The organism is Micrococcus sp. Mcc89 (genome assembly GCF_024519795.1).
GTDB lineage: Bacteria > Actinomycetota > Actinomycetes > Actinomycetales > Micrococcaceae > Micrococcus > Micrococcus luteus.
In genome coordinates this window covers 1-96,382 of sequence record NZ_JALJRI010000063.1, presented here as the reverse complement: position 1 = coordinate 96,382, position 96,382 = coordinate 1, and the positions used below count along the sequence as shown (strand labels likewise).

Here is a 96,382-nt window from a genome sequence, read left to right as displayed (position 1 = left end):
GAGACGCTCCTCCGGCCTCACTGGCACCGACCCGAGTCAACAACGTCATGACCTCCTACAGGTAGGCGCTGATCATCCGCTGGCAGGTCCCCCAAGTGGCCTCGAGCCGGGCCCTCTGCTTGTCGGTGAGCAACCCGGTTCCGGCGTGCAGGGTTCGACGGGCGGAGTAGAGCGGGTCGCCCGTGCGGCCGCGGTGGCCATGCAGGTCCTGCTGGACCCGGCGGTGGCAGCGGACCAACGCGTCGCCGGCTAACCGGACTGCGAGCGACCGGCGTTGTGGACGCAGAAGACCTGGACACTGGGCCGTGCGGTCAGGAGGATCTCCAAAGTCGGCGGTGGGGGTTCAGGCGATGTCGAGGAAGGAACGGAGCTCGGCGAAGGCCGACGGCACGACGGAGTAGTGCGCCCAGCGGCCCTTCTGCTCGCGCGTGAGCAGGCCAGCGTCGACGAGCTTCTTCATGTGGTGACTCACGGTCGGCTGGCTGATGCCCAGCGGCTCGGTGAGATCACAGGCGCAGACCGAATTGCAGCCCTGAGCAGCGACATGGGACAGAAGCCGGAGACGGGTCGGGTCGGAAAGCGCCTTGAGCAAGGACGCGATCCTCTCGGCCTCGACGCTGTCGACGGGCCCCGCTGAGAGCGTGCAGCACTCCTCAGGGCCGTTCATCGTCTCGAGCCCGGCAGCTGTGATCGCGGTCGTCGTGGACATGCCCCCACCTTACATTGACAGTCATCGATGTGAAGCATAGCGTTCGCATCGATATCCGTCGATGGAAGGTGTCGAAGCCCGATGAGTACGACCACCAAGGATGTGGAGCAGCCCCGCGTGATGAAGGAGATGTCCTTCCTCGATCGCTGGCTCCCGGTGTGGATCCTGGCCGCCATGGCAGTGGGTCTCCTGCTGGGACGGTTCATCCCCGGCCTGAACACCGCGCTGGAGGCGGTGAAGATCGGATCCGTGTCCCTGCCCATTGCGATCGGACTGTTGGTGATGATGTACCCGGTCCTGGCGAAGGTCCGCTACGACGAGACCCGGCGCATCGGCGCGGACCGACGCCTGCTGGTGACCTCGCTGGTGCTGAACTGGATCGTCGGCCCGGCACTCATGTTCGCCCTGGCCTGGATCTTCCTGGCCGACCTTCCAGAGTACCGCACCGGCCTGATCATCGTCGGACTCGCACGCTGCATCGCGATGGTCCTCATCTGGAACGACCTCGCCTGCGGTGACCGAGAAGCAGCCGCGGTGCTGGTCGCGATCAACTCCGTCTTCCAGGTGATCGCCTTCGGTGCCCTGGGCTGGTTCTACCTCCAGGCGCTGCCATCCTGGCTGGGGCTGCCGACCACGTCGGCCGAGTTCTCGATCGGCGCGATCGTCCTCAGCGTGCTGATCTTCCTCGGGATCCCGCTGGTCGCAGGGTTCCTGACCCGCATCCTCGGTGAGCGAGCCAAGGGTCGGACCTGGTACGAGGAGCGGTTCCTCCCGAAGATCGGCCCCTGGGCGCTGTACGGGCTGCTGTTCACCATCGTGCTGCTGTTCGCCCTCCAGGGCGACGCGATCATCTCCGCACCGGGGGACGTGGCCCGCATCGCCCTGCCGCTGCTGGTCTACTTCGTCGTCATGTTCCTGGGGTCCTTCCTGCTCGGCCGCGCGATCGGCCTCGACTACGCGAAGTCCACGACCGTCGCGTTCACGGCCTCGGGCAACAACTTCGAGCTCGCCATCGCCGTCGCCATCGGCACCTTCGGAGTCACCTCCGGCCAGGCCCTCGCCGGCGTCGTCGGCCCGCTGATCGAAGTCCCCGTCCTCGTCGCCCTCGTCTACGTCGCCCTCGCTATGGGGCGGCGCCTGTTCCCCGGCGACACCACCGCCCCCACCCGATGACCCCACAGAAGGATCCCCTCGCCATGACCACGAAGCGCCCTTCAGTCCTGTTCGTCTGCGTGAAGAACGGCGGCAAGTCCCAGATGGCCGCCGCCCTCATGCGCCATCACGCCGGGGATGAGGTCGACGTGCATTCCGCCGGCACCCGCCCGGGCACCGCCATCAACGCCCAGTCCGCGGAGGCGATCGCCGAGGTCGGCGCGGACATGTCCTCCGCCGTCCCGCAGCCGGTCACCCCCGAGCTGCTGCGAAGCGTCGACCACGTGATCGTCATCGGCGACGAAGCCGTCATCAAACCCGTCGAGGGCATGACCGCGCCGGTCACGACCTGGCACACCGATGAGCCCTCTCAGCGCGGCATCGAAGGGATGGAGCGGATGCGCTTGGTCCGCGACGACATCGACACCCACGTCCGCAAGCTCCTGACCGACCTCACCGGCACCGCGAACTGACCGCCCCGCAGCAAGGAGACTCATCATCTTGACCACCGCAACGAACTCACATCCCATTGTCGTCATCGGCGCTGGCCCCATCGGCCTTGCCGCCGCTGCCCACCTCTCTGAGCGCGGCCTGCCGTTCCTGATCCTCGAGGCCGGGACCGCGGCAGGAGCCGCGATCGCCGAGTGGGGGCACACGCGGCTCTTCTCGCCGTGGCAGTACAACCTCGACGCCGCCGCACAGCGTCTCCTCGAAGCTGCCGGCTGGACCGCACCCGACGCCGACGTTCTCCCGACCGGTCACGAACTGCGCGAGCATTACCTCGAACCGCTCGCGCAGCTTCCCCAGCTCGCCGAGTCGATCCGCTACGGGGCGCGGGTCACCGCCGTCTCCCGCGCCGGCATCGACAAGACCCGCACCGCACGCCGCGAGGAGACCCCCTTCCTCGTCCGGATCCAGACCACCGACGGGCACAGCGAAGACGTGCTCGCCTCCGCGGTCATCGACGCCTCCGGCACCTGGTCCACGCCCAACCCCCTCGGACAGGCCGGGCTCCTTGCTCCCGGCGAGCAGCAGGCCCGCGCCGCGGGCCACATCACCGCGCCGCTGCCTGACGTGCAGGGCCGCGACCGTGACCGCTTCGCCGGCAAGCGAGTCATGGTGACCGGTGCCGGCCACTCAGCCGCCAATACCCTGCTGGACCTCGCGGACCTGGAGGCCGACACCACCATCATGTGGGCCGCTCGCACCGCAGACCTCACCCGCGTCTACGGGGGCGGCGACCAGGACGAACTCGCAGCCCGAGGAGCGCTCGGCTCGCGACTGCGCCAGCTGGTCGACTCCGGACGCATCGCGGTCCTCACCTCCTTCACCATCACTCGCTTCAGAGCCGACGACACGTTGACCGTCCACGCTGTGACCCCGGACGGGGAGCGAGAAGTGAGCGTCGATGTGCTGGTGCCCGCCACCGGGTTCCGCCCTGATCTCGGAATGCTCTCCGAACTCCGCCTGGCCCTGGACCCGGCCGTCGAAGCACCGTCCCAGCTGGAGCCGCTGATCGATCCCGAGTTCCACTCCTGCGGATCCGTCGAGCCTCACGGTGAGCGAGTCCTCGCCCACCCGGAGACGAACTTCTACATCGTGGGGATGAAGAGCTACGGCCGCGCCCCCACCTTCCTCATGGCCACCGGCTACGAACAGGTCCGCTCCATCGCAGCAGCCCTGGCCGGCGACCGCAAAGCAGCCGACGCAGTCCACCTCGAACTACCCGAGACCGGCGTATGCACCACCGACCTCGGCGGCGGCTGCGACGCCCCAGCCACAGCCGGCGACGCCTGCTGCAGCAGCCCGCAACTGATCGAGCTCCCCGTCGGCCGATGAGCAAACAGCGGGACGGCACGACGTTCTGTGCCGCCCCGCTGGGGTATAGCTTTACGAGGCGACACTGTAAGTTCAGCTCATACTGTATAGTTCAGTGAATGCTGACTATCGCCTCTCGTGTTGATGTGATGAACCGGTTGGGCCGAGCGATGGCCGACCCCACCCGGTCGCGGATCCTGATGACCTTGCTGGAACGGCCGGCGTACCCGGCCGAACTAGCGCGAGACTTGGGGCTGACCCGGTCGAACGTGTCGAACCACCTGGCGTGCTTGCGGGACTGCGGGATCGCGGTCGCCGTGGCCGAGGGCCGCCAGACCCGATACGAGATCGCCGATGCACACCTGGCGCGGGCGCTGACTGCTCTGGTCGAGGTCACCCTCGCGGTGGATGAGAGTGCTCCGTGCATCGATCCCGCCTGCTCGCTTCCCGGATGCGACGCAGCTGGGGAGGGCGCATGAGCCTCACCTCGGTCTTGCAGGCGATGGGCCTGTTCGCAGCGACCAACATCGACGACATCATCGTGCTCTCCCTCTTCTTCGCGCGAGGGGCAGGCCAGCGCGGCACTACCGCCCGCATTCTGGCCGGCCAGTACCTCGGATTCGCCGGCATCCTCGGTGCCGCGGTCCTGGTGACCATCGGCGCCGGAGCATTCCTGCCCCCGGCAGCCATCCCGTACTTCGGCCTCATCCCTCTGGGCCTCGGCCTCTGGGCCGCATGGCAGGCCTGGCGCGGAGACGATGACGACGATGACGACGAGGCCAAGGTTGCCGGCAAGAAGGTCGGCGTGTGGACAGTCGCAGGCGTCACCCTTGCCAACGGCGGCGACAACATCGGCGTCTACACACCTGTCTTCCTCAGCGTGGAACCTCTCGCAGTAGTCGCCTACTGCATCGTCTTCCTCGCGCTCGTCGCGGTCCTGGTGGCCCTGGCAAAGTTCGTCGCCACCCGCCCCCCGATCGCCGAAGTGCTCGAACGCTGGGAGAACATCCTCTTCCCCATCGTTCTCATCGGCCTCGGCATCGTGATCCTCGTCAGCGGCGGAGCCTTCGGACTCTGACGTAGCGGCAGCGATCCAAACGGCCCCGACCGGGCGCACCCCTCTCGGTTCAGACCGCGACACCTACCTGCAGCCAGTCCTGCGTGATCGCGGCAACAAGACCGCCACGGAGCGCTGCAAAAACCCCGCCACCAAGCGAACGAAGCCACACGCGCGCCCCTCAGCCCTGTCCGAAGCGCCCGCAGCCCCTCAAGAGTGGTGAGACGCATTCTCGTCACAATCCATGCCAGGGAGATGCGGCCTCTTACAGGGACAGACGGCACGGGCCCGCCTGCCGGGGCAGACGGGCCCGTGCACTCCCTCATCGGGAAGGTCGGGTTACTCGCGGTGCAGCTTGTCCTGCACCGTGCCCGCCAGCTTCTCGAGGCGGTTGGGCACCTCCGTGGTCCCGTAGAAACGGGAGTCCGGGTGGGTGGGCGGGGGCATGGGGACCCCCGCCGGCGGCTCGGACGAGTAGGAGAACTCGCCCTTGCCGTCCGGGGTGGGGCCTGCAGCCCACGAACCCTCCGCAGTGGCCTGACCGTCAGAGAACTCATAGTGCGTGTACGAGTGCTCCGTGGCCTCCTTCTTCTGCGGGAAGTTGCTCGGCACCGGCATCTCCTCCAGGCCGTCCTCCTGCAGCTCCTTCACAGCCGCCGCCCACTGGTTCTGGTGCATCGTGTCCCGGGCCAGCAGGAAGGAGAGCAGCTCCCGGATGCCCGGGTCATCGGTCATGTGGTAGAGCCGGGCCACCTGGGTGCGGCCCTGCATCTCGGCGTTGAGGTTGGCGGTCATGTCGGCCAGCAGGTTGCCGCTGGCCGTGACATACGCTGCGGTCCACGGATTCCCCATGCTGTCCACGGGGCGAGCACCGGCACCGGCCACGATGGCCTGCTGCAGGTCGGTGCCCCCGATGACGGCGGCCACGGCCGGGTCATCCTGGATGGCGTCGGTGGTGATCCCCACCGGGGCCTTCTCCAGCAGCTGGGCCACCATAGTGGCGAGCATCTCGACGTGACCGAACTCCTCGGCCGCCGTGCTGAAGAGCAGGTCCCGGTACTTGCCCGGGATGTGGGCGTTCCATGCTTGGAAGCTGTACTGCATGGCCACGGTGATCTCGCCGTACTGCCCGCCGATCACCTCCTGCAGCTTGCGGGCGTAGACCGCGTCAGGCTTCTCGGGGCTGGAGACGTGCTGAAGCTTCTGCTTGTGGATGTACACGAGAGACTCCCTCGATCGGGTCAGACGCGCGAAGGCCCAAGGGGCTCCACGCCGGACACCATCCACGCTACGCGGGTCTGACCGACCCGCGTAGAGCTGACCCACGCCAGAACTGCCTCGGTCACCACCCACGCCATGGACGCCAGCACCACTCGGGGGGTGAGCGCTTTCGCCATCCTCCGCCTGCGGATGCGGCGGGTAGGTGACTCCCAGCGGCACGCGGTACAACCGGTCGTTTGTGGCTGCGCTTCCACGAGCACGAGACCAGCCCCTCACACTCCGAGCGTCTCGCCCTATCTCCACTGCGCCTCTGCACTGCTATCTTCCTAGCCATGTTCACTCTCTGACGGCATCGCGCTGAACACCCCACCATCACGAGAGGAACAACTGTGCCCACTGACCTTCTGACTCTTCACTTGCCGCAGCTCTACCCTGCTGACCAGCTCCCTGGAGGACTCGACTTTCGAGGGTTGGACGTTGGGATGGCCGACGATCTGGCCCAGTGCTATCTGATGAGCTACCCACCCGACGTCGCCGCCTCCGACCTGGCCGAAGCGCGGGAGGAGATGGAGGCGACCTTCCGCGGCGACTACGGGGAGCTGCGCGCCGACGCGAGCGCCTCGGCGTGGGTGGACGGCCGCCTGGCCGGGGCGATCATGGTGGTCACCCACTCGATCTGGGACGCGGACCTCGCGGGGCCGTTCATCATTGACCTCTTCACCGATCCCGCCGCGCGCGGGAAGGGGGTCGGGCGCGCCCTGGTGCAGCACGCCGTCGACGTCTGCTCCGCCGCCGGCGACCCCGCCCTGAGTCTGCGCTTCGGCGAGGGCACCTCCGAGGCGGCCATGGGGATCTACCAGAAACTTGGATTCCAGCCCGTCGATTAGGCAGATTCGGTCGTTAGTGACGAGGGGCCCTGCCATGCGCCGTGTGCGCCACCTCCGGCCCTGCCCCCCGCCGCACGGCCCGCCACAACCAACCCGCTAGAGCGGCAGCCGCCCGTACGTTTCGGGCGATCCCTGGGGCCCGCGGGGGCGCCCACCTGGACACCCAGTTTTCACTCCGACCGGATCCCGCCCGACCTGCGAAGAGTTCCCCGCGCATCAGGTGGAATCTGCCTGCATCTCTCCGGCAAAAGCCCTTGCCCCCCGATCCGCGTCGTGACACAGTTCACCCCATGATGCAGCAGCAGTGACCCCGTGGATCCGACGACCCACCACCGGTCCTCCCCGCGCGCCCGTCTCGAGCACGGCTCGACGGGTGCCTCTGCGCCCACCCCTTTCTGCAGAAAGCAGTCACCGCATGCCTGACATCATCGAATTCCCCCTGCCCGCCTCGTCGGACGACCCCCACTGGCGGGCCTACTGCCGCCTCGGAGACGAGTACAACCACGAGCTGATCGGCACGACCGAGTGGGATGAGACCCCCACGGACGCGCTCATCCAGGCCGCCGCCGAGACCGACCACACGCAGCGCCGCTACCTGGCGTACGTCGACGGCGAGGCGGTCGGCTACGCCCGCGTCCTGATCAACCACGTCGACGACCCTGACGCGGCCGCCCTCAACGTCTACGTCCACCCGCGGCACCGCGGACGCGGCCACGGCCGCGCGCTGGCCGAGCGACTCGTCCTGGACACTGCCGGCCTCACGCGTTTCGAGACCTGGCCGCTGACGCCGCGGCCGGTGGCCGGGCAACGGGCGCTCACCCCGCCCAACGGCGTCGGCGCGGCGCCCGCCGAGCATCCGGGTGTGCGTCTCGCCCAGTCCTACGGCTTCGCGCTCGTCCAGACCGAGCGGGTGAGCCGGTATGACTTCGCCGATCCGGGGATCGACCCCGCCGTCGCCCTGGCCGAGGCCGAACGCGTCTCGTCGGACTACGAGCTCCACGCCTGGGAGGGCGCGGCCGACGCGTCCCTGCAGGACGACCTCGCCGTCCTCAAAGCCCGCATGGCCACGGACGTGCCGTCCGGGGAACGCACCGTGGTGGAGCAGGTCTGGGATGCGGCCCGCGTGCGTCGCATGGACGAGCAGATCCTGACGACCGGGCGGCTCTTCCGCGCGGTGGCGCGGCACCGTGCCACCGGTCGGATCGTCGCCCTGAGCGAGCTGGTGGCGCCCCGCTCGCGCCCGGACGGTCTCATCGACCAGTGGGACACCATCGTGCTGCCCGAGCACCGCGGCCACCGCCTCGGCATGCGCGTGAAGGCGGCGAACCTCATCGCCGTGCGCGACGCGCTGCCCGAGGCCCGCGCGATCATCACGTGGAACGCCGAGGAGAACCGGCACATGCTCGACGTCAACGAGGCGCTGGGCTTCCGGCCCGTGCTGGTCGAGGCGTCCATGGAGGCGCCGGCACCCCTGCGACGTCGCTGACGGCCCGCGACCCGCGGCGCCGCCTCACCCCCGTTCGAGCGTCCGCTGGGCCGCCTCCCGCACCGCCCGCGTGAGCCGCACCAGGCGCGTCACGGGCAGTGTGGCCGCCTGCCAGTACAGGGGCACGAGGACGTCGTCGAGCCCGGGCACGCGGACCAGCCGGCCGGCGCGCACGTCCTCGACGGCCTGGGCGTCCACGAGCATCCCCCACCCCAGGCCGGCCCGGACGGACCGGTGGAACCCGTCGAACGACGGCGCCAGGTGCGTGGGCGGGGCGATGTCCAGCCCGGCGCCGCTCAGCGCGAGGCGCTGCAGGTCGTCCTTCGCGTTGTAGCGCATCATGGGCATCGCGCCGAGGTCGACGACGTCGTCCGCCGCATGCCGGGCGAGCAGGGCGGGCGAGGCGAGTGGGACGTAGCGCATGCTCCCCAGCGGCCCCGCCGCGCACCCCTGCACCGGCTGCGGCTCCGTGGTGACGGCGGCCAGCACCTCGCCCCGGCGCAGCAGCCGGGCGCTGTGGTCCTGGTCCTCGACGTGCAGGTCGAGGACCGTGTCCTCCCAGTCGGCGGCCTCCGCCAGGACGGGCCCGAACCACGTGCCCAGCACGTCGGCGGGCACGGCCAGGGAGGTGACGCTGCGCCCGGCCGCCGTGCGGCCCAGCCCGGCCCACGCCTCCTGTTCGAGCACCCGCATGTGCCGGGCCACGCACACCAGGCCGACGCCGGCCTCGGTCGGCTCGCAGGGTGTGCCGCGCCGGAGCAGCACCTGGCCCACCTCCCGTTCCAGGGCGCGGATGCGCTGGCTGACCGCGGAGGCGCTGACGCCGAGCTCATACGCGGCCGCCTCGAACGAGCCCTCGTCCACGATCGCACGCAGCGCCTGCAGCTGATCCAGGTTCATGAAGCAGAGCTTAGGCACCTGCAGTTCTCTTCGTTTGGCTCAGGCCCGGCCGGGCCCTAGCGTCCTCACCCATGTGGACCCTCGCCGGCACCGGCCTGCTCACCGGACTCGCCCTCATCGTCGCCATCGGCGCCCAGAACGCCTTCGTGCTCCGCCAGGGCGTGCGCCGGGAGCATGTGGGCGCCGTCGTGCTGGTGTGCATGGCCTCGGACGCCGTGCTGATCCTGGCCGGGACCGCCGGGGTGGGCGCGCTCGTGCAGGCCGTGCCGTGGCTGCTCGAGGTGCTGCGCTGGGGCGGTGCGCTGTACCTGCTCTGGTTCGCGGTCTCCTCCCTGCGTGCCGCGCTGCGCCCGCAGGGGCTCGTGGCCGAGCAGGCGCCGCGGACCGCGGGCTCGGTCGTCGCCACCACGCTCGCACTGACCTGGCTCAACCCGCACGTCTACCTGGACACCGTGGTGCTGCTGGGCAGCCTCGCCAACCAGCACGGTCCCGACGCGCGGTGGGTCTTCGCCGCCGGCGCCGTCGCCGCCTCGGTCCTGTGGTTCACCGCGCTCGGCTACGGCGCGCGCCTGCTGGCCCGGGTGCTCGCCGACCCGAAGGCGTGGCGCGTGGTGGACGTGGTGATCGCGGTGGTCATGGCGGTGCTCGCGGTCCGGCTCATCGCCGGGTCCGGCGTGTGGGGATGAGCAGGCAGACGCCGGAGCGCGCCTCCGGCACGAGCCACTACCCGCGCTCACCCCGGAGGTCGGCGCGAGCCTGAGGCAACGCCTCGCGGTAGGACTCCGCCTTCTGGTCGTAGAGCCCCGCAGACGAAGCCTCCCCTACGAGGTCGCTCAGCGAGGCACGCCGCTCCCCGCGCTTCCGCTGCTGATAGGACACGACGTCTTGGAGCCGGATGCGTCGGTGCCGACCACCGGTCGTCCTCTCGTACGGCAACGCGCCCTCCTCGAGCAGCCTCACCAGCGTGGGACGACTGATGCCGAGGAAGTTCGCCGCCTCCTGCGTCGTGAGCAGCTGGTCGACGGGTGCCACCGTGATGGCCTTGCCCACCCGCATCGCCTCGACGACGTCCCGCAGGACGTTGAAAGCCTCTGGCGGCAGGGGGACCTTCTGCCCATCAGGGCCGACCAGGGCGGCCGGCTGCGTCAGGCCGTCGAGGAACCTGCCGACGTCGAGCATCTCCTCGAGGTCCGTCGGCGGCAGCACCGTGTGCTTGTCATTCACCGTCGCAGTCATGGAACAAGACTACCCGCGAAAACGAAAAATTCGCAGTTTCCTCTCGCGTCCGCTTCCCCGCTCCGGGGCGCTGCGTCAACCGCGCGCGTAGGCGAGCGACTCCTCGATGATCCCGACGACGACGGCCAGCTCTGCCTCGTCCCGCGGACCGTAGAGCATCCACTCCGTGCCGAAGTCCGCGTAGCCATGCGGTTCGAGCCATCCGAGCTCGTCCAGACGGACGCCGCGCTCGGGCGCCAGGACGAGGTGCACTGACGTGTCGTCCACCCCATGCAGGTGCACCGGCTCCCAGCGCCGGCCTGGTGAGAGGTTGACCTCCGGGGTGCGCTCCTCCGGCCGGCCTGTCAAGTGGACGGCGCGCGACGTTGCTGGCGAGACGGTGCTGTGGCCCTCCTCGACGCCGTCGAGGGCGAACACCGCAGCGACCAGACGGCCCCACAGCTCCGGCGATGATCGCTGATCAAGCTGTCGGTGGGGCCCCTCGGTCGACGTCGCGGGACGACTGCCCGGCCGGGGATCGTCAGCGATGAGCCGGACACGGGGGCTCGCATCAGGATCCATGCAGACGATCCTGACGGGGCCCTGCCGGCCAGGCAAGGCCACCAGGCCCCCTCACTCCCCGCCCAGCTCCTCCCGGAGGATCCGCGCGCCGGCCACGAGCGCCGCCGTCTTGTCCCGCGCCACCGAGCGAGCCAGCGGCGCCATGCCGCAGTTGGTGCTCGCGATCAGCTTGTCCGCGTCCACGAACTCGAGGGTCTCCCGGAGGGTCGCCGCGACCTCCTCGGGCGTCTCGATCTCGTCGCTCGCCACGTCGATCGCGCCGACCATCACCTTCTTGCCGCGCAGCAGGCCGATGAGCTCCGCCGGCACCCGGGAGTGGTGCCGCTCCAGGGCGATCGTGTCGATCGTGGACTCGCGCAGCAGGGGGAACGACGTCTCGTACTGGCGCCACTCCTCCCCGAGCGTGGCCTTCCAGTCGTTGTTCGCCTTGATCCCGTAGCCGTAGCAGATGTGCACGGCCGTCTCACACGTCAGGCCCTCGGCCGCACGCTCGAGCGTCGCCACGCCCCAGTCGCGGACGTCGTCGAAGAACACGTTGAACGCGGGTTCGTCGAACTGCACGACGTCGACGCCCACCGCCGCCAGCTCCCGCGCCTCCTCGTTGAGGATGCGCGCGAACTCCCACGCGAGCTTCTCGCGGCTGCCGTAGTGGCGGTCGGCGAGGGTGTCGATCATGGTCATCGGCCCGGGCAGGGTCCACTTGATGGGCCGGTCCGTCCGCGCGCGCAGGGCCTTCGCGTCGTCCACGAACACCGGCGCCGGTCGGCCCACCTCCCCGACGACGGTCGGCACGCTCGCGTCGTACCGGTCGCGGATCCGCACCGTCTCACGCCGGTCGAAGTCCACGCCGCCGAGGTGCTCGATGAACGTGGTGACGAAGTGCTGGCGGGTCTGCTCGCCGTCGCAGACGATGTCGACGCCCGCGCGCTCCTGGTCGGCCACGGCGAGGGCGAGCGCGTCGAGCTGGCCCTCGCGCAGCTGCTCCCCCTCGAGCTTCCAGGGCGACCAGAGCGTCTCCTCCTCGGCGAGCCAGCCGGGCTTCGGCAGGCTGCCGACGAGGGCGGTGGGGATCAGGGTGGTCATCGGGTCTCCTCGGTGTCTCGTGCGGCGTGGGCGGCGGCCCAGCGCTCCAGCAGGTCGCGGTGCGGGCCCACGAAGTGCTCCTGCGTGTACTCCCCCTGCTCCCGGCCGAGGCGGGCCCGCTCCTCGCGGTCGTAGGCGATCCGGGTCTGCGAGAAGTCGCCGTGGTCCAGGCGCGGCCGGTACACCTCGCCGGCCCCGGCGTTCGCGTTGTAGATCTCCGGCCGGTAGATCCGCTGGAAGGTCTCCATGGTGGCGATCAGCCCGGCCAGGGAGAGGTTCGCGTGGTCGTTGAGCAGGTCGCCCCGCGAGTAGAACGCCAGCGGCGCCACGGCCCCGCGCGGCAGGAAGCACCGGATCCCCAGGCCCATCCGGCCGAAGTAGCGGTCCGTGCGGGAGGCTTCGTCCTGGCGGTATTCGACCCCGAGCACCGGGTGCTCGTTCGTCAGCCGCCGGTAGGTGCGGCTCGTGGACACGCTGATGCAGATCACGGGCGGCTGCGGGAACCGCTCCCGGTACGCCTGCGAGTCGAGCAGGTGCTGGAACAGCCGCCCGTGCAGGTCGCCGAAGCCGTCGGGCTCCTCGGTCCCCGGCGACGTCGCCGCGTGCGCGGGCAGCACCACGGAGAAGTCGTGGTCGCGGACGTAGGAGGAGAAGTTGTTCCCCACACTGCGGCCGAGCACAGCGCCCGTCGCACGCTCGACCACCCGCACGTCGAGCATCTCCATGAGCGGGAAGTCGACATCCGCGCCGTCGTCGGCGGTGAAGTGCACGTCGATCGAGACGATCTCGATCCGTGCCGTGTAGCGGTCCCGCTCCGGGTTGTCCCAGGGGGCGAGATCGTTGAGGCGCCCGTCGATCATGGCCAGGGCGGCGCGCAGGTTCTCCCGCCGGTCCGCACCGCGGGCGAGGTTCGCGAAGTTCGTGGTGGCGCGCGTGCTGGCGGCGGGCGTGTAGTCCTCGTCGAACGGCGTGGTGTGGATGCTGAACGTCAGGTCGTCCACGCGGGCGGGCGCGGTGCTCGGGACAAGGGTGGCGTGGCTCATCGGGTCCTCTCCGGGGTGCGGGCGCGGGTGGTGCGGTGGTGGGCGGGGGCGGGACGGGGCACCGCGGACGACGGCGCCCCGCGGCCGGCGGCGACGCGTGCGGCGCACTCGAGGCCGGCCTCGAGGTCCGCCTGCAGGTCGGCCACGTCCTCGATGCCGACGGAGAGCCGGACCAGGTCCGTGGGGACGGCCAGGGGCGTGCCCCGCACGGAGGCGTGGGTCATCTCGGAGGAGTAGCAGAGCAGCGATTCGACCCCGCCGAGGCTGACCGAGAGCGCGAACAGCTCGGTGGCCTCGGCGAACGCGCGGGCCGCGGCCTCTCCCCCGGCCAACCGGACGGAGACGATGCCGCCGAAGCCGTCCATCTGCCGCGCGGCGAGCTCGTGGCCCGGGTGGTCGGGCAGCCCGGGGTAGAAGACCTGGGCGACCTCGGGGCGGCCCTGCAGCCAGCCCGCGAGCGCGGCGGCGTTGGCGCCGTGCCGGTCCATGCGCAGGCCGAGCGTCTTGAGGCCGCGGGCGGCGAGGTAGGAGTCCTGCGGGCCGGCGACCGCGCCGGCGGCGAACTGCTGGTAGGCCACGGCCTCGGCCAGCGCCCGGCCGCGGAACTCGCGGTCGGCCACCACCACGGCGCCGCCGAGCACGTCCGAGTGCCCGCCGATGTACTTGGTGGTGGAGTGCACCACCACGTCCGCGCCGAGGTCGAGGGGCCGCTGGAGGTAGGGCGAGGCGAACGTGTTGTCCACGACCAGCAGCGCGCCGGCGTCGTGGGCGATCTGCGCCCAGGCGGCCAGGTCCGCGATGCCGAGCAGCGGGTTGGACGGCGTCTCCACCCACAGCAGCGCGGTGCGGCCGGGGCGGACGGCCGCGGCGACCGCCGTCGGGTCGGTGATGTCCACGGGGGTGTTGGACACGCCCCACGGCTCGAGGACGGTGGTGATGAGGCGGTGGGTGCCGCCGTAGCCGTCGCCGCCCAGCACGATGTGGTCGCCGGGGCGCAGCACGGCCCGCAGGAGGGCGTCCTCGGCGGCGAGCCCGGAGGCGAACGCGAACGCCCGGTCGCCGTGCTCGAGGGCGGCGAGCTGGGTCTCGAAGCCGTTCCGGGTCGGGTTGGAGCCGCGGCTGTACTCATGCCCGGCGCGCAGCACGTTGATGCCGTCCTGTACGAAGGTGCTGGTCTGGTAGATCGGCGGCACCACGGCGCCGGTCAGCGGGTCGGGCTCCTGGCCGGCGTGCACGGCGGTGGTGGTGAAGCCGCGGACGGTGGGACGGGACACGGAGCGGGTGGTGTGGTGGACGGCGGTCATCTCAGCGCACCTCCTGGGTGACGGCGGCGTTCTCGGGGACGGCGGGCGTGGTGGCGGGGGCGGCCGGCCCGGCGGCGGTCACCACGGCCAGGGCGCGGTCCAGGTCCGCGATCAGGTCGTCGGGACACTCCAGCCCGATGGAGAGCCGGACGGTGGTCTCGGCGATCCCGGCGGCCTCGCGCTGCTGCCGCGTCAGACGACAGTGCGTCATGGTCGCCGGGTGGGAGACGAGGGACCGGGCGTCGCCGACGTTGACCACCAGCTGGAACAGCTCGAGCGCGTCGAGGAACGGGGCCACGGCCTCGGGGCCGCAGGCCAGGTCGAAGGAGAACACCGAGCCGACGCCGTCCGGGAAGTCACGGGCGGCCAGCGCCGCGCTGGGATGCCCGGCCACGCCGGGGTGGTGCACCCGCGCGACCGCGGGGTGCCCGGCCAGGTGTTCGGCCACGGCCAGCGCGGTGGCGGTGTGGCGGGCCACGCGCAGGTCGAGCGTCTCGAGCCCCTGGATGAACTGCGCCGCGCTCGCGGGGGCGAGGGTGGGGCCGAGGTCGTGCAGGAACTTGCTGCGGGCCAGCGTCAGGTAGGCGCCGCGGCCGTGCCGCTCGACCAGCGTCTGCCCGCCGTAGCGGGCCTTGGGCCGGGCCAGCTGCGGCCACCGATCCGGCGCCGCGCCGTGGTCGAACGTGCCGCCGTCCACGATCGCGCCGCCGAGCACCGCGCCGTGCCCGCCGAGGAACTTGGTGGCCGAGTGCACGACGACGTCGGCGCCGTGCTCCAGCGGCCGGTAGAGGGCCGGCGTCGCGAGGGTGCTGTCCACCACCACGGGCACGCCGGCCGCGTGGGCGAGGTCCGCGAGCGCGGGCAGGTCCGGGAGGGTGGCGAGCGGGTTGGTGATGGCCTCGAGGAAGAACGCGCGGGTGTCGGGCCGGACCGCGGCGGCCCACGCGGGCGGGTCCGCCGGGTCCGCGAAGGTGACCTCGATGCCGAAGTCCGCGAACGTGTCCGTCAGCAGGTCGACGGTGCCGCCGTAGAGCTGGCTGGAGGCGACCAGGTGCTTGCCGCCCTGCAGCAGCGCCAGCAGGGACAGCGCGACGGCGGCCTGGCCGGTGGCCGTGGCGATCGCGCCGATGCCGCCCTCCAGCGCGGCGAGGCGGTTCTCGAACACCGCGACGGTCGGGTTGCCCGTGCGGCTGTAGGTGAAGCCGGGGGTCTCGAGCCGGAACATCGATGCCGCTGTGGCGTGGTCCGGGAAACGGAACGCCGTGGTCTGGTGGATGGGCGGGACGACCGGCCGGTGGGGCGCGGCGGGCTCGTAGCCGGCGTGGACTTGCTGTGTGGCATGACGGGGCATCTGCTCTCCTCCATCGGTCCTGGCGGTAGCACCGGGCCTGCCGTTCCCGGGGGTCCGAGTCCGGCGGGCGGGTTGCTGCGGCGTCGTCGAGCCAGATCTCTCAGCCGCTCTGGATGGGTGGTGAGCCCATCCCACGCGGTGGGCCGCCGAGAGTCCAGCGGGCGGCCGGCTCGCGCGTCATATGAGCCGCCCCCGCGCCATCCAGGACCGGCCGGAGCCTCTCCGGGGCGCGGCGGGCCGAGGCAGACCCGTGTGACGGACCGGCGTGGAGGGGGGGTGTGTCAGACTCCCGGGCATGACGCAGAGCACACCGGGCGGACCGGCCATGGACCTGCCCGACTTCCGGCCCTCGGGCAACCAGGGCGTGGACCCGGCGCTGTACGAGATCGAGAACGCGGCCATGGACCGTGAGGGCGCCCTCTGGGCGGCGCTGCAGGAGGCGGCGCCCTGGGCCGGGCGGACGCTGCTCGACCTCGGTGCGGGCACCGGCTTCTGGCTGCCCCGCTACGCCGACGCGGCCGAGACGATCGCCGTCGAGCCGGACGTGCGCCTGCTGGGGGCCGCCCGCGCCCGCCCCGGCGGGGCGCGCGTGCTGTACGGCTCGGCCGCGCGGATCCCGCTGCCGGAGGCGAGCGTCGACGTCGTGCATGCCCGGTTCGCGTACTTCTTCCCGCACCCGCACTGGGACGTCCGACCCGGCCTGGACGAGGTCGCCCGGGTGCTGCGGCCCGGCGGCGCGCTCGTGGTGATCGACAACGACACCGAGCGCGGCCAGTTCGCCGAGCTGCTGCGGGCGAGCACGAACGCCGCGGCGCAGGGCCAGGACACGTACGCCCGCGAGTGGTGGGCCGGCGTCGGGGCCGAGACCCGTGAGGTCATGAGCTCGTGGACCTTCGACTCCCGCGCCGACCTCGAGGCCGTCCTGCGGCTGGAGTTCGAGCGAGGGGTCGCCGACGCGTGGCTCGCCGAGCACCCCGCAGCGACGTCACTGAGCTACGGCTACCTGCTCCACGTGTGGCGGTGAGCACGGACCCGCGTCGCCAGACGCCTGCCCCCCGCACCCCTGACACTGGGACGCCCCCGCCGCCGGAAGGACGGGCGCGGTGGCTGGTCGCCTCCAACGCCCTCGACGCGGGTGGCCGGTCCGCCTCGGACGTCGCCCTGGATGTCCTGGCGGTGCTCCTGCTCGGCGTGCGCGCCGACGGCATGGGCGTGCTGATGACGCTCTCCGGGTTGGGATTCCTCCTGCTCGGCGTGCCCATCGGCATCGTGGTGGACCGACACCTCAGCCCGCGGCTGCTCGCGGCCACCGGCCTCGCCAAGGCGGCGGTGCTCGGCTCGCTCGTCGTGGCGTGGGCGCTCGACGCGCTCACGTTCGGTCACCTCGCCGCCGTCATGGCCCTGCTGGGCGTGCTCACGGTGCTGGCCGAGACCACCCAGACCGCGCTCGTGCCGCGCGTCGTGCCGGCCACCGCCGTCGCCCGCCTGACGGCGCGGCTCGAGTCCGCCGACGCCGCCCTCGTGTTGATCGTGCCCGCCGCGGCGGGCGTCCTCGTCGGGTCGCTGGGCGCAGGGCCCGTGCTCGGCATCGCGACGGCGTTCCTCTTCGCGGCGGCGATCGTCGCGCTCCGGGTGCGGTTGCGGCCCTCCGCCGCGGCGGACGTCCCGGACGACGACGGGGACCCCGGCGTCGCGGACGTCCTCTCCCGCTGGGCCCGGTTCGGGAAGGACGCCGCGGAGGGGTGGACGGTCCTGCGGCGCACCCCGGTCCTGTGGCTGCTGACGATGGGGTCGGTGGCCGCCAATGTGGGCATGGCCCTCTTCGCCCCGGTCGAGGCGGTCTGGATCCTGACCGACCTGCGGCTCGGGCCGGAGTTCCTGGGCGTCCAGATCACCGCGGGCGCGGTCGGGGCACTGGCGGCCTCGTCCCTGGCGGGCCGGGCCATCGACCGCCTGGGCGAGCGCCGGTGCATCCTCCTCGGCTCGGTCGGCTGCGCCGTGGCCGTGGGGCTGCACCTGCTGGCCTACGTCGACCGCGCTCATGCCGGGCCGTGGCTGCTGGCCGGCGCGGCCCTCTGGGGGTTCATGGTCCTGCTCGGGAACATCACCCAGGCCGCCGTGACCGCCCGCGCCTGCCCCGAGGGCACGCTCGGGCGGGTCACCGCGATGCGCCGCACCCTCACCCGGGGCTCCGTGCCGCTGGCGACCCTCGCGGGAGGTGCGCTCGGGGCGACGCTCGGGGTCGGCTGGGCGCTCGCGGGGTGGCAGGTCCTGGCCGTGGTCTCGCTGGCCGCCGTCGTGCCGGCCGCGCGGTGGGTGGATGCGGGGCGCGACGACGTCGACTGAGGCCGAGACGCTGACGCGGACGCCGAGGTCGCTTAATGTGTGGCCATGGTCAGCCGCCCCGTGCTCCAGCAGCCGGTGATCGACGCCGTCGACATCCGTTCCGTCGCGGAGTTCTACCGCGAGCTCCTCGGCCTCCACTACCGCGCGGGCGACGAGCTCGCGGACGGCCGCGAGCCGGACAGCGCGGACTGGCTCGTGCTGCTGGACGACGACGGCCGCCGCGTCCTGACATTCCAGCGCACCGAGGAACTGAAGCCCAGCACGTGGCCGTCACCCGAGGTGCCGATGCAGCTGCACCTGGATTTCACCGTGCCGGACCGCGATTCCCTCGACGCGGCCCACGGCCACGCCCTGCGCCTGGGCGGGCGCCTCGTCCAGGACCGCTCCGACGACGAGGACGAGCCCCTGTACGTGTTCGCGGACCCGGCCGGCCACCCCTTCTGCGTCTTCGTGGGGTGAGCGCGGCAGACCGCGGCACGGCTCAGTGCCGTCGGTAAGGTCGTCGGGTGATCCCGCAACCCACCGATCGACTCACGTTCCGGTGCATGACCGACGCTGACCTCGACGACATGTGCCGGCTCCTCGGAGACGCGGAGGTCATGCGCTACTACCCGCGAGCCAAGTCGCGCAACGAGGTGCAGCGGTGGACCCGACCCGGACGCGGCCGATCCGATGGGCCCGATGCCCCACGACCCCTCCTGGGCCGGCGGCGGGGACGACTCCCTGCTCCAGCGCGCCGCCGAGACCGCCCGCGACCTGCTGCCCGGCAAGGACTGACCCGGGGGCCTCCGGCAGGAGGGCCAGGGGTGGGCGTGTCGGCCTGACCCTTGGTTGACTTGCGACGACGTCGGCCCACCCCACCCCGGGCGCCGTCGGACAGGGGGCGCTCACCCGGCGCCCCTCCCACCACGCCTGAGGAGGGCACCCATGGCTGATCAGCAGATCCCCGAGACGAAGAACTCCGACGCCCCCGGCGACCAGGACCAGGCCGCGCAGCAGGCGCCCGCCGAGGTCGACGGCCTCGCGGCCAAGGCCGAGCAGTCCGAGAAGGAGACCGAGGAGAACGACGAGGGCGGCTACGGCCACTGACCGACCACCTCGTCCCACCGACGACGCCCCGGGTGCCGCGCGCATCCGGGGCGTCGTCGCGCCCGGGGGGGGCGTCAAGGTCGGCATCCGATGCCCCATCCCCTTGCACCCACCGGCAGTCGATGACTGAGTGTCACTCAGAGATATATCCCTCAATGATTCTCGGGGAGTGGCGGGACCCCGATGATCCGCATCTCCACACCACGTTGAAGAAGCTCAGGGATGCCGGGTTCATCGAGGAGTTCGACGGCGACGACGCCCGACGCGTCCATCGCCTCACCCCCGGGGACGCGGCGTCCTGATGAGCGACATCGAGCGCCGGCGCGGAATCCTGGCGATGGCCGACCAGATCATGGAGACGACATGAGCACCACACGCATGAGCAGTGGGCCGGCCTTCACCCCGGAGAAGGACCTCGCGAGGTTCGAAGACACGGCCCGCCGCGGCCAGCGGCTGACCGGGTTCTCCCTGGCCGCCCACGGCTGGCGCTTCGAGGACGCCGAGCCCGAGGACGTCGTCTTCGACATGTCCTACGAGACCGACCCCGACGACCACCACTTCGACCTCTTCCGGGCCGCCGGCTGGACGCCCGCGCTCACCTACGGCCACATCCGCCTCTTCAAGGCCGCCCCCGGTACCACCCCCGTCCACACCGGCACGGAGTCACGACTCGAGGAGGCGCTCGGCAACCGCGCCCTGTTCCTGCGGTACACCGCAGTGACGATCGCCGCCGTGCTCCTGGTGGTGCTGGCGATGGCGGCCGCCGACTGGCCTCTTGCGGCGGTGCTCGCCACCGTCGCGGGCCTCTACGTCCTCTCCTTCACGGACCTCGAATGGCGAGGACTCATCGGCTGGGGGCTCTTGCTGCTGGGTCTGGCGTTCCACATCGTCCGGTTCGGGCTGAAGCCCCCGTCGGACCCGGACCGGCGCCGATGACCACCGCGCCGGCCGAGGCGGCGCGCACCGCCGTCGTCGAGCCGCCGCCCGGCTACGCGGTGCTGGGGTGGGCGTTGGTGTTCGTCACGGCGCTCCCCTTGGTCCTCTTGCTCGTGCTGGATCAGGCCCTACGGTCGGCGGGCATCCTCGTGATCGCCGCGGTGAGCCTCGGGCTGGTCGTGTGGCTGAGCCAGGTGGCGTTCCTGCGCGCCCGCATCGAGCTCGCGGCGGACCCCGCCGCCGGCGTACTCCGCCTCCGGGCCCCGCTGTACTCCCGCGAGCTGCCCCTGGACTCACTGGCCACGGTGGAGGTCCAGGACGACGTCGGCCCGGGCGTCGCCTACATCAACTGGCCGGTGACGGGGCGGGCCCGCTCCCGCCGCGGCGTGCGCCTGGACCTCGGCGGCCCCGCCGGGCTGGTCCTCACCACCCACGACGGACAGCGGTTCACTGTGGTGACCCCGGATCCAGAGACGGCCGCGGAGCTGCAGGCGACGGTGACCCAGGCGACGTCGAGCGGCGACGTCCGGAATCGACTGCAGAAGTGACCCCTCTGACGCCCGCTGACACCCCCAGAAGGGTCACTTCCGCAGTCGATTCTCAGGTGTGCGCGCGACGCCCGTCCGTCGCACCCGCCCCCGCCCGCCGCATCGGCACGTGCGGGATGCCGTCCTCGAGGAACTCCGGCCCGTCCGGCGCGTAGCCCCAGCGGGCGTACCAGTGCGCCAGGTGGGCCTGGGCGTCCAGCACGCTCGGCCGCCCGCCGATCCGGGCGACCGCCTCGTCCAGCAGCGCCCCGGCCAGGGCCCGGCCCCGCGCGTCGGGGTGGGTGACGACGCGGCCGATGCGGGCGACGTCGCCGTCGTCCAGCAGCCGCAGCGTGGCGACGGGCGTGCCCGCCTCGTCCTCGACCCACAGGTGGACGGTGGCCGGCTCGAGGTCGCGGCCGTCCAGGTCCAGGTAGGGGCAGTCCTGCTCGACGACGAACACCAGCGACCGCAGCTGCCAGAGGCGGTAGGCCGTCGTCCGGTCGAGCTCGTCGAAGCCCGCGGCATGGACGGCAGGGGCGGGGCCGGGTGTGGCGGCGGGCGGCGTGGGGGCGGGGCGCTCGGGCATGAGCCGATGGTGCCACGGGAGCGTCCGACGCCCGGCGCCCGACGTGCTCCTGAGTGCTCCGGCGTCGCCGAATCCACTGCGGAACTGACCCTTCTGGCGACCGCCACCGCCCTCAGAAGGGTCACTTCCGCAGCGGATTCTCAGCCGTCCTCGCGGCGCAACGGCACCGGGACCGGCTCGGGCTGCGGCTCCCCGGTGGTGGTGGCCGCGAGCACGCCGTGTGCCGCCGCGGTCAGCACGGCGGCGAAGAGTCCCACACCCAGCGCCGTGGCGGCCCCGTCCGCGAGCAGGGGGATCACCATGCCCGGCACGATCGCGACCCCCACCATCACCACCGCGAACCACGCCGTACTCCCCCGGCCGGCGTAGAACACCTGACGCCCCGCCTCCTCCTGGTCCACCCGGTGGTGCACGTCGCGCAGGGCGAGGGCCACGCCCAGGAGGCACGCCGTCAGCAGCCCGACCGCCCATCCCAGCCCCAGCTCGTGCCGCAGTCCGGACACGACGCCGGCGCATCCCACGAGCGCCGCCGCGACGGCGATCCGCACGTGCCAGACCTTCTCCCGCTCCATCCCGTCCATGGCCCCACCCTGTCAGAGCGCGGGACGAAGGGCGAGGCGGCCGCAGGACCTCCCCTTCTGCTCAGGACCGTGTCCTGAGGACGCGGTCCTGAGCACGACGTGAGGTCCGGAGGAGCAGCGTGCTTCAGGGAGCCTGCCGCCTGCCCTCCAGCCGGGCCAGCACCCACTCCCACTGCCGCGGCGTGCTCAGGCGCAGCACCGGCGCCCCCTCCGCCGCGGCCTCCCGCTCCCGGGCCCATGCCCGCTTGCGGTCGAACGTGGCGGCGTGCCAGCGCAGGATCGACTCCTCCCCGAGCACCCGACGCCAGGACTCGCGGTTGCCGTTGCACATCTCCCCCTGCCCCACCACCCGGCGGATCGTGCGCCGCACCAGGCGCGTGAAGGTCCGGGCCCGCGAGTAGTCCAGGGCGATGACGACGTCGGTCCGCTTCATGACCATCGGCCGGTAGAAGCCGTAGGCGGAGTCCAGCACCCAGGCCTCCCCCGCCGTGACCGAGTCCGCCAGGGCGGTCTGCTCGGCCTCCGGCCGCGGGACCCAGCCCGGCAGCCAGCCGAACTCCTCGTCCACGAGGGTGACCGGCAGGCCGAGCACAGCGCCGAGCCGCACGGCCGCGGTGGACTTCCCGGCCCCCGTGACCCCGTGGAACAGGACGCGGCGGGCCTGCCGCACGTGGTCGATCGAGGCGGAGGGCATGGGAGGAGGCTAACGGCCGTGACACGATGGCCCCGGTCGCACACAGCAGGAGGGGAACGATGACACAGGTGCACACAGGCAACGCTCACAGGCAGATCGTGGACGGCCAGCGCGTCCGCGGGATCAGCCGGGCGGGTCATCCGGTGGTCTTCGGCGGGCTGATCGGGGTGGTCGGCGGCATGGCCTTCCTGCTCGCCGGGATCGCCGGGTTGCCCGGCGACGCTCAGAGCATGCTCCGCAGTGCGGCGGTCGCCCTCGCCGTCTTCGCCCTCGCGGCGGTCCTGCTCCGCCGCCGGACCCTGCCCGCCCTGCCGCCCCCGGCGCAGATCGCCCTGGTGGCGGCCGTGGTGGGCGCGCACTTCCTGCCGTTCGCGCGCGCGTTCGGCGCGCCGGTGTTCCGGTGGATCGGCGGGTCGATGCTGGTCCTGGGCCTGGTCGGCGCCCTGGCGGCGATGCTCCGCGTGCCCGCCGCGGGACCGGCCGGGGCCGCGGCGGCCGGCGCGGCGATGCTGCTGATCGTGGCGGGGCAGGCCCTGCGGCAGGGGGCGCCCGCCCCGGGTGACAGACTGCGCGCATGACCGACGCCCCCTCCCGCGCCGAGGCCAACCGGCGCACCTACGACGACGCCCGCCTCGCCGCGATCTACGACGTGGACAACCCCGCGGGCGAGGACCACGCGTTCTTCCGCCGGGTCGCGGACGAGGTCTCGGCCGCGCGGGCCAGCACCCGCATCGTCGACCTCGGCTGCGGCACCGGCATCCTGACGGTGACGCTCGCGGGCCCGGGGCGGGACGTTGTCGGGATCGACCCGGCCGAGGCCATGCTCGCGGCGGCCCGCGCGCGCCCGGGCGGGAACGGCGTCGAGTGGCGACACGGGGATGCGGGGCTGATCGCGCCGGACTCCGCCGACCTGGTGGTGATGAGCGGCAACGTGGCCATGCACCTGGTCGACGACGACTGGCACGCGTCGCTGCGGCGCATCGGTGCGGGGCTCGTGCCCGGCGGCCGCCTGGTCTTCGAGACGCGCAACCCCGTCCGGCGCGCGTGGGAGGGCTGGCAGCAGGACCCCACGGAGCGCACGATGCCGGCCGGGCGGGTCCTCGAGTCGGAGCGCACCTCCGCCCCGGACCGGCACGGGGTGGTGACGATGCGCGTGCGCACCGAGTTCCTCGACTCCGGGGAGGTGTCCGAGGTGGACCAGCACCTGCAGTTCCGCTCCGCGGAGCAGGTGCGCGCGGACCTGGCCGCAGCGGGGCTGCGGGTGGAACGGCTCTCCGGAGACTGGCACCGCACGGCCTTCGACCCCGCCGAGCACCCGCTCATGGTGGTGGAGGCGGTGCGGGACTGACCGGGCGGTGGACGGCGAGCCCCTATGCCCCTCAGCCCCCGAACCCGACCGCCGTGTCCGGGGTGAGGTCGCCGTCGCGCAGGCCCTCCAGCACGAGCCGCTCGTAGTCCGGAATCGGGCTCGGCAACGAATCCAGGGGGAACTACTCCAGGTGGGGGGCCTTGCCGGGCTCGCAGATCCGCGGCTCACCCGCCCAGGACCGGCAGGCCCAGAACCAGTCCACGCGCTGCTCGCGCGGGGTGTCCGTGCCGTCCGTGCGCTGCATGACGGTCAGCAGCTCGAGGGCAGCAGGCTCGATCTCGACGCCGAGCTCCTCCGCCGTCTCCCGGACCGCCCCCTGCCGGGCCGCCTCCCCCGGCTCCACGTGCCCGGCGGCGCCCGCCACCCAGAACCCGTCCATGTACCCGGTGTGATGCCGGCGCTGCAGCAGCACCTCCCGTCCCCGCAGCAAGAGGACGTAGGAGGAGGGCACGAGGGCGAAGGAGTGGGCGGCCATGGGCACCATCATCGCCTCACGGGACCGCCACTGCGGCCGGTGCGTGGATGACGCCCGTGACCTGGGCATTCGCTGGGAACTGCCGCTAGCGTGGGCGCCATGGCCTCCCCCTCCGTCACGGCTCGGCCCGTCGGCCGCCCCGCCCCCGACCTCCACCGCCGCCTGCTGCTGTCCGGGATCCTCTTCGGGGTGGGCGTGGCCGCCTTCGTCGACGAGGTCGTCCTGCACCAGCTCCTGCACTGGCACCACTTCTACGACCTGTCCACCGCGGCCGTCGGCCTGGTCTCCGACGGACTCTTCCACGCCTTCGGCTGGTTCGCCGCCGTGGCCGGGCTGTTCCTCTTCGCGGACGTGCGACGCCGCGGCGGCCCCGGCGTCGGCCGGTGGTGGCCGGCGGTGCTGATCGGCGCGGGCGCGTTCCAGGCGTGGGACGGCACCGTCCAGCACAAGCTCATGAGGATCCACCAGATCCGGTACGAGGTCATCCCCACGGAGCTGCAGGGCACCGGCCCGTACGCGCCCGTGGACGACATCCTCGTGTACGACCTCGTGTGGATGGCCATTGCGATCGCCTTCCTCGTGATCGGCACCCTGGCGTGGCGGCGCGGCTCCCGCCGGGCGGCCGCCCGTACATGAGCACCCCGGCGGGATCGGGGCGGAGCTCGGCGCCCAGGCGGCGAGCGCCCCGTTCCCGCTGGCCGGCGTCGTCATCGGCGGCGGACTCCTGCTGTTCCTGGTCGCCTATGCGGCGCTGGTCCGCGCCGGACGACGCCGGGGCCGCGCCTGGTCCGACGCGCGCACCCTGAGCGCGGCCGCGGGGGTGGTGGCCGGCGTCGTGGCGGTGGGACCGCTGGGGGTGCTCGGCCACCACGACTTCACGGCCCACATGTGGGGGCACCTGCTGCTGGGCATGCTCGCCCCGCTGCTGCTGGTGCTGTCCGCGCCGGTGACCGTGGCCCTGCGGGGCCTGCCCGTGGCGTGGGCGCGGCGGCTGTCCCGGGTGCTGTCCACGCCGTACGTGCGGGTGGTCTCGTACCCGGTGGTGGCGGGGCTGCTGAACATCGGCGGGCTGTGGCTGCTCTACACCACACCCCTGCACGCCTGGATGCATGCCTCCGCGGTGGGGCATCTGCTGGTGCACGTGCACGTGCTGCTGGCCGGGTGGGTGTTCACCGCCGCGATCCTGCAGGTGGACCCGGCACCGCACCCGCACGGACACCCGCTGCGGGCAGGTGTGCTCGTGGCGTTCCTCGCGCTGCACGCGATCCTCTCCAAGCACGTCTACGCGCATCCGCCGGCGGGCGTGGGCGTGGCGGAGGCCCAGGCCGGCGCCCAGCTCATGTACTACGGCGGCGACTGGATCGACCTCGTGCTGATCGCCGTCTTCTGCCTGGACTGGTACCGCCGCACCGCGCCGGTGCGGTCGGGGCGGGGCGGTGTGGTGGCCCGGGCGGCGTCCTGAGAAGACCGCTCGATGTGCTCAGGACCGCGTCCTCATGACGCGGTCCTGAGCACAGCAGGCGGTCGCGGGGATCCTGCGCCCCCGCCCGCGCCCCGGCTCAGTCGAGTCCCGCGGCCAGCTCGTCCAGGAAGGCCTTGAGCTCCTCCCGCTGTCCGGCCGGCCCGGGGTAGAGGTCGGCCATGCGTGCGGGGATGTCGGCGGCGGCCTCGCGCAGGTCCCGGCCGGCGGGGGCGAGGGAGATGAGGCGACGCCGCTCGTCGTCGGCGCTGCGGGCACGGGTGACCAGGCCGGCGTGGTCGAGGCGGCGCAGCAGCGGGGTGAGGGTGCCGCTGTCGAGTCCCAGGCGCGCGCCGATGTCGTTCACGCCCACCGGCCCGTCCTCCTGCCAGAGCACCAGCATCACGAGGTACTGGGGGTAGGTGAGGCCCAGCTCCTCGAGCAGGGGCCGGTAGGCGCGGGTCACCGCCCGGCTGGCGCGGTAGAGGGAGAAGCACAGCTGGCGGTCGAGGTCGAGGGGGGTGACGTCCACCCGGACAACCTACCCCGCAGACAACTGGATTGCACACAACCTGATCGCGGACTACCTTGGACCGTGGCCGCCGTCGAGCGGCCCCCGGCACCCCGGGCCAGACACCGTCAAGGAGCACACCGTGATCGAGATCGAGATCGAGCCCCTCTACACCACCGAGGCCATCGCCACGGGCGGCGGCCGCAACGGCCACGTCCGGACCGCGGACGGCCGCGTCGACATGGACCTGGCGATCCCCGCCGAGATGGGCGGCAGCGGCGACGGCGCCAACCCCGAGCAGCTCTTCGCCGCCGGCTACGCCGCGTGCTTCCACTCCGCCCTGCAGAGCGTCGCCCGCCAGGCCAAGAAGAAGCTCGGCGACTCCTCCGTGGGCGCCCGCGTCTCGATCGGCAAGGCCGGCGAGGGCTTCGGCCTGGCCGTCACCCTCGAGGTCGTCATCCCGGACCTGCCCCAGGACGAGGCGCAGCAGCTCGCCGACGCCGCCCACCAGGTCTGCCCCTACTCCAACGCCACCCGCGGCAACATCCGCGTGGACGTTCAGGTCGTCGACGACTGACCGCTCGGCGCGGCGGCCTCCGCGGCCACCCGCGGATCCGAGGGCTGGAGCACCATCACCAGCAGGGCGATCGCACCGAGCACGGGCAGCAGCGCCAGGAGCAGCCAGGCGCGGCTGAGCCCGGCGTCGTGCAGGCGCCGGGCCGTCAGCGCCCAGGCGGGCACCAGATGGAGCAGGCCCCAGACCCCCGAGAAGGCCTGGTAGGCCTCGGTCATCGAGTCGACGGCGGGGACGCTGAGACCGCTGACCGCGAAGCCGGGGAACACGACGGCGGAGGGGGCGGCCGTCGTCGTGTCCGCCCCGAGGGCCTCGAACAGGAGGGTGATGCCGAGGGACAGGTACAGCACCACCCACCAGAACTCGGCGCGCCCGCCCCGGCCGCCGAACTGCGCGTAGCGTCCGTAGAAGCGGCCCACGGCCCGGAGGAACGTCATGGCCGAATCCTGGCCCATGAGGTGGCCCGAGTCGATGCCCTCCCGCGTATCCGCACGTCAGGGCGCCGGTAGCCTGGCGCGCATGCCCTCCCCCTCCGGCTGGCAGGCCCAGCACGACGCCGACTACCGCGCCCACTGGCACGCCCTCGCCGCCCGCGCGGACCCCGACGCACTCACGTGGGTGGTGCTGGGCGACTCGGCCGCCGTCGGGATCGGGGCCGAGAGCGTGGAGCGCACGTACGTGGCCCAGGTGGCCGAGCGGGTGGCCGCCGAGACCGGCCGGCCCGTGCGGGTGGTGAACCTCGCCGTCAGCGGGGCCATGGCGAAGGACGTGCTCGCCGACCAGCTGCCCCTCATGCCGGCGAGCGGGGTGGACGCGGTGACGTGCGTCGTCGGCGGCAACGACGTCACCTGGGCTTGGCGGTTCCGCGAGGCCGCCTTCGAGGAGCCCCTCGAGGCGATCGCCCGCGCCCTGCCCGCCGGCGCCACGCTGGGCCTGGTCCCGACGTTCCGCATCCCGCCGTTCGAGGCTCGCGTGCGCCGGGCGAACACGGTGGTGCGGCGGGTGGCCGCCCGGCACGGCCTCGGCGTGGCGGACGTGCACGCGGCCACGTGGCGGCGGAATCTGAGGCACCAGGTCAGCCGCCTGGCCCGGGACCTGTTCCACCCCAACGGCGCCGGCTACGAGGACTGGGCCGCGGCGGTCGCCCCCGAGGTGCTGCGGCAGGTGCGGGGTCAGGCACCGGCCGCCTGAGGACTCCTCCCCGCCGCGCGCGAAGCGCACATCCGGCGTCCCTCACACCGGGGGCTAGACGGGGACCCATGCGATGCCTAGTCTCCCCTCACGCACTGCACGACGACCGGTCGGGCCGGCGTCCGGGAGCACGGGCTCCCCCGACCGACGGAGGTCCGCCTTGACCCCCTCACCCCCTTCCCTCCGCTCCGCCCGCCATGCCCTCCCGGCCACGACGGCGGCCCTGACCCTGGCCCTCACGCTCGCCGGCTGCTCCGGCGGCGGGGGCCCAGCGACGGCGTCCGGCACCATACCCTCCCCTGCGGCGTCCTCCGACACGACGCCGTCCCCGTCGAGCACGTCCGAGACCACCACGCCGTCCGCGGGCGGGCCAGCCTCCGGCACCACGGCGCCGAGCACTCCGGCGCCGGCCTCCGGGAGCGCCACGCAGGGTTCGGGCGGCGGCTCCACCGCCGGTGCCGGGTTCGTGCCCGAGGGCGCCGATCCCGCCAGGAACGGGGCTCTGCCGTTGAGCGAGGGCTTCCTCGCCGCCCTCCCGGAGGCCGCCGTCACGCACCGGGCGGGCAGTCCGACGGAGGACCCCCTGGCCCGGGCCCTGGAGGGCGTCGAGCTGCCCGGCACGCCCACGACGGACGTCAACGTGATCGCCTCCGAGCTGCAGGGCCTCCAGACCCCCGGGGAGGGGGGCGCGGCGATGGGCGGCGAACGCCCCGAGGGCACCCTGCGCCTGATGCTGCTGTGCGACGACCCGGACGCCGGCCCGTCCTCGGTGGGCATCCTCGGGGCGGACGGCTTCGCCGCCTACCAACCCCTGGGGTGGTCGGACCGCTGCGGCGGATACGTCGTCATGGTGCCGGAGTCGGACGCGGAGGACCTGGTGGTGAGCGCCGAGGCCCCCGAGGGCACCCGGTACCGCCTGAGCGTGATCACGGACCACGATCCGGTGGCCAACTGACCCCACCATCCCCGGGGCATCCTCTCCGGCAGGCCCTCCTGGATCCGGCAGGCCCTCCCGGAGCGGGGCCTGCGGACAGGCGGGCGGGGCCGCGTCCCCACGACGCGACCCCGCCCTCCTCCATCCACGGGCCGGCGGCAGGTGCCGGCCCTGGCCGTCAGCGTCCCCACGACGCCCCCGGCCGCCGACCGGGCACCCCTCCCCACGAAGGGCGCCCGGCCGGAGTCTCGTCACACGATCAATGGTCGTGCCCCTCGTGGCCCTCCGAGGGCTCGGCGCCGTGGTCGTGGCCCTCGTGGCCGTCGTCGTCGTGGTCCTCGTCACCGTGCGCGCCCTCCTCGGGCTTCACGGACTCCGGCTGGCCGGTGACCACGGCCATCTCGACCGGGGCGAACTCCAGGTCCTTCTCCAGGACGGTCTCACCGGTCTCCAGGTCCACGGCCACGAGCCTCCGGTTCTCCGCGTCCGTCACGTAGGCGGTGTTCCCGGCGACCTTCAGGATCGGACCGGGCTCCTGCCACTCGTCCTTCTCCTTCCACGGCTCGATCACCGGGTACTCGGCGGTGACCTCACCGGTCTCCTCGTCGATCACGGTGACCTCGCCGTCGTAGGTCAGCACGACCGCGGAGCCGTCCTCAGCGCGGCCGAGCGAGCGGAACCAGTAGGACGAGCCGAGGTCCACGGTGGTGAGCTCATCGGTGCGGGTGTCGATGAGGGCGATCCCCGTGGGCCGCTCGACGGCTTCCTTCGGCTCCTCCTCGACCTTGTGATCACCCAGGACGATGGGTGAGTCATGCAACCCGAACAGGTTCCCGGAGCGCTGGTACTCGGTCTCGACGTCCACCTTGTGGAACTCGCCGTCCCGGTACACGACGGGCCCGTTCTCGCAGCCCATCACGACGACGTCGCCCGCCTCCGTCGGCTGGGCCGCGGCCTCGCCGTGACTGCCGGGGCAGTCGTCGGTCTCGGCCGTGACCTCGCCGGTCTTCGGGTCGATCACCTGGAGCGTGTTCCGGGAGTCCTCGGTGCCCTGCGTGGTGAAGAGGGTGCCGTCGGAGAGCTCGAGCGCCACGCCGTGGTGCGGGTCCTCGGTCTCGGCCTCCGTCATGACGGGCATGAGGTCCGGGGTCGCCTTGTCCAGGTGGGTCGAGTCGAAGGTGCGGATCGCGCCCGTGCCGTCCGCGAAGAGGGTGGTCTTGCCGTTGTGGGTGACGACGTGGCCGGGATGCTCACCCGGGAACGTTACGCCGGTCATGCCGGGCGCGGACTCGTAGTGGTGGAAGTGATCGCCGTGGGCCTTGGCCTGGATGCCGGTGGAGAACACCTCCCAGCCCTTCCCGGTGGTCACCAGGACGTCCTTGCCGTTGCCGGCGTTGCTCAGCCGCGTGAAGCCCGTGATGTCCTGCTCCTTCACCACCTCACCGGACTCGGCGTCGAGCAGCGTGAGCCCGTCCTCGTGCGAGAGCAGGATGCGCGGCGTCACCGCGGAGACCTCGGTGGCCCGGGCCGGGTCGACGCGGTCCTCCGCGGAGACGGAGGAGGCCGCCGTCGCCTCACCCGCCGGCGACTCGGAGCCGCCCGCGGCGGAGGCGGGTGCCGACGTCGGGCCGGACGGGTCGGCGTCCGCGCCGCACGCCGTCAGGGCGATGGCCGCGGCGGCGAGGGTGGCGGAGAAGGTGGCGGTGCGCGTGGAACGGCGCTGCGGGGCGAAGTGGGACACGGGGGGCCTTTCACGAGAGCGAAAAGATGCGACTGATTCACAATAAAGACTGTTGCGGATGATTCGCAATACTGCGGTGGACCCCGCCCCGTCATCCCGGCGGCGCCGACGGCGCGCCCCCGTCGGGGGAACCGGCACGTGACGCCCTCGAGCGCGCGGCGACCCGCCTGTTCGAGGTGGGCGGGGCCTCCGCGACGCTGCGCACGCGCGGGCTGGACCGGCATGGGCGCAATGCGCGGGTGCTGGTCAGCCACAACCCGCTGATCTACCGCGCCCGACTGCTCGGCGACCGGGCCGTCAACGGCACGCCGCTCGGGCGCCACTACCGGCTGGGCGGCTGAGACGTCGGGCGGTGCGGCGCGCGGCGGAGCCCGTCAGGCCAGGCCGCGCGCCGCATGCCAGGCGGCGATCCGCTCGAGCGCCTCGTGGACGGCGTCCGGGCCGGCGGCGAAGGAGAGCCGGACGGACTCGGGCCCGTGGACGGCGTCGAAGTCGTCGCCGGGGGTCAGCGCGACGCCGGCCTCCTCCAGCAGGGCGGCGCAGTAGCCGACGGCGCTGCCGAACTCCGCCAGCATGCCCGGGGCGAGACGGGCCCAGAGGTAGAAGGCGCCGTCGGCGGGGGCGGCGTCGGCCCAGCCGAGCCGGGGCAGGGCGGCCAGCACGACGCCGCGCGTCGCCGTGAAGCCGCCGGCCTGCTCGGCACAGAACGCGTAGGACTCCTCGCTGAACGCGTGGACGGCCGCCTCCTGGGCCGCGGCGGGCGGGCAGAGGGCGACCGAGCCGGCGAGGCCGTCGACCGCGGCGGCGAGGTCGTCCGGCATGAGCATCCAGCCCAGCCGCCAGCCGGGCATGCCCCAGTACTTGGAGAACGAGCTGACCACGAGCGCGGTGCGGGAGGTGCGCCATGCGCAGGCGCCGGGCCCCTGCCCGTCCGTGTGCACGATGCCGTGGTAGATCTCGTCCGAGACGAGCCGCACACCGCGTTCCTCGCACCAGCGGGCGAGTTCGGCGAGCTCGGCGGCGCTGACCATCGTGCCCGTGGGATTGGCCGGGGAGGCGAGCACGAGCCCCGCGACCGGGCCCTCCGCGAGCGCCGCCTCCAGGTGGGCGACCGTGGGCTGGTAGCGGGTGCCGGCGTCGACGTCCACGTCCACCACCTCCACCCCGAGCGCCGTGAGGATGTTGCGGTACGCGGGGTAGCCGGGGCGTGGCAGGAGCACGCGGTCCCCCGGGGGGAACGCCGCGAGGAAGCCGAGCATGAACGCCCCCGAGGAGCCCGTGGTGATCGCGACCTGCTCGGGGCGCACGTCGAGCCCGTACCAGCGGCGGTAGTGGCCGGCGACGGCGGCCCGCAGCTCCGGCAGGCCCAGCGCCGGGGTGTAGGTGAGGGCACGGCCGGAGGCGTGGACGGCGGCGGCCGCGGCGTCGACGGCGGGCGGGGCGCCCCCGCCCGGCTCCCCCGCGCACAGGCTGACGACGTCGTGGCCGGCGGCACGCAGCTCGGCGACCCGGCCGAGGATGCTCATCACCGTGAACGGCGGCACCTGCGACCGGGCGGACGGCGCGAAGGCAGGGGCGGCGGTGCTGGAACGGGACGGGCGACGCATGGCCCGAGGCTACCCCCCGCTTTCGTTCGGGAAACGGCGCCCCGGGGACGACTTTCGTTGACGAAACGGGCGGGCGGGACGCCGTTTCATCAACGAAAACGTCGCGACACGCCGCCGTTTCCCGAACGAAGACGTCCGGCCCGCCTCGCGCGGCCCTCACTCCTCGGCGCCGAGCATCTCCCGGATGTCCTCGGCGGTGAGGGAGTCGGTGAAGGCACCGGCGCCGGAGTCGTCGGACTCGTCCATGAGCGCACCGAACAGCTCGGCCTTGCGCCGCTGCAGCTCGAGCACCTTCTCCTCGATCGTCCCCTCGGACACGAGCCGGTAGACCATCACGGTCCGCTCCTGCCCGATCCGGTGCGCCCGGTCCACGGCCTGCGCCTCCGCAGCGGGGTTCCACCACGGATCCATGAGGAACACGTAGTCCGCCTCGGTCAGGGTCAGGCCGAAGCCGCCCGCCTTCAGGGAGATCAGGAACACCGGCGCCTCGCCCTCGCGGAAGCCGCGGATCACGTCGGCGCGCCCGCGCGTGGAGCCGTCGAGGTACGCGTGCTCGATCTCCAGGTGGTCCAGCTCCTCGGCGATCACCCGCAGGAAGCTCGTGAACTGGCTGAACACGATCACGCGGTGCCCCTCGCCGATCACCTCGGTGAGGTCGTCGAGGAACCGCTCGAGCTTCGAGCTGGGCACGGAGGCGTACTGGTCGTCGACGATCTGCGGCGCCAGCGCGAGCATCCGCAGCAGCGTGAGCGACGTGAAGATGGTGAACCGGTTGCCGTCCATGTCCCCGAGCAGGCCCAACACCTTGCGGCGCTCGCGCTGGAGCACGCGGTCGTAGAGCTTGCGGTGGGCCGGCTCGAGCTCCACCTGGAGGATCTGCTCCTGCTTGGACGGCAGGTCCTTCGCCACGAGCTCCTTGGAGCGGCGCAGCATGAACGGGCGCACGCGGCGGCGCAGGGCCGCCATCCGCTCGGGGTCCCCCCCGGTCTCGATGGGGGTCACGTAGGTCTCGCGGAACCGGCGGTGGCTCGGGAACAGGCCCGGCACGACGACGCCCAGCAGCGCCCACAGGTCGCTGAGGGAGTTCTCCATCGGCGTGCCGGTGATGGCCAGCCGGAAGGGGGCGCGCAGGTCGCGGGCCACCGTGTGCACCTTCGCGGCGCGGTTCTTCAGGAACTGTGCCTCGTCGAAGACCACCCCGCCCCAGTCGAGTCCGCCGTACTGGCCGGCGTCGATCCTCAGGAGCGTGTAGCTGGTGACCACCACGTCCGCCCCCGCCACCTCGTCCGCCACGGCGGTGCCGCGCTTGCGGGTGGTGGTGTCCAGGACGCGCACGTCGAGGTCCGGGGTGAACTTCTCGGCCTCGGCCGCCCACACGGACACCACGGAGCTCGGCGCGACCACGAGGAACGGCGGCCGCTCGGGCCGGGCCTGGCGCGCGTGGGCGAAGAGCGCGAGGGTCTGGACGGTCTTGCCCAGGCCCATGTCGTCGGCCAGGATCCCGCCGAGGTCCTGCTCCCACAGGAACGCGAGCCAGCGCAGACCCTCCTCCTGGTAGGGGCGCAGGTCGGCCTTCAGGCCGGCGGGGCGCGGGGCCTCGGGGAGGCGCTCGACGGCGGCCAGACGCCCGACGGCGGCGGTCCACTCCGGGTCCTCGTCCACCTCGTCCGCGAGCTCCTTGAGGTCCTCCCAGAAGCCGACCTGGTGCCGTGAGACGGGGGTGTGCTCCGGAGTCCACTCCTGCAGGGTGGCGGCCTCGGAGAGCAGGGCGCGCAGCCGGTCGAAGGCGGGGTGGTCGAGGCCCAGGTAGGAGCCGTCCGCGAGGATCAGCGTGGTCCTGCCCTGCACGAGCGCGGTGAACAGCTCCACGAACGGCAGCACGTGCCCGTCCACGGAGACCTGCACGCCGAGGTCGAACCAGTCGTTCTGCGTGGCCTTCGTGCCGACCTCGATGCGCGGGGCGGCCTTCAGCTCGCGGTAGTCGGGGCGGTCGCCGGTGACGTCCACGCGCACGTGGTCCGCGCGCTGCAGCAGCGGCAGCACCTGCTCGGAGAACCGGGCGGCGCCCACGCCCTCGAGGACCTGCTCCTCCGCACGGCCGGCGCGCGGCCAGAGCTCGGCCACGGCGCGCAGCACCGCGTCCTCGTGCCGGGTGTCCCGCAGGGGGTCGCCGCCGGCGTCGAGGCCGAGTTCGCGGGGCGGGTCGAAGTAGAGCCAGGACCAGCGCAGCACGAGCTCGTGGCCGGGTCGGAAGTCGGCGCGCAGCCGCAGCACGGGCGGCTCGAACTCGGGCAGCTCCACGGAGGCGTCGCCGCTGGTCACGGGCAGGGCGCCACGCAGCCGCGGGTAGATCCGGCCGAGGAACTCCTCGCGGTCCGCGGCGGGCACGCGCACGGGCCCGCCGGCGAGCACGAGCTGCTGCACGGCCTCGGGGACGGGGCGTGCGGCGGGGATCAGGTGGAGCACGGCCTCCTCGTCCGTGAGCTCCACGCGGTAGAAGCCGATGCCTCCCACGGCGTGCACACCGCTCAGCCCGGGGCCGGGCGGGGCCGGGTCCAGGGACGGGGCCACGTCCAGACCGCCGTCGGGGGCGCGGGTGACGTCCAGCCCGACGGCGACGGGCGCCTCCAGCACCACGTCCGTCAGCAGCCCCAGCGGCACGAGCTCCACCCCGACCTCGCGGGCCTCCGCGAGCAGCTGCCAGATCCGCGGGGAGTCGAAGACGTGCAGACCGAACCAGGCGTCGCCCGGGTAGGAGTCCTCGGCCTGGACCTGACGCCAGATCAGGCGCATCGCCCGCTCCTGGGCGGGGGCGAACTCGGCGCGCGGGAACTGGAACGCCTTCCACGTCAGCCCGCCCTTGATCCACGTCCCCTTGGCCCCGCGCTTGAGCGGGCGCACGGTCACGTACAGCGGGCGGCCCTCGCGCACCTGCTCCTCCCCGGCGGTCGCCGGGCCCCACTGCTGGAACGCGTTGCGGGAGGACTCGGCCACGAGCTCCACGCCGATCGCCAGCGCGGGCGGCGTGCCCACCCGGCGCGGGCCGTGGAGTCCGGCCAGCGGCTCCATGACCCGTCGCCAGTCCAGGCCGGCAGGGGGTGGGGGTGCCGCCCCGTCCGCGGCCGGGGCGTCGAGGCCGGCCGGGCCGCCGCCGTCGTGGCCCCGGCCGGCGGGCGCGGGCAGCGCGTCCGCCGTGGTGACCATCTCGGCGAGCTTGCGGCGGGCGTCGTCGAGGGCCTGGTCGGCGTCGAGGCGGACCACCTGGTAGAGCGCGGCGGCCACGTGCTTGCAGTCCGTCCCGACCGGGCACGTGCAGCGCCCGCCCACCGGCTCCATGAGGGCGCCGGCGCCGTCCTCGGCGGCGTCGTCGTAGGCCTCCTGCAGCTGCACCTGCACCCGGTAGGGGCTGGGCGCGGTGCCCTGGACGGAGGCGCTCAGACGGCCGGTGGCGGCGTCATAGCGCAGGCGCCCCACGGCACCCGACGCGGCCACGGCGAAGCCGCGGTCCGCACTGGTGGGCCCGACGACGGCGCGGATGGCCTCGGTGCGCAGGTGCGGCAGGACGTCTCCGGAATCTGCAGTGGCCATAGCGAGCAGTCTTTCACGGACCGTGCCGGGCCCGCTCCGACCGACGCAGGTTCGGCGGCGTGCCCACTCACGGGCCCCGGGTCCGCACACCTGAGACCTTCAGCCCGACCCGCCCCGGACCCTAGAGTGCGCCCATGGCGTCCACACAGCCCTCCCCCGTCCCCGCCGGTGCCACGCCGGCGTCCCACACCTCCCCCCTCGGCCTGTCCCTGCCGGACGGCCGGGGCCGTCGCGTCCTCGTCACCGGTGCCACCGGTTACGTGGGCGGGCGCCTCATCCCCGAGCTGCTCGCCGCCGGCTTCGACGTCCGGGCCGGCGCCCGGAACCCCTCCGACCTCGCGGACCGACCGTGGTCGGACAGCATCGAGGCGGTGGAGCTCGACCTCACCGAGGCGGACCTCGTCGAAGCCGCCATGCAGGACGTGCACACCGTGCTCTACCTCGTGCACTCCATGGGCGGGGGCGGCGACTTCGTGGCCCAGGAGCAGCGGATCGCGGACATCGTGGGCACCGCCGCGGACACGGCCGGCGTGGCCCAGCTCGTCTATCTCTCCGGCCTGCACCCGGACACGGTCCCCGTCGCGGAGCTGTCCGACCACATGCGCTCCCGCGCCCTCGTGGCCGAGCGTCTCGAGCGGGCGGCGACCCCGGCACTGACGTTCGAGGCCGGGGTGATCATCGGCTCGGGCTCCACCTCGTTCGAGATGATCCGCCACCTCGCCGAGCGGCTGCCCGTGATGCCCGGCCCGTCCTGGCTGAGGAACCGGGTGGAGCCGCTGGCCATCCGCGACGTCCTGTACTACCTCCTGCAGGCCTGCGCCCTCCCGGAGCCCGTGCAGCTGCGGGCCCAGATCGGCAACGGGCACCCCCAGCCGTTCGCGAGCGTGCTGGTGGACTACGCCAAGGCCGCCGGCCTGTCCCGGCGCATCGTGATCCCCACCCCGTTGCCCTTGAAGACCCTGGCGGGCTTCTGGATCGGCATGGTGACCCCCATCCCGGTCGCGGTGGCCCTGCCCCTGGCCGCATCCCTCGCCGAGGAGGCGGTCGTGGAGGACCGCTCGGTCCGCGACCTCATCCCGGACCCGCCGGGCGGGCTGACCTCCTACATGGACGCCGTGCGGCTGGCGCTGAAGCGGGAGAAGGAGGGTCCCCTGGACGTCACCTTCGACGCGGACCTCCAGAGCTCCGCGGACCCGGCCGCCTCTCTGCCCTCGGATCCCGAGTGGGCCGGCACCACGGTCTACACGGACGAGCGCGAGCGCGAGTCCGACCTGCCCGCGCAGGAGGTGTGGCCGGTGATCGAGTCGGTGGGCGGCGCCAACGGTTGGTATTCCACCCCGCTGCTGTGGAAGATCCGCGGGCTGATGGACAAGTTGGCCGGCGGGCCCGGCCTGACCCGCGGCCGGCGGGACCCGAACCACCTGCGACGCGGCGACGCCGTGGACTGGTGGCGGGTGGAGGACGTGGAGCCGGGGCGGCGGCTGACCCTGCGGGCGGAGATGAAGGCCGGCGGGCGGGCCTGGCTGCAGCTGAGCACCGAGCCGCGGGAGGGCGGAGGCTCCGTCTACCGCCAGCGGGCGGTCTTCATGCCGGACGGCCTGCTCGGACGCGCCTACTGGACCGCCATCCTGCCCTTCCACGCCGTGGTGTTCCCGGAGATGGCCGCGAACATCCTGGCCGAGGCCAGGCGCCGGCACGACGGCGGCGAGCGTCCCCGCACCCGCGGCCTGCTGCGGCCGCTGGTGGACCGGCTGCCCCTGCGTCGCAACCCGTTGGACAGGCGAGCCCGCGGCGCCGGCGGCGCTCAGTCGCGGGACTGACCGTCGGGGCCACGCCCCCAGTGGGGCCGGGGGCGTGACCGGGCCGCCCGGCGCAGCCACCGCCGCCCGGGGGACAGCCGGGCCCAGTTGACCTGCAGGGTGGTGACCGCCATCCGGCCCTGCCGCACCCGCTGGCGCAGGGAGTGGAAGATGCGCCCGGCGACCTCCACCCGCAGGTCCGGATCGAACCGGATCCGGCGGCCGGCCAGGGCCAGCTGGAAGGACAGGTCCAGGTCATCGTGCACGTCCCCGCGTTCGCGGTGGACGCGGGTCCGCACAGCCTGCCACGCCTCGGCGCGCAGGGCGCAGTTGGAGCCCCAGACGGGGGTGGCCGCCACCGCGGCGCCCGCCCCCCAGCGGTACGCGCCGGTGTAGAGCGCCGCCCGCACCTGTCCCCGGAGGCCGGGCTGGTCGTGGAAGGTCCCCGGCCCGGTGAGGGCGTCGAGCCCGGGGTCGGCGTCGAACCGAGCCACGATCCGTTCGAGCCAGTCCGCGGGCATCCGCGTGTCGGCGTCGCAGCGCACCAGCAGTTCCCCGACCGCGGCGTCCAGGCCGGCGGCCGCCGCGGCCGGGACCCCGCGGCGCGGCTCGTGCACCACCCGCGCGCCGGCGGCGCGGGCGAGCACCGCCGAGTCGTCCACGCAGCCGTTGTCCACCACCACCACCTCCAGCGCCGGCCGGCTCTGGGCGGCCAGCAGGGCGAGACACACGCGCAGGTGCTCGGCGTCGTCGAGCACCGGGACGACCACGGAGACCGTGGGGCGGGCCGGGGTCACCGGATGCGCTCCCGGCGCACGGCGAGGGCGGCGCCGATCCCGGCGCCGACGAGATCGGCGGCGAGGTCGCCGATGGTGTCCGTGTGGCCCACACCGATCTCGGGGGTCACCGCCGTGTGCCCCCACCATTCGGCCAGCTCCCACACCACGCCCAGGGCCACGGCGGCGGCCGCGATCCCCAGCCCGGCCAGGCCCGGGCCGAGCAGGGCCACGGCCTGCCCGGCCTCGGTCCCCCGACGCCGGAGCCATGCCCCCACCACCAGTGCCGTCAGACAGGCGACCACGGCGGAGGCGGCGGCGTGCACGAGCAGGTCCAGCCACGGCACCCGCGGGTAGAGGCCGATGACGCTCAGCCACCCGGCCAGCAGCAGGACCGCCTGCGCGGCCCAGTCCAGGGCGCCGCCCGGGGCGAGCCAGCGGGTGAGCCACTGGGAGCCGAACACGAGCAGCATCGCCGCCGCGGACGGCCATCCGGCGTGCACCGCCGCGACCGGGACGAGGATCAGGCCGAGCGCGCGCAACAGGTCTGCGGGGATCAACGGCAGCATGTCAGCGATCGTCCGGGTGGGGGCGGCGTCCCGGCCGACGGCCGCGCCGATCGGCACGACGGCTCGTCAGCAGCAGCCAGAGCGCCGGCAGCAGCAGGGCGGAGCCGAGCGGGTAGGCGAAGTCCTCCACGGGCGCCTGGCCCACGTAGGCACCCACCAGCAGCTCATGGCCGTAGTCGAAGAGCCCCGCGGCGATCATCACGTTGTCGAAGACCGCCGTGAGGGCCCACAGGGCCACCAGGGTGGCCGCCACGGCCCGCAGGTGCTCGCCCCGCACGCGGCCGACGAGGGCGGCGCCCACGAGCACGGCCAGGGCGAAGCCCACGAAGACGAGGACGAGGTCGAGGAAGGTCACCGGCTGCCCCCGTCGGTCGGATCGGCCGGCGTCGCGGCACGGGCGTCACCTCGCCGGCCGCGCAGCAGGCGCAGCGCCCCGGTGAACAGCACCATCGTGATCTGGCTGAGGAAGAGCAGGAAGAACCCCTCCTCCAGGGGCAGCTGGGGGGCGAGCATCACCCCGGTCATGTAGGGCGACTGCCGGTGCAGGAACACGCCTTCGGCGATCCCCCACAGGTCCCAGGCGAAGAAGTAGGCCACCCCGGCGGCCAGCACCAGCAGCGCCGGGAGCGGGCGATGCCACAGGAACAGCTCGAAGCGCCGGTCCACCAGCAGCATGCAGCCGATGACACCCAGCAGGGCCAGCAGGTAGATCATGCCGCCGCCCCCCGGGTCAGCGCCCACCCGATCAGCAGCAGGGTCACGAGGAAGCCGGTCACGTAGTTCAGCGGAAGGAACAGCTGCCAGCCGCGGTGGGCCGCGCCCGAGGTGGCGTCCGTGATGCGGCGGAAGCGCAGGGTGTTCACCACGTAGGGCACGGCCAGCAGCGCCGCGAGCGGGCCCGGCGGGTCGGTGGCCAGCAGCAGCAGGCCCGCCGCTGCGTACAGGCCGGCGGCGAGCAGGACGGTGCGCCGAGCGCCCAGCACGGTGGCCACCGAGGCCAGGCCCCCCTCCCGGTCCGGCACCACGTCCTGCACCGCCCCGAACATCTGCGAGGCCATGCCCCACAGGAAGAACGCCCCCAGCAGCGCCGCCAGGGCGGGCGTGGGGGTCGCCCCGGCCAGCGCGAGGCCGTAGACCGCGGGGGAGACGAAGTGGGTGGCGGAGGTCGCGGCGTCCAGGAAGGGCCGCTCCTTGAACCGCAGCCCCGCCCAGGAGTACGCCACCACCGCGAACAGGCTCACCGCGAGCACCAGCACGGCGGCCCACTCGCCCCGCACGGCGGACCAGCCCGCGAGCACGGCCACGAACGGCACGGGCAGCAGCACCGACCACGCCAGCACCCGGCGGCGCACCGCGGGGTCGCCCAGCACGGAGCCCTCCACACCCCCCTTGCGGGGGTTGCGCAGGTCCGAGGCGAAGTCGAACACGTCATTGATGCCGTACATGGCCAGGTTGTAGGGCACCAGGAAGAACACGACGCCCAGGACCACCAGCCACGCGGGCAGCCCCCCGGTCAGGATCGCGGCGGCGGCGAACGGGTAGGCCGTGTTCACCCAGCTGACCGGCCGGGACGCCCAGAAGAGGGTGCGGATCATGTGCCGCTCCCCCCGGGGCCCGCGGGCCGGGCCCTGCGCGCGTCGTGGCGCAGTTCGTCCCGGACCACTTCGGCGGAGATCAGGCACATGGGCACCCCGATTCCCGGGCGCACCGAGGAGCCCGCGTACATCAGGCCGGCCACGTCCGCGTCCCGCACCGAGGGGCGGAACATGGCCGACTGCGCCAGCGTGTGCCCGGGGCCCAGCAGCGAACCCCGCCAGGCGTGCACGTCCGCGGCGAAGTCACCGGGCCCGTAGGTGCGCCGCACCACGATGCGCTCGGCCAGGTCGGGGATCCCGGCCCAGCGGGCCAGCTGATCGAGGGCCCGGTCCGCCACGGCCTCCACCTGGGCGTCCCCGGCGCGGTCCACCCGCCAGCTCTGGCCGTCACGGACCCGGATGCCGCCGCGCCCCCACCCCGGCTCGGCGGGGGCCGGGACGAGGATGAAGAGGTTCTCGTCGCCCTCCGGGGCCACGCCCGGGTCCGTGGCGGAGGTGCGCGAGACGTAGATCGACGTGTCCGCGGCGAGGTCCTCCCCCCGCTCGATGCGCCCGAAGTTGTCCTCCCAGTCCGCCGTGAACAGCAGGGTGTGGTGGGCCAGCTGGGGCAGGGATCCGCGCACCCCCACGCACACGAGCACGCCGGAGGGACCGGGGTCGCGCCGGTCCCACGTGGACTCCGCGACGCGCCGGCCGGGAGGCAGCAGACGGGTCTGCACGTGGTGCAGGTCCGCGGCGGCCACCACCACATCGGCGTCGAGGCGTCCCGCGGCGCCGTCGTCGGACCGCCAGGCGACGCCGGTCACCTGGCCCGGGCGGCGACGTCGGCCCTCGTCCCCGCGGGCTGCTCCCGGCCTGGGCAGGCGGGCGGCCAGGCGTCCGAGGCGGCCGGCGGGGGCGGGACGGTCCACGACCTCCACGGCGGTCGCCTCGACCCCGGTGCGGATCTCCACACCGGCCTCACGCACGACCTCCGCCATGGCGTCCACGAGGGCCGCGAACCCGCCGAGGGGGTACTGCACGCCGTCGGCGAGGTCCAGATGGGACATCAGGTGGTACATGGCGGGGGCACGGTCGGGGGACGTGCCGAGGAAGACCGCCGGGTAGCCCAGGATCTGGCGCAGCCGGGGATCCTGGAAGCGGGCCGCCACGTGGGAGCGCAGGCCCCCCAGCAGCTGGGGCCCGAGGGCCGGCAGGGCGCGCAGGACGTCCGGGTGGGCCAGGGCGGCCGGCCGGCGGAAGTCCGTGTAGAGGAAGTGCTCCTTGGCGAGCCCGTAGATCCGGGACGCGGAGTCGAGGTAGGCCCGCAGCCGGCGCCCGGCGCCGGGCTCGAGGGACTCGAACAGCGTCTCCGCGTGGCCGGTGCGCACGTCCACGGGGGGCTCGTGGAGGTGCCCCTCGAAGTACACCCGGTAGCCGGGGTCCAGACGGCGCAGGTCCAGCCGTTCGGCGGCGGAGGTCCCCATGAGGCGGAACCAGCGGTCGATCACCTCGGGCATCAGGTACCAGGAGGGCCCGGTATCGAAGGTGAACCCCGCCTCAGACCAGCGTCCGGCACGGCCGCCCAGGACGGCGCCGCGCTCCAGCAGCGTCACCCGGTGCCCGTCGCGGGCCAACAGGCCCGCCGTGGCCAGTCCGGCGAAACCGCCGCCCACCACCACGGTGCGCGGGCCGAGAGCGGTGTCCCGGGCGCTCATCGGCGGCCTCCCCGGCGGCCCCGTGCCAGGACGCGGGCGGCGATCCGGGCCTTCTGATGGTCCGGCACCCGGACACGGCGGTGGGCCAGCTCGGCCGCCGGGGTCGCCTCGATCCGGTCCACCAGGGCCGCGAACAGTCCGTGCGCCAGGGCCACGGCGCGCCCGGCCCCGGGGTCCAGGACACGGATGCCGGGCAGGGCGGCGTCGAGGTCGGCGCGGACCTCGGCCACGAGCTCGGCCTTGCGGGCCTCGGTGAGCACGCCCGGTGCGGCACCGGGCAGGTAGGTGCGGCCCAGCTCGTGGTGGTCCGCGGCCAGGTCCCTGAGGAAGTTGACCTTCTGGAACGCCGCCCCCAGCCGGGAGGCCTGCGCGCGCAGCTCCTGCCGCTGGCCCGGGGTCCGGGCCCGCGTGCCGGGGAGGGAGAGGAAGACCTGCAGGCACATCAGCCCCACCACCTCGGCCGAGCCGTGGATGTAGGCGTCCAGGGACTCGGCGCCGTGCTCGCGGATCCCCAGGTCCGCGCGCATGGAGGCGAAGAAGGGACGGGTCAGCTCCGGGGTGATGCCGTGGCGACGGGCCACGTCGGCGAAGGCGTGCAGGACCGGGTCGGTGGCGAAGCCCGACGCCATCGCGGCCTCACACGCCCGCTCGTAGTCGTCCAGGGCGGCGCGGACCCCGGCCTCGTCGAGCCCGGCGGCCACCGCGACGCCGTCGACCACCTCGTCGGCGACGCGGACCATGGCGTAGATCGTGGCCACGTCCTGGCGTGCCTGCCGGGGCAGGGTGCGGCAGGCCCAGGAGAAGGACGTGGAGTAGCGGCGGATCACCTGGGCCGCTGCGGTGTGGGCCGTCCGCGTGTACAGCGCGGCAGGGCTCGGGGTGGGCGCGGCCATCTCAGGACCTCCGGGTCAGCACGGCGTGGCAGGCGTCGGCGAACTCCGCCCGGACCGTCTCGTCCAGGGGCAGGGCCGCGATGCGCTCGCGGGCGCGGACGGTGAGCTCGGCGGCGACGTCGAGGGCGTGCTCCCGGGCACCGGCCGCCTCGAGGGCGCGGCGGGCGGCCTCGATGTCCGCGGGGGTGGCCGGGCCCGCGTCGAGCAGGGCGCGGACGGCGGGGATGCGGCGGCCGTGGGCGGTGAGCACGGTGGCCTTGCCCTCGCGCAGGTCGCCGTCGGCGGACTTGCCGGTCTCCCCGGGATCGCCGAACACGCCGAGGACGTCGTCGATCACCTGGTAGGCGGCGCCGAGGTCGGCGCCGGCCTCGCCCATCGCCCGGGCGAGGTCGGGATCCGCCCCGGCCAGGAGGGCGCCGGCGCGCAGGGGCGCGCCGACCGTGTAGTGCGCCGTCTTGAGCCGTTGCATGGCGAGGATGCGGTCGGGATCGGGCTCCTCACCGGTGTGGCGGGACAGCCCCAGGAGCACGTCTTCGAGCTCGCCGGCCGCGGTCACGGCGGCGGCGTCGAAGACGACGGCGGCGGCCTCGGCGGCCCGGGCGGTGTCGGCGGCACAGGTGGCGGCGAGCCGGAACGCCTGGGTGAGCAGGACGTCCCCCGCGATGAGGGCGACGGCGACCCCGGCGTGGGCGGCGTCCGCGGCGGGCACCCCGCGGGCCTCGAGGCGGTGCCGGGCGGAGGCGTGCACGGCGGGCTGGCCGCGCCGCAGCACGTCCCGATCGATGACGTCGTCGTGGACGAGCAGCGCGGTGTGCAGCAGTTCGAAGGCGGCCCCGAGTCGGTCGACGGCAGCGCGGCCGGACGGAGGGACCGGGTCGGCGGTCGCCAGGCGCCAGCCGAGCTCGACGAGACGGGGGCGGATGAGCTTGCCGGCGCCCACATGGACGTGGAGCGAGTCGAGCAGCTCGGCGAAGGCGGCGGATCCGGGTGCCTGGGCCGCGGCATGTCGGAGCGCGGCGTCCAGCTCGGCGGTCACCCCGGAGAGCGCGGCCTCGCCGCCCGTCCTCGCTTCACCCATGGCGCCTCCTCGGTGGCGGACACGACGCGGCACCGACCGCCGCATCTGTTCGACCGTCTAACTTCTGGACGCAGAAGACACTACGGGCCGCGCCGGTCCCGCGTCCATCCGCGGCGGTCCCGGGCGGCGCGATCTCACGACGCACGGGGCCGCCGGCGGGATCAGGCGTCGGCGGACGCCGTCTCCAGGGTGATCTCCGGGTCCACGATCTGACCCTCCCACTCACCGGAGACCCCGTACACGACGCAGTGCTTCTCGTCGGTGCCGTAGTTGCCCAGCTCGGAGGAGGTCAGGACGGCCCCGTTCAGCTGGTCCTCCTTCTCCTCGCTCAGGCGCTGGGCCTGGGCGGTGCAGGTCTGGGCGGCGGCGGGGTCGGCCTCCTCACCCTCGGCCACGGCCGGCACGGCCCACAGGTACTCCGCGGTGTGGGCGCCCTCGCAGTCGGTGGTCTCGAAGGAGGACAGGTCACGGGCGCCGAGCGGGGCGGTGAAGCACGTGCCGGCCTCGTAGTCGGCCGGGGCCGCGGACAGCGACGACGCCGAGGCGGACGACGACTCCGCACCCTGCGCGGACGCGGAGGCGGGCGCCGTCGTCGAGGCGGACGCGTCGGCGTCGGACGAGTCCTGACCGCCGCACGCGGTGAGGGCCAGCAGCGCGGCAGCGGACAGGCCGGCAAGACGGGCGGAACGGGACAGGGCGGCGAAGGCCATGGGATGCTCTCCTGGAGTGACGTGGGACGCGCCGGGGTGTGGCGCCGACCTCAGCACTCTAGCCACGCCCGGCCGTCGGGATCGGGCCGAGGTGACGTGGCCCACATCTGATGGGCGGCCCGGCTCGCCTGCCACACTGAGAGGCATGCAGACCCCGGCCACGCCCTCCCCGCACGACCGCCCCTCCCCCGTCGTCCGACCGTGGATGGCGGCCTCGGACGTCCCGGCCGCAGGCCCCGACGACGTCGAGCGCGTGGTCCTGCTGTCCCCGGCGGGCGAGGCCGTGGGCACAGAGGCCAAGGCCACGGTCCACCGCCGCACCGAGGACGGCGGCACGGCCCTGCACCTGGCGTTCTCGTGCCACGTCTACGACGACGCCGGACGGTTCCTGCTGACCCGCCGCGCACTCGGGAAGAAGGCGTTCCCCGGGGTGTGGACCAACGGGTTCTGCGGGCACCCCGGGCCCGGCGAGTCCCCGGCGGAGGCCGTGCTGCGCCGCGCCCCGCAGGAGCTCGGCGTCCCGGTGCGCGACGTCGTCGAGGTGCTGCCCGACTTCCGCTACCGCGCCGTGGACGCCTCCGGCATGGAGGAGCACGAGGTCTGCCCCGTGTTCCGGGCCCGGATGCACGGCGACCCCGCCCCGGAGCGGGACGAGGTCGCGGAGTGGTGCTGGGTGGAGCCGGCCGAGCTGACCGCCGCCCTGGCCGCCGTGCCCCGCGCGTTCAGCCCGTGGCTCGTGGAGCAGTGGCAGCAGGGGGCGTTCGACCCGCGGTGAGCGGCCGGCGCGGCGACGCCGCGCGGGCCGTCAGCGGCCGTTGACGTCGTCGAGGTGGGCGGCGGTGGACTGCACGGCCTCGTCCTGCCCCGGCTCGGCGTCGCCCTGCTGGCCCTGCTGCTCCTCGGCCAGGCGGCGGACCTCTGCGATGTCGAGGCCCTTGACCTGGTCGAGCAGCTGCTCGAGCGCGGTGCCCGGCAGGGCGCCGGCCTGGGAGAACACGAGCACACCGCCGCGGAAGGCCATGAGCGTGGGGATGGAGGTGATGCCGGCCATCGCCGCCAGCTGCTGCTGGTCCTCCGTGTCGACCTTGGCGAACACGACGTCCTCGTGCTTCTCCGAGGCGGCCTCGAACACGGGGGCGAACTGGCGGCACGGGCCGCACCAGCCGGCCCAGAAGTCCACGAGCACGGTGTCGTTCTCGGCGACGGTGGAGCCGAACTCCTCGAGGGTCAGGTCCTTGGTGGCCACGGTGGGTCCTTTCGTCAGCGGGGCCGACGCGCTCACGCCGGCGATCGTCCTGCCGACCACAACGGACGCCCCGCGGCACCTATTCCGCCCCACCCCGCTTTCGTTCGGGAAACGGCGGCGTGTCCCGGCACTTTCGTTCGGGAAACGGGCGCCTTCCACGCACTGTCGTGGCCGAGACGGGAGCCGTCGTCGTCGCTTCCTAGACTGACCGCATGACCGCCACTACCGCCCTGCCCCTGCTCGTGCTCAACGGCCCCAACCTGAACCTGCTCGGCACCCGCGAGCCCGAGGTCTACGGCACGGCCACCCTCGACGACGTCCGTGCGCTCACCGAGGCCCGCGCGGCCGAGCACGGGCTGACCGTGGACTTCCGACAGTCCAACCACGAGGGCGAGCTCATCGACTGGATCCAGGAGGCCCGCACCTCCCACGCTGGCGTCCTCATCAACCCCGCCGCGTACTCGCACACCTCCATCGCGATCCGCGACGCCCTCGCCGCCGTCGACCGGCCGATCGCCGAGGTGCACATCTCCAACGTCCACCGGCGCGAGGCGTTCCGACACCACTCGCACGTCTCCGCCGTCGCCGACGTCGTGATCGCCGGGGCGGGCGTCCAGGGCTACGCCCTCGCCGTCGACTGGATCGCCGCGGCTGTGCGCCGCTGAGCGCTGGTCAGGACCCGGCCGGTCGGGCCTAGGGTCGGTTCGACGAGCCGGTGGCCGCATCAGGGCGCCGGCACCCGACGACGAAGGAGTCACGCCATGGGCACCCAGGATCCCCGCACCCATCTGCTCGAGAAGCTCGCGAAGGTGCACGTCTGCATGCTGACCACCGCCGAGGCGGACGGCACGCTCGTCACCCGCCCGATGGGCCTGCAGCAGGCCGAGGACGGCGGCACGCTCTGGTTCATGACGCGCTCCACCTCCGACGTCGCCGCGGACGCCCCGCAGCGCCCGGTCAACGTCGCCGTCCAGGACAAGGACTTCTGGGCCTCCCTCGCGGGCCACGGTCAGCTCGTCCGCGACGACGCCCGCAAGAAGGAGTTCTGGAACTCCGCCACCGAGGCGTTCTTCGGTGAGGGCTCGAGCCCCGAGGATCCGCAGATCGTGCTCGTGCGCGTGGACGTGAACACCGCCCAGTTCTGGGAGTCCCCGGGCGCGGTGGCCACCGCCGTCGAGATGGTGAAGGCCAAGGTCACCGGCGGGACCGCCGAGCCGGGCGACAGCGAGACCGTTCGCTTCTGACGGCGCTTCCCGACGCCGGCCCCGCGGCTCATCCGCGGACGGGCCGGCGAGCGCCGCGCAGGAGACCTCGACAGGTCAGTCGACGTCCTCGGCCGCCAGCTGGCCGCACGCGCCGTCGATCTCCTTGCCGCGGGTGTCGCGCAGGGTGGTGGGGATGCCGGCGGCGTTGAGCCGGTCCACGAACTCGCGCGTCACGTCCTTCTCCGAGGCCGTCCAGATGGAGCCCGGCGTCGGGTTCAGCGGGATCGGGTTCACGTGCACCCAGCCCTTGCCACGGGCGTTGAGCTTCTTGGCCAGCAGGTCGGCACGCCACGCGTGGTCGTTCATGTCCTTGATGAGCGCGTACTCGATGGACACCCGGCGGCCGGTGGCCACGAAGTAGTCGTACGCGGCGTCGATCGCCTCGTCTGCCTTCCAGCGCGAGTTCACCGGGATCAGCTCGTCGCGCAGCTCGTCGTCCGGCGCGTGCAGGGACAGCGCGAACGTCAGCGGCACGCCCTCCTCGGCCAGCTTTCGGATGGCCGGCACCAGGCCCACGGTGGACAGCGTGATGTTCCGCGCGGACATCCCCAGGCCCTCGGGCGAGGGGTCCACCATGCGGTGCACGGCGGCCATCACGCGCTTGTAGTTGGCCAGGGGCTCGCCCATGCCCATGAACACGACGTTGGTGACGCGGTCGGCGTCGTGCCCGCCGTCCTTGCGCTTGCCGCCCAGCCCGCCCTGGGCGATCACCTGGTTGGCCAGCACGATCTGCTCCACGATCTCCGCCGTGGACATGTTGCGGGTCAGCCCGGCCTGGCCCGTGGCGCAGAACGGGCAGTTCATGCCGCAGCCGGCCTGGCTGGACACGCACAGCGTCACGCGACCGGGGTACCGCATCAGCACGGACTCCACGAGCGCGCCGTCGAACAGCCGCCACAGGAATTTGACGGTGTCCCCGCGGTCGGTCTCCATGCGCCGGACCTCGGTGAGCAGCGGCGGGAAGAACGCCTCCGCGATCGCCTCCCGCTTGTCCTTGGGCAGGTCCGTCATCTGCTCCGGATCGGTGGTGTAGTGCTCGAAGTAGTGCACCGAGAGCTGCTTGGCACGGAACGCGGGCAGCCCGATCTCCTTGGCCTTCTCCTGCCGCTCCTTCAGCGTGAGGTCGGCCAGGTGGGTGGGCGGTTGGGAGACGCGCGGCTGCTTGAACTGCAGCTGCGGTCGGCCGTCCGGGCCCATCGGCTGGGTCCAGCCCTCGGTCTTCGGCATCACCTGGGGCCGCTCGGCGGTGGCGGCCTCGCGGCGCTTGGGCGCGGAGAGCTGGTGGCCGACGCCGGCGCGGCGCATGCGCTCCCGGTCCTCGGCGAGCTGGCGCGCCTCGGACTCGTCGATCAGGCCGCGCTCGGGGCGGCCGAGGGCCGGCTTTCCGGCGCGGTCCCTCTGGCGGTTCGGGGTGGACTTCGATCCGGGGCGGCGGGGCTGGTAGTCAGACATCGCCACCATTCTCCCAGACGGAGCGGACATCGCGGCGGGTCGCTCTCACGGCGACGGCGTCGCCCAGCTCCGGCATCCGGGGCAGCCCCCGCAGGACCCAGCGGACGACGACGCCGCGCACCGTCGCCGGCAGCGGCCGGTACAGGGTGCGCGCCAGCCCCCAGAGGCGTGCCTCCCGGACGGAGTCCCGCCCAGTCCAGGACCAGCCGAGGCCGGCGCGCACGCGGCCTGGGAGGAGACCGGCGGTGACGAACCGGGCCAGGGGCATAGCCGCCCGCAGCGGCGCGGGGACGCCCTGGCCGGAGAACAGGTCGGCGGCGACCCGCCGCGCGTCGTCCGTGACCTCGAGCCGGGCCACCCGGTCGTCCCAGTAGTCCGCAAACGCTGCGCGGTCGACCGGCCAGGCGGAGGCGGGGACCTCGAGGCTCGTGGCGAGCGGGGCGTACCCGCGGTAGAGGCGGTCGGCGTCCTCGGCGTCGAGGGCGCCCCACATCCGGCGGCGCACCTGCTCCCCCATCGCATAGAGGGTGGCGGCCACCCAGAGCTGGGCGTCCGGGTCGGCGGCGTCGTAGGGGTGGCCTCCGGCGTCGAGCCCGCGGACCGGGCGGTGCGCCGCCCGCACCCGGTCGACGACCGCGTCGCGCAACGGCGCGGCCTCGGGGAGGGTGACCGCGTAGATGTAGGCGAGCGTGTGGCGGAGCCGGCGCATCGGGTCCTCGGTGAACCGGGAGTGGACGGCGACGCCGGCCCCCACCGGCCGGTGCGCCACCTGGAGCAGGATCGCCGCACCGGCACCGGCGAGGATCACGGCCTCGCGGGCGAGGGCGGCCGCGGAGGTCGGGGCGGAGTGGCGGTCGGGGCGCATGGTCCCAGCCTCGCACCGGACCGGGCGGAGGGGCAGGGAGCCAAGATGAACGGTGCCGTTCACCTTCTGTTCATCTTGCTGTTCGCCTGCCGCTCGTGGCACCTCGATCCGAAAACCGCATGATTGCGCTGATTTTGCGCCATCCAGGCATGTGTGGCGGAGTGCCTCAGGTCACGTTGGTGAACACGGAGTTGCACTCTGGGAGGAAATCTGTAAACTTGTTCACAAGCAGTTCACCTAGCGTTTACGGAACGCGAGGTCGGGACTCCACCGAACTCATCACCCGCGGCCCCGCCGCGACGATCCGCCGGACTCGTGGTCCGGCAACCGAAGGAGGTGCTCACCGTGAGCATCAACACGACCAGCCACCACCTGCCCACCGCCCCGAGCCCCCTCATGCAGCGCCACGTGCTCCAGCGCGTCGAGGAGACCCTCCTCCGCCGCTTCGAGGGCACCGTCACCGCCGAGACCGTCCGCTCGGTCGTCCGCGAGGTCGTCGCCGACCTCAAGCGCGGCGCCCGCATCACCACCTTCCTGCCGGCCCTCGCCGAGCGCGAGGCCACCCGCCGCCTCCAGGCCACGACGCCGGCCCACGAGGCCATGGCCGTCGCCGCCTGATCCCCCACACCGACGCGAAGACCCGTCGGCCCGCCCCGCGAGGGGCCGTGGCCGGCGGGTCTTCTCGCGTCCCAGACGCTTTCGTTCGGGAAACGGCGGGCCCCAGGACGCTTTCGTTCTGGAAACGGCGGGCCCCAGGACGCTTTCGTTCGGGAAACGGCGTTACTGCTCCTTGCTGATGAGGCCATCCGGCACCTCCGCTCCTGGGCGCCGTTCCATCGCCGCCCACGCGAATCCGGCGTGCGGCGCCATTTCCCGAACGAAAGCACCGCGACACGCCGCCATTTCCCGAACGAAAGCGCGACCGGCACGGGAGGCCTCAGTCCTCGGCGACGCCCAGCGCTCGGCGCATCGGCAGGAACTTGGCCCGGATCTCCGTGACCTCCTCCTCGGGCACCGCTCCCGGGACCATCCCGCCCCCGGCCTGCAGCCGCACCCCGCCGGGCACCTGCTGGCCGCAGCGCAGTGCCAGGGCGATCTCGCCGTCGCCGTCCTGATCCAGCCACCCGACCGGCCCGGCGTAGCGGCCGCGGTCCACGGGCTCGACCTCCGCGATCACCCGCACCGCGTCCGGCGTGGGGGTCCCGCCGACGGCCGCCGTCGGATGCAGCGCGGCCACCACGTCCAGCACGGTCCCCCGCCCATCCCGCAGCCGGCCGCGCACGGACGTGGCCAGGTGGTGCACGTTCGGCAGGGTCAGGACGGTGGGCGCGGGGTCGTCATCGGCGAGGTCGACGACGGGCGCCAGCGCGTCCAGCACCGACCGCGCGGCCCAGCGATGCTCCTCCGCCAGCCGCGGATCAGAGGCCAGCCGCTCCCGCAGCGCGGCGTCCTCCTCCTCGTCCGCGCCGCGCGGCATGGACCCCGCCAGCACCCGCGAGCCCACGAGCCCCGCGTGCCGCGTGGCGAGGACCTCGGGCGTGGCGCCCAGCAGCCCGCCGACGGCGAACACCCAGGTCTGCGGGTACTCGCGGCGCAGCTCCCCGATCGCCCGCCACAGGTCGGCGTCGTCCGCGGGGACGGTCATCGTGCGGCTGATCACGACCTTCGCCAGCTCCCCGCCCGAGTCGGCCATCCGCGTCAGCAGCTCGCGCACCCCGGCCGCGTAGCCGGCGTCGTCCCAGGCACGGTCGGCGACGCCGGCGGGCAGGGGCACCGCACCGTCGGCCAGCAGCCGGGCTCCGCGGTCCGCGGCGACGGCGGCTGCGAGCGCGTCCGCGTCCACGTGCTGGGCCACGTCCCGCACGCCGGACGGCGTGGCGCGGCGCAGATCCGCGGGGATGCGCAGGACCGCGGGCTCAGGCGAGTCGTCGGCGAAGGTCGAGGAGATCCAGCCCCGCAGCGGGGCCGTCGGGTCCGGTCGCCCGGCGACGGCGGTCTGCCACAGCGCGGAGAGTCGGCGGAGCCGGTCGGTGCCGTCCAGGAGCACGGTCCAGCCGCCCTCGCCCCGCCACGCGTCGTCCCCGTGCGCCCACAGCACCGCCCGGGCGAACGGGGGGACGGCGGCCTCGGGGGCCCCGGTCGCGGGGGCGCCGAGGTCCGGGAGCAGGGAGCGGACAGACATGGCCCCCATTCTCTCCCACCTCGGCGGACCCCCGCTCCGGGCCCGGGCGTCGGCCACCGCCCCGACGACGGCGGCGAGCAGCGTCGTCGGGCGCGGAGGGATCCCGTCAAGGCTTGCGCCGGCACACCCGACGTCGCAGGGTGGGGGCACCCGTTCACCTCGCGTTCAGCCGACCGCCTTCCCCGGAGGACTCGCACCATGACCCCCATCCCCCCGGACCCCCACGCCGATCACGCACCGGCGGTGGACGACATGCCGCTGGACACGACGGCCGCGCCGGACATCCCCGCCGCGGTGGACCCCGTGCCGCACGGGATGGCCGCGCACGTGCTCGAGCGCGAGGTCGGGCCGCTGATGGCGCGCTTCCCCGGCGTGGCCGACGAGGCGACGGTGCGTCAGCTCCTGTTCGACTCCTACGCCGAGCTCGCCGAGACGAGCCGCCACCCGGAGATGCTGCCGACCATCTCGGTGCAGCATGCCGCCTCGCGCCTGCGCGCCAGGGCGATCAACCAGGGCAGCATCGAGTCCCGCCACCCGCGTGTGCTGTTCGTCTGCCACGGCAACGCCGGCCGCTCGCAGATGGCCGCGGCCCTGCTCGAGAACCGCACCCACGGCGAGGTCAGGGCCCGCTCGGCCGGCACGGAGCCCGCCGGCGAGGTCATCTCCACCGCGTTCGAGGCGATGAACGAGATCGGCATCCCGCTGCACCACACGTACACCAAGGGCCTGGACCCGGACGTGCTCCGGGCCGCCGAGATCGTGGTGCTCTTCGACGGCGCGGATCCGTTCGAGATCCCCGAGGGCGCGCAGGTGCAGAAGTGGTCCGTGCCGTCGATCCGCGGCATGAGCCTCGAGCAGGTGCGCGGCGTGCGCGACGCCCTGGACCTGGAGGTCCGCGGCCTGATCGCCGATCTGGGCGAAGCCGCCACCCCGCTGCCGGAGGAGGGCACCCGCGTCGGCCGACCCCTTGACCCATACCCCCCTGGGGTATAGAACGGGGGTATGAGCACGGACAGCACGACGACGGCGCCCGCCGCCGCCTCGCCCCTTCCGTCCGCCGCGGCGGATGCCTGCGACGGCCACCGGCCCCCGCACGAGGTCCACCGGGACAAGGCGAAGCACCTGGCGCGACTGCGCCGCATCGAGGGGCAGGTGCGCGGCCTCCACCGCATGGTGGACGAGGACGTGTACTGCATCGACGTCCTCACGCAGGTCGCCGCCGTCACGAAGGCGCTGCAGTCCCTCAGCCTGAATCTCACCTCGGAGCACCTGCGTCACTGCGTGGCGGAGGCCGCGGTGCAGGCCGAGGCGGAAGGCCGCACCGAGCTCATCGACGAGAAGGTCGCCGAGGCGACGGCCGCCCTCGGCCGCCTGCTGCGCTGACCGGCGCCGTCGCCCACCCACCACCGCACGAGGAGCACGAGATGACCACCACCGACCTGAAGATCACCGGCATGACCTGCGGCCACTGCGCCGCCTCCGTCCGGGAGGAGCTCGGCGAGATCGCCGGCGTCTCCGCCGTGGACGTGGACCTGAACGCCGGGGGCGTGTCCACCGCCACCGTCACCTCCGAGGGCCCCCTCGACCCCGCCGCCGCGCGCGCCGCCGTCGAGGAGGCCGGCTACACGCTGGTGGAGGCCTGACCCCATGACCCACCCCGCCTCCTCCACCCCGGCCGGCCCGCAGTCCGAGACCACCCGCCGCGTCGACCTGGACGTCACCGGCATGACCTGCGCCTCGTGCGTGGGCCGCGTCGAGCGCAAGCTGGGCAAGCTCGAGGGCGTCACGGCGTCCGTGAACCTGCCGCTCGAACAGGCGACCGTCACCGCGCCCGCCGGCGTGTCGGACGAGGAGCTCGTGGCCGCCGTCGAGAAGGCCGGGTACGGCGCCACCGTGCGCCGTCCCGCCCCGCCGGCCGGACACGCCGGACACGCCGGGCACGCGCACACCTCCGAGCACGGCGAGGAGCACGGCGAGGAGCACGGCGAGGAGCATGCCGCGGACCATGACGGCGTGGACCACCACGACCACATGGCCCACGGTCCGAGTGAGGACGTGCTCACACCGCGCCTGATCGGCGCGGCGGTGCTGACGGTGCCGCTCGTGCTGATCTCCATGGTCCCGGCGCTGCAGTTCCCGCACTGGGGCTGGGTCGCGTTCGCCCTGGCGGCGCCCGTGGCGCTGTGGGCGGCGTGGCCGTTCCACTCGGCGGCGTTCCGCGCGGCCCGGCACGGCTCGTCCACGATGGACACCCTCGTGTCCCTGGGCGTGCTCGTCTCCTTCTCCTTCTCGGCCGTGGAGCTGATCCTGGCGCCGGACATGACCGCCCACGTGGGCGGGACCATGGCGGAGATGGCCCACCACAGCCTGTACTTCGAGACGGCCGCGGTCATCACCACGTTCCTGCTGCTGGGCCGCTGGCTCGAGGCCCGCGCCAAGCGGGAGGCCGGCGCCGCGCTGCGGGCCCTCCTGGACCTGGGCGCGGCCCAGGCCACCCTCTACGACCCCGAGACCCACGACGAGCGCACGGTGCCCGCCGAGTCCCTCGCGCCGGGCGACGTCGTGCTGATCCGCCCCGGCGAGAAGGTGCCCACGGACGCCGAGGTGCTCGAGGGCACCTCGGCCGTGGACGCTTCCCTGCTCACCGGCGAGTCCGTGCCCGTGGAGGTCGGCCCCGGGGACGCCCTCACCGGCGCCACCCTGAACACCTCGGGCCGGCTCGTGGCCCGCGCGACGCGGGTCGGCTCGGACACGACGCTCGCCCAGATGGGGCGGCTCGTCTCCGAGGCGCAGACCGGCAAGGCGCGCGTGGCCCGGTTGGCCGACCGCATCTCCGCCGTGTTCGTGCCGATCGTGCTCGGGATCGCCGTGCTGACCTTCGCGGTGTGGATGATCGTGACCGGCGACCTGCCGTCCGCGCTGCGCGCCGGCGTGGCCGTGCTCGTGATCGCGTGCCCGTGCGCCCTCGGCCTGGCGACCCCGGTCGGCCTGCTGGCCGGCACCGGCCGCGCCGCGCAGCTGGGCATCCTCATCCGCGGCCCCGAGGTGCTCGAGGACTCGCGCACCGTGGACACGATCGTGCTGGACAAGACCGGCACCGTGACCGAGGGCCGCATGGCGCTGGCGGACGTGCTCGTCCTCGACCCCGCTTTCGTGGCCGAAACGGGCGCCTCCCGGAGCGCTTTCGTTGACGAAACGGCGCCGGACCAGGCCGCCGACGTCCTGCTGACCCTGGCGGCCGCCGTCGAGCGCGGGTCCGAGCACCCGATCGCCCGCGCGATCGTGGCCGGCGCCGAGGAGCGTGGCCTGACCGTGCCCGGCGTGGCGGACTTCGCCTCCACGGCCGGCGGCGGCGTGTCCGGGCTGGTCGCCCTCCCCCACGACGACGGCGCACCCGGCTCCGGCGCGCACGGCGCCGCCGGCCCGGATCCGGTCCGCGTGGCCGTCGGCCGCGGCTCCGTCCTCGAGACCGCCCTCGACGGCGGCATCCCCGCCGAGCACCGGGCCGCGTTCGAGGCCGCGGAGCAGGCCGGCGCCACGGCCGTGTGGGTCGCGGTCGGCGGCCGCGTGGCGGGCGTCCTGTCCGTCCGGGACACCGTGAAGGACACCTCCGCCGACGCGATCGCCCGCCTGCGGCAGATGGGCCTGCGCCCGCTGCTGGTGACCGGCGACAACGCCGCCGTCGCCGCCCAGGTGGCGGAGGCCGTCGGGATCCCGGCCGAGGACGTGGTGGCCGGCGTGCGCCCCGAGGACAAGGTGGACGTGGTGACGCGCCTGCAGTCCGAGGGCGCCGTGGTGGCCATGGTGGGCGACGGCGTCAACGACGCCCCGGCGCTCGCCGCGGCGGACATGGGCATCGCCATGGGCTCGGGGACGGACGTGGCCCGCGAGGCCGCGCAGATCACCGTGATGGGCGACGACCTGCACCAGGTGGTCCAGGCGCTCGACCTGAGCCGCCGCACCCTGGGGATCATCCGGATGAACCTGTTCTGGGCGTTCCTCTACAACGTGCTCGGCATCCCGGTCGCGGCCCTGGGCCTGCTCAACCCGATGATCGCCGGCGGCGCGATGGCGGCCTCGAGCGTGCTCGTGGTGCTGAACTCGCTGCGGCTCACCCGCTACGCGCGCTGAGCCGGGGCGGGGCCGAGCGCGGGCCGGGTCCACCCCGGCCCGGCCGGCCGGTCAGGGCAGGCATTCGCGGGAGTACTCGAGCCACTGCTCGAGCTCCCCGGACTCCTCCCAGAGCTGGTAGAGCTCGGAGCAGGAGGGCTCGCGGATGACCACGCCGATCAGCTCGCGCAGGGTCTCGACGTCCTCGTCCGAGAACTGGTCGATGAAGGCGGTGAGGTCCACCTCGTCCGTCTCCGCGTGCTCGAGCAGGGCCTCGAGGTCCGCGTGGTCCTCGTTCCGGGCGATCCGCACGAGCGCCCCGAGGGTGAGGAGTGCGGCGCCCTGGCTCGCGGTCAGGTGGCCCTCGTCCTCGTCGCGACGGAAGTTCTTGCGGAACTCGTCCAGGTCGAAGGTGCCGTCGAGGACCTCGTCCACGATGTCCAGCGCGGTGTCGTTCTGGAAGACGTTTCTGCCCCATGCGCCCATGACCTGACCCTAGGCCCGGGGCGGGCCCCCGGCAAGAGTCCTGTGGTGTCCCGCCGAGGGGTGCCGTCGCCTCCGCTTCCGGTGTCCGCGGCGGTTCCTAGACTGGGCGGCATGAGCACCGAGCCGACCCCCTCGTCCGCCACCCCCGAGACCGAGTCCGCCGCCGCGCCGTCGTCGTCCGGGCTGCCGCAGGCCGCCCCGCAGGCGGCGTGGCCCGAGCGCGTGGAGACCGGCGAGCACCAGGTGTCCTACCGGGTCACCGTGGCCGCGCCGGCGCACGAGCTGTGGGCGATGCTTGCGGACCCGCACCGCCATCACGAGGCGGACGGATCCGGGACCGTGCGGCCGAAGGTGAGCGGGCCGCACCGGCTGGCCGTGGGCGACCGGTTCCGCGTGGCCATGCGAAAGTACGGGGTGCCGTACACGATGACGCTGACCGCCACCGCCGTGGACGAGGACGAGCTCGTGGAGTGGGCCCACCCGGGCAGACACCGGTGGCGCTGGGCGTTCCGGGACAACGGGGACGGCACCACCGAGGTCACCGAGACCTTCGACTACTCGTGGGCCCGGCCGGCCGTGCGCCGCGCGTACGAGCTGCTGCGGGTGCCGGCGGACAACGGGCGGGGCATCCAGTCGAGCCTCACGCGGTTGGCCGGCCGTCACCTCTGAACCGACCGCGTCTCAGTCGGCACTTTCGTTCGGGAAACGGCGGCGTGTCGGGCACTTTCGTTCGGGAAACGGTCGGCCCTCGCGCCGTTTCTCGAACGAAAACGCGCCGGGGACCGCCGTTTCCCGAACGAAAACGGGGGGTGCGGGGGTCAGACGGCGGACCAGTGGGTCGCGGCCGGCAGCTGCGCCAGGTGCGGGGTGACGAGCGCCCGCCACGCGAGGAACGCGTCGGACTCGCGGAAGGCCACGGTGTGGTCCTCGAGCGTGCGCCAGCCGATCAGCAGCCGGTAGCGCGCCGGGTCCTCCACCTGCCGGGACAGCGCGAAGGACGTCGCGCCCTTGTCCCGGAACAGCGGCTCGGCCTCGGCGACGGCGGCCTCGAACGCCGCCTCCGCCCCCGCGGCCACGTGCAGCTCCACCGACTCGACGACCGGCCCGGCCGTCGTCGCGTCCTGCCCGGCGCTCACGCGTGCACCCGCGGGCTCGTGGAGTGGCCGGTGAACCAGGCGACGAGCTGGCCGTCCGCCTCGATGCCGACCTCGATCATGCGGTCGCGGCCGAACTCCACCGACTGGCGGGCGGTCGCCACGAGGTGCGCGCCGAGCCTGGCGGGCGCCACGTAGGTGATCTCGGCGCGCCGGGTGACGGGGGCGGCGCCGAAGGTCGCCACGCAGTACGCCAGCGCCGAGTCCGCGAGGTGGAACAGGAAGCCGCCGTGGCAGATCTCGTGGGAGTTCACCATGTCCGCGGTGACGTCGCGGTGCAGCACCACGCGCCCCTCGGCCACCTCGCCGAGGGTGACGCCGTGCTCGCGCACCGCGGGGTCGTTCGCGTAGATCTCCTCGAGGCGGGCGAGGATCTCGTCCCGGCTCTGGCCGGACGAGCTCTGGGGGGTCTCAGTCATGGGCCCATTGTGTCGCAGGTCTGTGTCGCAGGTCGCGCCGCCCCGCGCCTAGGGTGGCGGCGTGACGCAGACCACCTCCACCCCCGTGCGCCTCCGCGCCCGCGACGGCTTCGTGCTCGCGGCCCGCCACTTCGCCCCCACGACGACGACGCCCCCGGCCCGGCCCGCCGGCGCGGTGGTGATCGCCTCGGCGACCGGGGTGAAGGCCACGTACTACCGGCGCTACGCGGAGTTCCTCGCCGGCCACGGGTTCCACGCGGTCACGTTCGACTACCGGGGCGTCGGGGAGTCCCGTGAGCCGTTCGCCGTGGCGCGGCGGGCGCGGTGGGCGGACTGGGGCGCCCTCGACGCGGACGCCGTGCTCGGCTGGGCCCGGACGCGCCTGCCCGGCCCCCTCCTGACGGTGGGCCACAGCTACGGCGGGTTCGGCATCGGGCTCGCGGACGAGGCGCGGCATGTGGCCCGGCACGTGGCCGTGGGCGGGCAGCACGCCCACTGGCGGGACTACCGGGCGCGGCCGGGGCGTGCACGGATGTGGGCGCGGTGGCACGCGGCGATGCCGGCGATCACGCTGGCCCGCGGGCACTTCCCGGGGCGGCGGCTCGGCTGGCTCGAGGACCTGCCGCGCGGGGTCGCCCTGGACTGGGCGCGCAGTCGCCGCGACTTCACCGCGAGCGCCCGCACCGGCGCCGGCCGGGACGAGCTGCGCCGTCGTCTGGCCGCGTTCACGGCGGACGCGCTGATCGTGGCGCCCGTGGACGACGACTTCGGCACCGACGCCGCCCTCGACCGCGCGGACGCCTACTCGCCGGGTCGGCAGACGGTGCGCTGGCGGGTGCGGCCGGAGGAGCTCGGTGTCGCGGAGATCGGGCACTTCGGACTGTTCCACGCGCGGTTCGCGCCGACCTTCTGGCCGGCCACGCTGGAGTGGCTGCGCGACGGCGTCGCCCCGGCCGCGGCCTGCTGAGGCTCGCGCACCGGAATCGCTGCGGCCCGCCCCGTCCCCGCGACGACGACGGCGGCCGCCCCGGCCCGGGTCTCCGGGCGGGACGACCGCCGTCGCACTGGTGCGCGTGATGTGTCGATACTACCCCGCGCCCAGCCGACGCCCAGGCGACACGTCAGTCCTGCATCGCGTAGTCGATGACGACGCGGCCCTCGATCTTGCCGTGGCGCATCTCGTCGAACACGTCGTTGATCTCGGTGAGCGGGCGGGTGTGGAACGTCGGGTGGATCTTCCCGGCCTCGTAGAACTCGAGTGCCTCGACCATGTCCTGCCGGGTGCCCACGATCGAGCCGCGGATGGTCAGGCCCTTGAGGACGATGTCGAAGATCGGCGCGGGGAAGTCGCCCGGGGGCAGGCCGTTGAACACGATGGTGCCGCCGCGGCGGGTCATCGCGATGGCCTGGCCGAACGCCTGCGGGTGCACGGCCGTGACGAGCACGCCGTGGGCGCCGCCGATCTTCTCCTGGATCTCCACGGAGGGGTCCGCGACGTTCGCGTTCACGGTCAGCTCCGCGCCGTGCCGGGAGGCGAGCGCCAGCTTGTCGTCCGCGACGTCCACGGCCACCACGCGCATGCCCATCGCCACGGCGTACTGCACCGCGATGTGCCCCAGGCCGCCGATGCCGGAGATCACGACCCACTGCCCGGGCCGCACCTCGGTCTGCTTCAGCCCCTTGTACACCGTGACGCCGGCGCACAGGATCGGGCCGACCTCCATCGGGTCCGCGCCCTCGGGGATCAGGGGCGCGTAGCGGGCGTCCACGAGCATGTACTCGCCGAAGGATCCGTTCATGGAGTAGCCGCCGTTGATCTGCTCCTCGCACAGGGTCTCCCACCCGGTGCGGCAGTACTGGCAGTGGCCGCACGCGCCCCACAGCCACGCGTTGCCGACCATGTCCCCGACCTTGAGGTTCTCGACGTCGGGTCCGACCTCCTCGACGATGCCCACGCCCTCGTGGCCCGGGATGAACGGCGGGGTCGGCTTCACCGGCCAGTCACCCTCCATCGCGTGCAGGTCCGTGTGGCAGACGCCCGAGGAGATGAGCTTCACGAGCGCTTGGTGCTGGCCGGGCGTCGGGCGCTCGACCTCCGTGACGTCGGCCTCTGTGCCGAACTGGGTGACGACGGCTGCCTTCATCGTGGTCATGGGGATCACCTTTCGTGGAGTGGGGAGGGGGGTCGTGCGGTGCCGGCACCGGCTCAGAAGAACCCGAGCTTGTCCTCGGAGTAGGAGACGAGCAGGTTCTTGGTCTGCTGGTAGTGGTCGAGCATCATCAGGTGGTTCTCGCGGCCGATGCCGGAGGACTTGTACCCGCCGAACGCGGCGTGGGCCGGGTAGGCGTGGTAGTTGTTCACCCACACGCGACCGGCCTGGATCGCCCGGCCCGCGCGATAGGCGGTGTTGCCGTTCCGGGACCACACGCCGGCGCCGAGCCCGTAGAGCGTGTCGTTGGCGATCCGCATGGCGTCGTCGAAGTCGGTGAACGTGGTCGTCGAGACCACCGGCCCGAAGATCTCCTCCTGGAAGATGCGCATCGAGTTGTCCCCGCGGAAGATCGTGGGCTGCACGTAGTAGCCGCCGGACAGTTCGCCCTCCATCTCGGCGCGGGCGCCGCCGATCAGCACCTCGGCGCCCTCCTGCCGGCCGATGTCCAGGTAGGACGTGATCTTCTCGAGCTGGTCGTTGGAGGCCTGGGCGCCCATCATCATGTCCGTGTCGAGGGGGTTGCCGGTCACGATGCGCGAGGTCCGCTCCACGACGGCGTCGAGGAACTTCTCCGCGATCGACTCCTGCACGAGCGCCCGCGACGGGCACGTGCAGACCTCGCCCTGGTTCAGCGCGAACAGGGTGAAGCCCTCCTGCGCCTTGTCCCAGTAGGCGTCGTCGGCCGCCATGACGTCCTCGAAGAAGACGTTGGGCGACTTGCCGCCCAGCTCCAGGGTCACCGGGATGATGTTCTCCGAGGCGTACTGCATGATCAGCCGGCCCGTCGTCGTCTCACCCGTGAACGCGATCTTGCGGATGCGCGGCGACTGCGCGAGCGGCTTGCCGGCCTCGAGGCCGAAGCCGTTGACCACGTTGACGACGCCGGCCGGCAGCAGGTCCGCGATCAGCTCGATGAACACCATGATCGAGGCCGGCGTCTGCTCGGCGGGCTTGATCACGACGGCGTTGCCCGCGGCCAGCGCGGGCGCCAGCTTCCACACCCCCATCAGCAGCGGGAAGTTCCACGGGATGATCTGGCCGACCACGCCGAGCGGCTCGTGGAAGTGGTAGGCGACGGTGTCCTCGTCCACCTGGGACAGGCCGCCCTCCTGCGCGCGGATCGCGCCGGCGAAGTACCGGAAGTGGTCGATGGCCAGCGGCAGGTCCGCGTTGAGGGTCTCCCGGACGGCCTTGCCGTTGTCCCAGGTCTCCGCGACCGCCAGCATCTCGAGGTTCTCCTCCATGCGGTCCGCGATGCGGTGCAGCACGAGCGCACGCTCGGCCGCCGAGGTGGCGCCCCAGGCCGGGGCGGCCTTCCAGGCGGCGTCGAGGGCGACGTCGATGTCCTCGGCCGTGCCGCGGGCGACCTCGCAGAACACCTTGCCCGTCACGGGCGTGACGTTCTCGAAGTACTGGCCCTTGACCGGGGGTGTCCACTCTCCTCCGATGAAGTGCTCGTAGCGGGACTTGAACTCGACCTTGGCGCCCTCGGTGCCGGGGAATGCGTAGACGGTCATGGTGCTGGCTCCTTTGCCTGCGGTTGCCTCGGCGCCGGTGGCGCCCTGCCGTGGCTGTGACCCTAGTCACAAGGATGTTGCACGGAGGTTGCAGCCGGGCGCGGGTGAGGGGCGGGCCGGGTCAGGCCAGGTCCCGCTCGATCCGCTCGAGCGTGGCCACGGCGAGCGCCCGCCGCGGCGAGTCCGCCGGCAGCAGACGCAGGGCGGCGCCCCAGAGCTCGACGTCGTCGCGGGCCTCGGGGCGGCCCAGGTAGGCCCAGAGCTGTTCGACATCCGCGTCCTGGGCGACGGCCTCGCGCAGCGCCTCCCCCAGCTCCGCGCGGATCGAGGCGACACCGGGGGACGCCGACCGCGGCAGCACCGGCCCGGCCGCCGCGTGCAGCGCACGGTCCAGATCCCCGGCGCGCAGCGCCTCCCGCGCGCACAGCAGGTCCGCGTGCACCTCCCCCACGAGCCGGTACGGCCGGGACAGCAGTGCCACCGGCGCCCCCACGTCCCGCAGCGCCCGGCGGAGTCGATGCACCTCGGCGCGCAGCGAGATGGCGCGGGCGGGGGAATCGCCCGGCGCGGGCCGGGGCCCGGCGGTCTCCTCCGGATACAGCGCGACCTCGAGCTCGGCGCCGGTCAGGCCCGGGCCGTGCCACGCGAGGAGGGTGAGGATCTCGGCGTGCCGGCCGGTGAGCTCGACCCCGTCCAGCGTGGGCGGCAGGTGGCCGGTGACGCGCAACAGGCCCGCGGCGGCGTCGTGGCGGTGCGGCGCGGCGGCGGGGCTCGGCCCCGGCGAGGCGGACGGCGGAGCCGAGGGGCCCGGCGTCGGGGCGGTGCCGCGGGGACGGCCCCGGGACGGGGCGGGCAGGTCCCGCCAGGCGGCGTGCACGGCGTCCACGGTGGCCTGGAGCAGCGGCAGGGCGAGGTGGCTGACGGCGTCCTCCCCGCCCGTGAGGTCCAGGACCCCGACGAGCCGCCCGGTGGCCGGGTCCGTGAGCGGGACGGCCGAACAGCTCCACGGGTGCACGCGCGGGCTCAGGTGCTCGCCGCGGCTGACCTGCGTGGGGGCGCCGGTCGCGAGGACGATGCCGGGGGCGGAGGTGCCCATGGACGCCTCGGACCAGTCGGCGCCCGCCACGAAGCCCATGGTCTCGGCGTGGCGCACCGCGGTCCGGTCGCCCTCGACCCACAGCAGGTGGCCGCGCGCGTTGCCGATCGCGGCGAGCATCCCGGCCTCGGCCGCGGGGTGGATGAGCATGCGGCGGACCACCGGCAGGGCCACGGCGAGGCGCTGGTCTCGGCGGGCGGCGGCGAGGTCGTCGTCGGAGAGGGTGGCCGGGTCGGTCTGGCCGGGTACCGCGGGGGTGAGGGCGCCGAGGGAGCGCAGCCAGGACTCACGGACCTCTCGCCGCAGCCCCTGCAGGGCGGCGCGCAGGCCCTGGTCTGCGCCGGCCGGAGCGGTGGGCGACGACGGCGCGAGCGACAGGCGGACCGCGGCGAGGGACTCGTGGGCCCGGTCCACGGCGCGTCGGTAGGCGCCGGTGGCGAGGGTCGAGCTCATCCCGAGCCTGCCATCAACCGCGAGCGGATCAGGAACCGCTTGCCCTCGGGGGCCTCGACGGAGAAGCCGGAGCCGCGCCCGTCCACCACGTCCAGGGTGAGGTGGGTGTGCTTCCAGTATTCGAACTGGGCGGCGGACATCCAGAACGGGATCTCCACGGCGGCCTGGTCCCCCTCGGCCGGCAGCGCGAAGGTGCCCAGCAGGACGTCGGCGGCGCCGGTCGTGAAGTCGCCGGCGGGATAGCACATGGGCGCGGACCCGTCGCAGCAGCCGCCGGACTGGTGGAACATGAGCGGGCCATGGATCGGGAGGAGTCGGCGGATCAGCTCGAGCGCCGCGGACGTCATGGCGACGCGGGACAGGGTCTCGCCCGGCATCTCGGGGCGAGCCTCGAGCGCGGGCGCATGCTCCGCCGACGAGGACGGCACGGTCATTGCGACCTCCTGGGGATGGGCGATCGTCGGTCCCCACACCCTAGCCTCGAACGTGATCCACGTCACCCCTGCTCGTGTCGTGGGGGGCGCGGCGGCCCGGGGGCTGTGCCGCGAGGCAGACGTTTCGGCTGCAATCAGGGGCTGATCACGACCGAAACGTCTGGCTCACGGCGCGGGGGTGGGGAGGGGAGGAGGGCTGGGGCGGCGGGTGGCTCACGCGGCCGCGCCCGGCGTCCCCCCTCGTACACTCGGCACATGCTCCCGGACCCCAGCCCCACCGTCACCGTGGACGGCCTCCTGCTGCGCCCGCTGCGCGCCGCGGACGAGATCGCGGCGCGCGAGGCGGACGCCGAGCTGCATCGGGAGGGGTTCGACTTCCTGATGGCCGGCACCCGCTCCTTCCCCGCGATCCGCCGCGCGTTCGCCGCCGAGGCGCGCGGCGACGTCGAACCCGGCCGCGTGCCCGCCTCCTTCTACGTGGGCGTGGACGAGGCGGGCCATCTGGTGGGCCGGGTGTCCGTGCGGTGGGAGCTGAACGAGGCGCTGCGGCACGTCAACGGACACGTGGGCTATGCGGTGCGCCCCGCGTTCCGGCGGCGGGGCCACGCCGCGCGGCTGCTGCGCGGCGCCCTGACGCTGCTGGCCGCACGCGGGGTGCCCGCCGCCCTGCTCACGTGCGACGAGACGAACACCGCCTCCGTGGCCACGATCCGTGCGTGCGGGGGCGTGCTGCGGGACCGGGTCGAGGCGGACCTCGACGGTGCGCCCTTCCCCGTGCCCCAGCTGCGCTTCGACGTCCCCACGACGGCGGCCTGACCGGAGGGACGGCGGGGACCGCGCCGCCGGCCTCAGTAGGCCTTGACGCGCTGCTCCACGATCAGGTGGATGAGCGCGAACCGGCCCTCCTCCTGGACCGCCTTGAGCGCCGCGTCCACGGCCGCCGGCACGTCCGCGTCCCGCTCCACGCGCACCCCGAAGCCGCCGAACGCCTGGGCCATGGCGGCGAAGTCGGGGTTCTTCAGCTGGGTGCCGGAGACGCGCTCGGGGTACTCGCGCTCCTGATGGGTGCGGATGGTGCCGTACTCCTGGTTGTCCATGACGATCACGAGGGGCTTCGCGCCGTACTGCGCGGCGGTCGCCAGCTCCTGACCGTTCATGAGGAACTCGCCGTCGCCGGCGATGGTCACCACGGTGCGGTCCGGGAAGTTCAGGGACGCGGCCACGGCGCCCGGCACCGAGTAGCCCATGGAGCCGTTGCGGGCCGAGATCATGGCGCGGTAGCCCTCGGTCGGGAAGTACCGGTGCGCCCAGTTGGTGTGCTCGCCCGCGCCGAGGGAGATCATCGAGTCCTTCGGCAGCTTCGGCACCAGGTTGGCCATGAGGGTGGCCATCTTCGCCTGACCCTCGGACGGCTCGGCCGGGGGCAGGGCCGCGAACTTCTCCTGCTCGCCGCGCATGCGGGAGGTCCACTCCTCCCACTCCGGCTTGACCTCGAGCTCCATGCGGACGAGGTCGCGGATGAACACGTCCGGCTTGGCCACGATCTGGTGGGACACGGGGCCGGAGCGGCCGCGCAGGGACGGGTCGATGGTGACCAGGAAGTTCTTCTTGTCCCAGTTCTGGCGGATGGTGAAGCCGTTGGTCACGACGTCGCCCGGCACGGTGCCGACGAACACGATGAGGTCGGTCTCCTCGAGCATGTCGTAGGTCGGCTTCGGGCGACCGTAGCCGATCGGGCCCACGTAGGACGGCGAGGAGAACGGCACGGTGCCCTCGGTGCGCCACTCGGCGGCGGCGGGGATCTTGTGCTCCTCCAGCCACGTCGTCAGGGTCTGCGCACCCTCGTCCGTCCAGTCGTTGCCACCGGTGATGAACAGCGGCTTGCGGGACTCCTTGAGCGCGGCGTGCAGGGACTTCCAGTCCTCCACGGTCATGCCGCCCGGGGCCACGGGGATCTGCGGGTGCAGGTGCGCGTCGATCTCCTGGCGGATCACATCCTCCGGCAGGCCGACGACGACGGGCCCGGGCCGGCCCGAGCTGGCGGCGAACATGGCCTCGGCCACGATCTCGGAGGCGCGCTCCGGGTGGTCCAGGACCATCACGCGCTTCGCACCGGTGCCGAACCAGGCGTGCGGGTCGAACTCCTGGAAGGCCTCGCGGTCGCGGTGCTCGAACGGGATCAGGCCGACGAACAGCACGAGCGCCGTCGAGTCCTGCCACGCGGTGTGCAGGCCGACGTGGGCGTTCGCGGCGCCCGGGCCGCGCGTCACCATGGCGACGCCGGGGACCACGTTCATCTTGCCGTCGGCCTCGGCCATGTACGTGGCGCCGCCCTCGTGGCGGCACACCACGTTCTCGATGCCCGAGTCGTACAGGCCGTCCAGGACGTCCAGGTAGGACTCGCCCGGCACGGAGTAGACGCGCTTCACGCCGTGGGACTCGAGGGTCTTGACGATGACGTGCCCGGCGGAGAGGCGACCGGTCGCCTGGGAGGTCTGGGACATGGAGGTCTCCTGTGCTGGTTCGGGGGCCCCTCCGGCCCCGTGGGTGCACCCCGCCGCGCAGACGGGGTCCGTGGGGGTCAGGGTACTGGACGGGACGGCGCCGGAGGCCACCCGATACGCGGCGTGAAGCCGGTGACGGGAGGGCGGACCCGCCGTACGCTTTCCCCATGCTCTCCGCGCCGACGCTCTCCCGCCTCGCCTCCCTGGCCGCGTTCCTGAACACCGCCCCCGGCCTGCGGGGCGGTCAGCCGGCCGACGAACGGTTCACCGCCGCCACGCAGCTGCCCTCCCTCGTCCCTGAGCTCCAGGAGGACGAGGTCCGCCTCCGCCTGGCCGCCGCCGCGGCCGTGCGTGGCCGCGAGCTCCGCGGCCGTCTGGCCGAGGTCTGGGCCCTCGCCGCCGGGGACGAGGCGGCCGCCGTGGAGCGCGTGAACGCCCTCCTCGCCGCGGCCGGCCCGCTGCGGCTGACGGCCGGGGGCGACGTCGTCGGGCTGGCCCCGGCGCAGGTCCCCGCCGACGCGGTGGAGCGGCTGGCCGCGATGGCCGCCCTCGCGCTGGCGGAGACCGCGATGGACGGCGAGCTGACCCGCCTGCGCGTGTGCGAGGGCGAGGACTGCGAGAACGCGCTCGTGGACGCCAGCCGGAACCGGTCCAAGCGGTTCTGCGACGAGGCCAACTGCGCCAACCGCACCCACGTGCGCTCCTACCGGGCACGGCTGGCCGAGGCGGCGGAGTCCGCCCCCGCGGCGGATCCGGCCGGGCCGGAGGAGGCGGAGGCGCCGGAGGCCGTCGTGGACTCCGAGGCCGCCGCCGACGAGCCCCGCCGGGAGACCAAGAAGGAGAAGAAGGAGCGCAGGAAGGCGGAGAAGAAGGCCCGCAAGAAGGCGGAGAAGAAGGCCGGCAAGAAGAAGTCGGACAAGAAGAAGGACTGACCCGGCCCCACCCGCCGGGGGACGGGGCGGCCTCGTGGTTCCGTCGGCCGACCGGACACCCCTAGCCTGCGAGGCATGAGCGAGCACACCCCCGCCCACTCCCCCGCCGCCCCCGCGTCCCTCGGACCCGCCCACCGCAAGGTCGGCGTCGTGGGGGCCGGCGGCGTCGGCACGGCGATCTGCTATGCGGCGCTGATCCGCGGCGTCGCCCGCGAGGTCGCCCTGTACGACATCGACGAGCCCAAGGTCCGCGCCGAGGTCCTCGACCTGGCCCACGGCACCCCGTTCACCTCCGCGTCGGCGATGACCGGCGGCGCGGACCCGGACGTCCTGGCCGGCTGCGAGGTCGTGGTGATCACGGCCGGCGCCAAGCAGAAGCCGGGGCAGACCCGCCTCGACCTCGGCGCGCACAACGTGGAGATCCTGCGCGGCCTGCTGCCCCAGGTGCAGGCGCACGCGCCGGAGGCGCTGATCGTGCTCGTCACCAATCCCGTGGACGTCCTCACGCTGGTGGCCCAGCGCCTCACCGGTCTGCCTGCCGGCCGGGTGATCGGCTCGGGCACCCTCCTGGACACGTCCCGCCTGCGGTGGCTGCTGGCGTCGCGGGCGCAGGTCCACCCGTCGTCGGTGCACGCGGCCATCCTCGGCGAGCACGGGGACACGGAGTTCCCCGCGTGGAGCTCGGCGCGCATCGGCCCGACGCCCATCCTGGAGTGGCCGACGCCGGTCGACCCGCTGTTCACCCGCGCCGACCTGGACGAGGTGGCGGACACCGTGGTGCACGCCGCGTACGAGGTGATCCAGGGCAAGGGCGCCACCACGTACGCGGTCGGCGTGGCCACGACCCGCCTGCTCGAGGCGATCCTGCGCGACCAGCACGCCATTCTGCCGGTCTCCACCGTGCTCGACGGCGTCCACGGGCTCTCGGACGTCGCCCTGTCCATGCCGTCCGTGGTGGGGCGCGACGGCGTCACCCGCGTGATCCAGCCCGAGCTGGACGACGCGGAGATGCGGGCGCTGCACGCCTCGGCGGACGCGCTGCGGCGGGAGGCACGCAGCCTCGGGTTCTGAGGCGCCGGGCTCAGGCGCGGGGGGCGTCGCCTCCGGTGCCGCCCTGCTCGCGGCGCTCGGCGGCGGCCTGGGCGCGGCGGTCGGCGGCGGCCTTGCGGAACATCTCCTCGGAGGAGCGGTTCACACCGGAGCCCTGGGAGAGGTGGTCCGGGTTCTCGCGCGCGGCGAGCTGCAGCATGGCCACCACCACGAGCGAGGTCATGAAGAAGACGCCGAAGGCGATCAGCGCGATGTCGACGCGCAGTGGATTCTGGGTGCCGCCGGAGGCGGTGATGCCGGCGATCACCCCGCCGATCAGGCCGAGCACGGCGGAGAAGACGAGCGGGCCCTTGACCGTGGTGCGCAGACCGCCGCGTGCCGGGCGGCCGGATCCGGCGCGATCGGCGGACGGGCGGGGGGACGGTGCGCTCACGGCGGGACTCCTGACGGCTGGGGGCGGCTGGGGCGACACGGCCCGCGCAGGCGCCCGGGGCTGAGGCCCTCGGGGCGCGGCGGACCGGAGCCAGTCTACGCGTCCGGCCGACGGGTGGCCCCTCGGGGCCCCGAGGTCCTCCCCCGGCGAACGTCCGCCCCGCGGGTCAGGACGACGACGTCGGCCCGGTTCAGAGGCCCCTGGCCGTGCCCCGGTCCCGGCGCACCTCGTGGTGGAAGCCGAGCCCGGAGACCATCAGGAGCACGCCGATCAGGATCGCCCCGCCGCCGGCGATGCCGAGCAGGGCGTGCGGGCCGAAGCCCTGCAGGGCGGCCACGACCACGCCGCCCCCGGAGAGCAGGCCCACGAGTCCGGTCCACAGCTGGTCCCGCGCGGGGATGAACTCGCGGCGGTGGCGGGCCCACGCCACGAGCTCGGCGACGCCGCCGAGCACGAGGGCGGCGCCGGCCGCCACGCCCACCGCCGCCGGGGACCCCAGGAACAGCAGCACGATCACGCCGAGCATCCACGCGGCCGCCGCCAGGGACAGCGGGGAGCGCATGGCCACGGGCACCGGGTCGCGGCGCAGGTACTCCCACATCGCCGAACCGGAGAACGCCAGGTACAGCGCGAACATGACCTTCATCCACGTCAGGCCCGGCTCGGCGACGAACACGGTGGTCAGACCGAACGCCAGCGCCACCACGGCGCGGATCAGGATCGGCTTGAACACCACGGACGAGATCTCGAGGGGGGTCTGCACGGTAGCCACCGCCCCAGTCTAGGAGCAGTGCGGCCGCGGCCCGGCCCGCGCGTCACCGCCCGGACGCGCTCACCCGACGCCGAGCCGCATCCAGTCGTCGCGCCGGGCCCGCCAGCCGAGGGTGAGCGCCCGCATCCCCATGTAGACCCCTGCGAAGCCGAGCCAGAGCAGGCCCAGCTGCACGCCGGCGTCGGGCACGGCGGCGTTCGGTCCGGGCCAGGCCGCGGTCCAGCCGAATCCGCCCGTGGCGAGCTGCGCGAGCACCCAGAGCGCCGGCGCGTAGACCACGAGGTTCACGAGGCCGGCGAGGGCGAGGTAGCGGGCGTCGCCGGCGCCGATCAGCACGCCGTCCAGCACGAACACGTACCCGGCCACCGGCTGCCCGGCGGCCAGCACCCACAGGCCCACGGTGGCGGCGGCCTGCACGGTCGGGTCCGTGGTGAACAGCCCCGGCAGCACCGGTGCCGCCAGGGCCAGCACGGCCCCGGTCACGACGCCGAAGCCCAGCCCCCAGCGCACCATCGTCCGGGTGAGGCGACGGGCCGCATCCGGCCGGGCGGCCCCGAGCTCGGCGCCGATCAGGGCCTGCGCGGCGATCGCGAGGGCGTCGAGGGCGAACGCCAGCGTGGAGAACAGCGTGAAGACGAGCTGGTGCGCGGCGAGGGTGAGGTCGCCCGCGCCGGCGGCGGCCATGACGGTGATGAGGATGGCCGCGCGCAGGCTCGCGGTGCGCAGCAGCAGCCACGAGCCCACCTGGGCCGTGGCGCGCATGCCCGACGCACGGGGCGCCCACACCGTGCCCGAGCGGCGGAAGCGCGGGGCCAGCACGAACAGGTATGTCACGAGCATCGCCCACTGCACCACGGACGTACCGACGGCCGAGCCAGCTACGCCCCAGCCCAGCCCGTACACCAGGGCCACGTTCAGCCCGATGTTCGCGCCGAAGCCCACACCCGCCACCACGAGCGGCGTCACGGTGTCCTGGAGGCCGCGGAGCACCCCGGTGGCCGCGAGCACGGCCAGCAGGGCCGGCAGCCCCGGCATGGACCAGCGCAGGTAGGCGACGGCGTGGGCCTGCACCTCGCCCGTCGCGCCGAGGGCCGCCGTCAGCGCGGGGGCCGCGAGCCAGCCGAGGACGGCCAGCACCGCGCCGAGCAGCAGGCCCAGCCAGATGCCGTCGCGGCCGCGGTCCATCGCGGCGGCCGGGTTCCCCGCCCCGATCAGCCGGGCCACCGCCGGGGTGGTGGCGTAGGCCAGGAAGATCATGAGGCCGGTGAGCGTGTGCAGGATGGTGGTGCCGATCCCGACGCCGGCCAGCTGGGCCGTGCCCAGGTGCCCGATGATCGCGGTGTCGGCCAGCAGGAACAGCGGCTCCGCGATGAGCGCGCCGAACGCGGGGACCGCGAGCGCGAGGATGCGCCGCGTGAGGGCGCGCGCGTCCTGCGGGGCGGGCGCCGCCGTCGAGCCGGAGGGTCCTGCCATCTCAGCCCAGCAGGGCCAGCAGCGGGGCCAGCGCCGTGGTCGGGGCAGTGGGGCCGGGCAGCGTGTCCGGCAGCAGGGGGGCCACGAGGTAGAGCATCGCGATGGCGATGCCGTTGTTCACCATGTGCAGCAGCACCGCGTACCCGAACGAGCGGCCCATCAGGATGTAGGACACCGTGATCGCCACCGCGAGGGTCAGGTACGGGACGGTCTCCACGAGCCGGAAGTCGCCGCCGGTGCCGAGGAAGTGCAGGAGTGTGAACGCGAGCACGGAGACCACGGCGCACACCCACACGTTGATCCAGCGGGAGAGCTTGCCGATCAGCAGGTGGCGGAACAGGTACTCCTCCACGAGCGGGGCGGCCACCACGGTCATGAGGATCATGAGCACGGGCGGGGCCTGCGTGGTCATCTCCTCGAGCGCGGCCTGGTTGGCGCTGGTCTGCGCCTCCCCGATGAGGCTCAGCACGATCACGTTCACGACGATGCACGCCAGCCACGTGGCGGGCAGCAGCAACAGCTTCCACCACGTCCCCGTGCGGAACACCCGCAGCGACGTCACGAGCGGGCGCCAGGCCACGGCCAGCACGAGCACCACGAGGATCGCGTAGCTGACGATGTTCACCGTGAACCCGTCGCGGACCAGGTCGAACGCCTCGAGGTCACCGGGGACCAGGCCGAGCGACACCGCCAGCCACAGCCCCAGCCCGAGCACCATGAGCGCCACGTACACGAGCACCACGACGGCGTCGCCCCAGTGGAACCGACCCGGGGTCCAGTCCGGCGCGGGGCGGGCCGCGGGCCGGCGGCCGGGCCAGCCGGCGGGGACGCCACCGGGGGCGCCGGGGTGCCCGTGCAGGCTCGGGGCGACGGCGGCGCGGCGGGCGGACGGCCGGCCCGACGGCGGCCAGCCGGCGGGCGGACCGGCCGGCGGGCCAGAGGGAGGAACGCTCATGGCGGCCACGCTACCAACGGGGGCGGACGCGCCAGGCCGCGGGCGCCGTCGTCGGGAGCGGCTCCGTGGCCCACGCCACGCCCGCGCGCCCGCGACACGCGCGCGGTGGCGGCGGGCCGAACGCCTCGTCTACGGTGCTCCCCATGGCCTTGTTCTCCCAGCCGGTGTTCATCAACCTCCCGACGACGGACACCGAGCGGATCCGTGAGTTCTGGACGACCCTGGGCGCCACCGCAATGGACGACTACTCGGACGAGCACTCGGTGTGCATCGAGCTCACCGAGTCGACGTACGCGATGTACCTCAGCCCCGGCTACTACACCGACTTCATCGGCAACCGTGAGATCGCCGACTGCCTCACCACCAACTCCGCCCTCATGGCGCTGACCGTCGGCGACGCCGCGGCGGTGGACGCCCTGGCGGACCGGGCGATCGAGCTCGGCGCCGCCGAGGTGCCCCTGCCCGAGGACCTGCGCGAGGAGATGGCCGACTCCGGCATGCACTCCCGCGAGATCGTCGACCCGGACGGGCACCAGTGGGAGTTCGTCACCGCCTGAGCCCGCCGGCTCAGGCGCCGAGTCGCCCGGTGAGGCGCGCGTGCATCGCCGCGGAGGCCTCGTTCAGCCCCGTCACCTCGGCGTGGATCCCGTGCCGGGCGTACTTGGTCAGCACCGAGTCGAGCGCGGCCACAGTGGAGGCGTCCCACACGTGCGCGGCACTCATGTCGATCACGACGCGCGGCGGGTCGAGGGCGTACTCGAACTGCGAGTAGAGGTCGTTCGAGGACGCGAAGAACAGGGCGCCGTGCACGCGATACGTGACGGCGTCGCCGTCGTCGTGGACCTCGCGGACCACCGTGACCAGACGCGAGACGCGCTGAGCGAAGAGCACCAGCGCAGCGAGCACGCCCACACCCACGCCGATCGCGAGGTTGTGAGTGAGCACCGTGGCCGCCACGGTCACGACCATGACGGCGGTCTCCGAGCGCGGCATCGCGCGCAGGGTGGCGGGGCGCACCGAATGCCAATCGAAGGTGGCGGCGGCCACGAACATCATCACGCCCACGAGCGCGGCCATGGGGATCTGCGCCACGAAGCCGCCGAAGGCCACCACGAGCACCAGCAGGAACACGCCCGCGAGGAACGTGGAGATCCGGGTGCGGGCGCCGTTCGCCTTGACGTTCATCATGGTCTGCCCCACCACGGCGCAGCCGCCCATGCCGCCGAACAACCCCGAGACCACGTTCGCGACACCCTGCCCCCAGGACTCGCGCGTCTTGTCCGAGCGGGTGTCGGTGATGTCGTCCACGAGCTTCGCGGTGAGCAGGGACTCGAGCAACCCCACGAACGCGATGCCGACGCTGAACGGCAGGATCAACCGGAGGGTCTCCCACGTCAGCGGGACGTCCGGCAGGCCGAGCACGGGCAGCGCATCCGGCAGCGCGCCCCGGTCCCCCACGCGCGGCACGGCCAGGCCGGCGGCCATCACCAGGGCGGTGACCACGACGACGGCCACGAGCGTCGCCGGCACCGCCGTGGTGAGCCGCGGCAACAGCACCACGATCGCCAGGGCCAACGCCGTGAGCGGGTACACGAGCCACGGGACGCCGATCAGCTCGGGCAGCTGCGAGGTGAACACGAGGATGGCCAACGCGTTGACGAACCCCACCATCACCGAGCGCGGGACGAACCGCATGAGCCGGGCCACACCGAACACGCCGAGCAGGATCTGGATGACGCCGCCGAGGATGATCGCGGCAAGCAGGTGCCCCACCCCGTACGCGTGGGACAGCGGTGCGACGACCAGCGCCACCGCCCCCGTGGCCGCGGAGATCATGGCGGGCCGGCCGCCCACGATCGCGGTGGTGACGGCCATGGTGAAGGACGCGAACAGCCCGACGCGCGGATCCACGCCCGCGATGATCGAGAACGCGATGGCCTCCGGGATCAGGGCGAGCGCCACCACGACCGCGGCCAACACCTCGGTGCCCAGCAGCCGAGGGCTGCGCAGGGTGCGCAGGACGGACTGCCGCTGGAGCGGCGTGAGGGCAGGCGGGGGCGCGGCGGGTAAGGCGGGCATGCTCCCGAGGGTAGCGGTGCGCGGGCGGGGTGCCCGCCGGTGAGCGGGCCCGCCCGCCACCCCTCACGCCGTCCGCATCACCCGCACGGGGTCGCGGAACGCGGCGAACGCCGCCGGGGCGAGGCTGGCCAGCAGCGCGGTGAGGGCGGCCAGCACGGCCACCGCCGCCACGAAGTCCACCCCCAGCGTCCCGCCCTGGCCGGCGACGACGGCGTACCCGGCTCCGGAGCCCAGCACGGCGCCCAGCAGCGCAGGCACGGCGGTGCGCACGGCCACGAGCAGGATCAGGTCTCCGCGGCCGATGCCGAGGGTGCGGCGGCGGCCGAGGTCGCGGCGGCGGATGAGGACGTCGGCGAGCACCACGATGGACACGAAGAACGCGCCGGCTCCGAGGATCAGCAGCAGCAGGGAGCGTCCGAGCCCGGCGAGCTCGCCGGTGATCACCTGGTTGCCGGCGGAGAGGGCACGGGCGGTCTGGATGGAGGAGGCGCGCGGGTCGGGGTCGATCACGGCGAGCGCGGCCTCCTGCATGGCGCGGGTGCCGGCGGTGTCGGCGGCGAGGACGCGGACCTGCTGCATCACGAGGGCGTCCGGGGCGGCGGGGACGGTGAGGGCGTAGCCGTCGAGGTCCTGGAAGGGGTCCTGGGCCTGGAACGCCCCGACGACGGCCCACTGGCCGCCGTCCGTGGCCTCGATCGCTCCGGAGGGCTGGGCGAGGCCGAGCTCGGCGAGCTTGGCCTCGGGGACCACCACCTCGCCGGGGGCGGGCAGGCGGCCGCGGGTCAGCACGATGCCACGGTCCAGGGTGCCGACCACGTTCGTCACGGCCACGCGGGCGCCGCCCCGGCCGATCCCGGTGTTCACGGCGTCCATGGGCGAGTCCCGGGCGAGGGCGGCCTCGGCGGTGTCGAGTCCGGCGAGGGTGGCCGCGGTGGCGCCGGTGAGGAAACCGGTGCCGCCGGTGTCGGTGACGGTGAGCACGCGGGCGCCGGGGCCGGAGAGCTCTGCGGCGACGGCCGCCTCGGTGGCGGCCTGCCTGCCCACGGTGGCCACGGCGGCGAAGCACATGGCGGCCACCACGAGCAGCACGAGGGCGGAGGGCACGGGAGAGGTGCGTGCGGCGGTGACGGCTTCACGCAGCAGGGTGCGCAGGTTCATGGGCGGTCCTCCCGGTTCACAGCCGAACCACCTCGTCGGCGCGGGCGACGACGGCGGGGTCGTGGGTGGCGACCACCACGGTGCGCCCCTCGGCGGCGGCATCGGCGAGGGCGTCCATGACGAGGCCGGCATTGTCCGGGTCGAGGTTGCCCGTGGGCTCGTCCGCGAGGACGACGGCGGGCGCGTTCACGAGGGCGCGGCACACGGCCACCCGCTGCGCCTGCCCGCCGGAGACCTGCCCGGGCCGGTGGTCGGCGCGGTGGGCGAGGCCGAAGCGCTCGAGCAGCGCCCGTGCCCGGTCCTCGAGCGTCTGGCGCTCCAGCCCGGCGTAGAGGCCGGGCTCCACCACGGAGTCCAGGATGGGGCGGGACGGGTCCAGCTCCGAGTCCTGGAACACGAATCCCACGGAGGTGGCGCGCAGGCGGGAGCGTTCCCGGTCCGGGCGGGTGGAGGCGTCGACGTCGCCGAGGCGCACCACTCCGGAGGTGGGCGTGAGCATGAGCCCGAGCACGTACAGGAGGGTGGACTTGCCGCGCCCGGAGGGCCCGGTGAGGGCGGTGACGGCGCCCGGCGTGAACGCGTGGGTGAGGCCGTCGAACAGCTCCTCGGCGGCGCGGGTGTAGGCGAAGCGCAGGTCCTCGACGGCGAGGGCGGCGGGGACGACGGGGGCGGCGGGCGTGCCCGGGGTGGCGGGCCCCGTCATCGGGTGCCGTTCAGCACGCGCACCTGCTCGCCGGCGTCCACGCCGTCCACGACGGCGAGGCCGTCGGCGGAGCCGAGGACGGTGACGGTGCGGTCCTCCGCGGCGCCGTCCCGGACCACCGTGACCGTCGCGGCGCCGTCTGGCTGGGTGCGCAGGGCGGACACGGGGACCACGGGCCCGGAGACGGGCGGGACCACGCTGACCTGGGAGAGCAGGGAGGTGGTGGCGTCGGCGGGCAGGGTGTCGCAGTCCTCGCCGCAGACCACGCCGCCGTCCGGGGCGGTGAGGGTGATGCGGATCAGGCCCTGCTCGTCGGAGGTGGACTCGCCGGCGACGGCCTTCCATTCGTGTTCGCCGTGGGGCACGGTGACCTGGGTGCCGGCCGGGATGAGGGCGGCCTGCTCCTGGTTGACCTCGAGGGCGAAGTCCGGTTGGTCGCCGGGGCGGGCCACCACGTTCTCGCCGCCGGCGAGGGTGGTGCCGACGGCGGTGGTCTTCGCGTCCACGCTGAGGGGCGCGGGGAGGGCGTCGAGGACCACGAGCTGGCCGAGCTCCACGGTGTCCGCGGCGGGGTAGCCGCGTTCGGTGAGCCAGTCGTCCCAGGCGTCCGCGGTGGCCTCGTCCCACGTGCCGGTGGCCTCCACCTTCGCGCCGGTGGCGGCGAGCATGCGCTGGAACGCGGCGACGTCGTCGCCGGAAGTGCCCTCCCCGAGAGGGCGCCACTGGGGAAGCTCGCCCTGGAGGACGAGCACGGGCTTCTGGGCGACGGCGTACAGCACCTCCCCGGCAGCCACCTCGCCGGACTCTCCGGCCCGGGTGACGACGCCGGTCAGCGCGTTCACCGCCGCCGGCGTCTGCTCGCGCGACACGGAGACGCCGAGGGTGATGACGCGGCCGAGCTCCTGCTCGGCGACGGTGACGAGGGCGCTCGCGGCCGGACGCTGCTCGGCCTGAGCCGGAGGGGTGAGCGTGACCCGGCCGGCCCAGAAGGCGAGCGCGGCGACGGCCACGAGCGCAAGGACGAGGGCGGCCCAGCGGGCGGGGCGATTCATCCGGATGACCCCCAGAAGACATCCTGCGGCGGAAGCTCCGGGCATGTCTGCGCGACCTCGGCCTGGCGTTCTGCCGACACGCCCCTCATGCTGTCCGCGAAGGGCCACCACTGGTGGCGGCCTGGAGTGTAGAACGCGGAGACGAATGCCTCTTTGGAGGGGCGCGCGGAGGTGTCGACCGTGTAGCCGTAGGCCTCGAGACACGGGATGAGGTATTGGTCCCAGTAGTCATAGACGAGGCGGAGCTGCGGATCGGTCCAGTCCTGGGTGTAGCTCGGATCCACCGGGTGCTGTGCGTAGCAGGTCACGTAGGCCGCCTCGAAAGCAGACCTCTGGGACTCAGGTGGGGTGTCGATCTGAATTCCCCCGGTCGGACCGACCGAGTTCGGCCACCCGGCCTCGGCCAGGCATGTGGACACCATGCGGTCCGACTCGAGGGACGTGGCGTACCACCCGGAGCGCTCCACCTGAGGCGGCGCGGGCATTCCCGCCCCCTGAGCGTGCCGCGCGACTTGCTCACGGTAGGCGCGCTCCTTCTCCGCCTCCGTCGTCAGGAGGGGTTCGATCCTCTCGGTGGGAACCCACTGCGAGGCGTCCCAGGTCTTCTCGGCCGTCGCGGTGGGGGGAGCGGCGACCGTGGATGAACCGCCGAGGCCCGCAGACTCCCGACCGACGCAGCCGGTGAGGGTCAGGGCGACGGCCGCCACCAGGGCGGCCGTCGCAGGAATGCGTAATGAAGTCATCGGTGCCGGCGAGTCAGTACGGGTAGTAGCAGTAGCCGTAGGTGCCCGACAGGAGGAGTCCTGCGCTGCAGTCCTGCCGACCGGAGTCCGTCAGCGCCTGCGCTGGCACCGCACCGGAGACGGCCAACGGTCCAGCGACGGCCACGCCGGCACCGACCTTAGAAATCCGCTGCTTCATACCCATGTCGCTCCTCCTTATGGTTCACGCTCAGTCGTGATCTGCGTCACACTCTATGAAGGTGCTCGCCCTGTGTCCAGAGAATTCTCGGTCGGTCCACAGACGTGCCCCACCAGGGAGTCAAGAGGGTCCTGCGCGTGACGGATGCGCAATCTCAGGGGACGAATGAGCGCGGCCACACCGGCAGGGGTGGCCCGACGATCGGGTTTCGATACTCCCGTCACCGCCGCGCGCCCTAGCCCCGTACACCTCCGGCTCCGGAGAGGTGCGGGCTCGTGAAACTCACCGGCACCTGGATCGAGAAGGTCATCGGGTGGTCCCGTGTCGCAGCGACGCCAGCGGCCAGTGGCTGGGCGCCGGCGCCATCCAGCCCCGGCCTCAGCGGGCGTCCTCGCGCGCGGCGGGCGCGCCGTCGTCGTCCTGCTCCTCCGCCTGTTCCCCGCCCTGGAACTGGCTCCTGTACAGCCGGAAGTACGCGCCGCGAGCGGCCAGCAGCTGATCGTGCGAGCCCTGCTCCACGATGTCGCCGTCCTCCATCACGAGGATGACGTCCGCGTCCCGGATGGTGGAGAGGCGGTGGGCGATCACGAAGCTCGTGCGGTCCGAGCGCAGCGCCGCCATCGCGCCCTGGACCAGCACCTCGGTGCGGGTGTCCACGGAGGAGGTGGCCTCGTCCAGGATCAGGAGCGAGGGCTGGGCCAGGAACGCACGGGCGATGGTGATGAGCTGCCGCTCGCCCGCGGACACGTTGGCGGCGTCCTGCTCGATCACGGTGTCGTAGCCGTCGGGCAGGGTGTGCACGAAACGGTCCACGTAGGTGGCCTTCGCCGCCGCGACGACCTCCTCGTCCGTGGCGTCGAGTCGGCCGTAGCGGATGTTCTCCCGGATGGTCCCGCCGAAGAGCACGGCGTCCTGGAGCACCATGCCGGTGGCGGCGCGCAGCTCGCCGCGGCTGACCGTGCGGGTGTCCACGCCGTCCAGCAGGATCCGCCCGCCGTCCACCTCGTAGAACCGCATGATCAGGTTGACCAGGGTGGTCTTGCCGGCACCGGTCGGCCCGACGATCGCGACCGTCTGCCCCGGCTCCGCCACGAAGTTCAGGTCCGTGATGAGCGGCTTCTCCGGCGTGTAGGAGAAGCGCACATGCTCGAACTCCACGCGACCGCGCAGCGGGCGCGGGAGGTGGGCGACGCCGTCGGGCCCGGGGATGGCGGAGGGCGCCGTTTCCCGAACGAAAGCGCTCTCGGAGGGCGCCGTTTCCCAAACGAAAGTGCCGTCGGGGGTGCGGGCGGGGGTGCCGTCGGGGGTCTCCTCCGGCTCGTCGAGGAGCTCGAAGATGCGCTCGGCCGACGCCACGCCGGAGATCAGCATGTTGGACATGCCGGCGATCTGCCCAAGCGGCTGGTTGAACTCGCGCGAGTACTGGATGAACGCGGTCACGGCGCCGAGGGTCATCTGCCCGTTGGCCACGCGCAGGCCGCCGACCACCGCGATGCCCACGTAGCCCAGCCAGTTCACCCACTGCATGATCGGCATGATCATCCCCGAGTAGAACTGCGCCGTGAACGCGGCCTCGTACAGCTCCTCGTTGCGCTCGTCGAAGCGCGCGGCCATGTCCCGCTGACGGCCGAACACGGTCACCAGCTCGTGCCCCGTGAACGACTCCTCGATGTGCCCGTTGAGCCGGCCCGTCTCCCGCCACTGCGCGGAGAAGAGCGCCTGGGACTTCTTGCCGATCACGCCCACCACCACACCGGCCACCGGCAGGGCGACCAGGGCGATGAGCGCGAGCTGCCAGGACAGCCAGAACATCATGCCGACGATGCCGATCACGGTCAGCACCGAGTACACGAGCGAGGCGAACGCCTGCTGGAGGGCCTGCTGGACGTTGTCCACGTCGTTGGTGGCGCGGGAGAGCAGGTCGCCGCGCTGCCCGCGGTCGAAGTAACTCAGCGGCAGCCGGTTGATCTTGGCCTCGATCTCCTCGCGCAGGCGGAAGACGATGCGCATGACGATGTCATTGAGCACGCGGCCCTGCAGCCACATGAAGGTCTGCGCCACCAGGTACATGCCCAGGACGATGAGGATCAGCCGGCCCAGCTCGGTGAAGTCGATCCCCTCGCCCGGCGTGAACGCCATGCCGGAGAGCATCTCTGCGGCCTGGTCCTCGCCCTGGGCGCGCAGCCCGTCGATGACCTGCTCGCGGCTCAGCCCGCCGGGCATCTGCGCGGAGACCACGCCGCCGAAGATCACGTCCATCGCCCGGCCGAGCACGCGCGGCGCCCACACGTTGAACACCACGGCCACCAGCACCATGACGGCGACGACGGCCAGCCCCAGCTTCTCCGTGCGGAACAGGCTCATGAGCCGCTTCGCGGACGGCCAGAACGCCTTGGCCTTGCGGGCCGGCCCGCCGCCCCAGTCGTCGGTGGCGCCCTGCTCCTGGATCTCGAGGATCCCCTCGTCCGTCAGGTGCTCGCTCATGCCACGTCCTCCGCGGTCAGCTGGGAGTCCACGATCTCCCGGTAGGTCTGGTTGTCCGCCAGCAGCTCGGCGTGGGTGCCGCGGCCGACCACGCGGCCCTCGTCCAGCACGATGATCTGGTCGGCGTCGGTGATGGTGGCCACCCGCTGGGCGACGACGATCCGGGTCACCCCGGCCGCCGCGCGGTCGAGCGCCGCCCGCAGCCGCGCGTCGGTGGTGACGTCCAGGGCGGAGAATGAGTCGTCGAACACGAGGACCCGCGGCTCGGCCACGAGGGCACGCGCGATGGACAGGCGCTGGCGCTGGCCGCCCGAGACGTCCGTGCCGCCCTGAGACAGCCGCGAGTCCAGACCGGAAGCCGCCGCCTCTCCCTTGCCGGTGGTGCGGGCGCGCACGAAGTCGGCGGCCTGGGCCGTCTCGAGGGCCGCCCAGATGCGCTCGTCCGAGGCGTCCGGGGCCCCGAACTGCATGTTCTCCCGCACGGTGCCGGAGAACAGGTACGGCTTCTGCGGCACGAGGGCCACGGCCTCGGTCAGCTCGGCCCGGGCCAGGTCGGTCACCGGCACGCCGTCCACGAGCACCTCGCCGGACGTCGCGTCGTACAGCCGCGGCAGCAGACTGATCAGCGTGGACTTGCCGGAGCCGGTCGAGCCGATGATCGCCGTCGTGGTGCCGGGGGCGACGGCGAAGCTCACGTCGTCGAGCACCGGCGCCTCGGCGCCGGGGTACTGGAAGGTGACGTGGCGCAGCTCCACGGCGCCGTCGCGACGCGCGGGGCTCACCGGGCGGGCCGGCTCGCCGAGCGTGGGGACGGTGTCCAGGACCTCGCCGATGCGGCGCGCGGAGATCACGGCGCGCGGGAGCATCATCATCATGAAGGTGCCCATCATCACCGCCATGAGGATCTGCAGCAGGTACTGCATGAACGCGGTGAGCGCGCCGACCTGCACGAGCCCCGCGTCCACGCGCTGGCCGCCGAACCACAGGACGGCGGCGGTGGCGAGGTGGAGGATCATCGTGATGACCGGGCCGAGCAGCACGAACAGCCGGCCGATCCGCACGGACGTCTCCGTCAGGGCGGCGTTGGCGTCCGTGAACCGGCGCGCCTCGTGGCGCTCGCGCACGAACGCGCGGACCACGCGGATGCCCTGGATCTGCTCGCGCATCACGCCGTTGACGTCGTCGATGTTGTCCTGCATCCGCTGGAACAGCGGCATGAGACCCGCGACGATCCACGCCACGATCACCAGCAGCACCGGCACGGAGACCCACACCAGCCAGGACAGGCCCGGGTCCTCGCGGATGGCCATGATGATGCCGCCGACCGCCATGATCGGCACGGCCACCATGAAGTTCAGGGCCATGAGGGTGAGCATCTGCACCTGGTTGACGTCGTTGGTGCCGCGCGTGATGAGGGTCGCGGCGCCGAAGCGGCCGAGCTCCTCCGCGGAGAACGCGTCCACGCGGGTGTAGACGGCGCGGCGCAGGTCCCGGCCGACGCCCATCGAGGCCTTCGCGCCGAACCACACGGCGGCGATCGCGGCGACCACCTGCACCAGCGCGACGCCGAGCATCACGAGGCCGATGTCCCAGATGCGGGCGGTGTCGCCGCGGGCCACGCCCTCGTCGATGATGCGGGCGTTGAGGCTGGGCAGATACAGCATGGCCAGCGTGCTGATCAGCTGCAGCACGACGACGGCCGCGACGGCGCCGCGATAGCGCCGCCCGTGACGGCGGAGCAGGGTCCAGAGCATGGGGCTCCCAGGGAGTCGGGATGGGCGCACGGCCGCGTGGGCCGCAGTGAGGTGGGCCGACGTGGGCCGGGTTCATTGTGCCCCAGCCGCGGGAGGGCGCGGGCAGCAGCCGTCGTCGTCGGACGCCGCGGGCGCACCCCGGACAGCCGGCTGCCGAACCACCCGCTGGCGGACCCGCACGAGGACTGAGCGACGCCAGACGGGGGCGTGAGCCAGACGTTTCTGCTGCGGATCGGGCGTCAGAACTGCAGAAACGTCTGGCTCAGCGCCCGGGGTCCTCAGAGCAGGGGACGCAGTGGTACCAGCAGGGCCTCGACCACGCGGGCGAGGCCGTGACGGTCCTCCCAGCGCGGGGTGTCGATCCGGACGGCCCGCTGGGCGTCGAGAGCGAAGATCTCCTCCATCCGGGCGGCGAAGTCGCGGTCCACGACCACCACGTTGGACTCGTAGTTGAAGCCCAGGGAGAGGCGGTCGACGTTGGCCGAGCCCACGGTGGACCAGATGCCGTCCACGGTGGCGGTCTTCGCGTGGATCATGCTGGCCCTGTACAGCAGGATCGTGATGCCGGCCTCGAGCATCTTCCCGAAGAAGCCGCGCGAGGCCCAGTCCGCCACGATGTGGTTGGAGTCCTCCGGCACCATCACCTGCACGTCCACCCCGCGCCGGGCCGCGTGCAGCAGCGCCTCGAGGACCTGCTGGTCCGGGATGAAGTACGGCGTGTTGATGAGGATGCGGTGCTGCGCCCGCTGGATGGCGTCGAGGTAGCTCAGCCGGATCGGGTAGACCAGGAGCGGCGGCTGGTTCGCGGCCACGGTGACGCGCGGGTCCCACGTGTCCGGGGGGCGCCAGGACATCTGCTCGCCCGCGCGGTGGTGGGCGTTCCACTTGATGGAGATCGACTGGCCCAGCGCCCACACCGCCGGGCCGCGCTCACGCACGTGGGTGTCCCGCCACAGGCGGGCGTAGTCGTCGCCGATGTTGAAGCCGCCGGCGAAGCCGACCTCGTCGTCCACCACCATGATCTTCGAGTGGTTGAACCCGCTGTGCCGGACCACGCCTCGCCAGATCGGGCGGGCGAAGGCCGGCAGCCGGAACACGTGGATGCGCGGGTCCAGCTGACGGTAGAAGCGGGGCGGGACCACGAGGTTCCCGAACCCGTCGTAGGAGACGTAGACCTCCACGCCGCGCGCGGCCGCCCGGTTGAAGGCGTCCATGAACCGCTGGCCCGTGGGGTCGCCCTTCCAGATGAAGGTCTCGAACTTGATGATCCGCTGCGCTCCGTCGATCGCGGCGATCATCTCCTTGTAGAGGTCCTCACCCGAGGTGAAGATGCGCAGCTCGGAGCCCTCCACGTGGGCGTCAAACACGCCGGGGTTCGGCGCGGGTCGGCGCACTCGGCCGCCGCGCTTGACCATGTCCACGCCGGTGAGCCCGGCGGCGACCGTCAGCGGCAGTCCCACGAGACCGACGCCCGCGGCCACGGCCGCTCCCCGGAGGAGACGACGGACCGGCAGGCGGGACAGGGACGGCAGGGACGGTCGACGCATTCGCTCAGTCTACTCAGGGCCCCGTCAGCGCGGATCGGTCGAGCGGCGCATCTCGGTCCAGGCCGCGCTCACCTCGGAGCGCATGCGCACGAGTTCGATCGCCGTCTCCTGCAGCCTCCGGGCGCTCTCGCTCTCGGGGATGTACTGCCGCACCCGCTGGGCCTGGTCCTCCGCGGAGACGTCCACCATGACGGCGATCGAGTGCGCCACCAGGCGGGACTCCGCCCCGGTGCGTCGGCTCGCGTAGACGCGCAGCGCCACATGCATGGACCGCTCCGTGGTGTTCACCAGGAGGGCCTCCACGCGCACGAGGTCGCCCACGTGGATGTTCCGCACGAAGCGCACACCGCCGCCGAACACCGCGACCACGGATTCATGTCCGGTCCAGCGGGCGGCGCAGACGGCGGCCGCCTCGTCCACCCAGCGCAGGATCGCGCCCGCGTTGATGGTGCCGCCCACGGTGGCCTCCGCGTTGGGGGCCAGGAACGCGAGGGTGCTCATCTCCTCGGGGGCCTCCCCGGGCGCGGGGAACGGCAGTCGGGCCATGCCGCGCTCGACGGCGCGGCGGGCCACGGTGGAGCGGCGGGCCTGTTCGTCGCGCTCGATCTGGCCGGGGGTCGAGGGCTCCCAGACCGGCACGGTCACGGGCACCCCGCCCTCCTCCGCGGCGTAGACCACGAGGGACGAGGTGGCGACCACGGGGTCGCCGTCGTCGTCGCGGATCTCCGGCAGCAGCAGGCGGGTCTGGACGTGCACCTCGGCGCCGTCCGTGTGGACCACGCGCGCCTGCACCACAGCGCGGCGGTCCACCGGCACGGGGTGCCGGAACTGGGTGTGCCCCATGTAGCGGGCACGCACGAACGTCCCGGCCCAACTCGCCGCGACGGCGTAGCCGGCCTTCTCGATCCAGGAGATGACGGTGCCGGCGTCCACCAGGCCGGTGGGATGATCGAAGCTGTCCGCCCGGAATTCGAGGGCGAGGGCTCCGGGGGGTCTCATGCCGTCGAACGTATCACCCGAGTCCGGGCCCTGTGCGGCCGGTCACGCCCCGTCCAGGAGTCTGCGGGGAACCTCCCGGCCGCGCCCCAGGCGGGTCCGCGCACGGGGGACAATGGACCCATGACCGCCTTCGACCGTCTCCCCCTGCCCGCGGAGCCCCAGACTCCGCACGACCGCCTGCGCCGCCGCACCGAGGCCGCCGTCGCCGAGCGCGGGGAGGCCGCCGTCGCCGGGCTGGCGGTGCGCCTGATGACCGGCGCGGCCACTCCCGATGACGTCACCTCGGGCGCCGCCCGCGCCCTCACCGGCGACGACGGCGACCTCAGCCCCGCCGCGACCGGCGCCCTGGCCCTGATGCACGCGTGGCACCGCAGCGCGCTGCCCGCCCTGACCGGGGCGCTCACCGCCCCCGAGGCGGACGTCCGCTCGGCGGCCCACCTCGTGCTCGCCTCCCGCGCCGGCTCGCTGCGCCGCGATGCCGCCGTCGACCGCACCCTCGTGGACGCGGTGCGGGCCGGCTGTGCCGACCCGGACCCGGAGGTCCGCGCGTCGGCCGCGTCCGCACTGGGTGCCCTCGCCCGCCCCGAGGACCTCGAGTCCGCCCTGCCCGTGCTCACCGGCATGGTGATGGACGTGGACGCGGACCTGGCCGCGGCCGCCGAGCTGGCCCTCGAGCAGCTCGCGATCCGCCTGGACCGGCCCGGCCTGCGGGTCAGCCTCAAGGGCTGAGGCGACGCCCGTGCAGTGCCCCCACTTCGATGTCGGCGAGTGCCGTTCCTGCCCGCTGATGGGCGTGCCGTACGCCCGGCAGCTCGCGGACAAGCAGGCCGCGGTCCTGGCCGCGCTGGCGGACGCGCTCGATGCGGACACGGTCGTGGCCGAGCCGTTCGCCTCCGCGGAGGCCGGGTTCCGGAACAAGGCGAAGCTCGTGGTCACGGGGTCGGCGGCGGCGCCGCGGCTGGGCATCCTGGACCCGCGGCAGCACCCCCGCCATCACGACGGCGCCGGCGTGGACCTGCGCGACTGCGGCCTGTACGAGGCCGGCATGGAGGGCGTGTTCGAGGCGTGCGCGGCGGCGGTGACGGCGGCCGGGCTGGAGCCCTACGACGTCGCCGCCCGCACGGGCGAGCTGAAGAACGTGATCGTGACGCTCTCCCCCGACCGGGAGGCGATGGTCCGGTTCGTGCTGCGCTCCGCCGACCGGCTGGACGCGCTGCGCGCGGCGGTGCCGGGGCTGCTGGATGACCTCGCGGCGCGCGGGACACCCGCCGCCGTGGTGAGCGCGAACCTGCTGCCCGAGCACGTGGCCCTGCCCGAGGGCGACGAGGAGATCGTGCTCGCCGGCGGGCCGACCCTGCGGATGGAACTGAACGGGATCGGCCTGCGGCTGCGCCCGCAGGGGTTCTTCCAGACGAACACCGCGGTGACCGAGGGGCTGTACGCGACGGCGGCGGCGTGGGTCGCCGAGGGCGGTGTGCCGGCGTCGGCGTGGGACCTGTACTGCGGGGTGGGCGGGTTCGCGTTCCACCTGGCCCGGGCCGGCGTGCGCGACGTGTGGGGCATGGAGTCCTCCGCCGAGGCGGTGGCCGCGGCCCGGGAGACGGCCGCGGAGCTCGGCCTGGCCGACCGGGCGCGCTTCTCCGCCGGCGACGCCACCTCCGCGCTTTCGTTCGAGAAACGGCGGGCTCCGGAGGCGCTTTCGTTCAAGAAACGGCGGCCCCGCCCGGACGCCGTCGTCGTGAATCCGCCGCGGCGGGGCATCGGCGCCGAGCTGGCCGACGCGCTGGAGGACTCGGGCGCGCCCACCGTGCTGTACTCGAGCTGCAACCCGACGACGCTGGCACAGGACCTGGCCCGGATGCCGAGCTATCGGGTGGCGCGGGTGCAGTTGTTCGACATGTTCCCGCAGACCCGGCACGCGGAGGTGCTCACACTGCTGACCCGGCGGTGACGGGGGCCGGGGCGCGTCACCGCGGGCTCCCCGCCCGACGGTTCCGCTTCTTCAACTCGACGAAGACCTGCAGCAGCGTCAGAGCCGACGGCGCGAGCGCGGGTTGCGTGAGCACGAGCGGTTGCGCACGGGTCAACCCGCCACCCTGCAACGGCCGTCCCGAGTCCCACCGGTTGGCCTTGCGCAGACCACCCTCGTTCCACAGCCGCTCGTCCACCTTGAGCGCCACCTTCATCGTGTGCTCCGACTCTGGCGCCACAGCACGGACTTCCTTCACGTCCGCCCAGTCCACGGACCAGTCCCGCGTCCACACCCGTCGCTCATCGAACGTGACATGCCGAGGCCGGAACAGACCCATCGTCGCGGCGGGAAGCACCGCCAACGCCAGCGCCAACCCGATGAACGACGCCACACGCCACACCCCGAACCCGGCCGAGACATCCTCCGACGGCCGGAAGATCACCCACACGAACACCGCGATGCACACCACGACGATCAGCCACAGGAGCAACCACCGCGCCGGACGCACCCGCGCCTGCACCGGCAGACTCGCCAGGATCTCCTCCCGCGTCGCCTTCTTCCGCAACCGCGTCGGCTTCGCATCCATCACTTGCTCATCATCCAGTTCATGAGCCCTTCGCCCCCCGGCCATCTCCGCCGAGTGTGTCCTGCTCGTTCCCGGGCCACGCTTCCGGCGCGCGGGGGCACACGTCCGCCCCGTCGGCACGACCCTATTCCCGGAACCCACCGCGCCGCAGCGACATCACCGCAGCTGAGAACCGCTGTGATGTCGCTGCGGTGCGGTCGGCCGGAACGACGGCGCGCTCGCTGCGGTGAACATCGCCGCGGCACTCCCCGTGCGGCCCCACTTCCCCGCCCGTAGGCTGGTTCCCATGTCGCAGACGCTCACCCCCGCCGCTCCGCAGGACCTGAACGCCCGCCGCCACCGGCTCCGCCGCTACCGCGCCGTCATCTTCGACATGGACGGGGTCATCACGGACACCGCCGGCGTGCACGCGCAGGCGTGGAAGGAGCTCTTCGACGGGGCGCTGCCCGCCGTGGGCGCGCTGCCCGCCAACGCCGCCGTCGTCGCCGCGGACCCGGACGTGCTGCGTCCCTTCGACGCCGCCGCCGACTACCTGCACCACGTGGACGGGCGCCCCCGCGAGGACGGGGTCCGCACGTTCTTCGCCTCCCGCGGCCTGCAGGTCCCGGAGGCCGACGCCCCCGAGGCGGACGCGGCCCCGGAGCTGACGGTCCTCGCCCTCGCCGAGCGCAAGCAGGGCTACTTCGAGCAGGTCCTCGAGCGCGACGGCGTCCGCGTGTTCCCGGAGGCCCAGGACCTCCTCGAGCGGCTGCGGGCCAAGGGTGTGCCGGTCGCACTGGTCACCAGCTCCAAGAACTCCCGCGCCGTGCTCACGGCCGGCGGCGTGCTGGACTTCTTCCCCGTGATCGTGGACGGGAACACCGCCGTCGAGCGCGGGCTGCCGGGCAAGCCGGACCCGGCGATGTTCTGGGAGGCCGCCCGCGAGCTGGGCGTCGACGTCGCGGACGCGATGGTCCTCGAGGACGCCGTCTCCGGCGTGAAGGCCGCCTCGGACGGCCGCTTCGGCCTCGTGATCGGCGTGGACCGCGAGCCCGAGCTCGGCAAGGGCCGACTCAAGGCGGCCGGCGCCCACCTGGTGGTCCAGGACTACGGGACCCTGCATCTGGAGGACCGCACCACCACCCCGTTCGACCCCGCGTGGGTGCTGCGCTGGGACCGCTTCGACCCGGCCTCCGAGGGCACGCGCGAGGTGCTGTGCACCCTGGCCAACGGGTACTGGGGCACCCGCGGCGCTGTGCCCGGCACGCACATCTCCTCCGTCCACTACCCCGGCACCTACATGGCCGGGGTGTTCAACCGGCTGACCTCGATGGTCCAGGGCCGGGTCGTGGAGACCGAGCACATGGTCAACATCCAGGACTGGACCCCGCTCGTGGTGACCCCGCGCCACGGCCGCCCGCTGCTGCCGGGTGAGGAGAACCTCGTGGAGTACGGCCAGGAGATGGACCTGCGCCGCGGCGTGCTCTCCCGCACCATGACCTTCGAGGACGAGCAGGGCCGGCGCACCACGGTCCACACCCGACAGTTCACCTCGCTGGCCAATCGGCACCTCGCCGCGATCGAGCTGACCGTGGTGGCGGAGAACTGGTCCGGGGACCTCACGGTGCGCTCGAAGATCGAGGGCCGCGTGGCCAACCTCAACGTCTCCGACGACCGCACCCTCGCCAACCAGCACCTCGAGCCGGTCCAGGCCCGGGAGATCGACGGCGAGACCGTCCTGCTCGAGACCGCCACCAACCAGTCCGGCATCCACGTGGCCGTGGCCACCCGCACCCGCCAGGTGGCGCCGGTGGGCCACCACGAGCCCATCCGCCGCCCCGTGGACGGCTCGGACCTGGTGGTCGGCCAGGACATCCTCCTCCACGTGGACGAGGGCGTGCCGCTCGTGCTGGAGAAGGTCGCCGCCGTCGCCACGAGCCACGACCACGCCAACGCCTCCGTGTGGGAGTCGGCGGTGAAGGACGTCCAGCGCGCCCAGAACTTCCGCAACCTGCTGACCCTGCACGAGCAGCGCTGGGGCACCAACTGGGACCGGTTCTCCGTGCGCATCGACCTGGCTGAGCCGTACCGGCATCAGCGCCGCTCCACGGCGGCGGAGGCCGGCGGCGAATACGCGCCGCCCGTCGTCGACGCCGGCCACTCGGCCCCGGTGGGGTCCGCGGTCCCGATGGGCAAGGACGGCGCGTCGCTGCGCCAGCAGCTCGCCCTGAACCTGCACACGTTCCACGTGCTCCAGACGGCCTACGGCCGCCGCCGGGACCTGGACGCCTCCGTGGGGGCACGCGGCCTGCACGGCGAGGGCTACCGCGGCCACATCTTCTGGGACGAGATCTACGTCTACCCGATGCTCACGCTGCGCCGCCCCGAGATCACCCGGGGCCTGCTGATGTACCGCTACCGGCGTCTCAACGAGGCCCGCGCCAACGCCCAGGCCGAGGGCTGGGCCGGTGCCATGTACCCGTGGCAGTCCGGGGCGGACGGCTCCGAGGAGACGCCCACCGAGCTGTGGAACCCGCGCTCGCGCATGTGGATGCCGGACAACTCCCACAACCAGCGGCACGTCTCCCTGGACATCGCCTACTCGGTGCTGCGGTACATCGAGATCACGAAGGACACGTCCTTCATCTCGGACTACGGCGCGGAGATGCTCGTGGAGATCTCCCGGTTCTTCATGTCCATGACCCTGCACAACGCCGTCACGGACCGCTACGAGATCCACGGCGTCATGGGCCCGGACGAGTTCCACGACGGCTATCCCGAGACCCCCGGCTCCGGCCTGCGCAACAACGCGTACACGAACGTGCTGACCTCGTGGGTGCTCGCGGAGACCGCCCGCCTGGTCCGCTGGCTGGACACGATCGACGACGGCCTGCCCGAGCTCATGGAGATCTCCGAGGAGGAGATCGAGCGCTGGGAGGAGGTCAGCACCCGTCTGACCGTGCCGTTCTTCGAGGAGGGCGAGGAGGCCGGCATCCTCGCCCAGTTCGAGGGCTACCAGGACCTGCTCGAGTTCGACTGGGAGGCCTACCGCGCCAAGTACGGGAACATCGGCCGCATGGACCTGATCCTGCAGGCCGAGGGCGACGCCACCAACCGGTACAAGCTCTCCAAGCAGGCCGACACCCTCATGCTCGGATACCTGTTCTCCGCCGAGGAGCTGGACCGGATCCTGCGCCGCATGGGCTACGAGCTGCCCGAGGAGGCGTTCGAGCGGATGGTCACGTACTACGAGGCCCGCTCGACGCACGGCTCCACGCTCTCCCGGCTGGTGCACGCGTGGGTGTCGGCCCGCACGGACCCGGACCGGTCCTGGGACCTGTTCACGGAGGCCCTCGAGTCGGACCTCTCGGACACGCAGGGCGGCACCACGAAGGAGGGCATCCACCTGGGCCTGATGGCGGGCACCGTGGACACGGTGATCCGCTGCTACGCGGGCCTCGAGACGCGCGACGACGTCGTCCGGCTGCACCCCCGCATGCCCGCCCAGCTGCCCGGCGCCCGGTTCACCATCCGGTTCCGCCAGCAGCCCGTGGTCATCCAGATGACCCAGCGGGAGGTGACGGTGGCCGCGGGCGAGGGCATGTGGCACGACGTGCCGATGATCATCGCCGGCCGCGAGCACACCCTGTCCCCCGGCGAGAAGCTGACGGTCCCGCTGGGCTGAGGGCCGCCGTCGTCGGCCACCCCACCCCGTCCCTTTGGGGGCGAAAGTGGGCGGTATCCCGCGCGGATACCGCCCACTTTCGCCCCCGGACGCGGGAGGACGCGGGAGGACGCGGCTGCCGCCCCGGCTCAGCGCAGCGGCAGCTCGGCGCGGACCACCCAGCAGCCGCCCAGCGGGCCGGCCGTGAGGGTGCCGCCGAACACGGCCACGCGCTCGCGCATGCCGGCCAGGCCGAAGCCGCTGGCCATCGCGACCACCACGCGGTCGCGGCGGGGCTCGCCCTCGTCCATGGGGCTGGCGATGCACAGCACGAGGCGGTCCGCGCCCTCGAGCTGCGAGGTCAGGCGCACCGTGCCGCGGCGCGGGGCGTGCTTGAGGATGTTCGTCACCGACTCCTGCACCACGCGCAGCACGGTCAGCTCCAGGGAGCGCGGCAGCTCGTCCAGCTCGGTCAGCGAGCGCTCGACCGCGAACCCGGCCGCGTGCAGCTGGGCCTCGAACTCGTCGAGGCGGGCCGGCAGGTCCACGACGGCGTCCCCCTCCGCCGTCTGCGCGTTGCGGGAGGAGCCGCGCAGCGCGGTGAGCATGCGGCGCAGGTCCACGAGGGACTGCCGGGCGGCCTCCTCGATGGCCTTCTCCGCGGCGGCCCGTTTGTCCGGGTCCCTCTGGGTGGGCAGCATGGCGGCCTGCATCGAGATCACGGTGAGCCCGTGCGCGACGACGTCGTGCAGCTCCGCCGCGATCCGCTGCCGCTCGGCCTCCGCGGCGCAGGCGGCGGCCTCCTCGGCCCGGCGCAGGGCCGCCTCGCGGTCCCGGGCCCGATGCCGGGATCGGCGGATCATGAAGGCCGGCACCGCCACGCACAGCGCGACGATGAGCGTGATGACCATGACGCCCTTGAGGCTGTCCTCGTCCGCCCACGTGCCGTCGGTGAGGACCTCGCCCGCGACGGTGAGCAGGATGAGGGCGCCCAGGGCGAACCAGACGAACACCCGGTGCGAGTACCGCGTCACCATGGCCGCGCCCAGGACGACCCCGCCACTGAACGCCTGCGGGGTGAGGTGCGCGTGGTCCGCCTCCACGAGGCCCACCAGACCGAACGTGCACCCGAGCAGCACGAACACCGCCGCGAGGGTGGGCTGCCACCCGAACAGCAGCGTGACCAGCACGCTCGCCAGGAACAGGACCCAGCGCAGGAGCGGCTCCCGCCCCTCACCCGTCAGCCCGCCGTCCTCCTCGAGGATGCCCGCGAGTTCGGGGTCGGCGCTCAGCCCGGCGGCCACCGTGGGCCCCAGCATCAGGGTGAGGATCTCCCCCAGCACCATGAGCCCGACGATCACGTAGAGGACGATCCGCGTGTGCCGGGAGACGGGTTCCGTGCGCAGGATCGCCGGCAGGCGGGAGCCCAGGGGAGACTCGGCGGGCGGGGGCGACGTCGCCGTCGTCGTCCGAGCCGGGGCGGGCGCCGCGATGCTCATCCGATGTCCACGAGGCCCGCGCGGGCGGCGCGGATGAGGATCTGCACGCGGTCACGGACCTGCCACTTGTCCAGGACCTTGCCGATGTGGGACTTCACCGTGGCCTCCGCGAGGAACAGGGCGCCGGCGATCTCCGCGTTGGAGGCGCCCTTGGCGAGCTCGCGGACCACGTCCAGCTCGCGCTCGGTGAGGCGCTCGTGCGGGGCGAGGGGCTCGGCCGGGCAGGGGGCGGTGTGCTCGGGGGCCGCGGTGACGGCCTCCACCAGGTCCGCGGCCACGCGGGCGGAGAACACGGCGTCCCCGGCATGGACGCGGCGGATGGCGTCCACCACCTCGGCCGGCGGGGCGTCCTTCACGAGGTAGCCGGCGGCGCCGGCGCGCAAGGCGGGCACGAGGTACTGCTCGGAGGAGAAGGTGGTGATCGCCAGGACGCGCACGCCGGGGGCCTCGGCGGAGATGCGCGCGGTGGCCTCGACGCCGTCCATGCGGGGCATCTGCATGTCCATCAGCACGACGTCGGGGGCCAGCGTGCGGGCCGCCTCGAGGGCCTGGACCCCGTCCTCGGCGGAGCCGACCACCTCGAGGTCCTCAGCCTGGGCCACGAAGTGCTCGAGGGCGGTGCGCATCAACGCCTGGTCGTCGGCCACGACTACTCGGATCATGGCGTCCAGCCTAGGCGGCGCACAGGCCGCCGCGCGTCCGCCGAAGGTCGACGTCGGCCCCCGCCTCGGGGCGGATCCGGCTGGCCACCCCGCCCGGCCGGCCACCGCAGTCCCGGCGCCTCCGTGGGCAGACCCCGCAACCCCATCGCCTTCGTGGGCAGAACCCACAACCCCATCGCCTCCGTGGGCAGAACCCACAACCCCATCGCCTCCGTGGGCAGAACCCACAACCCCGTCGCCTCCGTGGGCAGAACCCACAACCCCGTCGCCTCCGTGGGCAGAAGAAAGGGCACTTCTGCCCACGGAACGCTCTGGCCTGCCGCTTCCGCCCAAGGAACCGGGCCGCCCCACCCGGGCCCCGCTCCACCCCCCGCGCGTCACCGCGGCAGCAGGAACCAGCCCATCACGGCCATGCCGAGGATCCCGGCGAGCATGGCCGGCAGCAGCACCACGAACAGGTTCCGCCGCGTCACGGCCCAGCCGGGCATGTGCGGCGACTGCGCCCCCGCGGCCATGCCGTGGGCCACCTGGATGCGGGCGGGCCCGGCGACGATGCCCCAGCCGGCGGCCGCGTTGTGCAGGCCGTTGGACCAGGGCGGGGGGACGCCCAGGGCGGCGCCCGTGTCCATCTGCAGGGGGCCGATCAGGGCCATGGCCCCGGTGTTCGAGGCCGTGATGAAGCCGGCGAACGCGCCGAGGAACGGCATCGCCACCAGGTAGGACTCCCCCATCCCGCTGAGCGCGCCCGCGAGCGCCTGCGAGACCCCGCCGGCGGAAAGGATGAGCCCGAACGCCACGTAGAGCGCGTTGGGGATGGCGGTGCCCACCCACAGCTGCCCGGCCTCGCGGGGGACGCGGCGGCGGGCGGCGGCGTCGAGGTGGAGGAGCCACACGCCCACACCCACCGCCACGAACGCCCACAGCGCCGGGGTCCCCACGAGGGCCGCCGGCCCCTCGAGCCCGAACGCCCCCTTCACGGTGGTGCCCAGCACGGTGCCCGCCATGAGCGTCAGGTACGGCACCACGTCCCGCCCCGGCCCGGGCAGCAGCCGGCCGCCGCGGATCACGAGCAGCCAGGCCACGGTGAGCACGAACGTGGCGACGGCGCCCGCCGGCGCGGTGCCGACCACGAGGTTCGCCCCCAGGATCAGCGCCCACTGGGCGACCCCGGAGAGCACGGCGACGCCGAGCCAGGGCAGTGTCCGGGCCGGGCCGGCGTCGACTCGCATGCCGCGCGCCCCGCGCAGCAGCAGCACCGTGGCCACGCCCGCCACCAGGCAGGCCGGCAGGTTGAACACCGCGGCGGTGACCCCGATCTCCCGGAAGTCCAGGCCGAACAGGCGGGCGCCCATGAGCGTGCCCGGCGCCATGGACCCCCACGGCCCGATGGTGAGCGCGAGGACGGAGATCAGCGCGGACCGGAACGCCGTGTAGCCCAGACCCAGCAGCAGCGGCACACCCACGATCAGGGAGACGCCGAACCCGGTCACGGTCTCGAGGAACGGGATGACGCCGTGCACCATGAGCAGCGCGGTCGCGATCGTGGGGCCGTTGCCCGCCGACAGCCACGCGGCCAGGCGCGCGTGCCCGCCCGAGTACTCCATGACGCGGGACAGGGTGATACCGCCGGCGATGATCGCCAGGATCTCGAGCAGCGTGGGCACGCCGGCGCCGACCGCGCCGCCCAGGTCGCCCGGGGCCACGCCGAAGACCGTGAGGGCCAGCAGCACGGCCACGGCCGTCCCGGCGGCCGGGGCCACCCACGCGGGCAGCCGGGTGAGCAGCAGCACGAGGGTGAGCAGGATGGGTGAGAGCGCGAGCAGCACCTCCACGGCGCACCCCCTCTCCTCGTGTACTGCGCCCCACTGTAGGCGCGGGGTGGGGCCGACACCCCTCCCCTTACTCTGGGGGTCATGACGCAGCCATCCCACCCCGACGTCACCCGCGCCCGCCTGATCCCGCCCGTGCCCGTGGCGGTGGCCCCGATGGCCGGCGGCCCCTCGACCCCGGAGCTGGTGGCCGCCGTCGTGGGCGCCGGCGGCGGCGGGTTCCTCGCCGGCGGCATGCGGACGGCCGTGCAGATGCGCGCGCAGGTGGACGCGCTGCGCGCGCTGCTGGGCGCGGAGGGGCCGGACCGCTGGGGCGTGAACCTGTTCGTCCCGGACGCGGTGAACACGGCGATCCCCGCCGCCGCACGCACCGCGGCCGCACGGTCGGCGCGGACGGCGGCCGTCGCCGCGTACCGGGCGGGCCTGACGGCCGACGGCGCCGCCGGCCTGCCCACCGCCGCGGACGTCGTCCCGGACCCGGACGCCGAACGGGCCGACTTCGACGCCCTGCTCACCGCCGCCGAGGAGCAGGCGTGGCCGCTGGTCTCCTTCACGTTCGGCCTGCCGGCCGCCGACGTGTTCGCCCGGCTGGCCGCCGCGGGCATCCCGGCCGGAGCCACCGTGACGGACGCGACCGAGGCGCGGGCCGCCCTCGACCACGGGGCCGCGTTCCTCGTGGTGCAGGGCCACCGCGCCGGCGGGCACCGGGGCACGTCGGACCCGGCCGCGGAGCCGACCCGCGCCGAGATGCCGACGGTGCTGGCGGCGGTGCGCGACGTCGTCGGGACGGGGGCCGCGAGCGCCGTACCCGTGGTGGCCGCGGGCGGCGTGGGCACCGCCGAGGACGTGCGCGCCCTGCTCACCGCCGGCGCGGACGTCGTCGCGGCCGGCACCGCGTTCCTCCTCACCCCGGAGGCAGGCACCTCGGCGGCGCACCGGGCCGCCGTCGCGGCGTGTGCGGCCGGGACACGCTTCTCCGCCGACGACGGCCGGGCCCGCACCGCCCTGACCCGCGCCTACACGGGGCGGTGGGCGCGGTCGCTGGCCACCGCGTTCATGGCGGAGCACCCGGACGCCCCCGCCGCGTACCCCGAGGTCAACGTCCTGACGAAGGGGCTGCGCGCCGCCGCCGCGGCCGTCGGCGACCTCGAACGCGTCCACCTGTGGGCCGGCACCGAGGCGCACCGGGTCCGTGAGGCGCCGGCCGCCGACGTCCTCGCCTCCCTCGCGCCCTGAGGACCGTCCCGGATCATCCCGCGGACTGACGCCGGCCCCTCGGCCTGCGGCCTAGGTGTAGGAGGGCATGACGTTGTTGACTCGGGCCGGTGCCAACGAGGCCGGAGGAGC

At 73.5% G+C, this 96,382-nt stretch carries 98 protein-coding genes, 3 pseudogenes and 1 riboswitch; of the genes and pseudogenes, 43 read left to right on the top strand and 58 right to left on the bottom strand.

Features of this window, described 5'->3' with window-relative positions:
- Positions 1-61 precede the first annotated feature (61 nt).
- Together NR072_RS07455 and NR072_RS07450 are read right to left on the bottom strand one after the other, a co-directional pair.
- Positions 62-259: pseudogene (locus NR072_RS07455) on the bottom strand (ISL3 family transposase); the annotation flags it as partial.
- A gap of 84 nt (positions 260-343) precedes the next feature.
- Positions 344-709 (bottom strand): helix-turn-helix transcriptional regulator, encoded by a 366-nt coding sequence (locus NR072_RS07450; protein ID WP_010080056.1) that lies wholly within the window; start codon positions 707-709, stop codon positions 344-346.
- A gap of 81 nt (positions 710-790) precedes the next feature.
- On the opposite strand from NR072_RS07450, the gene arsB reads away from it, so the two are divergent.
- The 5 genes from arsB (at position 791) to NR072_RS07425 (ending at position 4,757) form a co-directional block, all read left to right on the top strand.
- Positions 791-1,882: an ACR3 family arsenite efflux transporter gene (gene arsB / locus NR072_RS07445; protein WP_036381392.1), complete on the top strand. Its 1,092-nt coding sequence runs from the start codon at positions 791-793 to the stop codon at positions 1,880-1,882.
- Positions 1,883-1,905: 23 nt separating this feature from the next.
- Positions 1,906-2,334: a low molecular weight phosphatase family protein gene (locus tag NR072_RS07440; protein ID WP_002855764.1), complete on the top strand. Its 429-nt coding sequence runs from the start codon at positions 1,906-1,908 to the stop codon at positions 2,332-2,334.
- 28 nt (positions 2,335-2,362) lie between these two features.
- Entirely contained in the window at positions 2,363-3,700 is a 1,338-nt protein-coding gene (locus tag NR072_RS07435; RefSeq protein WP_163721771.1) for an FAD-dependent oxidoreductase, read from the top strand.
- Positions 3,701-3,798: 98 nt separating this feature from the next.
- Positions 3,799-4,158, top strand: a complete 360-nt coding sequence (locus NR072_RS07430; RefSeq protein WP_010080053.1) for a helix-turn-helix transcriptional regulator — start codon at positions 3,799-3,801, stop codon at positions 4,156-4,158.
- Positions 4,155-4,757: a cadmium resistance transporter gene (locus NR072_RS07425; RefSeq protein WP_036341590.1), complete on the top strand. Its 603-nt coding sequence runs from the start codon at positions 4,155-4,157 to the stop codon at positions 4,755-4,757. Before NR072_RS07430 ends, NR072_RS07425 begins: the two co-directional genes overlap by 4 nt.
- A gap of 318 nt (positions 4,758-5,075) precedes the next feature.
- Here the strand turns inward: NR072_RS07425 and NR072_RS07420 are convergent, their stop codons facing one another.
- Positions 5,076-5,957 carry a manganese catalase family protein gene (locus tag NR072_RS07420; protein ID WP_119217726.1) on the bottom strand — a complete coding sequence of 294 codons (882 nt, stop codon included), beginning with the start codon at positions 5,955-5,957 and terminating at the stop codon, positions 5,076-5,078.
- A gap of 482 nt (positions 5,958-6,439) precedes the next feature.
- Between NR072_RS07420 and NR072_RS07415 the strand changes: the two genes are divergently transcribed.
- Positions 6,440-6,844 (top strand): GNAT family N-acetyltransferase, encoded by a 405-nt coding sequence (locus tag NR072_RS07415; RefSeq protein ID WP_148244930.1) that lies wholly within the window; start codon positions 6,440-6,442, stop codon positions 6,842-6,844.
- Positions 6,845-7,259: 415 nt separating this feature from the next.
- On the top strand, positions 7,260-8,330 hold the full coding sequence (locus NR072_RS07410; RefSeq protein WP_256836667.1) for a GNAT family N-acetyltransferase: 1,071 nt from the start codon (positions 7,260-7,262) through the stop codon (positions 8,328-8,330).
- Between the two features lie 24 nt (positions 8,331-8,354).
- On the opposite strand, the gene NR072_RS07405 is transcribed toward NR072_RS07410, so the two are convergent.
- Positions 8,355-9,230 carry an ArgP/LysG family DNA-binding transcriptional regulator gene (locus NR072_RS07405; RefSeq protein WP_255843347.1) on the bottom strand — a complete coding sequence of 292 codons (876 nt, stop codon included), beginning with the start codon at positions 9,228-9,230 and terminating at the stop codon, positions 8,355-8,357.
- Positions 9,231-9,301: 71 nt separating this feature from the next.
- On the opposite strand from NR072_RS07405, the gene lysE reads away from it, so the two are divergent.
- Positions 9,302-9,916: an L-lysine exporter gene (gene lysE / locus NR072_RS07400; protein WP_060973796.1), complete on the top strand. Its 615-nt coding sequence runs from the start codon at positions 9,302-9,304 to the stop codon at positions 9,914-9,916.
- A gap of 37 nt (positions 9,917-9,953) precedes the next feature.
- On the opposite strand, the gene NR072_RS07395 is transcribed toward lysE, so the two are convergent.
- The 6 genes from NR072_RS07395 to NR072_RS07370 form a co-directional block, all read right to left on the bottom strand.
- Entirely contained in the window at positions 9,954-10,466 is a 513-nt protein-coding gene (locus NR072_RS07395) for a helix-turn-helix domain-containing protein (RefSeq protein ID WP_256836664.1), read from the bottom strand.
- Positions 10,467-10,541: 75 nt separating this feature from the next.
- The gene (locus tag NR072_RS07390) at positions 10,542-10,883 is read right to left on the bottom strand and encodes a hypothetical protein (protein WP_373021527.1); all 342 of its coding nucleotides are present in this window, start codon (positions 10,881-10,883) and stop codon (positions 10,542-10,544) included.
- A gap of 195 nt (positions 10,884-11,078) precedes the next feature.
- Positions 11,079-12,110: a methionine synthase gene (locus NR072_RS07385; RefSeq protein ID WP_020626564.1), complete on the bottom strand. Its 1,032-nt coding sequence runs from the start codon at positions 12,108-12,110 to the stop codon at positions 11,079-11,081.
- A complete protein-coding gene (locus tag NR072_RS07380) occupies positions 12,107-13,153 on the bottom strand; it encodes a DUF1852 domain-containing protein (RefSeq protein WP_256836662.1) in 1,047 nt (348 codons plus the stop codon). Before NR072_RS07380 ends, NR072_RS07385 begins: the two co-directional genes overlap by 4 nt.
- Positions 13,150-14,457: a cystathionine gamma-synthase gene (locus NR072_RS07375; RefSeq protein WP_225348745.1), complete on the bottom strand. Its 1,308-nt coding sequence runs from the start codon at positions 14,455-14,457 to the stop codon at positions 13,150-13,152. The genes NR072_RS07380 and NR072_RS07375 overlap by 4 nt, the downstream gene beginning before the upstream one ends.
- A gap of 1 nt (position 14,458) precedes the next feature.
- On the bottom strand, positions 14,459-15,808 hold the full coding sequence (locus tag NR072_RS07370; protein WP_225348746.1) for an O-acetylhomoserine aminocarboxypropyltransferase/cysteine synthase family protein: 1,350 nt from the start codon (positions 15,806-15,808) through the stop codon (positions 14,459-14,461).
- 7 nt (positions 15,809-15,815) lie between these two features.
- Positions 15,816-15,928, bottom strand: a riboswitch (SAM riboswitch).
- 175 nt (positions 15,929-16,103) lie between these two features.
- Here NR072_RS07370 and NR072_RS07365 point away from each other — a divergent pair.
- From NR072_RS07365 to NR072_RS07330, 8 genes and pseudogenes are all read left to right on the top strand, one after another.
- Positions 16,104-16,832 (top strand): class I SAM-dependent methyltransferase, encoded by a 729-nt coding sequence (locus NR072_RS07365; RefSeq protein WP_098094169.1) that lies wholly within the window; start codon positions 16,104-16,106, stop codon positions 16,830-16,832.
- A complete protein-coding gene (locus tag NR072_RS07360; RefSeq protein WP_225348747.1) occupies positions 16,829-18,154 on the top strand; it encodes an MFS transporter in 1,326 nt (441 codons plus the stop codon). Before NR072_RS07365 ends, NR072_RS07360 begins: the two co-directional genes overlap by 4 nt.
- A 45-nt stretch (positions 18,155-18,199) precedes the next feature.
- Complete coding sequence (locus tag NR072_RS07355; protein ID WP_060973468.1) at positions 18,200-18,613, top strand: VOC family protein; 414 nt, start codon at positions 18,200-18,202, stop codon at positions 18,611-18,613.
- Between the two features lie 47 nt (positions 18,614-18,660).
- A pseudogene (locus NR072_RS07350) lies at positions 18,661-18,795 on the top strand (GNAT family N-acetyltransferase); the annotation flags it as partial.
- Positions 18,796-19,081: 286 nt separating this feature from the next.
- Complete coding sequence (locus NR072_RS07345) at positions 19,082-19,243, top strand: hypothetical protein (protein WP_153239435.1); 162 nt, start codon at positions 19,082-19,084, stop codon at positions 19,241-19,243.
- A gap of 122 nt (positions 19,244-19,365) precedes the next feature.
- Positions 19,366-19,545, top strand: coding sequence for a hypothetical protein (locus NR072_RS07340; protein ID WP_158184041.1), 180 nt, complete (start codon positions 19,366-19,368; stop codon positions 19,543-19,545).
- A 61-nt stretch (positions 19,546-19,606) separates the two neighbouring features.
- The gene (locus tag NR072_RS07335; protein WP_049145701.1) at positions 19,607-20,179 is read left to right on the top strand and encodes a DUF2812 domain-containing protein; all 573 of its coding nucleotides are present in this window, start codon (positions 19,607-19,609) and stop codon (positions 20,177-20,179) included.
- Positions 20,176-20,727: a hypothetical protein gene (locus NR072_RS07330; protein ID WP_225348748.1), complete on the top strand. Its 552-nt coding sequence runs from the start codon at positions 20,176-20,178 to the stop codon at positions 20,725-20,727. Before NR072_RS07335 ends, NR072_RS07330 begins: the two co-directional genes overlap by 4 nt.
- Before the next feature lie 52 nt (positions 20,728-20,779).
- Here NR072_RS07330 and NR072_RS07325 read toward each other — a convergent pair whose 3' ends face one another.
- The 3 genes from NR072_RS07325 to NR072_RS07315 all read right to left on the bottom strand — a co-directional run bounded on the left by NR072_RS07325 (position 20,780) and on the right by NR072_RS07315 (position 22,570).
- A complete protein-coding gene (locus NR072_RS07325) occupies positions 20,780-21,295 on the bottom strand; it encodes a GNAT family N-acetyltransferase (protein WP_049145708.1) in 516 nt (171 codons plus the stop codon).
- Between the two features lie 140 nt (positions 21,296-21,435).
- The gene (locus NR072_RS07320) at positions 21,436-21,876 is read right to left on the bottom strand and encodes a hypothetical protein (protein WP_010080019.1); all 441 of its coding nucleotides are present in this window, start codon (positions 21,874-21,876) and stop codon (positions 21,436-21,438) included.
- Positions 21,877-22,000: 124 nt separating this feature from the next.
- Positions 22,001-22,570 (bottom strand): adenylate kinase, encoded by a 570-nt coding sequence (locus tag NR072_RS07315; protein ID WP_049145716.1) that lies wholly within the window; start codon positions 22,568-22,570, stop codon positions 22,001-22,003.
- Between the two features lie 59 nt (positions 22,571-22,629).
- Here NR072_RS07315 and NR072_RS07310 point away from each other — a divergent pair, with 59 nt between their 5' ends.
- Together NR072_RS07310 and NR072_RS07305 are read left to right on the top strand one after the other, a co-directional pair.
- Entirely contained in the window at positions 22,630-23,148 is a 519-nt protein-coding gene (locus NR072_RS07310; protein ID WP_163721637.1) for a hypothetical protein, read from the top strand.
- Entirely contained in the window at positions 23,145-23,918 is a 774-nt protein-coding gene (locus NR072_RS07305; RefSeq protein WP_163721635.1) for a bifunctional 2-polyprenyl-6-hydroxyphenol methylase/3-demethylubiquinol 3-O-methyltransferase UbiG, read from the top strand. The genes NR072_RS07310 and NR072_RS07305 overlap by 4 nt, the downstream gene beginning before the upstream one ends.
- 142 nt (positions 23,919-24,060) lie before the next feature.
- On the opposite strand, the gene NR072_RS07300 is transcribed toward NR072_RS07305, so the two are convergent.
- Positions 24,061-24,414 carry an NUDIX domain-containing protein gene (locus tag NR072_RS07300; protein ID WP_225348749.1) on the bottom strand — a complete coding sequence of 118 codons (354 nt, stop codon included), beginning with the start codon at positions 24,412-24,414 and terminating at the stop codon, positions 24,061-24,063.
- A 99-nt stretch (positions 24,415-24,513) separates the two neighbouring features.
- On the opposite strand from NR072_RS07300, the gene NR072_RS07295 reads away from it, so the two are divergent.
- Together NR072_RS07295 and NR072_RS07290 are read left to right on the top strand one after the other, a co-directional pair.
- Entirely contained in the window at positions 24,514-25,050 is a 537-nt protein-coding gene (locus NR072_RS07295) for a DUF2243 domain-containing protein (protein ID WP_163721633.1), read from the top strand.
- Between the two features lie 13 nt (positions 25,051-25,063).
- Positions 25,064-25,876, top strand: coding sequence for a cytochrome c oxidase assembly protein (locus NR072_RS07290; RefSeq protein WP_163721648.1), 813 nt, complete (start codon positions 25,064-25,066; stop codon positions 25,874-25,876).
- 97 nt (positions 25,877-25,973) lie between these two features.
- Here NR072_RS07290 and NR072_RS07285 read toward each other — a convergent pair whose 3' ends face one another.
- Complete coding sequence (locus NR072_RS07285; protein ID WP_012751108.1) at positions 25,974-26,405, bottom strand: MarR family winged helix-turn-helix transcriptional regulator; 432 nt, start codon at positions 26,403-26,405, stop codon at positions 25,974-25,976.
- 136 nt (positions 26,406-26,541) lie between these two features.
- Between NR072_RS07285 and NR072_RS07280 the strand changes: the two genes are divergently transcribed.
- Complete coding sequence (locus tag NR072_RS07280) at positions 26,542-26,961, top strand: organic hydroperoxide resistance protein (RefSeq protein WP_205521359.1); 420 nt, start codon at positions 26,542-26,544, stop codon at positions 26,959-26,961.
- Here NR072_RS07280 and NR072_RS07275 read toward each other — a convergent pair.
- Complete coding sequence (locus NR072_RS07275; protein WP_061866797.1) at positions 26,943-27,395, bottom strand: DUF805 domain-containing protein; 453 nt, start codon at positions 27,393-27,395, stop codon at positions 26,943-26,945. The genes NR072_RS07280 and NR072_RS07275 overlap by 19 nt on opposite strands.
- 82 nt (positions 27,396-27,477) lie before the next feature.
- On the opposite strand from NR072_RS07275, the gene NR072_RS07270 reads away from it, so the two are divergent.
- Complete coding sequence (locus tag NR072_RS07270) at positions 27,478-28,149, top strand: SGNH/GDSL hydrolase family protein (RefSeq protein ID WP_010080009.1); 672 nt, start codon at positions 27,478-27,480, stop codon at positions 28,147-28,149.
- Positions 28,150-28,657: 508 nt separating this feature from the next.
- Positions 28,658-29,104 (top strand): hypothetical protein, encoded by a 447-nt coding sequence (locus tag NR072_RS07265; RefSeq protein ID WP_098094159.1) that lies wholly within the window; start codon positions 28,658-28,660, stop codon positions 29,102-29,104.
- Positions 29,105-29,342: 238 nt separating this feature from the next.
- Here the strand turns inward: NR072_RS07265 and NR072_RS07260 are convergent, their stop codons facing one another.
- Entirely contained in the window at positions 29,343-30,824 is a 1,482-nt protein-coding gene (locus NR072_RS07260; RefSeq protein ID WP_163721631.1) for a PQQ-binding-like beta-propeller repeat protein, read from the bottom strand.
- Positions 30,825-30,958: 134 nt separating this feature from the next.
- Here NR072_RS07260 and NR072_RS07255 point away from each other — a divergent pair.
- Positions 30,959-31,165, top strand: a pseudogene (locus NR072_RS07255) (acyl-CoA dehydrogenase); the annotation flags it as partial.
- Positions 31,166-31,198: 33 nt separating this feature from the next.
- Here NR072_RS07255 and NR072_RS07250 read toward each other — a convergent pair.
- Together NR072_RS07250 and NR072_RS07245 are read right to left on the bottom strand one after the other, a co-directional pair.
- The gene (locus NR072_RS07250; protein ID WP_163721629.1) at positions 31,199-32,431 is read right to left on the bottom strand and encodes an aminotransferase class I/II-fold pyridoxal phosphate-dependent enzyme; all 1,233 of its coding nucleotides are present in this window, start codon (positions 32,429-32,431) and stop codon (positions 31,199-31,201) included.
- Between the two features lie 156 nt (positions 32,432-32,587).
- Positions 32,588-36,019: a DEAD/DEAH box helicase gene (locus NR072_RS07245; RefSeq protein ID WP_036340482.1), complete on the bottom strand. Its 3,432-nt coding sequence runs from the start codon at positions 36,017-36,019 to the stop codon at positions 32,588-32,590.
- 134 nt (positions 36,020-36,153) lie between these two features.
- Between NR072_RS07245 and NR072_RS07240 the strand changes: the two genes are divergently transcribed.
- Complete coding sequence (locus NR072_RS07240) at positions 36,154-37,839, top strand: SDR family oxidoreductase (RefSeq protein WP_049145750.1); 1,686 nt, start codon at positions 36,154-36,156, stop codon at positions 37,837-37,839.
- Here the strand turns inward: NR072_RS07240 and crtX are convergent.
- The 9 genes from crtX to NR072_RS07195 all read right to left on the bottom strand — a co-directional run bounded on the left by crtX (position 37,824) and on the right by NR072_RS07195 (position 45,136).
- Positions 37,824-38,615: a C50 carotenoid glucosyltransferase CrtX gene (gene crtX, locus NR072_RS07235; RefSeq protein ID WP_036384352.1), complete on the bottom strand. Its 792-nt coding sequence runs from the start codon at positions 38,613-38,615 to the stop codon at positions 37,824-37,826. The genes NR072_RS07240 and crtX overlap by 16 nt on opposite strands.
- The gene (locus NR072_RS07230) at positions 38,612-39,163 is read right to left on the bottom strand and encodes a hypothetical protein (RefSeq protein WP_174233308.1); all 552 of its coding nucleotides are present in this window, start codon (positions 39,161-39,163) and stop codon (positions 38,612-38,614) included. The genes crtX and NR072_RS07230 overlap by 4 nt, the downstream gene beginning before the upstream one ends.
- A 1-nt stretch (position 39,164) precedes the next feature.
- Entirely contained in the window at positions 39,165-39,518 is a 354-nt protein-coding gene (gene crtYh, locus NR072_RS07225; RefSeq protein ID WP_010079998.1) for a C50 carotenoid gamma-cyclase subunit beta CrtYh, read from the bottom strand.
- A complete protein-coding gene (crtYg, locus tag NR072_RS07220; RefSeq protein WP_036314902.1) occupies positions 39,515-39,904 on the bottom strand; it encodes a C50 carotenoid gamma-cyclase subunit alpha CrtYg in 390 nt (129 codons plus the stop codon). The genes crtYh and crtYg overlap by 4 nt, the downstream gene beginning before the upstream one ends.
- Entirely contained in the window at positions 39,874-40,758 is an 885-nt protein-coding gene (locus tag NR072_RS07215; RefSeq protein WP_036314900.1) for a prenyltransferase, read from the bottom strand. The genes crtYg and NR072_RS07215 overlap by 31 nt, the downstream gene beginning before the upstream one ends.
- A complete protein-coding gene (gene crtI / locus NR072_RS07210; RefSeq protein WP_061866789.1) occupies positions 40,755-42,455 on the bottom strand; it encodes a phytoene desaturase family protein in 1,701 nt (566 codons plus the stop codon). Before crtI ends, NR072_RS07215 begins: the two co-directional genes overlap by 4 nt.
- Positions 42,452-43,348: a squalene/phytoene synthase family protein gene (locus tag NR072_RS07205; protein ID WP_010079994.1), complete on the bottom strand. Its 897-nt coding sequence runs from the start codon at positions 43,346-43,348 to the stop codon at positions 42,452-42,454. The genes crtI and NR072_RS07205 overlap by 4 nt, the downstream gene beginning before the upstream one ends.
- 1 nt (position 43,349) lies before the next feature.
- Positions 43,350-44,426 (bottom strand): polyprenyl synthetase family protein, encoded by a 1,077-nt coding sequence (locus tag NR072_RS07200; protein ID WP_010079993.1) that lies wholly within the window; start codon positions 44,424-44,426, stop codon positions 43,350-43,352.
- 161 nt (positions 44,427-44,587) lie between these two features.
- The gene (locus tag NR072_RS07195) at positions 44,588-45,136 is read right to left on the bottom strand and encodes a hypothetical protein (protein ID WP_020626537.1); all 549 of its coding nucleotides are present in this window, start codon (positions 45,134-45,136) and stop codon (positions 44,588-44,590) included.
- Positions 45,137-45,281: 145 nt separating this feature from the next.
- Between NR072_RS07195 and idi the strand changes: the two genes are divergently transcribed.
- A complete protein-coding gene (gene idi / locus NR072_RS07190) occupies positions 45,282-45,911 on the top strand; it encodes an isopentenyl-diphosphate Delta-isomerase (protein ID WP_098094132.1) in 630 nt (209 codons plus the stop codon).
- 30 nt (positions 45,912-45,941) lie between these two features.
- On the opposite strand, the gene trxA is transcribed toward idi, so the two are convergent.
- Complete coding sequence (gene trxA, locus NR072_RS07185) at positions 45,942-46,382, bottom strand: thioredoxin (RefSeq protein WP_069941388.1); 441 nt, start codon at positions 46,380-46,382, stop codon at positions 45,942-45,944.
- A gap of 212 nt (positions 46,383-46,594) precedes the next feature.
- Here trxA and aroQ point away from each other — a divergent pair, with 212 nt between their 5' ends.
- Both aroQ and NR072_RS07175 read left to right on the top strand, forming a co-directional pair.
- A complete protein-coding gene (aroQ, locus tag NR072_RS07180) occupies positions 46,595-47,047 on the top strand; it encodes a type II 3-dehydroquinate dehydratase (protein WP_256836653.1) in 453 nt (150 codons plus the stop codon).
- 96 nt (positions 47,048-47,143) lie between these two features.
- Positions 47,144-47,626 carry a pyridoxamine 5'-phosphate oxidase family protein gene (locus NR072_RS07175; RefSeq protein ID WP_036316730.1) on the top strand — a complete coding sequence of 161 codons (483 nt, stop codon included), beginning with the start codon at positions 47,144-47,146 and terminating at the stop codon, positions 47,624-47,626.
- A 75-nt stretch (positions 47,627-47,701) separates the two neighbouring features.
- Here the strand turns inward: NR072_RS07175 and rlmN are convergent, their stop codons facing one another.
- Complete coding sequence (rlmN, locus tag NR072_RS07170; RefSeq protein WP_036316732.1) at positions 47,702-49,099, bottom strand: 23S rRNA (adenine(2503)-C(2))-methyltransferase RlmN; 1,398 nt, start codon at positions 49,097-49,099, stop codon at positions 47,702-47,704.
- Positions 49,092-49,964, bottom strand: a complete 873-nt coding sequence (locus NR072_RS07165) for an oxygenase MpaB family protein (protein ID WP_036316734.1) — start codon at positions 49,962-49,964, stop codon at positions 49,092-49,094. The genes rlmN and NR072_RS07165 overlap by 8 nt, the downstream gene beginning before the upstream one ends.
- 345 nt (positions 49,965-50,309) lie before the next feature.
- Between NR072_RS07165 and NR072_RS07160 the strand changes: the two genes are divergently transcribed.
- Positions 50,310-50,582, top strand: coding sequence for a three-helix bundle dimerization domain-containing protein (locus tag NR072_RS07160; protein WP_223247481.1), 273 nt, complete (start codon positions 50,310-50,312; stop codon positions 50,580-50,582).
- Between the two features lie 319 nt (positions 50,583-50,901).
- On the opposite strand, the gene NR072_RS07155 is transcribed toward NR072_RS07160, so the two are convergent.
- On the bottom strand, positions 50,902-52,146 hold the full coding sequence (locus NR072_RS07155; RefSeq protein ID WP_036316739.1) for an isochorismate synthase MenF: 1,245 nt from the start codon (positions 52,144-52,146) through the stop codon (positions 50,902-50,904).
- Between the two features lie 198 nt (positions 52,147-52,344).
- Between NR072_RS07155 and NR072_RS07150 the strand changes: the two genes are divergently transcribed.
- From NR072_RS07150 to NR072_RS07135, 4 genes are read left to right on the top strand one after another with little or no spacing between them, the layout of a single operon-like run.
- Positions 52,345-53,139 carry a low molecular weight phosphatase family protein gene (locus NR072_RS07150; RefSeq protein WP_063188819.1) on the top strand — a complete coding sequence of 265 codons (795 nt, stop codon included), beginning with the start codon at positions 52,345-52,347 and terminating at the stop codon, positions 53,137-53,139.
- 9 nt (positions 53,140-53,148) lie between these two features.
- A complete protein-coding gene (locus tag NR072_RS07145) occupies positions 53,149-53,529 on the top strand; it encodes a metal-sensitive transcriptional regulator (RefSeq protein WP_002856860.1) in 381 nt (126 codons plus the stop codon).
- 41 nt (positions 53,530-53,570) lie between these two features.
- Entirely contained in the window at positions 53,571-53,789 is a 219-nt protein-coding gene (locus tag NR072_RS07140; RefSeq protein ID WP_036339566.1) for a heavy-metal-associated domain-containing protein, read from the top strand.
- Positions 53,790-53,793: 4 nt separating this feature from the next.
- The gene (locus tag NR072_RS07135; RefSeq protein ID WP_159228204.1) at positions 53,794-56,277 is read left to right on the top strand and encodes a cation-translocating P-type ATPase; all 2,484 of its coding nucleotides are present in this window, start codon (positions 53,794-53,796) and stop codon (positions 56,275-56,277) included.
- 51 nt (positions 56,278-56,328) lie between these two features.
- Here NR072_RS07135 and NR072_RS07130 read toward each other — a convergent pair whose 3' ends face one another.
- Positions 56,329-56,742 carry a DUF4259 domain-containing protein gene (locus NR072_RS07130; RefSeq protein ID WP_036316745.1) on the bottom strand — a complete coding sequence of 138 codons (414 nt, stop codon included), beginning with the start codon at positions 56,740-56,742 and terminating at the stop codon, positions 56,329-56,331.
- A gap of 111 nt (positions 56,743-56,853) precedes the next feature.
- On the opposite strand from NR072_RS07130, the gene NR072_RS07125 reads away from it, so the two are divergent.
- Positions 56,854-57,411 (top strand): SRPBCC family protein, encoded by a 558-nt coding sequence (locus tag NR072_RS07125; RefSeq protein WP_061866782.1) that lies wholly within the window; start codon positions 56,854-56,856, stop codon positions 57,409-57,411.
- A gap of 149 nt (positions 57,412-57,560) precedes the next feature.
- Here the strand turns inward: NR072_RS07125 and NR072_RS07120 are convergent, their stop codons facing one another.
- Together NR072_RS07120 and NR072_RS07115 are read right to left on the bottom strand one after the other, a co-directional pair.
- Positions 57,561-57,878, bottom strand: a complete 318-nt coding sequence (locus NR072_RS07120; protein ID WP_256836647.1) for an antibiotic biosynthesis monooxygenase — start codon at positions 57,876-57,878, stop codon at positions 57,561-57,563.
- The gene (locus tag NR072_RS07115) at positions 57,875-58,315 is read right to left on the bottom strand and encodes a hotdog fold thioesterase (RefSeq protein ID WP_020624653.1); all 441 of its coding nucleotides are present in this window, start codon (positions 58,313-58,315) and stop codon (positions 57,875-57,877) included. The genes NR072_RS07120 and NR072_RS07115 overlap by 4 nt, the downstream gene beginning before the upstream one ends.
- A 61-nt stretch (positions 58,316-58,376) precedes the next feature.
- Here NR072_RS07115 and NR072_RS07110 point away from each other — a divergent pair, with 61 nt between their 5' ends.
- A complete protein-coding gene (locus tag NR072_RS07110) occupies positions 58,377-59,282 on the top strand; it encodes an alpha/beta fold hydrolase (RefSeq protein ID WP_256836645.1) in 906 nt (301 codons plus the stop codon).
- 154 nt (positions 59,283-59,436) lie between these two features.
- On the opposite strand, the gene adhP is transcribed toward NR072_RS07110, so the two are convergent.
- From adhP to NR072_RS07090, 4 genes are all read right to left on the bottom strand, one after another.
- On the bottom strand, positions 59,437-60,468 hold the full coding sequence (adhP, locus tag NR072_RS07105) for an alcohol dehydrogenase AdhP (RefSeq protein ID WP_192593772.1): 1,032 nt from the start codon (positions 60,466-60,468) through the stop codon (positions 59,437-59,439).
- Between the two features lie 53 nt (positions 60,469-60,521).
- The gene (locus tag NR072_RS07100) at positions 60,522-62,045 is read right to left on the bottom strand and encodes an aldehyde dehydrogenase family protein (RefSeq protein WP_256836644.1); all 1,524 of its coding nucleotides are present in this window, start codon (positions 62,043-62,045) and stop codon (positions 60,522-60,524) included.
- Between the two features lie 121 nt (positions 62,046-62,166).
- A complete protein-coding gene (locus tag NR072_RS07095) occupies positions 62,167-63,594 on the bottom strand; it encodes a helix-turn-helix domain-containing protein (RefSeq protein WP_036316757.1) in 1,428 nt (475 codons plus the stop codon).
- A complete protein-coding gene (locus tag NR072_RS07090; RefSeq protein ID WP_010079970.1) occupies positions 63,591-64,028 on the bottom strand; it encodes a DUF779 domain-containing protein in 438 nt (145 codons plus the stop codon). Before NR072_RS07090 ends, NR072_RS07095 begins: the two co-directional genes overlap by 4 nt.
- A gap of 255 nt (positions 64,029-64,283) precedes the next feature.
- Here NR072_RS07090 and NR072_RS07085 point away from each other — a divergent pair, with 255 nt between their 5' ends.
- Positions 64,284-64,844 carry a GNAT family N-acetyltransferase gene (locus NR072_RS07085; RefSeq protein WP_041103409.1) on the top strand — a complete coding sequence of 187 codons (561 nt, stop codon included), beginning with the start codon at positions 64,284-64,286 and terminating at the stop codon, positions 64,842-64,844.
- A 32-nt stretch (positions 64,845-64,876) separates the two neighbouring features.
- Here NR072_RS07085 and NR072_RS07080 read toward each other — a convergent pair whose 3' ends face one another.
- Positions 64,877-66,532 (bottom strand): thiamine pyrophosphate-dependent enzyme, encoded by a 1,656-nt coding sequence (locus NR072_RS07080; RefSeq protein WP_049144858.1) that lies wholly within the window; start codon positions 66,530-66,532, stop codon positions 64,877-64,879.
- Between the two features lie 167 nt (positions 66,533-66,699).
- On the opposite strand from NR072_RS07080, the gene NR072_RS07075 reads away from it, so the two are divergent.
- Together NR072_RS07075 and NR072_RS07070 are read left to right on the top strand one after the other, a co-directional pair.
- Positions 66,700-67,464, top strand: coding sequence for a CGNR zinc finger domain-containing protein (locus NR072_RS07075; protein ID WP_069942012.1), 765 nt, complete (start codon positions 66,700-66,702; stop codon positions 67,462-67,464).
- A 75-nt stretch (positions 67,465-67,539) separates the two neighbouring features.
- Complete coding sequence (locus NR072_RS07070) at positions 67,540-68,535, top strand: L-lactate dehydrogenase (RefSeq protein ID WP_069942011.1); 996 nt, start codon at positions 67,540-67,542, stop codon at positions 68,533-68,535.
- Positions 68,536-68,545: 10 nt separating this feature from the next.
- On the opposite strand, the gene NR072_RS07065 is transcribed toward NR072_RS07070, so the two are convergent.
- From NR072_RS07065 to NR072_RS07050, 4 genes are all read right to left on the bottom strand, one after another.
- Positions 68,546-68,947 carry a hypothetical protein gene (locus NR072_RS07065; protein ID WP_049144854.1) on the bottom strand — a complete coding sequence of 134 codons (402 nt, stop codon included), beginning with the start codon at positions 68,945-68,947 and terminating at the stop codon, positions 68,546-68,548.
- A 190-nt stretch (positions 68,948-69,137) separates the two neighbouring features.
- On the bottom strand, positions 69,138-69,719 hold the full coding sequence (locus NR072_RS07060) for a hypothetical protein (protein WP_010079963.1): 582 nt from the start codon (positions 69,717-69,719) through the stop codon (positions 69,138-69,140).
- Positions 69,720-69,779: 60 nt separating this feature from the next.
- On the bottom strand, positions 69,780-71,192 hold the full coding sequence (locus NR072_RS07055) for an MATE family efflux transporter (RefSeq protein WP_069942010.1): 1,413 nt from the start codon (positions 71,190-71,192) through the stop codon (positions 69,780-69,782).
- 1 nt (position 71,193) lies between these two features.
- On the bottom strand, positions 71,194-72,147 hold the full coding sequence (locus tag NR072_RS07050) for a CPBP family intramembrane glutamic endopeptidase (RefSeq protein WP_036317511.1): 954 nt from the start codon (positions 72,145-72,147) through the stop codon (positions 71,194-71,196).
- Positions 72,148-72,290: 143 nt separating this feature from the next.
- On the opposite strand from NR072_RS07050, the gene NR072_RS07045 reads away from it, so the two are divergent.
- Entirely contained in the window at positions 72,291-72,704 is a 414-nt protein-coding gene (locus NR072_RS07045; RefSeq protein ID WP_020621736.1) for a VOC family protein, read from the top strand.
- Between the two features lie 10 nt (positions 72,705-72,714).
- Here the strand turns inward: NR072_RS07045 and NR072_RS07040 are convergent, their stop codons facing one another.
- The 10 genes from NR072_RS07040 to NR072_RS06995 form a co-directional block, all read right to left on the bottom strand.
- A complete protein-coding gene (locus tag NR072_RS07040; protein WP_020621737.1) occupies positions 72,715-74,226 on the bottom strand; it encodes a SulP family inorganic anion transporter in 1,512 nt (503 codons plus the stop codon).
- Positions 74,227-74,289: 63 nt separating this feature from the next.
- The gene (locus tag NR072_RS07035; RefSeq protein ID WP_049147055.1) at positions 74,290-75,384 is read right to left on the bottom strand and encodes a hypothetical protein; all 1,095 of its coding nucleotides are present in this window, start codon (positions 75,382-75,384) and stop codon (positions 74,290-74,292) included.
- Between the two features lie 16 nt (positions 75,385-75,400).
- Entirely contained in the window at positions 75,401-76,087 is a 687-nt protein-coding gene (locus NR072_RS07030; RefSeq protein ID WP_069941561.1) for an ABC transporter ATP-binding protein, read from the bottom strand.
- The gene (locus NR072_RS07025) at positions 76,084-77,139 is read right to left on the bottom strand and encodes a hypothetical protein (RefSeq protein WP_020621740.1); all 1,056 of its coding nucleotides are present in this window, start codon (positions 77,137-77,139) and stop codon (positions 76,084-76,086) included. The genes NR072_RS07030 and NR072_RS07025 overlap by 4 nt, the downstream gene beginning before the upstream one ends.
- Positions 77,136-77,846, bottom strand: coding sequence for a hypothetical protein (locus tag NR072_RS07020; RefSeq protein WP_020621741.1), 711 nt, complete (start codon positions 77,844-77,846; stop codon positions 77,136-77,138). Before NR072_RS07020 ends, NR072_RS07025 begins: the two co-directional genes overlap by 4 nt.
- Positions 77,847-77,895: 49 nt before the next feature.
- Positions 77,896-78,066, bottom strand: coding sequence for a hypothetical protein (locus tag NR072_RS07015; RefSeq protein WP_020621742.1), 171 nt, complete (start codon positions 78,064-78,066; stop codon positions 77,896-77,898).
- Between the two features lie 372 nt (positions 78,067-78,438).
- Positions 78,439-80,544, bottom strand: a complete 2,106-nt coding sequence (locus tag NR072_RS07010) for an ABC transporter ATP-binding protein (protein WP_306230894.1) — start codon at positions 80,542-80,544, stop codon at positions 78,439-78,441.
- Positions 80,541-82,298: an ABC transporter ATP-binding protein gene (locus NR072_RS07005; RefSeq protein WP_206450577.1), complete on the bottom strand. Its 1,758-nt coding sequence runs from the start codon at positions 82,296-82,298 to the stop codon at positions 80,541-80,543. Before NR072_RS07005 ends, NR072_RS07010 begins: the two co-directional genes overlap by 4 nt.
- Before the next feature lie 278 nt (positions 82,299-82,576).
- Positions 82,577-83,845 carry a phosphatidylserine/phosphatidylglycerophosphate/cardiolipin synthase family protein gene (locus NR072_RS07000; RefSeq protein ID WP_036316196.1) on the bottom strand — a complete coding sequence of 423 codons (1,269 nt, stop codon included), beginning with the start codon at positions 83,843-83,845 and terminating at the stop codon, positions 82,577-82,579.
- 24 nt (positions 83,846-83,869) lie between these two features.
- On the bottom strand, positions 83,870-84,844 hold the full coding sequence (locus tag NR072_RS06995; protein WP_036316197.1) for an acyl-CoA thioesterase: 975 nt from the start codon (positions 84,842-84,844) through the stop codon (positions 83,870-83,872).
- A gap of 120 nt (positions 84,845-84,964) precedes the next feature.
- Between NR072_RS06995 and NR072_RS06990 the strand changes: the two genes are divergently transcribed.
- The gene (locus NR072_RS06990) at positions 84,965-85,573 is read left to right on the top strand and encodes a HEAT repeat domain-containing protein (protein WP_256836639.1); all 609 of its coding nucleotides are present in this window, start codon (positions 84,965-84,967) and stop codon (positions 85,571-85,573) included.
- 10 nt (positions 85,574-85,583) lie between these two features.
- Positions 85,584-86,795 carry a 23S rRNA (uracil(747)-C(5))-methyltransferase RlmC gene (rlmC, locus tag NR072_RS06985; protein ID WP_163721660.1) on the top strand — a complete coding sequence of 404 codons (1,212 nt, stop codon included), beginning with the start codon at positions 85,584-85,586 and terminating at the stop codon, positions 86,793-86,795.
- A gap of 16 nt (positions 86,796-86,811) precedes the next feature.
- On the opposite strand, the gene NR072_RS06980 is transcribed toward rlmC, so the two are convergent.
- On the bottom strand, positions 86,812-87,402 hold the full coding sequence (locus NR072_RS06980) for a hypothetical protein (RefSeq protein ID WP_163721669.1): 591 nt from the start codon (positions 87,400-87,402) through the stop codon (positions 86,812-86,814).
- A 286-nt stretch (positions 87,403-87,688) separates the two neighbouring features.
- Between NR072_RS06980 and NR072_RS06975 the strand changes: the two genes are divergently transcribed.
- Positions 87,689-91,066, top strand: coding sequence for a beta-phosphoglucomutase family hydrolase (locus NR072_RS06975; RefSeq protein ID WP_256836638.1), 3,378 nt, complete (start codon positions 87,689-87,691; stop codon positions 91,064-91,066).
- Between the two features lie 128 nt (positions 91,067-91,194).
- Here the strand turns inward: NR072_RS06975 and NR072_RS06970 are convergent, their stop codons facing one another.
- From NR072_RS06970 to NR072_RS06960, 3 genes are all read right to left on the bottom strand, one after another.
- Complete coding sequence (locus tag NR072_RS06970) at positions 91,195-92,544, bottom strand: sensor histidine kinase (RefSeq protein WP_051995287.1); 1,350 nt, start codon at positions 92,542-92,544, stop codon at positions 91,195-91,197.
- The gene (locus tag NR072_RS06965) at positions 92,541-93,206 is read right to left on the bottom strand and encodes a response regulator transcription factor (protein WP_036316202.1); all 666 of its coding nucleotides are present in this window, start codon (positions 93,204-93,206) and stop codon (positions 92,541-92,543) included. Before NR072_RS06965 ends, NR072_RS06970 begins: the two co-directional genes overlap by 4 nt.
- A gap of 377 nt (positions 93,207-93,583) precedes the next feature.
- Complete coding sequence (locus tag NR072_RS06960) at positions 93,584-95,038, bottom strand: L-lactate permease (RefSeq protein ID WP_256836635.1); 1,455 nt, start codon at positions 95,036-95,038, stop codon at positions 93,584-93,586.
- Positions 95,039-95,119: 81 nt separating this feature from the next.
- Here NR072_RS06960 and NR072_RS06955 point away from each other — a divergent pair, with 81 nt between their 5' ends.
- On the top strand, positions 95,120-96,271 hold the full coding sequence (locus tag NR072_RS06955) for a nitronate monooxygenase (RefSeq protein ID WP_144786612.1): 1,152 nt from the start codon (positions 95,120-95,122) through the stop codon (positions 96,269-96,271).
- Positions 96,272-96,382: the final 111 nt, after the last annotated feature.

Coding starts and splice junctions, on each gene's coding strand:
- NR072_RS07450 (WP_010080056.1), bottom strand. CDS start 709: ATGTCCACGACGACCGCGATCACAGCTGCCGGGCTCGAGACGATGAAC.
- arsB (WP_036381392.1), top strand. CDS start 791: ATGAGTACGACCACCAAGGATGTGGAGCAGCCCCGCGTGATGAAGGAG.
- NR072_RS07440 (WP_002855764.1), top strand. CDS start 1,906: ATGACCACGAAGCGCCCTTCAGTCCTGTTCGTCTGCGTGAAGAACGGC.
- NR072_RS07430 (WP_010080053.1), top strand. CDS start 3,799: ATGCTGACTATCGCCTCTCGTGTTGATGTGATGAACCGGTTGGGCCGA.
- NR072_RS07425 (WP_036341590.1), top strand. CDS start 4,155: ATGAGCCTCACCTCGGTCTTGCAGGCGATGGGCCTGTTCGCAGCGACC.
- NR072_RS07415 (WP_148244930.1), top strand. CDS start 6,440: ATGGCCGACGATCTGGCCCAGTGCTATCTGATGAGCTACCCACCCGAC.
- NR072_RS07410 (WP_256836667.1), top strand. CDS start 7,260: ATGCCTGACATCATCGAATTCCCCCTGCCCGCCTCGTCGGACGACCCC.
- NR072_RS07405 (WP_255843347.1), bottom strand. CDS start 9,230: ATGAACCTGGATCAGCTGCAGGCGCTGCGTGCGATCGTGGACGAGGGC.
- lysE (WP_060973796.1), top strand. CDS start 9,302: ATGTGGACCCTCGCCGGCACCGGCCTGCTCACCGGACTCGCCCTCATC.
- NR072_RS07395 (WP_256836664.1), bottom strand. CDS start 10,466: ATGACTGCGACGGTGAATGACAAGCACACGGTGCTGCCGCCGACGGAC.
- NR072_RS07385 (WP_020626564.1), bottom strand. CDS start 12,110: ATGACCACCCTGATCCCCACCGCCCTCGTCGGCAGCCTGCCGAAGCCC.
- NR072_RS07380 (WP_256836662.1), bottom strand. CDS start 13,153: ATGAGCCACGCCACCCTTGTCCCGAGCACCGCGCCCGCCCGCGTGGAC.
- NR072_RS07375 (WP_225348745.1), bottom strand. CDS start 14,457: ATGACCGCCGTCCACCACACCACCCGCTCCGTGTCCCGTCCCACCGTC.
- NR072_RS07370 (WP_225348746.1), bottom strand. CDS start 15,808: ATGCCCCGTCATGCCACACAGCAAGTCCACGCCGGCTACGAGCCCGCC.
- NR072_RS07365 (WP_098094169.1), top strand. CDS start 16,104: ATGACGCAGAGCACACCGGGCGGACCGGCCATGGACCTGCCCGACTTC.
- NR072_RS07355 (WP_060973468.1), top strand. CDS start 18,200: ATGGTCAGCCGCCCCGTGCTCCAGCAGCCGGTGATCGACGCCGTCGAC.
- NR072_RS07345 (WP_153239435.1), top strand. CDS start 19,082: ATGGCTGATCAGCAGATCCCCGAGACGAAGAACTCCGACGCCCCCGGC.
- NR072_RS07340 (WP_158184041.1), top strand. CDS start 19,366: ATGACTGAGTGTCACTCAGAGATATATCCCTCAATGATTCTCGGGGAG.
- NR072_RS07335 (WP_049145701.1), top strand. CDS start 19,607: ATGAGCACCACACGCATGAGCAGTGGGCCGGCCTTCACCCCGGAGAAG.
- NR072_RS07330 (WP_225348748.1), top strand. CDS start 20,176: ATGACCACCGCGCCGGCCGAGGCGGCGCGCACCGCCGTCGTCGAGCCG.
- NR072_RS07325 (WP_049145708.1), bottom strand. CDS start 21,295: ATGCCCGAGCGCCCCGCCCCCACGCCGCCCGCCGCCACACCCGGCCCC.
- NR072_RS07320 (WP_010080019.1), bottom strand. CDS start 21,876: ATGGACGGGATGGAGCGGGAGAAGGTCTGGCACGTGCGGATCGCCGTC.
- NR072_RS07315 (WP_049145716.1), bottom strand. CDS start 22,570: ATGCCCTCCGCCTCGATCGACCACGTGCGGCAGGCCCGCCGCGTCCTG.
- NR072_RS07310 (WP_163721637.1), top strand. CDS start 22,630: ATGACACAGGTGCACACAGGCAACGCTCACAGGCAGATCGTGGACGGC.
- NR072_RS07305 (WP_163721635.1), top strand. CDS start 23,145: ATGACCGACGCCCCCTCCCGCGCCGAGGCCAACCGGCGCACCTACGAC.
- NR072_RS07300 (WP_225348749.1), bottom strand. CDS start 24,414: ATGGCCGCCCACTCCTTCGCCCTCGTGCCCTCCTCCTACGTCCTCTTG.
- NR072_RS07295 (WP_163721633.1), top strand. CDS start 24,514: ATGGCCTCCCCCTCCGTCACGGCTCGGCCCGTCGGCCGCCCCGCCCCC.
- NR072_RS07275 (WP_061866797.1), bottom strand. CDS start 27,395: ATGACGTTCCTCCGGGCCGTGGGCCGCTTCTACGGACGCTACGCGCAG.
- NR072_RS07270 (WP_010080009.1), top strand. CDS start 27,478: ATGCCCTCCCCCTCCGGCTGGCAGGCCCAGCACGACGCCGACTACCGC.
- NR072_RS07250 (WP_163721629.1), bottom strand. CDS start 32,431: ATGCGTCGCCCGTCCCGTTCCAGCACCGCCGCCCCTGCCTTCGCGCCG.
- NR072_RS07245 (WP_036340482.1), bottom strand. CDS start 36,019: ATGGCCACTGCAGATTCCGGAGACGTCCTGCCGCACCTGCGCACCGAG.
- NR072_RS07240 (WP_049145750.1), top strand. CDS start 36,154: ATGGCGTCCACACAGCCCTCCCCCGTCCCCGCCGGTGCCACGCCGGCG.
- NR072_RS07230 (WP_174233308.1), bottom strand. CDS start 39,163: ATGCTGCCGTTGATCCCCGCAGACCTGTTGCGCGCGCTCGGCCTGATC.
- NR072_RS07215 (WP_036314900.1), bottom strand. CDS start 40,758: ATGATCCGCACCCTCTTCTGGGCGTCCCGGCCGGTCAGCTGGGTGAAC.
- crtI (WP_061866789.1), bottom strand. CDS start 42,455: ATGAGCGCCCGGGACACCGCTCTCGGCCCGCGCACCGTGGTGGTGGGC.
- NR072_RS07205 (WP_010079994.1), bottom strand. CDS start 43,348: ATGGCCGCGCCCACCCCGAGCCCTGCCGCGCTGTACACGCGGACGGCC.
- NR072_RS07200 (WP_010079993.1), bottom strand. CDS start 44,426: ATGGGTGAAGCGAGGACGGGCGGCGAGGCCGCGCTCTCCGGGGTGACC.
- NR072_RS07195 (WP_020626537.1), bottom strand. CDS start 45,136: ATGGCCTTCGCCGCCCTGTCCCGTTCCGCCCGTCTTGCCGGCCTGTCC.
- idi (WP_098094132.1), top strand. CDS start 45,282: ATGCAGACCCCGGCCACGCCCTCCCCGCACGACCGCCCCTCCCCCGTC.
- aroQ (WP_256836653.1), top strand. CDS start 46,595: ATGACCGCCACTACCGCCCTGCCCCTGCTCGTGCTCAACGGCCCCAAC.
- NR072_RS07175 (WP_036316730.1), top strand. CDS start 47,144: ATGGGCACCCAGGATCCCCGCACCCATCTGCTCGAGAAGCTCGCGAAG.
- rlmN (WP_036316732.1), bottom strand. CDS start 49,099: ATGTCTGACTACCAGCCCCGCCGCCCCGGATCGAAGTCCACCCCGAAC.
- NR072_RS07165 (WP_036316734.1), bottom strand. CDS start 49,964: ATGCGCCCCGACCGCCACTCCGCCCCGACCTCCGCGGCCGCCCTCGCC.
- NR072_RS07155 (WP_036316739.1), bottom strand. CDS start 52,146: ATGTCTGTCCGCTCCCTGCTCCCGGACCTCGGCGCCCCCGCGACCGGG.
- NR072_RS07150 (WP_063188819.1), top strand. CDS start 52,345: ATGACCCCCATCCCCCCGGACCCCCACGCCGATCACGCACCGGCGGTG.
- NR072_RS07145 (WP_002856860.1), top strand. CDS start 53,149: ATGAGCACGGACAGCACGACGACGGCGCCCGCCGCCGCCTCGCCCCTT.
- NR072_RS07140 (WP_036339566.1), top strand. CDS start 53,571: ATGACCACCACCGACCTGAAGATCACCGGCATGACCTGCGGCCACTGC.
- NR072_RS07135 (WP_159228204.1), top strand. CDS start 53,794: ATGACCCACCCCGCCTCCTCCACCCCGGCCGGCCCGCAGTCCGAGACC.
- NR072_RS07130 (WP_036316745.1), bottom strand. CDS start 56,742: ATGGGCGCATGGGGCAGAAACGTCTTCCAGAACGACACCGCGCTGGAC.
- NR072_RS07125 (WP_061866782.1), top strand. CDS start 56,854: ATGAGCACCGAGCCGACCCCCTCGTCCGCCACCCCCGAGACCGAGTCC.
- NR072_RS07115 (WP_020624653.1), bottom strand. CDS start 58,315: ATGACTGAGACCCCCCAGAGCTCGTCCGGCCAGAGCCGGGACGAGATC.
- adhP (WP_192593772.1), bottom strand. CDS start 60,468: ATGACCACGATGAAGGCAGCCGTCGTCACCCAGTTCGGCACAGAGGCC.
- NR072_RS07100 (WP_256836644.1), bottom strand. CDS start 62,045: ATGACCGTCTACGCATTCCCCGGCACCGAGGGCGCCAAGGTCGAGTTC.
- NR072_RS07095 (WP_036316757.1), bottom strand. CDS start 63,594: ATGAGCTCGACCCTCGCCACCGGCGCCTACCGACGCGCCGTGGACCGG.
- NR072_RS07090 (WP_010079970.1), bottom strand. CDS start 64,028: ATGACCGTGCCGTCCTCGTCGGCGGAGCATGCGCCCGCGCTCGAGGCT.
- NR072_RS07085 (WP_041103409.1), top strand. CDS start 64,284: ATGCTCCCGGACCCCAGCCCCACCGTCACCGTGGACGGCCTCCTGCTG.
- NR072_RS07080 (WP_049144858.1), bottom strand. CDS start 66,532: ATGTCCCAGACCTCCCAGGCGACCGGTCGCCTCTCCGCCGGGCACGTC.
- NR072_RS07075 (WP_069942012.1), top strand. CDS start 66,700: ATGCTCTCCGCGCCGACGCTCTCCCGCCTCGCCTCCCTGGCCGCGTTC.
- NR072_RS07070 (WP_069942011.1), top strand. CDS start 67,540: ATGAGCGAGCACACCCCCGCCCACTCCCCCGCCGCCCCCGCGTCCCTC.
- NR072_RS07055 (WP_069942010.1), bottom strand. CDS start 71,192: ATGGCAGGACCCTCCGGCTCGACGGCGGCGCCCGCCCCGCAGGACGCG.
- NR072_RS07050 (WP_036317511.1), bottom strand. CDS start 72,147: ATGAGCGTTCCTCCCTCTGGCCCGCCGGCCGGTCCGCCCGCCGGCTGG.
- NR072_RS07045 (WP_020621736.1), top strand. CDS start 72,291: ATGGCCTTGTTCTCCCAGCCGGTGTTCATCAACCTCCCGACGACGGAC.
- NR072_RS07040 (WP_020621737.1), bottom strand. CDS start 74,226: ATGCCCGCCTTACCCGCCGCGCCCCCGCCTGCCCTCACGCCGCTCCAG.
- NR072_RS07035 (WP_049147055.1), bottom strand. CDS start 75,384: ATGAACCTGCGCACCCTGCTGCGTGAAGCCGTCACCGCCGCACGCACC.
- NR072_RS07030 (WP_069941561.1), bottom strand. CDS start 76,087: ATGACGGGGCCCGCCACCCCGGGCACGCCCGCCGCCCCCGTCGTCCCC.
- NR072_RS07025 (WP_020621740.1), bottom strand. CDS start 77,139: ATGAATCGCCCCGCCCGCTGGGCCGCCCTCGTCCTTGCGCTCGTGGCC.
- NR072_RS07015 (WP_020621742.1), bottom strand. CDS start 78,066: ATGGGTATGAAGCAGCGGATTTCTAAGGTCGGTGCCGGCGTGGCCGTC.
- NR072_RS07010 (WP_306230894.1), bottom strand. CDS start 80,544: ATGAGCGAGCACCTGACGGACGAGGGGATCCTCGAGATCCAGGAGCAG.
- NR072_RS07005 (WP_206450577.1), bottom strand. CDS start 82,298: ATGCTCTGGACCCTGCTCCGCCGTCACGGGCGGCGCTATCGCGGCGCC.
- NR072_RS07000 (WP_036316196.1), bottom strand. CDS start 83,845: ATGCGTCGACCGTCCCTGCCGTCCCTGTCCCGCCTGCCGGTCCGTCGT.
- NR072_RS06995 (WP_036316197.1), bottom strand. CDS start 84,844: ATGAGACCCCCCGGAGCCCTCGCCCTCGAATTCCGGGCGGACAGCTTC.
- NR072_RS06990 (WP_256836639.1), top strand. CDS start 84,965: ATGACCGCCTTCGACCGTCTCCCCCTGCCCGCGGAGCCCCAGACTCCG.
- NR072_RS06980 (WP_163721669.1), bottom strand. CDS start 87,402: ATGGATGCGAAGCCGACGCGGTTGCGGAAGAAGGCGACGCGGGAGGAG.
- NR072_RS06975 (WP_256836638.1), top strand. CDS start 87,689: ATGTCGCAGACGCTCACCCCCGCCGCTCCGCAGGACCTGAACGCCCGC.
- NR072_RS06970 (WP_051995287.1), bottom strand. CDS start 92,544: ATGAGCATCGCGGCGCCCGCCCCGGCTCGGACGACGACGGCGACGTCG.
- NR072_RS06965 (WP_036316202.1), bottom strand. CDS start 93,206: ATGATCCGAGTAGTCGTGGCCGACGACCAGGCGTTGATGCGCACCGCC.
- NR072_RS06955 (WP_144786612.1), top strand. CDS start 95,120: ATGACGCAGCCATCCCACCCCGACGTCACCCGCGCCCGCCTGATCCCG.